This is a genomic window from Pseudomonas sihuiensis (genome assembly GCF_900106015.1).
Taxonomy (GTDB): Bacteria; Pseudomonadota; Gammaproteobacteria; order Pseudomonadales; family Pseudomonadaceae; genus Aquipseudomonas; species Aquipseudomonas sihuiensis.
In genome coordinates this window covers 3,791,136-3,901,594 of record NZ_LT629797.1, presented here as the reverse complement: position 1 = coordinate 3,901,594, position 110,459 = coordinate 3,791,136, and the positions used below count along the sequence as shown (strand labels likewise).

Genomic DNA, 110,459 nt, shown 5'->3' with positions numbered 1-110,459 from the left:
CGATACGTTGCGTCTGCTGGTGCTGCGCAAGCTCGATGGCAGTAACGAGCGTGGCGAACTGACGGTGACCGTGGGTGGGGTGCTGGAGAACAGCGCCTTTACCCGGCCGGCGGTGCTGGTGCACCTTGATCTGCTGGTGGCGATGGAAAATTTTCGCGATGGTTATGCCGTGCCGATGTTCGGCTTCCTCACCGGCGAGGTGGCGCCGGTGCGCGAGCGCTATGCCCGTGCGCGCATCTACGCCCGGGGCCTGGATGATGTGGCCAGCATTGCCAGTTGGCTTGATGGCGAGCGCATAGAGAGCAGCACGCGGGCGCGTGAGATCGAGTCGGTCAAGGCCATCAGCCATGTGCTCGGCCTGATTTTCGCGGTGATCGCCTGGACCGCGGTGATCGGTTGCGTGGCCTCGCTGGCCGGGGCCTTTCTCGCCAATATCGACCGCAAGCGCAAGGATCTGGCGCTGTTGCGTCTGCTTGGTTTTCAGCGTTCGGCTGCTGGCGCCTACGTGATGGTTCAGGCGGCGCTGCTCACCTGTTTGGCTTTTGCTTTGGGCTACGCTGCCTACCTGGTCGGCAGCCATGTATTCAATACGGCGCTGGGCGCCAACCTGGCCGACGACGGCTTCGTCTGCAAGTTGGAAAACATTCATATTTTGCTGGCCTTCGCCAGTGCATTGCTGATCGCCATCGTCGTGGCGGCTGTAGGAGGGTTTCGTGCGATCCATATTCAACCGGCTGAAAGCCTGCGTGACCTCTGAGCAGGCCTTGCTGGCAGCGGCGACGTTGCTGGCGCTGGGCAGTCTGCCGGCCCAGGCTGCTTGGGAGGAGAAGTACTACAACCCCAAACCGCTGGCCGATGACGTGATCCTGCCGATGCCGTGCGAGGGTTCGTTGGTGCTGCGTAAGGTACAGGTTCCAGTCGCCAGCCCGATGGGTGACTATGGCGTGACCCTCGGTCAGGACAGCGACGAGTGGGGCTACATCGAGCAGGCCCGCCCCAGCTATATCGCCGGTAGTTTCACCGTGCAGAAACCGGAACCGGGGCGCTATTACCTGCTGGCCAAGTACGAGTTGAGCGAGCTGCAATACCAGGCCGTGATGAACGATACCTGCCCGACGCCTTCGACCAAGCTGCGCCTGCCGCAGGTCGGCGTCAGCTGGTTCGACGCCACTGCCTTTGCCGACAAATACAGCCTGTGGCTACGTAAGAATGCCGCTGCCAAGCTGCCCAAGGAGGATGGCGCAGCGGGCTTCCTGCGCCTGCCGACCGAGGCCGAGTGGGAGTTTGCCGCACGTGGCGGCATGGCCGTTTCCCAGTCCGAGTTTCGCGATATTCGTTTCCCCACGCCGGATGGTGGGCTCGGTGCTTATGCGTGGTTCGCTGGTGCGCAGTCGGCCAATGGCAAGCTGCAACTGACCGGTTTGCTCAAGCCAAATCCGCTGGGCCTGCATGATGTTCTGGGCAACGTCGATGAGATGCTCTTCGAACCCTTCCGCCTGAACAAGCTCGATCGCCAGCACGGCCAGGCTGGCGGCTATATCGTGCGTGGCGGTAACTACCTGACGCCGCAGGCTGAGCTGCGCACCGCATTGCGTCAGGAACAGCCTTACTACGCCAGCGCTGGCGAGCAGAACAAGCTCAAGACCGGCGGTGTGCGCCTGGCCCTGGTGGCGCCGGTGTTGACCTCGCGCGAGCGCATCAAGCAGGTCGAGCAGGACTGGAAGAAACTCGGTACTCCGGCAGCGAGCAAGGCCACAGGCAGCAAGGACAACAAGGATCCGGTCGCGGAAATCGCCAGCATCGCCAGCGGCGTGCAGGATGACGCGCTCAAGCAGCAACTGGAAAAGCTGCGTGGCGATCTGCGTGCCAACACCCAGGCACGTGACGAGCAACGCGACCAGGCGATCCGCTCCGAACTGCAATTGGGTGCTTTCCTCTGCACCAAGCTCAAGGACGACGGCATGTTCCTCGATACTCTGGAAGGCAACTACAAGCGTAGTTGTGGAGCAGGTGAAGATGACCAGATGAGCCGCTGCGATGCACGCAAAGAGCAGCTCGAAGGTCATCGCAAGGTGCTCGACTTCATGCTCAACTACTATGCCGACACGGTGGTCAGTGGTGCGCTCAACTACACCTCGGCCACCGTCGAGCCGCAAGTCAGTGTGGTGGCTCAACAAATGGCGGCGCGCAGCAAAAGCAACCTGCGCAGTTACCTCGACACCCACTGGAAGAATCTGAATAGCTACATGAAAAGCGGCAAAGTGGCGCGCAGTCAGTGGCTGGAATCCTGTAAATCCATTTAAGCGAAGGGCATGGACATGAAAGCAGTAGCGTTGTTGGATCAGCGGATGAAATGGGTCGTTCTGGGTCTCGCTCTCGTATTGACTGGCTGTCAGACCACCGGCACGACGCCGGCTGCCAATCAGGCGCCGGTCGACCCACGGCTGGCCAACAGCAGTTCGGCGCAGTTCTTCAGCAAGTCGGGTTGGCAAGCCTGTGCCGGTGGCGCGGTGGTCGGCATGCTCGCCTGCCAGCTGGGTAACCCGAGCAAGAAGGCTCAGTGCATGGTCGCTGCCGGTCTGGCTGGCTGTGGCGTGGGCATGGGCGCCAACTACTATCTGGATAACCAGCGCAGCCAGTATGCCAACGCGGAAGACCGTCTGGATGCGACCATCGCCGACGTGCGCAAGGACAACCAGGAGCTGCAGATGCTCAGCGATACCGCGCGTAGCGTGATCGCCGATGACAAGCGCAAGATCGAGCAGATCAAGCAAGACATCGCCGCCAACAAGGTGCAGAGCGCCCAGGCGCAGAAGCAGCTCGCCGAGATCGATGCCAACACCGCCTACCTGAAGAAATCCCTGGCCGACGTACGCTCCAAGCAGCAGGAGTGGACCAAGGTTGCCGCCGCCGAGCGCAACAATGGTGCCCGTACCGATACCTTGGATGCGGAGATCGGCAAGATGCAGAAGCAGATCGCGCAACTGGAGTCGGAAATCGACCAGCTGTACCAGCAGCGTTCTTCGATCCGGCTCGGTTAAGAGTCTGTTCGCGACCTGAACAGACTCCGGGAAACTCTCGGTCAACATGACAGGTAGGGTGCGCTATGCGCACCTTTACCGATCTTTTCGGTGTGCGCGGCACACTCTGTAGCGACAGCCTAATCAGGCTCCAAGGAATACGTCCATGCATCCACTTCGTTCTTTTGTCCTACTGGCTGGCGTCGCCATGCTCGCCGGTTGTGCCGTCAGTTCGCAGGAATGCGACCCACGTAATGCCGATGCCGGGTTCGCCACCAAATTCGGTTGCAAGACCCAGGGCGTCTACGCCCAGCGTGTCGAGGAGAAGGAAAAGATCCTGCTCGACGAGCAGAAAACCAACCAGTTGTTCCGTGATGTCTATGCCGCTATCGAGCAGGAGAAAGCGTCGGTCGGCAAGGATCTGGCGACCCAGCAGGCGCAGTACGCCTCCTTGAACAAGTCGCTGAACGCCCTGCTTGGTGAACTCAAGAATAAGGCCAAGGGCAACCGGCGCATCGAGGCAGAAATTGCTGCGCTGGAGAACGACCTGAAAAATATCAACCAGCAGGAGAATCCGGCCGTGCTGCAGAAACAGGTTGAGCTGCAGAAGCTGCGTAGCAAGGTTTCCAGCCTGGAAAGCGATCTTGGCCTGCGTTGATCATTGCCGTTACACCTGCATGCCGGTCGTTCCGCCAGCAGGCTTTTCCCTGACTACCTAAGCAGGAAGCTGACCGCCATGAAGCGAATCTCCCGCCTGTCCTCCCAAACCCGTAGCGCGGCAGATGCCCTGGCCGGTCATGGCGAACTCACGCAGATCCTGCGCCGGCACCTGCCGCCGAGCACGGCGACCCTGTACGCCAAGCCGAAGCAGGCCGAGGGTGATATCGTCGAATGGTATTCGGATCTTGGCGGCCAGCCGGTACCGTTCAGCCAGTTGGATGAGAAGGAGGCGGCGCAGGTGCGCCACCTGCTCGACGAGCGACTGGCTTCTATCGAACAACTGGCCAGCCAGCTCGATGCGCAGGGTGGCGATGGTGTACGCCAGGCGGCTCTGTTGCGTGAAGCGGCCCGTTATCCCGACACCTCGACCCTGTATTCGCTCAATGGCCAGCCGCTGGTGACCTTCTGGGGCGGTGGCCAACCCCCAGCGCCACCGATCACGCCTGTTACCGCGCAAGCTGGTGCGTTACCGCCAGGTGCAGCAGCCTTGGTCAGCGAGGTGCCACGCAAGCGGCGCTGGTGGTTGTGGCTGCTGCTTGCCCTGCTGTTGCTGGCCCTACTGGCGGCGCTCTGGTGGTGGCTGTTCTGTCGTGAGCCGGAAACCCCGCCTGTGCCGGTCGAGTCTCCGGTGGCCGAAGAGCCGGCCGTGCCTGAGGAGGTTCCATCCGAGCAGGAGCCAGTGGAAGAGGATCCGGTGGTCGAGGAGCTCGAACCCGAGCCGGAAATTCCGCTGCCACCGCCGATTCCCGAGCCCAAGCCTGAACCAAAACCCGAGCCCAAGCCGGATCCTGCCGAGCTGCTGAAAAAACGTATCGATGGCATCGCCCGAGACTGTTCGGCCCTGCAGAAGATGCAGCGCGAAGAGCCGTTGCTCAAGGACAACGCCGCCCTGCGCGAGCAGGTCGAGCAGAACTTGGCGAAGAACTGCAAGGAGCAGTTGATCACTAATGCCAAGAACCTTTGCCCCGATGAGCGTCCGAAGGAGTTGGCGCCGGAGATGGTCATTGTCTTTGATGCTTCCGGTTCCATGGATATCAGCATGCTGGCCACACCCAAGGAAATCGAACAGGCAACGATGGTGCAAGGGGTTGCCAATATCGCCACGCAGCTGCTGCTTGGAACCAATGCCCCGAACACGATGGGCCATGTATTCCGTGAACCCAAGCGCATCACCACGGCGCGCGAGGCGACTATTGGCGTGGTGCAACAGTTGCCCAGTGATGCCAACGCCGGACTGGTGCTGGTGGAGAGCTGTCCGGGCGCCCGCAGCGTCGGCTACTTCGGTCCTGGCCAACGAGCAGATCTGCTGTCACGCCTGCGCACCGTGACACCGGTACAAGGCACGCCTCTGGCCGATGGCATCGCCAAGGCCGGACAGATGCTCGATGGGGTCAACCGCGAGTCGGTGATGCTGGTGGTGTCCGATGGCGAGGAGAGTTGCAACCAGGATCCCTGTGCGATAGCCCAGGCCTTGGCGCGCAGCAAACCGCACTTGAAGATCAACGTGGTCGATATTCTCGGCACCGGTGCCGGGAATTGCCTGGCGGCGGCGACCGGGGGCAAGGTGTTCACCGCGCGCAACGTCAATGAGCTGCAGATCATGACCAATCAGGCAGCGCAGGACGTGCTGCCGCCAGCACACTGCAAGCGCTAAGAACCAGGGCGGGCGCAAAGGCAGAGCGAGGCCAGGCTTGTATTGCGACATGCCTGCTCACCCTCGCGCTACGGTCAATTCCGGTCTGCGCCAGGATGTGCCTTACGGCAGCTCCAGCCCGCCACTGGCCTTGTGCAAGACCCGCAGATGCTCTCCGAGGGCAACCAGATTGGCCTCATTAGCCTCCAGTTCAGCCATGCGCTCGGGTTGCAGCAGGTTGCGCACTTCGCCATCGAGCTCGTCGCTGAGCTGGCGCAGTTGCTGCTGACGCTCACGGCTGCTGGCCTCGAGACGCTCCCATTCCTGCTGCTGCGGCAAGCCGTAGCCGCCTTCGAGCAGCTCCGCCGGACGGCTGAGAAAGCCGCTGTTGGCCAGGATCTGTTCAAGCGCGGCACCGGCCTTGTTCAGGCTCGGGTCACCAGCAGCACGGCCGGTGAGGTAGCGGCGTTTGAGTTCGTCCTGGGCCAGCAGCAGTTGCCGGCGCAGCGCGGCTTGCTCCAGCAGCAAGAGGGCGGCGCTGGCGCGCAGGTCGGCCTTAGCGAACCATTGGCTGCGCGCCGCTGCAGGCTGTTCCAGCCAGGCCTCGACGCTGTCGTGCTGGATCGGCAGGCGCTGGCGCAGCACGGCGAACATGGCCTGGTAACGTTCGCGGAAGGAGTCGAAGCGATAGCCCAGGCGCAGTGCTTCACGCGGGTCGTCGAGCACGCTGGTGTCGGCCAGGCCGCGAGCATTCATCAGCTCCAGCAGGCCGTTGGGCAGGATGCTGTCCAGTGCATGCAGGCGCGGGTTGCCGGTACCGCTGCGCAGCAGCTTGAGGGTTTCCACCGCGCAGTTGTTGGAGACGAAGTAGTAGTCGCCGTCATAGCTCCAGTGCTGTTCGGCGGCGCGGACTACCAACTGTTCGAGCTCATCGCGCGACAGGCGCAGCGGCACCGAGGCCAGGCTGCGCAGCTCGACCTTGGTGTATTCATCGATCACCTGTTCCAGCGGCAGGACGAACAGACGTGAGGGGTAGACGCCGGTCAGGCCATCCCAGCTCGAGAGCTGCACATCGCCGACGAAGGCGCGATAGGACAGCACCAGGTGATGGTCGAGATCCAGACGGCAGTCCGGCCCGCGCGGTCGGCCTGGTGCGCAGACCACCAGGCGCAGCATGCTGTGACCCCAGCGGCTCATCCAGGCATCGTTGGCCTCGGCGAGCAGGTAGTCGACCTCGTATACGCGCTTGGGGTCGAGCCGGCCCAGCGGCTGCAGGGCAAAGTCGCGCCCGGCATTGAGGTAGGCATAGTCGTTGCTGCAGTGTTCGCTGGGCGGCGCCCAGTCGAAGTGCTCGCGGAAATGGCGCGCCAGCGAGGGGCGGCGACAGGCGTAGCTGGGGTCGAGCAGAAAGTATTCGAGGTTGACCGCGACGAACTCCAGCGCGTTGGTCAGCTCGTAGCTGTCCGGGCTGCGGGCGACCTGACCGTTGTCCAGGTCGCGCGCGCCACGCTGGCCGACTCGTTGCTGCCAGCCGGCCAGGTCGAGCAGGCGTGGATCATCGCTGAGAGTGAAGCGCCGTTCGCTCTGGCCACGGCAATCCTCCGGCAGCCCGACCAGGCCCAGCGAGCGGGCCTGCTGGCGGCAGCGGTTGATGTGGCGGCGCTCGGCCGCAGGCCACAGGCGTGCACGGTCGTAGAGGTGGGTCAGTTCATGCAGCAAAGTGGCCAGCAGTTCCTGGCGCTGGGTGCCGTGCGGGCGACCGGTCTGGTTACGTGCCGCCGAGCCATCGACCAGTTTCGGCAGCAGCTCGGCGTTAAGCTCGATACCGCTGAAGCGCCCGACCTGGCCGTAGACCTCCGAGGGCAGTCCGGCACGCCAGCTGACCCTGACTTCACGGTCCAGTTGCTCGATGAAGCGTGGCGGCAAGGCAGCCATTGCTTCATCCAGCAGTGACTGGCTGGCCTGGCGTTGCTCAGCGTCGAGGGCGCTGTCGTCCAGCGCCAGGCGCAACTGCGCCTGGGCGACGCCTGCGGCGCATGCCAGCAGCGCGCCACAACACCAGGCGAGCAGATGGGTCACAGGGCGAGAATGGCTTCGGCCAGTTGCAGGTCGCTGGCGCTCTGTGCTTCGGGCAGTTGCTGGCGAATGGTCTGCAGCGCAGCTTCCAATTGTGCGCCGCGAATTTCACCGGCGCTGGCGACGAAGCTGGCGGCGTCGTCACGGGCCTGTACCACGGCTTTCATGTCGCGAATCGAGGTGGTGGTGTCGGAGGTAAAGTTGATGCTGCGATCCAGGGAACGCACCACGATGTTGCTGGTGGCAACCACGGTTTGCGCCTGGGCGATACCGCTGAACAGGGCGCAGGCGGTGACGGCTATGACGAATGAACGACGCATGGGTAAGACACTCCGAGAACGGCAGAACGGACGATTTGACGTAGGCAGGCCGGCGCGGTTCCCCGCTGCCGGGCAGGTGGGCGAAGTTTACGGGGCGCAGCGCTGACGGTCAGCTACGCGTCATTGGCCAGACGTGTGCAAAGTTTTCACAGGCTGAGAATGGCCTGGGCCAGGGTCAGGTCGTCAGCCGCCGCCAATTCCACGGCGTGACTGCGAATCTGCAGCAGGGCCGCTTCGAGTCGGGCGCTGCGAATGGCGCCGTCGCTGGCAACGAAGCTGGCGGCATCGTCGCGGGCCGCGCGCAGCTGTTTCATGTCGCGCAACGAGCTGGTCGCGTCCGAGGTGACCTCGACGGTGCCGGCCAGGGCGCCGCCCAGAGTGTCGGTGGTCGCGACCAGGCTGCTGGCGCAGGCGCTGCCTGCCAGGCCGACCGAGAGCAGGGCGGCAATGAGAGATTGCTTCAGGTGCATTGGGATAACTCCGATAGGTGGGTCGCTGTTCTGCGCACCCGCAAATCTTAGCCCAATGGCCCCTGTGGCTCCATTGCTGGCTCAGCGCCAGAAGGGTTTGGCCAGTTCTTCTTCGCGCTGAACGCTGCTGATGCCGGCGTCGGCCAATTGCTGATCGTTGAGCAGGGCGAGCTGTTGGCGGGTGCGTCGGTTGCGTTGCCAGTGACGTAGCCGCGAATAGAGGCTCAGCCAGTGCGGGGCGGTACTGTGCTCAGGCTGCGAAAGGGGGCGGTGAATGCGATCCATGGCGTTCTCCTGTCGGGAGACAAGGGGGCAGCTCATGATCTCGCACGCGTGCTCAGGCGAGCAGATACAAACGAAGGTAATTGTGCGGGAGCAGTGAAGGCCTTATGGCAACTGTACCGCTCTTACGGGTGATGACTGTTGCAGAAAAAACGAAAGCCCCACCGCAGCAGAGACGGTGGAGCTCTCAGAAGATCCCAACTTGGGGATGGAGCAAAGCAGGGTGTCAGCGCCAGAACGGCTTCTGCAGTTCGACGTAACGCTGATTCTCGGTGATACCGGCGTCGGCCAGCAGGCGGGCATCCAGTCGAGCCAGTTGACGACGACTGACGATGCGGCGCTGCCACAGGCTGAGGGTGGCGATCACGCGGAGCGGCCAGGCCGATTTGTCGCTGGCAACGCTGTGAGTCTGAAGCTGGGCGGAACTGAGGGTACGTTCCATGGTGGTCATCCTTCCGCTTGTGGCGGGGTATGTGTGCTATCGATGGGCAAATTATCCCGAGCGCAGTCGGGGCCCAATAGTCACAGCTGGATGAAATTGTTGTGCTATTAGATAGGTTGCTTTGTAACTGTTCGGTCAGGAATCGATGAAACTGTATTGGTCATAAGTGAAAAGACTGGGTGCAACCTTGATTTGCGAGATTTTCAACTGGGTGCAACCCATTAATGCTGGTCTTTCAAGCAGTACAGTTTCCAATTGGTCTGTTGTGCTTGTTGACCTGAATATCAATTTTTTCCTGGCGCCGGAAATGAGAAACCCGGCACATGGCCGGGTTTCCTGTCTGACTGGTCAGGGCTTATTCGACGGCCTTGACCATGTCTTCGATGACCTTCTTGGCATCGCCGAAGACCATCATGGTCTTGTCCATGTAGAACAGTTCGTTATCCAGGCCGGCGTAGCCGCTGGCCATCGAGCGCTTGTTGACGATCACGGTCTTGGCTTTGTAAGCCTCGAGGATCGGCATGCCGGCGATCGGCGACTTCGGATCGTTCTTCGCGGCCGGGTTGACCACGTCGTTGGCGCCGAGCACCAGCACCACGTCGGTCTGGCCGAACTCGGAGTTGATGTCCTCCATCTCGAACACCTGTTCGTACGGTACTTCGGCTTCGGCCAGCAGCACGTTCATGTGGCCCGGCATGCGCCCGGCAACCGGGTGGATCGCGTACTTCACGGTCACGCCGCGGTGGGTCAGCTTCTCCGCCAGCTCCATCAATGCATGCTGGGCACGGGCCACCGCCAGACCGTAACCGGGGACGATGACCACGGTATCGGCGTTGGTCAGCAGGAAGGCGGCGTCGTCGCTTGATCCCGACTTCACGCTGCGCTGTTCCTGGCTGCCTGCGGCGGCACCGGCGTCGGCATCGGCGCCGAAGCCGCCGAGGATGACGTTGAAGAACGAGCGGTTCATCGCCTTGCACATGATGTACGAGAGGATGGCGCCCGAAGAGCCGACCAGCGAACCGGCGACGATCAGCATCGAGTTGTTCAGCGAGAAGCCGATACCGGCGGCCGCCCAGCCCGAGTAGCTGTTGAGCATCGACACCACCACCGGCATGTCGGCACCGCCGATGGGGATGATGATCAGCACGCCGATGACGAACGCCAGCGCCACCAGGATGGCGAAGGCGGTAATGTCGCCGGTGAAGGTGTAGTACAGGCCCAGGCCGAGAATCGCCAGGCCGATCACCAGATTGACCAGGTGCTGACCCTTGAACACCACGGGCGCGCCTTGGAACAGGCGGAACTTGTACTTGCCCGACAGCTTGCCGAAGGCGATCACCGAACCGGAGAAGGTGATGGCACCAATGGCGGCGCCGAGGAACAGCTCCAGGCGGTTGCCGGCCGGGATGGCGTCGCCCAGCGCAGCGACGATGCCCAGCGACTGCGGCTCGACCACGGCGGCAATGGCGATGAACACGGCGGCCAGGCCGATCATGCTGTGCATGAAGGCGACCAGCTCCGGCATCTTGGTCATCTCGACGCGCTTGGCCATGAGGGTGCCGACGCTGCCGCCGACCAACAGGCCGACGATGACGAAGCCCAGGCCTTGTACGGCCAGCTCGCTGCCGAGCTTGTAGATCAGGCCGACGGTGGTCAGTACGGCGATGGCCATGCCGATCATGCCGAACAAGTTGCCGCGCCGCGACGTGGTCGGGTGCGACAGGCCCTTGAGCGCCTGGATAAAGCACACCGAGGCGACGAGGTAGAGAACAGTGATCAGGTTCATGCTCATCGATTACTTCTCCACCTGGGCCTTCGGGGCCTTCTTCTTGAACATTTCCAGCATGCGCCGGGTTACCAGGAAGCCGCCGAACACGTTGACCGCAGCCAGGGCCACGGCCAGGGTGCCCATGGTCTTGCCCAGCGGCGTGACGGTGAGCGCGGCGGCCAGCATGGCGCCGACGATCACAATGGCGGAAATGGCGTTGGTCACGGCCATCAGCGGGGTGTGCAGGGCCGGGGTGACGTTCCACACCACGTGGTAGCCGACATAGATGGCCAGCACGAAGATGATCAGGTTGTAGATGCCGTCGGAAATCAGATCCATGTCCCTACTCCTTAGCCGTTCTTGCGCACGATTTCGCCGGCATTGCACATTAGGCAGGCCGCGACGATGTCGTCTTCGAGGTTGAGCTGGAACTGGCCTTCCTTGTCGATCACGAGCTTGAGGAAGTCCAGCAGGTTGCGTGCATACAGCGCGGAAGCATCCGCCGGCACCAGGGCCGCCAGGTTGGTGTGGCCGACGAGGGTCACGCCATGCTTGACCACCACCTGGTCCGCTTCGGTCAGCGGGCAGTTGCCGCCTTGCGCAGCGGCCAGGTCGATGATCACGGAGCCCGGCTTCATCTCTTGCACAGTGGCTTCGTGCAGCAGCGTCGGCGCCTTGCGGCCCGGAATAAGCGCCGTGGTGATGACGATGTCGGCCTGCTTGGCGCGTTCGTGCACGGCCTTGGCTTGGCGCTCCATCCAGGACTGCGGCATCGGTCGGGCATAACCGCCCACGCCCTGAGCGCACTCGCGCTCTTCATCGGTCTCGAACGGTACGTCGACGAACTTGGCGCCGAGCGATTCGATCTGCTCCTTAACCGCAGGGCGCACGTCGGAGGCCTCGATCACCGCCCCCAGGCGCTTGGCCGTGGCGATGGCCTGCAGGCCGGCAACACCGGCGCCGAGAATCAGCACGCGGGCGGCCTTAACGGTGCCGGCGGCGGTCATCAACATGGGCATGAAGCGTGGGTAGTGGTTGGCGGCGAGCATCACGGCCTTGTAGCCGGCGATGTTGGCCTGCGAACTCAGCACGTCCAGGCTCTGTGCACGGGAGGTGCGCGGCGCGGCCTCCAGAGCGAAGGCGGTGATGCCACGGGCGTTGAGGCGCGCGATGGTGTCGTTGCAGAACGGATTCAGCATGCCGACCAGTACGGCGCCGCCCCTCATATGAGCCAGTTCGGCATCGGTCGGCGCGACCACCTTCAGCACCAGGTCGGCGCCCAAAGCGGCTGCATCATTGCCAATGCTTGCGCCAGCAGCCTCGTAAGCGCTGTCCGGAATGCTGGCGCTGACGCCGGCACCGGCCTGCACGGTCACCTGATGACCTTGGCCGACCAGCTTCTTGATGGTCTCTGGGGTCGCGGCAACCCGCGTCTCCCCGGCATGGGTTTCGAGAGGAACACCGATGTGCACTTCTAATCTCCTGCGTGATCTTTTTTGTGAACCGGTGCACTGCGCTGGCGCGCCGGCGATTGGGGATCAGCACAAAACCTGCCCGAACGTGGTGGGCGCCGCGATTGTGCAATCGAACGCTGACCCTTACAAGAAGTTATGGAGTAAAAAAAATGGATTACTACAAGTAATAGGTCTATGAGGGATTTTTATACTGCGTGCAGGCCGCGTCATCTCTAAGCGAAGGTAGGTCTCAAGAGGCTTTCAGGGGACTTTCGCCATTCACCAGTCGAATGACCGTTGGTCGCTTTGACTGTCGTGTGAAAAGTGGCGAACGCCACCGTTCGAAATAGTTGAATAGCCCGAAAGTACTGGTGTGGCGCGGATAGATGCGAGAGTGGCGTTGTAGTGTGACCGATATCGCGCTACCAGTGCTTTTATTGGATTTCTATGGTGCTCGGGTGCTGGTTTGGCGTCATGGGCTCGGAGGTTTTCATGCTTGACGATAGGTGGCGGCCTGCGCGAGCAGCCAGTCACGGAAGGCTTTGAGCGCCGAGGACTCGGCCTTGCGCTCCGGCACCATCAGGTAATAGGCGCGGTCGTTGTTGGGAACGGCACGGTCGAGGGCGATGACCAGGCTTCCTTCTTCCAGCTCGCGCTGAATCAGGAACGGTGGGATCAGTGCAATGCCCATCTCATGCCGTGCTGCCTGGGCCAACATGGAAAACAGCTCCAGGCGTGGGCCGGTCATGTCGCGAGGAACGCTCATGCCCTGAGCGGCGAACCACTGGCGCCAGGCATAGGGGCGAGTGGTCTGCTGCAGCAGTGGCAGCGCCGCGATACGTTCGGTCGTGGCGGGCTCATCGCCCAGCAGCGCCGGGCTGCAGACCGGCAGCAGATGCTCGTGCATCAGGAAATGAGCCTGCGTGCCTGACCATTCGGCATCTCCATAGTAGATGGCGGCATCGAAATGGGTGTCGGCGAACAGGAAGGGGCGTGTGCGATTGGTCAGGTGCACCGTCACTTCCGGATGCAGTTGCTGAAAGGCGCGCAGGCGTGGCAGCAGCCACTGCGTGCCGAAGGTAGGGACCACCGCCAGCTCGATGCTGGCGGTGCCCTGGTTGCCCATCAATGCCAGGGTGTCACGCTCCACTGCGTCGAGCTGCGCCGCTACCTTGCGGCTATAGGCAACGCCGGCCTCGGTTAGCACCACCCCGCGCCGTGAGCGGCGGAACAGCTCGACATTGAGAAAACTTTCCAGGCCGCCGATCTGCCTGCAGACCGCGCTCTGCGTCAGGTTTAGCTCGTCGGCAGCCTTGGTGAAGCTCTGGTGGCGAGCCGCTGACTCGAAGGCGACCAGGGCGGCTGTGCTGGGGATCTTGCGGCGCATTTATGCGTAAGCCTCACTTATGTGCGATGGAACAACCCATTTAAGCTATCTCGAAGTGAGGGAAAAGCACAGGTATGTGCGAATTCTGCGTTTGTTCTGTGTGCAAAGCCGGCCTAGGATCTGTGTCATCCGAGGTCGACAGTGTCGACCGTTCACTTCCCCGCTTCGAGGTTTCTCGTGATGGCCAAGGCAAGCTTCAACTGGATCGACCCGCTGCTGCTGGATCAGCAACTGACTGAAGAAGAGCGCATGGTGCGCGACAGCGCCCAGCAGTTTGCCGATGACAAGCTGGCGCCGCGCGTGCTGGAAGCTTTCCGTCATGAGCAGACCGACCCGAAAATCTTCCGCGAGATGGGCGAAACCGGTCTGCTCGGCGCAACCATTCCCGAGGCCTACGGTGGTAGTGGTCTCAACTATGTGTGCTACGGCCTGATCGCGCGTGAAGTGGAGCGTATCGACTCCGGCTATCGCTCGATGATGAGCGTGCAGTCTTCGTTGGTGATGGTGCCGATCAACGAGTTCGGCAATGAAGCGACCAAGCAGAAGTATCTGCCCAAGCTGGCCAGCGGCGAATTTATCGGCTGCTTCGGCCTCACCGAGCCGAATCATGGTTCCGATCCGGGTTCCATGGTCACCCGCGCCAAGAAGGTCGACGGCGGCTACCGCCTGACCGGCAGCAAGATGTGGATCACCAATAGCCCGATCGCCGATGTCTTCGTGGTCTGGGCCAAGGACGATGCCGGCGAGATTCGCGGCTTCGTGCTGGAGAAGGGTTGGCAAGGTCTGTCCGCGCCGGCGATTCACGGCAAGGTCGGGCTGCGCGCCTCGATCACCGGCGAGATCGTCATGGACAACGTGTTCTGTCCCGAAGAGAACGCATTCCCGGACGTACGAGGCCTGCGCGGCCCGTTCACCTGTCTGAATTCGGCCCGTTACGGCATCAGCTGGGGCGCGCTGGGCGCCGCCGAGTTCTGCTGGCACACCGCGCGCCAGTATGTGCTGGATCGCCACCAGTTCGGCCGGCCGCTGGCGGCCAATCAGCTGATTCAGAAGAAGCTGGCGGACATGCAGACCGAAATCACCTTGGCCCTGCAGGGCTGCCTGCGCCTCGGGCGGATGAAGGACGAAGGCACCGCCGCGGTGGAAATCACCTCGATCATGAAGCGCAACAGCTGTGGCAAGGCCCTGGATATCGCTCGCATGGCGCGCGACATGCTGGGCGGCAACGGCATCAGCGACGAGTTCGGCATCGCCCGCCACTTGGTCAACCTCGAGGTGGTCAACACCTACGAAGGTACTCATGACGTGCATGCGCTGATCCTCGGTCGTGCGCAGACCGGTATCCAGGCATTTTTCTAACCTTTCGTCCCCACAACGATCCCCGGTGCGCGCGGCGCACCCTACGGAGAAGTTCCATGCCTGGTGCTCTGTCCCATATCCGTGTGCTCGACCTGTCTCGTGTGCTCGCCGGTCCCTGGTGCGGGCAGATCCTGGGTGATCTGGGCGCCGAGGTGATCAAGGTCGAGCGACCGGGAAGCGGGGACGACACTCGGCATTGGGGGCCTCCTTATATAAAGGACGCCGAAGGCAATGATTCGCGTGAGGCGGCTTACTTCCAGAGTGCCAATCGCAACAAGCAATCCCTGACCCTGGACTTCACCCAGCCTGAAGGGCAGCGACTGGTTCGTGAGCTGGTCGCGCAGTGCGATGTACTGCTGGAGAACTTCAAGGTCGGCGGCCTGGCGGCCTATGGCCTGGATTATGAATCGCTGAAGGCGATCAATCCGCGTCTGATCTATTGCTCCATCACCGGCTTCGGCCAAACCGGTCCTTATGCCAAGCGTGCCGGTTACGATTTCATGATCCAGGGGCTCGGCGGTCTGATGAGTCTGACTGGGCGTCCCGAAGGTGAAGAAGGGGCGGGGCCGATGAAGGTCGGCGTGGCGCTGACCGATATCCTTACCGGGCTCTATGCCACCGTGGGGGTGCTGGCCGCGCTGAATCAGCGTGAGCAGTCCGGTATCGGTCAGCATATAGATGTGGCATTGCTCGACGTACAGGTGGCCTGCCTGGCCAATCAGGCCATGAACTACCTGGCAACGGGTGTATCGCCCCGGCGTCTGGGTAACGCTCATCCCAACATCGTTCCTTATCAGGACTTCCCCAGTGCCGATGGCAACTTCATCCTGGCTGTGGGTAACGACGGGCAGTTCCGCAAATTCTGTGAGGTCGCGGGCATCGCGCAGCTTGCCGACGATCCCCGCTTCGCCAGCAACAAGGCGCGGGTGGCGCATCGTGCCGAGCTGATTCCACTGCTGCGCCAGGCCACTGTCTTCAAGACTACGGCGCAATGGATCGAGTCGCTGGAAAAGGCTGGTGTGCCATGTGGGCCGATCAATGACCTGCAGCAGGTGTTCGCCGATCCGCAGGTGCAGGCGCGTGGTCTGCGTTTCGACCTGCCCAATGCACTGGGTGGCAGTACTCCGCAGGTTGCCAGTCCGCTGCGGCTATCTGAAACGCCGGTGGCTTATCGTTCTGCGCCGCCGTTGCTTGGGCAGCATACTGATGCCTTGCTGCATAACTTGCTGGGTATGAGCGAAGCGCAAGTAGCCCAATTGCGTGAGACGGGCGTGATCTGAGCCTTTCGGTTTGCTCTCTATAATAGAGGGCGAAAGTCTTCGATCCTTTTTCTGCAATTATTTCCGTGTCAGGGGTTTACAGCTCGCTGTGCTCATGTAGAATGCGCGCCTCGCTGAGACGAACCAGGTTCGACGAAGCGCTAAGTTGTTGAGATAGAAAGAAAATTTCTTCAAAAACAACTTGACGGAGTAAAGAGGTGCTGTAGAATGCGCGCCTCACCGAAGCGGAAGAGATGAAGCTGAGGTTGCTCTAAGTGGTTGAGTAGAAAAGAGTTTCTCCGGAAATAAATTCGAAAAACAGCTTGACAGATACAAGGGCTGCTGTAGAATGCGCGGCCTCGGTTGAGACGAAAAGCTTAACCAACTGTTCTTTAACAACTGAATCAAGCAATTCGTGTGGGTGCTTGTGAGGTAAGACTGATAGTCGACTGATTATCAGCATCACAAGTAACACTCGTGAATTCGAGAGTTTATTTGCGATTGCTGAGCCAAGTTTAGGGTTTTCTCAAAACCCAAGCAGTATTGAACTGAAGAGTTTGATCATGGCTCAGATTGAACGCTGGCGGCAGGCCTAACACATGCAAGTCGAGCGGATGAAGGGAGCTTGCTCCCTGATTTAGCGGCGGACGGGTGAGTAATGCCTAGGAATCTGCCTGGTAGTGGGGGATAACGTTCCGAAAGGAACGCTAATACCGCGTACGTCCTACGGGAGAAAGCAGGGGACCTTCGGGCCTTGCGCTATCAGATGAGCCTAGGTCGGATTAGCTAGTTGGTGAGGTAATGGCTCACCAAGGCGACGATCCGTAACTGGTCTGAGAGGATGATCAGTCACACTGGAACTGAGACACGGTCCAGACTCCTACGGGAGGCAGCAGTGGGGAATATTGGACAATGGGCGAAAGCCTGATCCAGCCATGCCGCGTGTGTGAAGAAGGTCTTCGGATTGTAAAGCACTTTAAGTTGGGAGGAAGGGCTGCTGGTTAATACCCTGCAGTTTTGACGTTACCAACAGAATAAGCACCGGCTAACTTCGTGCCAGCAGCCGCGGTAATACGAAGGGTGCAAGCGTTAATCGGAATTACTGGGCGTAAAGCGCGCGTAGGTGGTTCGTTAAGTTGGATGTGAAAGCCCCGGGCTCAACCTGGGAACTGCATCCAAAACTGGCGAGCTAGAGTACGGTAGAGGGTGGTGGAATTTCCTGTGTAGCGGTGAAATGCGTAGATATAGGAAGGAACACCAGTGGCGAAGGCGACCACCTGGACTGATACTGACACTGAGGTGCGAAAGCGTGGGGAGCAAACAGGATTAGATACCCTGGTAGTCCACGCCGTAAACGATGTCAACTAGCCGTTGGAATCCTTGAGATTTTAGTGGCGCAGCTAACGCATTAAGTTGACCGCCTGGGGAGTACGGCCGCAAGGTTAAAACTCAAATGAATTGACGGGGGCCCGCACAAGCGGTGGAGCATGTGGTTTAATTCGAAGCAACGCGAAGAACCTTACCTGGCCTTGACATGCTGAGAACTTTCCAGAGATGGATTGGTGCCTTCGGGAACTCAGACACAGGTGCTGCATGGCTGTCGTCAGCTCGTGTCGTGAGATGTTGGGTTAAGTCCCGTAACGAGCGCAACCCTTGTCCTTAGTTACCAGCACCTCGGGTGGGCACTCTAAGGAGACTGCCGGTGACAAACCGGAGGAAGGTGGGGATGACGTCAAGTCATCATGGCCCTTACGGCCAGGGCTACACACGTGCTACAATGGTCGGTACAAAGGGTTGCCAAGCCGCGAGGTGGAGCTAATCCCATAAAACCGATCGTAGTCCGGATCGCAGTCTGCAACTCGACTGCGTGAAGTCGGAATCGCTAGTAATCGTGAATCAGAATGTCACGGTGAATACGTTCCCGGGCCTTGTACACACCGCCCGTCACACCATGGGAGTGGGTTGCTCCAGAAGTAGCTAGTCTAACCTTCGGGGGGACGGTTACCACGGAGTGATTCATGACTGGGGTGAAGTCGTAACAAGGTAGCCGTAGGGGAACCTGCGGCTGGATCACCTCCTTAATCGAAGACATCAGCTTCTTCATAAGTTCCCACACGAATTGCTTGATTCATAGTCGAAGACGATGCTGTAACGCGACCCTGTTATAGGTCTGTAGCTCAGTTGGTTAGAGCGCACCCCTGATAAGGGTGAGGTCGGCAGTTCAAATCTGCCCAGACCTACCAATTGCTTGGTGCAGAAGATTACGGGGCCATAGCTCAGCTGGGAGAGCGCCTGCTTTGCACGCAGGAGGTCAGCGGTTCGATCCCGCTTGGCTCCACCACTCTCTACGCGTTGCGGTGAAGGAAAGAGTTCAGAAATGAGCGCTTCAGGGTAGACCTGGTGAGTGCTGATTTCTGGTCTTTTGACCGGTAAGAAAATCGTTCTTTAAAAATTTGGATATGTGATAGAAGTGACTAACAGCGTGTTTCACTGCACGTTGTTAATCAAGGCAAAATTTGTAGTTCTCAAGACGCAAATTTTCGGCGAATGTCGTCTTCACGATTGAGACAGTAACCAGATTGCTTGGGGTTATATGGTCAAGTGAAGAAGCGCATACGGTGGATGCCTTGGCAGTCAGAGGCGATGAAAGACGTGGTAGCCTGCGAAAAGCTTTGGGGAGTCGGCAAACAGACTGTGATCCAGAGATCTCTGAATGGGGGAACCCACCTAGGATAACCTAGGTATCTTGTACTGAATCCATAGGTGCAAGAGGCGAACCAGGGGAACTGAAACATCTAAGTACCCTGAGGAAAAGAAATCAACCGAGATTCCCTAAGTAGTGGCGAGCGAACGGGGACTAGCCCTTAAGTTGGTTTGAGTGTAGTGGAAGGCTCTGGAAAGTGCCGCCGTAGTGGGTGATAGCCCCGTACACGAAACGCTCTTATCAATGAAATCGAGTAGGACGGGGCACGAGAAACCTTGTCTGAACATGGGGGGACCATCCTCCAAGGCTAAATACTACTGACTGACCGATAGTGAACCAGTACCGTGAGGGAAAGGCGAAAAGAACCCCGGAGAGGGGAGTGAAATAGAACCTGAAACCGTATGCGTACAAGCAGTGGGAGCCCACGTTGTTGGGTGACTGCGTACCTTTTGTATAATGGGTCAGCGACTTATATTCAGTGGCGAGCTTAACCGAATAGGGGAGGCGTAGCGAAAGCGAGTCTTAATAGGGCGCTTTAGTCGCTGGGTATAGACCCGAAACCGGGCGATCTATCCATGGGCAGGTTGAAGGTTAGGTAACACTGACTGGAGGACCGAACCGACTACCGTTGAAAAGTTAGCGGATGACCTGTGGATCGGAGTGAAAGGCTAATCAAGCTCGGAGATAGCTGGTTCTCCTCGAAAGCTATTTAGGTAGCGCCTCGTGTATCACTGCTGGGGGTAGAGCACTGTTTCGGCTAGGGGGTCATCCCGACTTACCAAACCGATGCAAACTCCGAATACCAGCAAGTGTCAGCACGGGAGACACACGGCGGGTGCTAACGTCCGTCGTGAAAAGGGAAACAACCCAGACCGTCAGCTAAGGTCCCAAAGTTATGGTTAAGTGGGAAACGATGTGGGAAGGCTTAGACAGCTAGGAGGTTGGCTTAGAAGCAGCCATCCTTTAAAGAAAGCGTAATAGCTCACTAGTCGAGTCGGCCTGCGCGGAAGATGTAACGGGGCTCAAACCATACACCGAAGCTACGGGTTCATCCTTTGGATGAGCGGTAGAGGAGCGTTCTGTAAGCCTGTGAAGGTGAGTTGAGAAGCTTGCTGGAGGTATCAGAAGTGCGAATGCTGACATGAGTAACGACAATGCGAGTGAAAAACTCGCACGCCGAAAGACCAAGGTTTCCTGCGCAACGTTAATCGACGCAGGGTTAGTCGGCCCCTAAGGCGAGGCAGAAATGCGTAGTCGATGGGAAACGGGTTAATATTCCCGTACTTCTAGTTACTGCGATGGAGGGACGGAGAAGGCTAGGCCAGCACGGCGTTGGTTGTCCGTGTTTAAGGTGGTAGGCTGATTTCTTAGGTAAATCCGGGAGATCAAGGCCGAGAGCTGATGACGAGCGTTCTTTTAGAATGCGAAGTGGTTGATGCCATGCTTCCAGGAAAAGCTTCTAAGCTTCAGGTAACTAGGAACCGTACCCCAAACCGACACAGGTGGTTAGGTAGAGAATACCAAGGCGCTTGAGAGAACTCGGGTGAAGGAACTAGGCAAAATGGCACCGTAACTTCGGGAGAAGGTGCGCCGGTGAGGGTGAAGTATTTACTACGTAAGCCCATGCCGGTCGAAGATACCAGGCCGCTGCGACTGTTTATTAAAAACACAGCACTCTGCAAACACGAAAGTGGACGTATAGGGTGTGACGCCTGCCCGGTGCCGGAAGGTTAATTGATGGGGTTAGCGCAAGCGAAGCTCTTGATCGAAGCCCCGGTAAACGGCGGCCGTAACTATAACGGTCCTAAGGTAGCGAAATTCCTTGTCGGGTAAGTTCCGACCTGCACGAATGGCGTAACGATGGCGGCGCTGTCTCCACCCGAGACTCAGTGAAATTGAAATCGCTGTGAAGATGCAGTGTATCCGCGGCTAGACGGAAAGACCCCGTGAACCTTTACTATAGCTTTGCACTGGACTTTGAGCTTGCTTGTGTAGGATAGGTGGGAGGCTTTGAAGTGGGGACGCCAGTTCTCATGGAGCCATCCTTGAAATACCACCCTGGCAACCTTGAGGTTCTAACTCTGGCCCGTCATCCGGGTCGAGGACAGTGTATGGTGGGTAGTTTGACTGGGGCGGTCTCCTCCCAAAGAGTAACGGAGGAGTACGAAGGTGCGCTCAGACCGGTCGGAAATCGGTCGTAGAGTATAAAGGCAAAAGCGCGCTTGACTGCGAGACAGACACGTCGAGCAGGTACGAAAGTAGGTCTTAGTGATCCGGTGGTTCTGTATGGAAGGGCCATCGCTCAACGGATAAAAGGTACTCCGGGGATAACAGGCTGATACCGCCCAAGAGTTCATATCGACGGCGGTGTTTGGCACCTCGATGTCGGCTCATCACATCCTGGGGCTGAAGCCGGTCCCAAGGGTATGGCTGTTCGCCATTTAAAGTGGTACGCGAGCTGGGTTTAGAACGTCGTGAGACAGTTCGGTCCCTATCTGCCGTGGACGTTTGAGATTTGAGAGGGGCTGACCTTAGTACGAGAGGACCGGGTTGGACGAACCTCTGGTGTTCCGGTTGTCACGCCAGTGGCATTGCCGGGTAGCTATGTTCGGAAAAGATAACCGCTGAAAGCATCTAAGCGGGAAACTTGCCTCAAGATGAGATCTCACTGGAGCCTTGAGCTCCCTGAAGGGCCGTCGAAGACTACGACGTTGATAGGTGGGGTGTGTAAGCGCTGTGAGGCGTTGAGCTAACCCATACTAATTGCCCGTGAGGCTTGACCATATAACACCCAAACAATCTGCCCTCAACGCAGAAGGTGTCGATGGTGAAGTCGACAGAAAGCCGAAAATTTGCGAGAGCTACAAGCCTCTATCACGTATCCAAGGGATAGCGCCTCACCGCGAGATCCCAACCGAATTGCTTGACGACCATAGAGCGTTGGAACCACCTGATCCCATCCCGAACTCAGAAGTGAAACGACGCATCGCCGATGGTAGTGTGGTGCTTCACCATGTGAGAGTAGGTCATCGTCAAGCTCCTATACGAAACCCCAGATCGCTTAGCGGTCTGGGGTTTCTTCTTTGCGCTCGGGAAAGTTTACGGGCAGGGCCGGCTGCGCTGCGTGCACTGCCAATGAGGCGATCACTGCGGCGCGTAGGACGCACCCCGCTATGGGGCTTCGCGAGCAGAGCTCGCTCCTACCGGCGATAGATCATTCCAGCGACTTAGGCGGATTTAACTATCTGCAAGCCATGGTCGTCTTGCTGTGATGAGTCACAGGCTATCAATTGGCGATTGCGTTTCGAATGATCATCCATTGATGACGCCTGATTCTCGCGATCCCATCAGACGTGGCGAGCACTAAGGCATTCTCCTATGCGTCAATCGAGCCGAATCACCTTTCGTTCCACCTTTCGCATCAAGATCAGTGATCGAGAAAGCGACACCCTGATCGGTTATGCCGGCGACGTTTCCGAGTGCGGAATGAAACTGCTGACCGATACCCCGGTAGAGCCAGGAACCGAACTGAAGCTGCGTGTGCGTATGCGTGACCGCCACGGAGAGATGCGCCAGGTAGACGTAGACATGGCTTGTCAGTGGTCGCAGGAAAATATCCGCACCGGCTTTTTCGAGGCAGGGCTCGCTTTGCAGGGGGACTCGGCCGAGTACGTGCGGCTGATCGAGGGCATGCGCAAGGTGCGCAAGGAGAAGGCTTAGGTAGGCAGGGCAGTGACGCAGCGTAAGGGCGATCTACTGCTGGAGTGATTATTCCTGACTGCTAGCGCGGCATGGTGGATGCGAGAACGCATCCACCTTCGCAATCTCGATCAGCCCAGAGTGCCGAGGATATTGACGCCCACCCGGTCCGGGATCTCGTTCTGCGACAGCACGTGCAGGCCGGGGCTGAACACCCGGGCGTAGCGCGCTAGCAGCGGGCGTAGCTGCGGCATCACGGTAAGGATCGGTGGGTGGCCGTCCTTGCGCAGTTTTTCCTTCACCACCGGCATGGTGTTCTGCAACTGGTTGAGCAGGCTCGGCTCCACCGGGATGTTGTCCAGGCTCACCGGGCCGGCCTGTTGGGCGATGGCCAGGGCATTGAGCAGGGTGTTTTCCAGCGCATTCTCGAGGATGAACACCGACAGCTCCTGCCGCTCGCCTGCGATCATGCCGACGATGCTGCGGCGCAGCGCGTAGCGCACGTCGGACGCCAGCAGCACCGGATCCTTGGTCGACTCGCTGGCTTCCAGCAGGGTGGTGGCGATGGTGACGATATCCTTGAGTGGCACCTGCTCCTGCAGCAGCTGGCGGTAGACGCGGTGCTGCTGGGTGTAGCTGAGCTGGCTCTTCAGACTCTCGGCCAGCTTTGGTGCCTGCACCTGAAGACGCTGCATCAGATGGTCGACGTCGTCGTGCTTGAACACGTCCGGCAAGTGCTCGCGGATCACCTTGTTCAGGTGGGTGGCGATGACGCTGGCACAGTCGATCACTTGGTAGCCGAGATTCAGCGCACGCGCCTTGTCCTCCGGCTGAATCCACACCACCTGCATGCGATAGGCCGGGTCGATGCCGAGAATGCCGTCGATCTCGCCATAGAGCTCCGGTGAGGGGATGGCCATCATGCGGTCGGCATGCAGTTCGGCGCCGTCGATCTTCTCGCCATTGATCTGGATGCTGTATTGCGAGGCCTTCAGACGCAGGCTGTCGCGGATGTGCACCTCCGGCAGGAGGAAACCCAGGTTTTCCGAAAGCGTCTGGCGTACACCGCGAACGCGCTGGGTCAGCGGTGCTCCGGCGGCCTCGTTGACCAGTCCTACCAGCTTGTAGCCCAGCGACACCGACAGGCGCTCCACCAGCGGGATGTCTTCCCACACCAAGTTCTGCGCGCGCTCCTGTTCCATCGCCTTGCCCAGGGCTTCGACCTGCTCCAGGCTCGCTGCTTCTTTCGGCGGGCCGTTGCGCGCCACCATCCAGGCCACGAAGGCCACCAATGCGGCGAAGCTGATAAAGGCCAGATGCGGCATGCCCGGCACCAGGGCCAGGGTGAAGAGAATGCCGGCCACGGTATAGAGCAGCGCCGGCTGGGCCAGCAGCTGGCGGTGCACCTGATCGGTGATGTCCGAGGATTCGTTGATCCGCGTGACGATAATCGCCGCCGCGGTGGACAGCAGCAGCGCCGGGATCTGCGCCACCAGGCCGTCACCGATGGTGAGCAGGGCGTATTGCTGGAAAGCCTGGCCGGCACTCAGGTCGTAGACGAACAAACCGATGGCGAAGCCGCCGAACAGGTTGATCAAGAGAATCAGAATGCCGGCGATGGCGTCGCCGCGGACGAACTTCGAGGCGCCGTCCATGGCCCCGTAGAAGTCGGCTTCCTTGGCCACTTCGGCGCGGCGACGCTTGGCTTCGTGCTGCTCGATCAGGCCGGCGTTGAGGTCGGCGTCGATGGCCATCTGCTTGCCCGGCAGGGCATCGAGGGTGAAGCGCGCGGTGACCTCGGAGATACGCTCGCCGCCCTTGGTGATGACGATGAAGTTGATGATCATCAGGATCACGAACACCACCAGGCCGACGATGAAGTTGCCGCCGATCACCACCTCGCCGAACGACTCGATCACCTTGCCCGCCGCACCGGTACCCGTGTGACCCTCGAGCAGGACCACGCGGGTGGAGGCGACGTTCAGGCACAGACGCAGCAGGGTGGTGATCAGGATCACCGTGGGGAACAGGGAGAAGTCCAGCGGGCTCTTCGACGACACGCTGACCAGCAGCACCAGGATGGCCATGGCGATGTTGAAGGTGAACAGGGCATCGAGCAGCACCGGCGGCAGCGGCAGGATGACCATGGCCAGGATCGACAGGATCAGCACCGGAATACCGATGCGGCCGCTGCGGAAGGTGGGCGCGAGTTGCTGCAGTAGGTTCATGAATCAGCCCCTGTTGGCCAAGCTGTCGGGAATCGGGAGGTTGCTCGCCAGTTGCGGCTTGCTTCTGCGGCCCTGGCGCCAGGCCTTGAGCTGCAGGATGTAGGTCAGCACATGGGCGACCGCGGTATACAGCGGCGCCGGGATCTGCTGATTGATCTGGGTGGTGAAGTAGATGGCGCGCGCCAGCGGCGGAATCTCCAGCACTTCGAGTTCGTGCTTTTTGGCCATCTGACGCATGTACAGCGCGGTCTCGTCGACGCCCTTGGCCAGCACGAAGGGAGCGGCGGCCTTCTTGCTGTCGTACTTCAGCGCCACCGCGTAGTGCGTCGGGTTGACGATGACTACGTCGGCATTTTTGATCACCTTGCTGATCTGTCGTTGCAGCATCTGCCGCTGCAGCTGCTTGATGCGCGCCTTGACCTCTGGGCGGCCTTCCTGGTTCTTGTGCTCTTCCTTGCGCTCCTGCTTGGTCATGCGCAGTTTCTTGAGGAAGAAGTAGCGCTGCAGCGGGATGTCGATGAAGGAAAACAGCACGAACACCAGCATCAGGCAGAGGATCAGGTTGAAGGTCAGGTCAAAGGCCGACGAGATCGCCTCCAGCACGCTGCTGCGCTGCAGGGCGATCAATTCCGGCAGCGCCGCGCGCACCAGCACATAGCCAATGCCGAGCAGCACCAGCACCTTGAGCACCGACTTGAGCAGCTCGCTCCAGTTCTGCGCGGAGAAGATCCGCCCCAGGCCGGCGATGGGGTTGAGCTTGCTCAGCTTCGGCGCGAAGTTCTTCGCCGAGAACACCCAGCCACCCGGTACCAGCGACAACGCCACCACCAGCACGGAGGTGAGCAGCATCGGTGCCAGCAGCTTGATGAACACCAGCATGTTGTAGCCGAGCAGGGTGTCGAGGTCGTCCAGGCCGATCTCGCTGTGGCCGAACTGGATATAGGACAGGCGGAAGCTGTCGCTCAGTCCCTCGAGGAACAGTCCGGCGCTGAACTTGAGAATGAACAGCGTGGCGATCAGCGAGATGGTGGTCGACAAATCCTTGGAGCGCGCGACCTGACCGTCGTCCTTGCTCTTCTTCAGTTTGTGCGCGGAGGCTTCTTCCGTTTTTTCCTGGCCGCTGTTCTGCTCAGACATCGCCGCCCTCGCGCAGGATCACGCCCATGCCGTTGAGCAGCTCGCGGGTCAGGTGCAGGTAGCTGTCGGGCAGGTTGGGCAGGGTCAGGTAGATGCACAGCAGGCCCATCAGAATGCTGATGGGAAAGCCCAGGGAGAACAGGTTCATCGCCGGTGAAATGCGGTTGAGCAGACCGAAGCAGAACTGCATCAGGGTCAGGCAGAACACGATCGGCAGGGTCACCAGCACGGCGGCGGCCAATACCCAGGCGAAGGCCTGAACGAAGCTCTGCGCGCCCAGGTAATGCAGACCGCTGCCCACCGGCCAGAACAGGAAGCTCTGGTACAGCACGCTGACCGTGACCAAGTGGCCGTCGATGGCGAAGAACAGCAGTACCAGCAGGATGAAGTAAAGCTGATAGACGATCGATGACGACGACACGCCGTTCACCGGATCGTTGTAGCGCGCCATGCTCATGCCCATCTGCGTCGATACCACCTCGCCGACCAGCATGAAGATGGTGAACACCAGTTGCAGGGTCAGGCCCAGCAGCACGCCGAAGGCGATCTGTTCCAGTGCGGTCATCAGGCCTTGCAGCGACAGCGGGTCGATCGGCGGCATGTCCGGCAATGCCGCGCCCAATGCCACCGTCAGCGCCAGGGCGAGCAGGATGCGCACACGCACCGATACCGCCTTGTGGTTGAACAAGGGGGCCATGCTGAGCAGCGCCAGGATGCGGCAGAACGGCCACCAGTAGGCCTGCAGGCTGGTCAGATACTGGCTGGCATGCAGCACGGGTTCGGACATGCTTCAGCCCACCAGATGCCCGGCCTGCTTGAAGGTTTCGATGAACAGATCCCCCAGGGTGCGCAGAATCCAGTGGCCGGCGAACACCAGCATCGCCAGGGTGATCAGCAGGCGTGGGAGGAAGCTGAGCATCTGCTCGTTGATCTGCGTAGCCGCCTGGAAAATGCTCACCAGCAGGCCGCCGAGCAGGCTCGGCACCACCAGTACGCAGACGATCAGACCGGTGATGTAGACGGCATGAGCCACCAGCTGGGCGGCGTGTTCGGGCGTGAGCATCGCAAGGCCTCGCTAATAGGGCTGGATACTGGTGGTAAGGGTGCCGACCAGCAGCGTCCAGCCGTCGACCAGCACGAAGACCAGCAGCTTGAACGGCAGCGAGATCATCATCGGCGAGAGCATCATCATGCCCATCGCCATCAGTACGCTGGCCACCACCAGGTCGATCACCAGAAAGGGCACGAAGATCATGAAGCCGAGCTGGAAGGCGGTTTTCAGCTCGCTCAGTACGAAGGCCGGCAGCAGCAGGGAAAAGTCCAGCTGGGCCAGGTCCTCAGGCAGCTCTTCGCCGGCCAGGGCGACCAGGGTTTCCAGCGAGTTCTTGCTGGTCTGCGCCAACATGAACTGGCTGATGATGCGCTTGCCTTCGCCCATCCCCTGCTCGAGGCTGATCTGGTCGGCCTCGAAGGGCACATAGGCCTCGGTGTACATCTCATGCCACACCGGGCGCATCACCAGCAGGGTGAGGCACAGGGCGATCCCGATCAGCACCGGGTTGGGCGGGCTTTGCTGCAGGCCGATGGCCTGACGCAGGATGGCCAGGACGATGATGAAGCGGGTGAAGCAGGTCATCATCATCAGCATGGCCGGGAGAAAGCCCAGCAGCGTCATGATCAGCAGGATCTGCAGCTTGACGCTGAGGGTCTGGCCGTCTTCGGTATCGTTGAAGTTGAACAGGGTGATATCGCCGCCGGCCGCCTGGGCCAGCAGCGGGCAGCACAGGGCCGCCAGCAGCAGGCCGAGCTGCAGCAGCCGGCGCAGCATCACACACCCAGCCCGCTGAGGCCGCTACCGGACAGCTCGACGATGCGCAGGCCGTAGTTGCCGTTCATCACCACCACTTCGGCCTTGGCGAACAGCGCGCCGTTGACCTTCACGTCCAGCGGCTCGCCGGCCAGCTTGTCGAGGGCGATCACGCTGCCTGCATCGACATCCATCAGCTCCTTGAGCGTGATCTCGGTAGAGGCCACTTCCAGGGTGACATTGACCGGGATCTTGCCGAAGAAGCTCAGGTCCTGCTGCGGCAGGCCGACCGGAGCCTGCTCTGGCATGGCGTCGCTGACGGACTCGTCGAGGACAAGGCCGGCGTCGTTGATCAGGCTGTCGAAATCGTTATCGGAAATGGGGCTGCTCATGGGGTCTTCACGCTCTCAAGAGAAGTCAGGAACAAGGAGCCGTCGTCTTCGAAGATGGCGCCGCGAAACAGCTTCTGCTGGTTGATCTGTACATCGCAGCGCTCCAGCAGGCGCATCGGCAGGATGTCGCCGGGGCGCAGGGCAAGCACTTGCGACAGGGGCATCTGCAGGCTGGCCACCACGCAGTCCAGGCGCACCGGCAACTGGCGAATCTGATTGAGCGAGTTGCCGCCCTGGGCCATGGGGGCCGGTGTTGTCAGGCGGCTGGTCAGCTCATCGACCAGCTGTGTATCCAGATAAATGAAAATCGATGCCTGGCTGCCGGTGATATGGCTGGTGAAGTGAAACTCTGCCACGTACTCCCAGGCTGCTTCTTCATAGGTGTTGTCGTAAGGCTCGAGCTTGCCGAAGGTCTGGCCGGCGAGAATCGAGCGGGCGAACAACTGGGTCACGTCCAGACCCAGACGCGTACGCATGCGCTGCTCCGAGGTACTCACTGGCGGCGCTTCATGGTTGGGCAGGCAAGTGCCGCCGTAGTAACACTCCAGTGCTTCGGTCAGCAGGGCGCGGTCCATGGCGAAACCGACCTTGCCCAGCGTCGAGCGATAGAGGCACTCGGCATCTTTATTCACGTGCTCGTGAACATCGACTCGCAGCAGTTCAAGATTGATCCGATAGTTACGCAGAAAGTAGTCACTGATAATTCGCGGGTACTTACTGGAGAGCTCGCGAATATAGTGGGGAATCTTGTGGTAATGCCGGCCAAGTTTCTGCGGTTTCAACCGGGTCAGACTGTCGGCGGGCACGCCATGAAGGACTTTTTTAATCCCGGTCATGTTGTGGGCTGTATTCCTGGTTGTAACTGCGTGTGCACCATCGAGTGCATTCGATGGGCGTGCAGGGGACGTTTTGATATGCCGGCGGGCGTTGGCAGCAGTGCCTTGGCCATGGCGTCGAATTCATCCGGGAAAAGCGCGCAGGCCCGTGATGACGAGGAGGAGTCTAGGCTGAGGGAGGGCGAGAAATTAAATCAATAGATATCAAATGCTGTCTTTGATAGCGGCTTGCCAGCATTGATAGGAAATAACAACAAGTAATTCGGCGAATTTCTGTGCGCTTGTTAACGTTCGCGCCGTGATCCGTTGCGCGTATATAAGGCACGCCGCCAAGTGCTGCCGAAGTTGACCAATACAAGCGACGGAAAGTTTCGAAAGATTAAGGGGCCACGTGAAAAAATCTGTCATCTGCTTGGCAGTTTTGTACACAGGGTCGAATGCCGCCGCCGGGCTCATGAAAGACATCGGGTGATTTACCTTGAAGCATTCAACTCAAACGGTAAGTTACGCCTGCGACGAGTTGTTCAATGAACAGCTGGGGCAGCAACACATAGTGGTGATCGGTCAGGCCGATGCGGCCAGCGAGCGCCTGTTGACCGGTGGTCTGCTGCGCCAGGGTTTTCAGGTACGCCGCTTCGCCAGCTGTCTCGAACTGGACCCGCGGGCACTGGAAAGTGCCAGCCTGGTGCTGGTGTTTGTCAGCAGCCTGGCGGGCAACACTCTCTATGCACAGGTAGGCGCCATCCTGCGCCAGGTCGGTCGTGTCGGTGTAGTGCCGGTCGTGGAATATGCCGACCAGGAAAAAGCTGCAGCATTGCTCGAGCTCGGCTGCGTCGACTACCTCCTGGCACCCTTCAGCGAAGCCCAGCTCAGTGCGCTGCTGCGCCGTCAGGAGTCGGCCAGCGCTGGCGAAGAAGGATTCGTTTCCTGCTCGCAGGCTGGTCGCCGTTTGCTGGCCATGGCCCAGCGCGTGGCCATGACCCGTGCGCCCATTCTGATCACCGGTGAGACCGGCACCGGCAAGGAGCTGATGGCCCGCTACATCCACCGCTTTTCCGCGCAGGATGATGCGCCCTTCATCGCCGTGAACTGTGCGGCGATCCCCGAGCAGATGCTCGAATCCATTCTCTTCGGCCATGAGAAGGGCGCCTTCACCGGCGCATTTAGCGCTCAGCCAGGCAAGTTCGAACTGGCCAATGGCGGCACGCTGCTGCTCGACGAGATCGGTGAACTGCCGCTGGGCCTGCAGGCCAAGCTGTTGCGCGTGTTGCAGGAGCAGCGCGTCGAGCGTCTGGGCGGGCGCCGGGAAATTGCTCTGGACGTGCGCATCATCGCCGCGACCAACCGCGATCTGCAGCAGGAAGTGTCCGAGGGCCGTTTCCGCGCCGACCTGATGTTCCGTCTCGATGTACTGCCGCTGCATATCAGCCCTCTGCGTGAGCGCAAGGAAGACGTGCTGGCCTTGGCGCGTCGCTTCATTCGCCAGTACGCGCCGCAGGACGCGCGCCACGAACTGCTCACCGAAGATGCCTGCCGCGCGCTGCTGGCGCATGACTGGCCGGGCAATGTGCGCGAGCTGGAGAACTGCCTGCAGCGCGCGCTGATTCTGCGCAATGGCCTGTATATCCAGGCTCAGGACCTGGGCCTGAGCGTACCTGTGAGCAGCGCGGCAGAACAGGCGCCACGCATGCAGCCACAGGTGCTCGAAGGCGGCAAGGCAGCCTTGCGCGCGAGCGGCAAGTGGGCCGAGTACCAACATGTGATCGACACCATCCGCCGTTTCGGCGGGCACAAGACCAAGGCCGCCGAAAGCCTTGGCATGACCCCGCGCGCACTGCGCTATCGCCTCAACGCCATGCGCGAACAGGGCGTTCAGATTCCCGTCTAGGAGAAGCAAAGGATGAATTCGATTAGCCAGGTGCAGCAGGACCTGCTGGGCCGTATGGAGCAGCTGAAGAACCTCAGCGAAGCGATGCCGATCAAGCCGGCGCAAGCCTTTGCCGTGCAGCCTGGCGAGCCTGGGTTTGCTGCGGCTTTCGACAATGCGGTGCGTGCGGTGGACGCGCAACAGCATCGTTCCGGCGAGCTGATGGCAGCCGTGGACAGCGGGCAGAGCGATGACCTGGTGGGAGCGATGATCGAGAGCCAGAAGGCCAGTGTTTCGTTCAGCGCGCTGATGCAGGTGCGCAACAAGCTATCCAGCGCTTTCGACGACATCATGAAGATGCCGCTGTAAGCGGATCGGGGACTGACGCGTGCTGCAGACCATAAGAAGCAAGCTGCCTGAACACGGGCTTAAACTCGATCCACGCATGACCTTGATCGGCCTCGCGCTGATCGCCGCCTTGCTGGCGGTTGGTGTGGTGTTCTACCTCTGGCGCGACCAGGGCTCGTTCCGTCCACTGTATGGCAGTGGCGAGGCCTATCCGGCCGCCGAGGTGATGCAGGTGCTCGACGGTGACGCGATCAGCTACCGCCTGCATCCGCAGAGCGGTCAGGTGCTGGTGCGCGAGGATCAGCTTGGCCGCGCGCGTATGTTGCTGGCAGCCAAGGGCGTGCAGGTCAAGGTACCGGCCGGCTACGAGCTGTTCGACAAGGACGAGCCGTTGGGTACCAGCCAGTTTGTCCAGGACGTGCGCCTCAAGCGCAGCCTGGAGGGGGAGTTGGCGCGTACGGTGATGGCGCTCAAGGGCGTGGAGGGCGCGCGCGTGCACCTGGCGCTGCAGGAGAGCAGCTCCTTCGTGGTCGGCAAGCGCGAGCCGGGCAAGGCCTCGGTGATGCTACAACTGGCACCTGGCTACAAGCTGGCGCCGGAGCAGGTCAGCGCCATCGTCAATCTGGTGGCTGGCAGCGTGCCGCAGCTCGATGCCGGCAATGTGCAGGTCGTCGATCAGTACGGCGCACTGCTGTCGCGCGGTATCGACACGCTAGGCGGCCCGGTGCAGAACTGGCAGGTGGTCGACGACTACCAGAGCAAGGCCGTGGCCAATGCCGAGGCGGTGCTGGCGCCGGTACTCGGCGGCGGTAACTACCGTATCAGCGTGTCCGCCGATATCGACTTCAGTCAGAAGGAAGAGACCTTCCAGTCCTACGGCGAGACGCCGCGCCTGCGCAATGAAGTGCTGCGCGACGAGAGCGTGCTCGACCAGCTGGCCCTCGGCGTTCCCGGCTCGCTGGCCAACCGTCCGCCGCAACCCGCACCGGAGCCGCCTGCCGATCAGGCGCAGGCGGGTGCTCCGGCGGAGCCTGCCAACCAGGCGGCGACCTCGCTGCGCAAGGAGTCCAACCGCCAGCTGGATTACGACCAGAGCGTCACGCACGTCAAACATGCGCCTTTCAGCCTGCGTCAGCAGAGCATCGCCGTGGTGCTCAATGCCGCCGTGGCGCCGGAGGGTGGCTGGACGCCAGAGGCGCGCGAGGAGCTTGCGGCGATGGTCAAGAGCGCGGTGGGCTTCAATCAGGCGCGCGGCGACCTGCTGACGCTGAGCGTCTTCCCCTTCACCGATGCCGGTATCGGCGGTGCCGGCGACGAGCTGCTGCCCTGGTGGGAAAACGCCAAGGTGCACGACCTGGCCAAGCTCGGCGTGTTCGCCCTGATCAGCCTGCTGCTGTTGCTGATGGTGGTGCGCCCTGCAGTGCGCAGCCTGAGCCAGCGCAGCCAGCCTGGCGCGCCTGTGGCGGTCGAGGGCGACGACCAGCTGGCGCTGCACGCCGAGCGCGCAGCCGAACGCCTGTTGGCGCGCGTTGGCGACGATACGCCGAGCGCTACCGTGCTCGGCGAACTCAACCCTCTGTCGGAGATTCGCCTGCCGGCGCCCGGCTCGGGTCTGGAGCTACAGATCGAACACCTGCAGATGCTGGCCAAGAACGATCCCGAGCGTGTCTCGGAAGTCATCAAACAGTGGATAGGGCGTAATGAACGAGACCTCAACCCAGCCTGACGGCCGCGGTGGTTCCACCGCCAAGGAAATGCGCCTGCGCGTGCAGAAGCGCTCGCTGAGCACGTCCGAGCAGGCCGCCATTCTCATGCTGAGCATGGGTGACGAGATTTCTGCCGGGGTGCTCAAGCACTTCTCGCGTGAGGAGATCGTCAGCATCAGCCAGGCGATGGCGCGCCTGTCCAACGTCAAGCAACCGATGGTTTCCGACGTCATCGGTCGCTTCTTCGAGGACTACAAGGAGCAGAGCAGCATCAAGGGCGCCTCGCGTGGCTACCTCGACGGCATGCTCAGCAAGGCGCTGGGCAGCGAAATCACCCGCTCGCTGCTCGACAGCATCTACGGCGAGGAGATCCGCGCCAAGATGGCCAAGATGGAGTGGCTCGACCCCAAGCAGTTCGCCGCCCTGATCGCCAAGGAGCACGCGCAGATGCAGGCGGTGTTCCTCGCCTTCCTGCCGCCGGGCATGGCCAGCGAAGTGCTCGAATGCATGCCCAAGGAGCGCCAGGACGAGCTGCTCTATCGCATCGCCAACCTCAACGAGGTCAACAGCGATGTCATCGCCGAGCTGGAGCAGTTGATCGAGCGCAGCCTGGCGGTGCTCAGCACCCAGGGTTCGCAGGTGCGCGGGGTCAAGCAGGCGGCGGACATCATGAACCGCTTCAAGGGTGATCGCGGGCAGATGTTCGAGCTGCTGCGCGCCCATGACGATCAGCTGGTCGAGCGCATCGAGGATGAAATGTACGACTTCTTCATCCTCTCGCGGCAGAACCAGGACGTGCTGCAAGCGCTGCTCGAAGCCGTGCCGCTGGAAGAGTGGGTGGTCGCCCTGAAGGGTGCCGAGCCCGAGCTGGTAAGGGCCATCACCGGTGCCATGCCCAAGCGCCAGGCGCAGCAAATGGAGTCGATCAACCGCCGCCAGGGCCCGGTGCCGTTGAGCCGCGTCGAGCAGGTACGCAAGGACATCATGGCCGTGGTGCGCGAAATGTCGGCCAGTGGCGAGCTGCAGGTGCAGCTGTTCCGCGAACAGACGGTGGAATGAGATGACGGTCAAGGTGATCAGCGGCGACGCCCGCCCGTGGCGCGCCTATCGCTTCCCCCCGCGCAGCAGCCAGCCAGCCGTGGACTGGAGCGGCGATGCCGCCGGCCTGCAGCGAGCCATGGCCGATGGCTTTCAGCAGGGCATCGAAAAGGGTTACCAGGACGGCCTGCAGCAGGGCGAGGAGGCTGGGCGTCAGGCCGGCTTCGAGCAGGGCCGCGACGAGGGCGTGAAGCTCGGGCGCGAGCAGGGGCGCAGTGAGGGCCGTCGCGAATTCGAACTGGCCGCAAAGCCGCTGCAGCAGATCAGCGAGAAGGTCGAACAGTACCTTGGCGAGCTGGAGCACAAGCGTCGTCAGGAACTGCTCGAGCTGGTGAAGAAGGTCTCGCAGCAGGTCATCCGCTGCGAACTCACGTTGCATCCGACCCAGTTGCTGGCGCTGGTCGAGGAGGCCCTGACCAGCATGCCGGGTGAGCCCGAGGACGTGCAGGTATTGCTCAGCCCCGAAGAATACGCGCGGATCAAGGCGCTGGCGCCGGAGCGCGCGGCGAACTGGAAGCTGGTGGCCGACGAGCGCCTGGCACTGGGCGAGTGCCGCGTGGTCACGCCGCAGGCCGAGGCTGACGTGGGTTGCCAGCAGCGTCTGGATGCCTGCATCGACACCCTGGCCGAACACCTGCATCTGACCGAGGCCTGATCGCGCATGCTGGATTACAAGCTCGACGAAGCGCTGCGCTCGCTCGATGGCGTGCAACTGGCCAAGGTGGCCGGGCGTCTGGTGCGGGTCTCCGGCATGCTGCTGGAGAGCCTCGGCTGCCAGCGCAGCACCGGCCAGCGCTGCCGCGTCGAGCAGGCCGACGGCAGCCTGCTGGATGCTCAGGTGGTCGGCTTCAACCGCGATATCACCTACCTGATGCCGTTCAAGAAGCCGGTCGGCCTGGCCGCCGGCTCGCGGGTGTTCCCGGCCAAGGACGAAGCGCTGCTGCAGATCGACGAGTCCTGGTTAGGGCGCGTGGTCAACGGACTCGGCGAGCCGCTGGACGAGCGCGGCAAGCTCAGCGGGCGCGACCCGTTACCGGTCGAGCTGCCCAGGGTCAACCCGCTCCGCCGTCGCCCGGTGGAGGCCGCACTGGATGTTGGAGTGCGCGCCATCAATGGTCTGCTGACCCTCGGCAAAGGCCAGCGCGTCGGCCTGTTCGCCGGCTCAGGGGTGGGCAAGAGCGTGCTGCTGGGGATGATCACCCGGCAGACCAAGGCCGATGTGGTGGTGGTCGGGCTGATCGGCGAGCGCGGGCGTGAGGTGCAGGAATTCATCCTTCATTCACTCGGCGAGGAAGGGCTGCGCAAGGCCGTGGTCGTCGTGGCGCCGGCTAACGAATCACCGCTGATGCGCCTGAAGGCCACCGAGCTGTGCCACAGCATCGCCGCCTATTTTCGCGATCAGGGCCAGGACGTGCTGCTGCTGGTCGACTCGCTGACCCGCTATGCCATGGCCCAGCGCGAGATCGCCCTGGCCCTCGGCGAACCGCCGGCGACCAAAGGCTATCCGCCGTCGGTATTCGGCATGCTGCCGGAGCTGGTGGAGAGCGCTGGCAACGGTGAGAGCGGCAGCGGCAGCCTGAGTGCCATCTACACCGTGCTGGCCGAAGGCGACGACCATCAGGACCCGATTGTCGACTGCGCGCGGGCGATTCTCGACGGCCATATCGTGCTGTCGCGGCGCCTGGCCGACGTCGGCCACTACCCGGCCATCGACATTTCCGCGTCGGTCAGCCGCTGCATGAGCCAGGTCGGCGAGGCTGCGCATCTGGCGGCCGGCCGGCAGTTCAAGGAGTTCTACAGCACCTTCGAGAAGATCAAGGAGCTGATCCCGCTCGGCGGCTACACGCCGGGCATGGACGCCAAGACTGATCGCGCCGTGCAGCTGGCGCCCAGTCTCGAACGCTTCCTGCGTCAGGAGGTCGGCAGTGGCGCCGAGCTCGGCGCCAGCATCGCCACCTTGCAGAGCATCATCAAATGAAAGAACAGCTGGAAGTGCTCGGCCGTCTGGCCAGCCTGCGTGGCAACCGCGTGCAGCAGATGCTCGGGCGGGTCAGCTATCAGCAGAACCTGTGTCAGCGTTATCGCAACAACATCACCGGGCTCAGTCGCTTGTGCGGTTTCAGCGTACCGATGACCACGCCACTGCAGCGCGACAACCAGCAGCGCTACAAGGCGACGCTGTACAAGATGGTCGAACTGCAGCGCCGCGAGCTGGCGCTGGCCGAGGAGAACCTGGCGCGCATTCAGGGCGAGCTGCTGGCGGCGATGCGCAGCGAGAAGGTCATCACCCAGTTTCTCGAGGGCAAGATGGGCGAGTGGCAGGATCTGCTTGCCCGTCAGGAGCAGAAGATCCAGGATGGCCTGGCTGCGCAGGCCTGGTGGCGAGCCCAGGTCGGTTAATTTTGCACGACGCGTTTAAGTTCTTGCCGCGCCCGGTCGCTCTTAGGCCATAACACCACGCGAGTTGGATTCGAATCATGGAAATCAGCAGGCATCTCAAGCCCAGCCTTAACCCGGCCAGCGACGCTCCGGCACAGGTACAGAGCGCCCGAGCGCAGTCGAGCGGCAATGCTCGTGCGAGTGTCAGCCAGGAGCCGAGTCTGGAGCAGCTGCAAGACGCCTTGCGCAGCCTCCCCGAAGTCGACCTGGACAAGGTTGCCCAGCTCAAGGCGGCGCTGGCCCGCGGCGAACTGAGCAGCGATCCGGCCGCGCTGGCCGGTAGCATGCTGACCTATCACAGCGGTAGCGATGCGTGACCACCGCGCGTGAGCAACAGCTGCTGCTGGTCGTCGAGCAGGACCTGGAACAGGACTGCGCCGACTATCTGGTCCTGCGTGGGTTGATGCAGGAGCTGTATCAGCAGTTGCTCAAGCGCGACAGTCAGCAGATCGATCTGCTCAACGAGCAGATTCTGCCGCTGGTCGACCAGGCCAAGGCCCGTGCCGAACGCCGCAGCAAGGTGCTGACTGCCTTTGCGCTGGGCAGCGGTCATAGCGCCATGCAGAAGCTGCTGGCGCGTTATCCGCAGGCCCAACGCAATCACCTTGCTCACACCTGGGAGCAGCTCGGCCAACTGGCCGGCCAGTGCAAGCGCCTCAACGAGCGCAACGGCAAGTTGCTGGCCATGCATCACGAGATTCTCGAACAGCTGCTCGGCGAGCCGGGCTCGGCGCAGTTGTACGCGCCGCAGCCGTATTGAGTGACTTCGCCTGCGCTGGTTGTCGTTGGTGGGCTGAAGCCCACCCTACGGGCCTGAGTAGGCCGTCCGCTTCCAATGAGTTAGGCCTTGTAGGGTGGGCTTTAGCCCACGCGGATCATCGTTGATGGGCTGAAGCGGATCGCCGCCCGGCCCACCCACAGCCATGTCCCGCTCTCAAAGCGCCTGCCACGCCGTGCTAGACTCGCGCGCTTTCGATCCGTGGTGATTTCTCTCCGTGCCTCACGCCGCTCTCGCCCATCCGCCGCGCTGGCTGACCAATGCCCAGCTGCATCCGCAGCCTTGTGCCGGCGTGCGCGACTGGCTGTTCAACGAGGATTCGCTGACCCGGCGCTTGACAGCGCTGTCCGCTGACGGCTTTTCGGTAACGCCGCTGCAGGAAGGCTGGCAGCGTCTGCGCGCGGACGAGTGCGTATTGCTCGGTGTGGCCGATGGCAGCCAGGGCTGGGTGCGTGAGGTGTACCTGCGTGGTCATGGGCAGCCCTGGGTGTTCGCTCGTAGCGTTGCCGCGCGCAGCGTGCTGGAGGGTTCCGGGCTGAATCTGGCGGAGCTGGGCAGTCGCTCGCTGGGTGAGCTGCTGTTCAGTGACAGGGCCTTCGATCGCGGCGAGTTGCAGGCCTGCCGCTATCCGGCGGCCTGGCTACCGCAGGAGGTGCGCGAAGAGCGCCTGTGGGCGCGGCGCTCGTGCTTCAGCCGGGGGGCGCTTGGCGTATTGGTGGCCGAGGTGTTTCTGCCGGCCTTTTGGCAGGCGGCGGGCATCGAGGCCTAGCGTTCGCAATAGCATTGCTCACCCAGGCTATACCTGTTGTCTGTTGGGCCTAAGGCGTACTGCTTCGCGACGACTGCATGGATGCAGGAGGTAGAGCGACGCAGGAAGCCAAAGCCGAGTACGCCCTGCGCGTTGAACCGCTTGTGGCGGTGAGCATCGACGCTAAAGCGCCTCCCACACACGCTTGCTCGTATAATCCGCGCAACCTGCACGGAGACGCTTCGATGTACACCCGCCTGTTGCAATCGACCACCCGCCTGCACCCACGCGCCTGGGACTTCATACAGCTGATGCGCCTGGACAAGCCCATCGGTATCTATCTGCTGTTGTGGCCGACCTTGTGGGCGCTGTGGGTGGCTGCCGAAGGCGTGCCGAGCGCGAAGAACCTGTTCATTTTCGTCGCCGGTGTGATCCTGATGCGCGCCGCCGGCTGCGTGATCAACGACTACGCCGACCGCAACTTCGACGGTCACGTCAGCCGCACCAGGGCGCGTCCGCTGGCCAGCGGCAAGATCAAGCCACGCGAGGCGCTGGTGCTGTTCGCCGTGCTGGTGGCGATGAGTTTCGTGCTGGTGCTGTTCACTAATGCCACCACCATCTGGCTGTCTTTCGGCGGCCTGGCCCTGGCCGCCTGTTACCCCTTCATGAAGCGCTACACCTTCTACCCGCAGGTGGTGCTCGGCGCGGCATTCTCCTGGGGTATGCCGATGGCCTTCACCGCCGAAACCGGCAGCCTGCCACCTGAAGCCTGGCTGCTATACATCGCCAACCTGCTGTGGACCGTGGCCTACGACACCTACTACGCCATGGCCGACCGTGAGGACGACTTGAAGATCGGGGTGAAGTCCACCGCCATCCTGTTCGGCGACGCCGACCGCCTGATCATCGCCATCCTGCAGGGGCTGGCGCTGCTCTGCCTGCTGCTGGCTGGCGCGCGCTTCGAGCTGGGCCTGTACTTCCACCTCGGCCTGTTGGCGGCCGCCGCCTGCTTCGCCTGGGAGTTCCACGTGACCCGCCGTCGCGAGCCGCTGGTGTGCTTCAACGCCTTCCTGCACAACCACTGGGCGGGGCTGGCGATCTTCGTCGGTCTGGTCGCCGACTACGCGCTGCGCTGAAACCAGCGCAGCGCCTGGAATGATGGGGGATTAGTAGGCTTCCGGCTTGGCGACGTGCCAGACGCCCATCTTGCCATCGCCCGTGACCTCACCGGGCTGCTTGTCGTTGATGAAGGTGTACAGCGGCTTGCCGTCATAGGCCCACTGCAGGGTGCCGTCGTCGCGCTTGACCAGGCTCCACTCGCCTTCGGCCTTGGCCCCAGCCTCAGCCTTCAGTGGCGGCCAGTTCTGCGCGCACTGGCCCGTGCAGTTGGATACGCCCGCGGCGTCCTTGTCGTAGGTGTAGAGCGCCATGCCCTTGGCATCCACCAGCATGCCGTCCTTCTCCATCGCCGGTTCGGCCGCCAGGCCCAGCAGGGGCCAGCTCAGCAGGGCACTGGCGAGCAGCGGGACTAATCGGGGGGTAATTCTTCTCATTTTTTAGCCTCTCCTCGGAATGAACAGCGACAGCCTGGCGGCAGCTGGGAGCAAGACTGGAGGTCACAGCGATACAGGACGGAAGGAGCCACGAACTCCCATAAGTGCCTATGGGGTCCTGCGCCAGGCTCCAGGCCGCCCCGGATTGGCGGCAGCCTCAACCAGTTTAGACGAGGCCCGCGGCGCAAATGTTCGGTGTTTTTCGCGGCCATGGCGGCAGCCGATAACTCCGTGTCACATACCTGCAATAATTCCGTTATCTAATGCGCGCAGACAGTTGAACGAACCGAGGCAGGACCATGGTTGGCAAGAACATCCTGATCGTCGATGACGAAGCACCGATCCGCGAGATGATTGCGGTGGCCCTGGAGATGGCCGGTTACGAGTGCCTGGAGGCGGAGAATACCCAGCAGGCCCACGCCGTGATCGTCGACCGCAAACCCGATCTGATCCTGCTCGACTGGATGCTGCCCGGCACCAGCGGCATCGAACTGGCGCGCCGGCTCAAGCGCGACGAACTGACCAGCGATATCCCGATCATCATGCTCACCGCCAAGGGTGAAGAGGACAACAAGATCCAGGGCCTGGAAGTCGGCGCCGACGACTACATCACCAAGCCCTTCTCGCCGCGTGAGCTGGTGGCCCGCCTCAAGGCCGTGCTGCGTCGTGCTGGGCCCAGCGACAGCGAGGCGCCGATCGAGGTCGGCGGGCTGTTGCTCGATCCCATCAGCCACCGTGTGACCATCGACGGCAAACCTGCCGAGATGGGCCCGACCGAATATCGTCTGCTGCAGTTTTTCATGACCCACCAGGAGCGTGCCTATACCCGCGGCCAGTTGCTCGACCAGGTCTGGGGCGGCAACGTCTACGTCGAGGAGCGTACCGTCGACGTGCACATCCGTCGTCTGCGCAAGGCGCTCGGTGATGTTTACGAAAACCTGGTACAAACCGTGCGCGGGACTGGGTATCGTTTCTCCACCAAGGGTTGATCGCTAGCGCGGTGTTTCTGCGCCCACGTTCTTCTGACAAGGATGCGCTCCATCGTGAATCAAGACTGGCGTGGTGCCGTGGTGCGCCGCCTGTTGCTGTTGGTTGGTGTCTGCCTGCTGCTCGGTTTCATCACCGGTGAATATGCCTGGGTGCTGGCCTGTGGCCTGGCCATTCATCTGGGCTGGACCCTCAGCCAACTGCTGCGTCTGCACAAATGGCTGCGCGAGCACAAACCTGACGAGCCACCACCGGATGGTTACGGCCTGTGGGGCGAGGTGTTCGACAGCATCTACCACCTGCAACGGCGTAACCAGAAGGCGCGTGGCCGCTTGCAGGCGGTGATCGACCGCGTGCAGGAGTCCACTGCCGCCCTCAAGGACGCCGTGGTGATGCTCGACAGCCAGGGCAACCTGGAATGGTGGAACCGCGCAGCCGAAACCCTGCTGGGCCTGAAGACGCCGCAAGACAGCGGCCAGCAACTGGCCAACCTGGTGCGCGACCCGCGTTTCAAGGATTACTTCGAGCGTGGCAACTATGCCGATGCCCTGGAGATTCCTTCACCGATCAACGATCGCCGCCGCTTGCAGTTCCATATCACCCGCTACGGCAATCGCGAGCACCTGTTGCTGGTGCGTGACGTTACCCGTCTGTATCAGCTGGAACAGATGCGCAAGGACTTCGTCGCCAACGTCTCCCACGAGCTGCGCACGCCGTTGACGGTGATCGCCGGTTATCTGGAGACGCTCTTGGACAACGTCGAGGCGGTCAATCCGCGCTGGCTGCGCGCATTGCAGCAGATGCAGCAACAGGGCGCGCGCATGCAGACCCTGCTCAACGATCTGCTCCTGTTGGCCAAGCTGGAAGCCACCGATTACCCGTCGGACAACCAGCCTGTGGCGGCCGACCTGATGCTGCTGTCGATCAAGAACGATGCCCAGGCATTGTCGGGTGAGCAACAGCATCGCATCAGCCTGGAGGCCGATCCGCATCTGAAGCTCAAGGGCAGTGAGGCCGAGCTGCGCAGCGCCTTCTCCAACCTGGTGTTCAATGCTGTGAAGTACACCCCGGCCGGAGGTGACATCCGTATTCGCTGGTGGTCTGACGAGAAGGGCGCGCACCTGTCGGTCAGCGATACCGGTATGGGCATCGAGGCCAAGCACTTGCCGCGCCTGACCGAGCGCTTCTACCGGGTCGATTCGAGCCGTGCCAGCAATACCGGTGGCACCGGGTTGGGGCTGGCTATCGTCAAGCATGTGCTGCTGCGTCACCGTGGCAATCTGGAGATCAGCAGCGTTCCTGGTAAGGGCAGCACCTTCACCTGCCATTTCGCCCCGGCGCAGGTGGTGCAGCGCGTGCGCTGAGTGCTTGCATTCGCCGCGGCGAAGCTCCAACCTCTAGCGATCTTTGGCCAATCCGAACCTTCATGGACCCCTCCACGAGTCTTCCTGCTCCCGATTACTTCGCCGATTTCGGCCTCATGCTGTTCGCCTTGTTTCTGGTCCTGCTCAACGGCTTCTTCGTCGCAGCGGAGTTCGCCATCGTGCGCCTGCGCGCGACCAAGGTCGATGCCCTGGCCGATGCCCACGGTTGGCGCGGACACATCCTGCGCACCGTACACAACCAGATGGACGCCTACCTCTCGGCCTGTCAGCTGGGCATCACCCTGGCTTCGCTGGGGCTTGGCTGGGTCGGTGAGCCTGCCTTCGCCGAGCTGCTGACACCGCTGCTGGTGGCAGTTGGCGTGGAGTCACCCAAGCTGATTCACGGTATCGCTTTCTTCACTGCGTTCTCGATCATCTCCTACCTGCACATCGTCATCGGCGAGCTGGCACCCAAGTCCTGGGCGATTCGTAAACCGGAACTGCTGTCGCTGTGGACGGCAGCGCCGCTGTACGTCTTCTACTGGCTGATGTACCCGGCGATCTTCGTGCTCAACGCCAGTGCCAACGCCATCCTGCGCATCGCCGGACAGGGCGAGCCGGGGCCGCACCACGAGCATCACTACAGCCGCGAAGAGCTCAAGCTGATCCTGCATTCCAGCCGTGCCACCAGCGACAACGACCAGGACCTGCGGGTGCTGGCTTCGGCTGTCGAGCTGGGTGAGCTGGAGGTGGTGGACTGGGCCAACTCGCGCGAGGACCTGGTCTTCCTGGAGCTCAACGCCAGCCTGGATCAGGTGTTCACCACCTTCCGCCGGCACAAGTACAGCCGCTACCCGATCTTCGACGAGAGCAAGGGCGAGTTCGTCGGCGTGCTGCATATCAAGGACCTGCTGCTGCACCTGTCGCTGCTGGAGATGCTGCCGTCAGCGCTCAAGTTGGCGGATCTGATGCACCCGCTGGAACGCGTCAGCCGGCACATGCCGCTGTCGCAGCTGCTCGAGCAGTTCCGTCAGGGCGGCGCGCACTTCGCCCTGGTCGAGGAGGCCGACGGCAAGGTGATCGGCTACCTGACCATGGAGGACGTGCTCGAGGCGCTGGTCGGCGATATTCAGGACGAACACCGCAAGGCCGAGCGCGGCATCCTCGCCTACCAGCCGGGCAAGCTGCTGGTGCGCGGCGACACGCCGCTGGCCAAGGTCGAACGCCTGCTCGGTGTCGACCTCGACCATATCGAGGCCGAGACGTTGGCCGGGTTGATCTACGAGACCCTCAAGCGCATGCCTGACGAAGAGGAGGTGCTGGAAACCGATGGTCTGCGCATCATCGTCAAGAAGATGAAGGGGCCCAAGGTAGTCCTGGCCAAAGTGGTCAAGCTGGACTGAATTCACCGGGCGTCCCGTTCTGCAAAAAACAGCCAAAAATGGCTGGCCATCCGGTCAGGTTTTTCTCGCCAAATCCAGGCCCGTTCAGGGCCTGTTCAGTTTCGCGACCGTTCATCAGGTTTGCCGAATCACTCTCTGCATCGACAGTCTAGGTACTTGCGTCCCACCTCCGGGGCGGCGTATTCACTAATTGCCAAGGAAATCGTCATGCAGCTGTCCAGCATAACCCCCAAAGCAACACTCGCCCTGTGCCTGGCGGGCGCCTCGCAGGCCTATGCAGACTCGGTCACCGACCCCATCTCGACCTTCGGTGTCATCGCTTCGCACAACCAGTACAAGCTCACCGTGGACGATGAAAGCGACAAGGAGCGCCTCAACCAAGGCGGCCTGTTCTACCACTTCGGTAACAAGCTGACCGGGCAGGAAGGCTTCATCTACCAGGCGGGGATCGAAGGCCAATACCGTGACAAGGACGATGTGGAATACAAGTCCGCGCGTGCCGATATCGACCTCGGCCTGCGCGCCGCATTGAGCACCAACAACTATGTCGACGTGATCGTCGGTGGTGGTTACGACTGGGGTCGCATCGAACAGGACGACGTCGGCCCGCTCGACAGCAACGTCAAGCTGACCAGCAAGTCGCCCTTCGCCAAGGCCGGGCTCGGCTACAACTACCTGACGCCGGACTACACCCTGCGCCTGGAAGTGGGTGCGCGCTACTCGATCAACTCCGAAGCGCGCCTGAAGGTCGATGGCGATAGCGACTCCGTGGACCTCAAGGACAAGGTCAATCCGTACGGCGAGCTGACCATGCTATGGAACAAGGGCATCAACAACCTGCCGATCAGCACCAGCCTGTACTACACCCAGACCCGCTATGAGCTCGACAGCAACAGCGCCATCGCCGAGCGCAGCAAGCTCAAGCAGGAGCAAGTCGGCCTGCGCGTAGGCCTGGCGTTCTAAGCGCCTCCCAGGCCGCCTGCATGCCAGGCGGTCTGCTTTGATTCGCGCATTGCATCTTTCCCCAACCAGCGAATGGCTGACTGAACCTCATCTGGCCTGCGCTTGCCCGATCCAGTAGGGTGTGATCCCGCTATCTCGGGAGGCGGCCGGTGGGTCGTCGCGTCGTTTTTATTGTGAGGAAAGAGCGCATGAGTGCACCAGTCGTCATCGTCGGCACCGGCCTGGCCGGCTACAACCTGGCCAAGGAGTGGCGCAAGCTCGACACCCAGACGCCCTTGCTGCTGATCACTGCTGACGACGGCCGCTCCTATTCCAAGCCGATGCTGTCCACTGGCTTTGGCAAGAACAAGGATGCCGACGGCCTGGCCATGGCCGAAGCCGGCGCCATGGCCGAGCAGCTCAACGCGGAAATTCGCACCCATACCCGCATCACCGGAATCGACCCGGGTCACAAGCGCTTGTGGATCGGTGAGGAAGCCGTGCCATATCGCGACCTGGTACTGGCCTGGGGTGCCGAGCCGATTCGTGTGCCGGTAGAGGGCGATGCCCAGGACGCGGTGTTCCCGATCAATGACCTGGAAGACTACGCGCGCTTTCGCAGCGCCGTGGCCGGCAAACGTCGGGTATTGATCCTCGGCGCCGGGCTGATTGGTTGCGAGTTCGCCAACGACCTCAGTGCCGGCGGCTATGAGGTAGAGCTGCTGGCGCCCTGTGAGCAGGTGATGCCGGGCCTGCTGCATCCGGCAGCGGCCTCTGCCGTACAAGCTGGCCTGGAAGGTCTGGGCGTACGTTTTCATCTCGGCCCGGTGCTGGCCAGTCTCGACCGTCAGGGTGAGGCGCTGCAGGCGACGCTGTCCGATGGCCGCCTGATTGCGTGCGACGCGGTGGTCTCCGCAGTCGGCCTGCGCCCACGCACCGCGCTCGCTGCGGCGGCCGGTCTCGACATCAACCGTGGCGTGATGGTCGACCGCCAGTTGCGTACCTCGCACGCCAATATCTACGCCCTGGGCGACTGCGCCGAGGTCGACGGCCTCAACCTGCTCTACGTCATGCCGCTGATGGCCTGTGCCCGGGCGCTGGCCAAGACCCTGGCTGGTGAGCCGACGGCGGTCAGCTATGGGCCGATGCCGGTGACGGTAAAGACGCCGGTATGCCCGCTGGTGGTCTCGCCGCCACCGCGTGGCAGCCAGGGCGAATGGACGGTCGAAGGCAGCGGCAGCGACATCAAGGCGCTCTGCCGCGAGGCTTCCGGAGCACTGCTCGGTTATGCGCTGACCGGCGCCGCCGTGCAGGAGAAACTGGCACTGAACAAGGAGCTACCGGCGCTGCTGGCGTGATTGCCTGCGGTTCTGTCGGATACGCCACGAAATTGCCTGGTTAAAGTGGCGGGCGACACTGGCGCAGTGCGATGCGGCATGCCATTCTCCCAAGGGTCTGCCGCAGCGCAGAGCTGTTGCGGCGCCTTGGGCGCTGTTCTGGAAGGACAGCACGGACACAACAACAAAAAACCGTCAAAGAGGCATTTATGCGTAAACCGGAACTCGCCGCCGCCATCGCCGAAAAGGCTGATCTGACCAAGGATCAGGCCAATCGTGTACTCAACGCCGTACTGGAAGAAATCACCGGTGCACTGAACCGCAAGGACAGTGTGACCCTGGTTGGCTTCGGTACTTTCGTCCAACGCCACCGTGGCGCCCGTACTGGTAAGAACCCGCAAACCGGTCAGCCGGTGAAGATCAAGGCCAGCAACACCGTCGCCTTCAAACCGGGCAAGTCCCTGAAAGACGCGGTCAACTGAGCCCGTTACCCGGAGCCGTTCGGCTCCGGGTTCCCCCTGCGCAGCCATGCTGCGACATTCGCTGATACAGCCATGCTTTAGACAGGCTGTAGTCCTGCAAGAAAAGCACTACAATGCGCGGCCATCATCTTCGATCACGAGGCCTTGTGCATGAAATTCCGTTTTCTCCTGTGGATGCTGGGCCGCCTGATGGCCAAGGCCAGTCGTGAAAACCCGGCGTTCCGCCAGCAGCTCGAAGGTCGCGATATGGTCTTCCAACTGCACACGCTGGACGGCAAGGTCGCGCGCCACTTCACGGTGGCCGGTCAGCGCGTGACCAGCAAGCGCGGCACCGCCACGGATCCGGCCTTCGCCATTGGCTTCAAGGATGCCGCCTACGGCTTCGAAACCATGACCGCGAAGAACAAGCAGCTGGCCTTCATGCAGGGCATCCAGAACAAGGATATCCAGATCCAGGGCAACCCGGCGCTGGTCATGTGGTTCCAGGGCCTGACCAAGTACCTGATGCCGAAGAAGAAGACCGAGGCGCCGAAAAAGGCCGCCTGATCGGCACTGATGCGCGTCGCGGCTGGCCGCGACGCCGCGCTTTGGTTAGGCTGCCAGGCACGTCCCTGTGGAAAGCCTGACCATGCGTCTTTTCCTGTTACCCCTGCTATTGCTGGCCACCACCACCGCACGGGCCGAGCCAGCGTCTGCCAAGGCCTTGTTACCGTTGTTCGAGCTCGCCGGTATCCATCTGCTGTGCGAACAGAGTGCGCCGTTGGTGCAGCGTGGCCAGGATGAAACCGAACAGAAGCGCCTCGCCCAGCTCTTCGCTGGCGAGGTCTTTTGTCTGGACTTGGCCCAGCGCGTCGCTGCCCGCTTCGATGCGGCGCAGGGCGAGCAGGCCCGTGAGCGTCTCGATAGCCCGTTGGCGCAGCGTTTCACCGCTGCCGAGCGCGCCGTCGGTGAGCAACCCGAAGGCTTGGCTGAATACCGCCAGCGCCTGCAGGAGCAGCCGCCACGAGGCGCGCGTCTGGAGTTGGTCAAGCGTCTCGACGCTGCCGCGCGTACCACTGAACTGGCCAGCCTGCTACGTTACGAAGTCGGCAAGACCCAGGCATTGCTGGCGCTAAGGGCGCGGGGCGAGAACCTCAGCGAAGCCGAACTGCAGGCGCAGACGCAGACGCAAGCGAACGCCATTCGCCAATCCAGCGAGCTGGCGGTGGAAAGTTTCATGTTCTATGCCTACCGGCAGATGCCCAGCGATCAGCTCGCCGAGTATGCGGCGCTCTACGAGCATCCCAGCGTCAGCCAGCTGCTTGCCATCAGCCTGGAAGTGGTGCCGCAGCTATTCTCTGAACGTCGTGAACAACTGCGCCAAGCAGCAGGCAAGCCATAGCGCGGCCCGGAACGCCGGCCGCTAGGAACGAGAACAGCCTACCGCTTGCGAGCAACTGCGCCAGACGGCAGGCAAGGCCTCAGGGGCAGGGTGTGGGAACCTGAGCTGCAGCCGCTCAGTGCGGCTGCTGGAACTGCGCTGCCAGTTCACGCAAGGCGACCTCGGCGCTTAGCACCTTGCTCACCGCGTCTTCGGCTTTTTCCCGGGTCAGTCCCAGGGCATCGAACAGCTCATCAGGAATCTCGTTCTGCGGCCCGGCACCGATACCCCGGTTGCGCAGCAGGCTGACCGCCAGGCACACCAGATTGGGGAAGGCCGCGCTGTCGCCGGCGTAGGACGGATCGTGCTGAAAGCGCAGAGCGCTGGACAGCTCTTCCGGCATATCCCAGTGGCGCATCAGCCAGGCACCGATCTGCTCGCGGGTGATGCCCAGCAGGTGCTGCTCGATATGCCCGGCAGGTAGGTGCGGGTTGACCTCCAGGTGACGGCAGATCAACGAGAAGTGCGGTGGGAACACGTGCGCCAGGACCAGGTAACCGAAGTTGTGCAGCAGACCGGCCAGGTAGGTCAGGCCGGCTTCCGGGCGCTGTGCGCGCGGCATGGCGCGGGTCAGGCCCTCGATCACTGCAGCGGTATAGATCGCTTGCTGCCAGTAAGGGGTGGCGTGCTGCGGCTGATCCTTGGGCAGGCTTAGAGTCTTGCCCAGCGCCAGGCCGAGAGCCAGGTTGATCACCAGGTCGAAGCCCAGCACGCGGACGATGGCATCTTCCACCGAGCGAATCTTGCCGGGCGCGGCGTAGTAGGGCGAGGCTGCCCAGCTGACCACCTGTGCCGCCAGCGCGGGATCGGTTTCGACCACGCCGGTGATGTCGTCCACCGTGGCATTGGGGTCAACGCGCAGCTTGATGATCTTCTGTGCGGTTTCCGGCAGCGGCGGAATCTCGATGGTTTCTTCCAGACGCTGCTGGATGCGCCGTGCGGTAAAGGCCTGTACGGCCTGGGTGATTTCCGCACGGTCATCATGCGGGCGATCGAGGTTCGGTTTGATCGCGCTGACCGGCTCACCGAAACGCGCTGCGCTGGCCTTGCTCAGCAGCGCCTTGAAGGCCTCGGTGGGGATCTCCAGCAACACACCAGGCTGGCCGGACTCGATCAGTAGACTGGGCACCTGCAGCAGGCGTTCTTCGTAGAGGCAGGGCGAGCTGGTCAGCGGCGGCAAACCGGGCAGTGCGGCCAGATTGTGCTTGCCGAGCATGCGCTCCAGGCGTTCCGGCTTGACCGCCGTGAGCTGACGCCCAGTCAGCTCGGCCAGGCGCGACAGATCGAGCATGTGGCTACGCGGATAGAGCACCAGCAGGGCACCGATGGCGTCGTCCACCAGCACGGCCTGCAGGCGCGCCTCGCTTGGCTGACCTGGGCGCTCCGTGCGTACCTGATAGGGTACGGCGAGTTTCTCCAGCAGTTGCACGATCACGGCGGGGGCTTGCGCAGTGGCGTTGGCGGCGAGGGCGGCTTCAGTCATATCGATATCCAGCGTTAGCGCATGTGCCCCGAAGTATAACCAGCGAGGATTTGCGCAAAGGTTCGTGGCGACGGTTGTCCTGTGAACAGGTTCACACTTGACCGTATTGCTGGCCGTGACGCAACCAGCGCTCCAACAATGGAGCCACATGTTGTGGCCAATGTTCCAGAAGAGCGTGCGCGGCATCGCGCACGGCGGGCAGCAGGTCGGCATCGCGCATCAGGTCAGCGACCTTGAATTGCAGCAGACCGGTCTGCCGGGTGCCGAGCATTTCTCCCGGCCCCCTGAGTTCGAGGTCCTTCTCGGCGATGACGAAACCGTCGGTGGTCTCGCGCATGATTGCCAGGCGCTCGCGCCCGAGTTGCGACAATGGCGCATGGTAGAGCAACACGCAATGACTGGCGGCGCTGCCCCGGCCGACCCGGCCGCGCAGCTGGTGTAGCTGGGCCAGGCCCAGGCGTTCGGGATTTTCAATGATCATCAGGCTGGCATTGGGTACGTCGACGCCGACCTCGATTACCGTGGTGGCCACCAGCAGCTGCAGCTTGCCCTGTTTGAACTCATCCATCACTGCGGCTTTTTCAGCCGGTTTCATGCGCCCGTGGATCAGCCCGACGCGCAGCTCGCCGAGGGCCGCAGACAGCTCCTCGAAGCTGGTTTCCGCGGCCTGGCAGGTGAGCTCTTCGGATTCTTCGATGAGGGTGCAGACCCAATAGGCCTGGCGCCCCTGCTGGCAGGCATTGCGTACGCGCTCGACCACCTCATCGCGGCGGCTGTCGGCGATCACCAGGGTGTTGACCGGCGTGCGCCCTGGCGGCAGTTCGTCGAGGATCGAGGTGTCCAGATCGGCGTAGGCACTCATCGCCAGGGTGCGCGGGATGGGCGTGGCGGTCATGATCAACTGGTGCGGACAGAGGCGGCCGTCGATGCCCTTCTGGCGCAGGGCCAGGCGCTGCTGTACGCCGAAGCGGTGCTGTTCGTCGATGATCACCAGGGCCAGGCGCTTGAACCTCACCTCGTCCTGGAACAGGGCGTGGGTGCCGACCACCATCGGGCAGCCGCCAGCGATCTGTTCCAGGGCTGCTGCGCGGGCCTTGCCCTTGAGCTTGCCGGCCAGCCAGGCGACGTCCAGGCCAAGCGGTGCCAGCCATTTGCTGAAGTTGAGAAAGTGCTGCTCGGCGAGGATCTCGGTCGGCGCCATCAGTGCCACCTGATAACCGGCCTCCAGCGCCTGCAAGGCGGCCAGCGCGGCGACCACGGTCTTGCCGGCGCCGACGTCACCCTGCACCAGGCGCAGCATGGGCTCGCTCTGCGCCAGGTCGTAGGCGATCTCGGCGCCTACGCGCTGCTGCGCGCCGGTCGGGGCGAAACCGAGGTTGGCCAGGTACTGTTGCGGCAGCTTCTGCGCTGGCGGCAGGGCTGGCGCCTGCTGCGCACGCACCTGTTCGCGCAGGCGCTGCAGCGATAGCTGATGGGTCAGCAGTTCCTCGAAGGCCAGGCGATGCTGCGCCCAGTGGCGGCCCTCGGCGAGCTCTTCGAGATCGGCGTCCGGCGGCGGCCGGTGCAGGTAACGGATGGCCTCATCCAAGGGGGCCAGGCGATAGTCGCGGGCCAGCTCGTCGGGTAGCCAGTCGGGCAGGCTGCGTGGGCCGAGACGCGCCAGTGCCTGCTGGCTGAGCTGACGCAGGCGCTGCTGGGTCAGGCCTTCGGTGGTCGGATAGATGGGCGTCAGGCTCTGCTCCACCGGAGCCGGCTCGTCGCCGCTCTGCGCGCGGTATTCCGGGTGGTAGATCTCCAACCCGGTGGCGCCGGGGCGGACTTCACCGTAGCAGCGCAGAGCGGTGCCGCGTTTGAGCCCTTCCTTCTGCGCCTGGCTGAAGTGGAAGAAGCGCAGGCTCAGCGTGCCGCTGCCATCCTGCAGGCGCACCAGCAGGCTGCGCCTCCGGCCCATGACCACGTCGGCGCCAGCGACGATGCCCTCGACCACCGCATCCTGCCCCGGGCGCAGCGCGCCGATGGGGGTGATGCGGGTGCGATCCTGGTAGCGCAGCGGCAGGTGGAACAGCACGTCCTGCAGGTTTTCCAGGCCGACCTTGGCCAGTTTCTCGGCCAGGGCGGCGCCTACGCCTTTGAGCGCAGTGACGGAAACCGCTGCCAGCTCGCTCACCTCTGGCCTCAGACTGCCTTGGTCTGCGGGCTGCGGGCGACCGAGCAGAGGCGGATCGAGTCGGCCAGCACTTCGATGGCGTTGGGCCGCGGGAAGCTGGCACGCCAGGCGATGGCCACGGTACGGAACGGCACCGGCGCGCTGAGCGGACGCACTTCGATCACGCCGGGCGCATAGTGGTGGCTGTCCACTGCCGAGAACGGCAGGATCGACACGCCGAGGCCGGAGGCGACCATATGGCGGATGGTTTCCAGCGAGCTGGATTCCACCGTGGTGTGCTTGCCGTGATCGTCACCGCCCTTGCGCAGGGTCGGGCAGGCTTCCAGCACCTGATCACGGAAACAATGGCCCTCGCCGAGCAGCAGCAGGCTCTTGTCGTTGAGCAGTTTGGTGTCGATGGTGTCCAGCGCCGCCCAGGGGTGGCCGGCCGGCAGCAGGGCGTAGAACGGCTCGTCGTACAGCGGCTTGGTCAGCACATCGGCCTCCTGGAACGGCAGGGCGATGATGATGGCGTCCAGCTCACCGGTGCGCAGCTTGTCGCGAAGGATATGGGTGAAGTTTTCCTCGATGTACAGCGGCATGTCCGGGGCGACCCGATGCAACTGCGGAATCAGGTGCGGGAACAGATAGGGACCGACGGTGTAGATGGCGCCAATCTTCAGCGGGGCGGTCAGCTGGTTCTTGCCGGCCTGGGCCAGTTCGCGAATGCCCTGGGCCTGCTCCAGCACCTTCTGTGCCTGGGTGACGATGCCCTCACCGACCGGGGTCAGGCGCACGGCGCTCTTGCTGCGCTCGAAGATCAGTACGCCGAGCTCGTCCTCCAACTTCTTCACGCCCACCGACAGGGTCGGCTGGCTGACGTGGCAACGCTCGGCGGCGCGGCCGAAGTGTTGTTCCTGGGCGAGGGTGACGATGTACCGCAGTTCGGTGAGGGTCATAGTGTTTATCCATTAAATTGCCGACAAGCATAGCCTTTGCAAACAGATGAACCAACCGGGCTAAACTGCGCCTTTGCATAAATGTCATGGAGAAAAGCATGTCCGAATGCAACAGCCTGCTGATTGCCGGGTGTGGAGACGTCGGTACCCGCCTTGGCCTGCGGATGGCCGCACAAGGCTGGCGCGTGATCGGCATGCGCCGCAACGTGGCTGCACTGCCTGCCGCGATCGAGCCGCTGGCCGGCGATCTGCATGCCGATGCCTGTCCGGCGGATTGGCCGCAGGGGCAACTGGATTACCTGGTGTACTGCGCAGCAGCTACCGAGCATGACGAGGCCGGCTATCGCGCCGCCTATATCGAGGGGCTGCGCCGCGTGCTGGACTGGCTGGCGCAACATGGTCAGCGACCTCGACGTATCCTGTTCGCCTCCAGCAGCGGCGTGTACGGGCAGCAGGAAGGCGAGTGGATCGACGAGGACTCTGTGGCTGAGGCCCAGAGTTTTTCTGCGGTGATCATGCGCGAGGCCGAACGTGTCGCGCTCGACAGCGGGTTGCCGGCGACCACGGTGCGTCTTACAGGCCTTTACGGCCCTGGTCGCGAATGGTTGCTGAGCCAGGTGCGCGGCGGCTATCGGGTCAGCGAAACGCCGCCGCTGTATGGCAATCGCATTCATGTCGAGGATGCAGCCGGCCTGTTCGCCATGCTGTTGCAGGCGGATGCCGCCGGTGTGCCCTTGGCCGATTGCTACCTGGGTGTCGACGACGAGCCGGCGCCGCTGCACGAAGTAGTGGGTTGGCTGCGTGAGCAACTAGGCGTCAGCCACTGGAGCGACGAGCAGCGCGTGCGCCGAGCCGGCAGCAAGCGTTGCCGCAATGCCCGCGCTCGTGCGCTGGGTTGGGCGCCGCAGTATCCGAGCTACCGCGAGGGCTATGCGGCGATCCTCGCCGAGCGCTGAAATGGACGCCAACAGCTTGCTGGCCAAGCCCTGGCTGCCGGGCGTCGAGCTGTTTCACGCCGACTTCTCCGGGCAGGCCTTTGGCCGTCACAGTCACGATGCCTTTGCCATCGGCGCTATCGTGCAGGGTGTCGGAGGCTACCAGTGCCGAGGTCAGCGCTATGCGCTGCCTGCCGGCACCCTGTCGCTGATGAACCCCGAAGAGCCGCATACCGGGCACGCCGAATCGGCGCGTGTGGTTTATCGCATGCTCTATGTCGAGGAGTCGCGGCTGCCGGCGCTGCTCGGGCGCAAGCGCCTGCCCAATGGCTTCGGCACGCTCAACCCGGATGACGACGGCCAGGTCTCGACAGGCCTGGCACGGCTGGCCGGCGAGTTCGAGCGCGGTGATGCGCTGGCGTTGGAGAGCGAACTGCTGGCGTTACTGGAGCTGGTCTTCGTGCGGCACGGCGGCTTGCGCGAGGCGCGCCCGACATGTCGCGACAGCGGGGTTACAGCGTATCTGCGCGATTACCTGGAAGCGCACTACGCCGAGGCTGTCAGCCTCGAGCAATTGGGTGCCTTGGTGCAGCGTCACCCGCGCCACCTGATCGAGGCATTTCGCCGTGCCTATGGCGTGCCGCCGCACACCTATCTGCTGCAGCGTCGAGTGCGTGAAGCCAAGCGCAGGTTATTGCAAGGCCAGGCCCTGGCCGGTGTCGCACTGGACCTGGGCTTTTATGACCAGGCGCATTTCAATGGGGTGTTTCGCCGTTTCACCGGGGTCACTCCGGGGCGTTTTCGTACGCTGGCGACGGGTTGAGGCCACTGCACTGCAGCACGAAGTCGCGGCGCTGCGCCAGGCTCATTCGCGGTACCTCGATCAGTCGATAACCGGCTTCTACATAGACTTCGCGCATCACCGCGCAGGTCCGTTCGGCCTCGGCCGCATCCTGGCGGCGCTCGTGGTCGTTGCGGTAGATCTGCGGCCAGTGCGGCAGCAGGAAGACCTGCCTCTGGTAACGCAATTGGCGCACCGCCTGTAGCAGATGCTCGCCGACCGGCAGGTCGTTCAGGCGCAGGTAGCCGATGATATCGACCAGGCTGCGGTCAAAGAACACCCGCCCTTTCCTCGTCAGCGCCTGGCGGTGAGCCCTGAGCTCCCACGCCAGCATCAGTTCGGCGAACAGCCTCGGGTCGTGCCAGGGCAGGCCCAGGCCGGCGATGGCTTGCTGATCACGAATGATCTCCCGACCGGCTTCCTCGACGACGTTTTGGCCCTTCTGGGCCAGGGCTGCCAGTAAACTACTTTTGCCGCTACCGGGGCCGCCGGTTAGGACATGGAAAGGTGGGTGACATGGCATACGCTGGGCTCCTCTGAGTTTTTTCCAATACATCGACACTGCCAGTTGCCGACACTGCCTCCGCCAAACGGAGGTTCCATGTTCGCCTTGTTTCTACTGGTGGCCGGTACTCATTTCGCGGCCTTGCTGTCGCCTGGGCCGGACTTCTTTCTGTTGATTCGCACCGCTCTGGCCAAGGGCCGGCGCCAGGCCGACGGTTGCGCCTGCGGCATTGCGCTGGCCAACCTGCTGAGCATGCTGCTGGTGCTCTTTGCCATGGCGTTGTTACCCGCCGAGGGCAGTTGGCTGTGGCGCTGCTTGCAGGTCGTCGGCGGGCTGTATTTCGCCTGGATCGGCCTGCAGGCGCTGGCCTCGCGGCGAGATCTGGTCCTGCCGCAGGGTGATCAGCTGAGGCTCGGCGGGGTGTGGAAGGGCATGCGTCAGGGTCTTGTGGCCAGCAGCCTCAATCCCAAATTGCCGCTGTTCTACGCCGGGCTATTCGGGGTCTTGCGCGAGTCGGCAATGCCGGCATGGGGGCTGGGCCTGGCGATGCTATGGATGACTCTGGTGGTGCTGTTTTGGGATCTGGCGCTGGTGCGCCTGCTCGATCAGGCGCGTTGGCGCAGTTGGTTGCCGCGGCGCGTGCGCTGGCTGGATCGCGGTTGCGGTGGCCTGTTGCTGGCGCTGGGAGGCTGGCTGTTGCTGAGGGCTCTATAGCGTGGCGCCGCTCCTGCCCGGAGGCGGCGCCTGCTGATCAGCGGCGCTTGAGCAGCCAGCGCTGCGGGCCGGGCTGGTACTCGGGCATCTCGTCGAACTGGGCGCGGTTCTGCGCTTCGAAGATGCGCAACTGATTGCCCTCGTGCACGAACAGCCAGGGGCTGCCTTGCTCGCCGGCTTGTAGCCAGATGCTGTCATGCTCGCCGCTCATGGCGGCGCAATCGCCTGCCAGGCACAGGGCGAAGCGTTCGGCGCCAGGTAGGCCTTGTACCTGCCCGTCGCTGTTGAAGCGCACCAGGCCGCCCTGGCCGAGGCCTTCCTCTATCAGCCAGTCGCCGCCCAGATAGTCGCGGTACAGCGCCTGTTCGAAGCTGCTGCCCAGCGGCTTGGCCTCGCCAGAGCCCTGGAAGCGGGTGAAGTGCTGCTCGGGCCAGTAGCCGCTGGCGATCTGCACCAGTTCGCCGTTCTGAATGCTGAGCTGCTCCTTGTAGTCGCCATAGAAAGTTACCTGCCAGCGGCCTTCCCCCGCGCTCTGCAGCCTGCCCTCGGCCAGTTCGAAGCCGTTGCTGTAGCTGGCCTGACGTTGCTCTGGGTCGATATGCCATTCGAGGTTGGGGCCGTAGGCAAGCAGGGCTTCGCGCAGGCGACCGCTTTCGCGTGCGGCATCGATGGCTGCCTGGTTGATCCAGGTTCCGCTCGGGTCATTGTTCGGCGTGCTGGCGCAGCCGCCCAGCAGGGCAGCCAGTAACAGCAGAGGAAGCAGACGCATGGCGATCTCCATGCCGGGGAAGGGAGAGCGAGGCGTGACGCCCCGCTCGAATGACTTACTCGATGACCAGAATAGCGTCCATTTCCACCTGCGCACCGCGCGGCAGAGCAGCAACGCCGATGGCGGCGCGAGCCGGGTAGGGCTGTTCGAAGTAGCGGCCCATGATCTCGTTGACCTTGGCGAAGTGCGACAGGTCGGTGAGGAAGATGTTCAGCTTGACGATGTCCTTGAACGAACCGCCGGCGGCTTCGGCGACGGCCTTGAGGTTCTCGAAGACCTGCACGGTCTGTGCTTCGAAGCCCTCGACCAGCTCCATGCTCACCGGGTCCAGCGGGATCTGGCCGGACATGTAGACGGTGTTGCCCGCCTTGATCGCCTGGGAGTAGGTGCCGATGGCGGCGGGGGCTTTGTCGCTGGTAATGACGGTCTTGCTCATGAATCGCTCCTTGTGAGAACTGGCTGGGTCGAGCACCCAGCCTACAGAATCGAAATAGGGGAATTGTGTCAGGCGCGTACTCGGGTGATACGCATCACGCCCTTGAGCGCGCGCAGTTTCTTGATCACGCGGGCCAGGTGCACGCGGTCATGCACGCTGACCACCAGTTGCACCACGCTGATGCGGCCGTCGCGTTCGTCCATGCTGATCTTCTCGATGTTGCCATCGGCGGCGTTGACGCTGCTGGCCAGCAGGGCGATCAGGCCGCGCTGGTGTTCCAGCTCGACGCGCAGTTCGACGTTGAATTCGCCGGTGACGTCCTTGGACCAGTTGAGCTGGATGCATTTTTCCGGATTGTGGCGGATGTCGACGATGTTCCGGCAGCTCTCCATGTGCACCACCATGCCCTTGCCGGCGGACAGGTAGCCGACGATGGGGTCGCCCGGAATCGGCGTGCAGCACTTGGCGTAGCTCATCACCAGGCCTTCGGTGCCGCGAATCGCCAGCGGCCCTTCGCTGCTCGGCAGGGTGTCGTCGCCATTTTCGGCCAGCAGGCGGCGGGCGACGACGTAGGCCATGCGGTTGCCCAGGCCGATGTCTTCGAGCAGGTCTTCGATGACCTCCTGGCGGTACTCGCCGAGCACGGACTGTACGCGCTCGGGCGCGATCTTTTCCAGGTGCGTGTCGAAGCTGGCCAGCACCTTGTTCAGCAGGCGTTCGCCGAGGCTGATCGATTCCGAGCGGCGCTGCTGCTTGAGGGCATGGCGAATGTGCGTGCGTGCCTTGCCGGTGACCACGAAGTTGAGCCAGGCCGGATTCGGCCGGGCGCCCGGCGCGGTGACGATTTCTACCGTCGAGCCGCTTTCCAGCGCTTGCGACAGCGGCGCCAGGCGACGGTTGATGCGGCAGGCGATGCAGGTGTTGCCGACGTCGGTGTGTACCGCGTAGGCGAAGTCGACCGCGGTGGAGCCTTTTGGCAGCTCCATGATGCGACCCTTGGGCGTGAACACGTAGACCTCGTCGGGGAACAGGTCGATCTTCACGCTCTCGATGAATTCCAGCGAGTTGCCGGCGCGTTGCTGCAGCTCCAGTACGCCCTTGACCCACTGACGCGCGCGGGCGTGGTTGCCCTTGGGCGCATCGTCCTCATTGGACTTGTACAGCCAGTGGGCGGCGATGCCGTTGTTGGCCATCTCTTCCATTTCGCGGGTGCGGATCTGGATCTCGATGGGCACGCCGTGCATGCCGAACAGCGTGGTGTGCAGCGACTGGTAGCCGTTGGCCTTGGGAATCGCGATGTAATCCTTGAAGCGCCCGGGCAAGGGTTTATACAAGTTGTGCACGGCGCCGAGCACGCGGTAGCAGGTGTCGACCTTGTCGACGATGATGCGGAAGGCGTAGACGTCCATGATCTCGTTGAACGCCTTACGCTTGCCACGCATCTTCTGGTAGATGCTGTAGAGGTGCTTCTCGCGGCCGATCACCTCGCCTTCCATGCCTTCGCGCTGCAGGCACATCTGGATCGATTCCTCGATCTTGGCGACGATTTCCTTGCGGTTGCCCCGAGCGCGGCGCACGGCGGCGCGGATTCGCTCGGAGCGCATCGGGTGCATGGCCTTGAAGCCCAGGTCTTCGAACTCCACGCGCATGTTGTGCATGCCCAGCCGGTTGGCGATGGGCGCGTAGATTTCCAGGGTTTCCTTGGCGATGCGCCGGCTCTTCTCGTGCGGCATGGCATCGAGGGTGCGCATGTTGTGCAGGCGGTCGGCGAGCTTGACCAGAATCACGCGGATGTCGCGGGCCATGGCCATGGCCATCTTCTGGAAGTTCTCGGCCTGCGCCTCGGCCTTGGTCTCGAAGTTCATCTGGGTCAGCTTGCTGACCCCGTCGACCAGTTCGGCCACGGTTTCGCCGAACTGCGCGTTGAGCGCTTCCTTGGCGATGCCGGTGTCTTCGATCACGTCGTGCAGCATGGCGGCCATCAGACTCTGATGATCCATGTGCATATCGGCGAGGATGCTGGCCACGGCCAGCGGATGGGTCACGTAGGCTTCGCCACTGCGGCGGCGTTGGCCATCGTGCGCCTGTTCGGCGTAGAAGTAGGCTCGGCGCACCAGGTTGACCTGGTCATGGCCGAGGTAGGCCGAAAGTCGGTCGGCGAGAGCGTCTATACCAGCCATGGGGTATTCCCCTCATGACCGATTTGGCTACACGCCGCGCAACTTCGACCCGGCATCATCGACTTACAGAGGCTCGTTGGCCTCTTCCTCGAAGGCAGCGAACAGCGGTTCTTCTTCGACGATGTCTTCCTGGGCGATTACTTCGTAGTCCACCAGGCCGGCAGCGATTTCGCGCAGGGCCACTACGGTGGGCTTGTCGTTTTCCCAAGCCACTTTCGGCTCTTTGCCGCCGGTGGCCAGCTGGCGCGAACGCTTGGTCGCGAGCATGACCAGTTCGAAGCGGTTATCAACGTTGTCCAGGCAATCTTCGACGGTAACGCGAGCCATGGTGTTCCTCGTAACTTGTGCGGATAAGCTTGGCCCGAGCGGGCGAGCGGACTGAATAGTCTAAAAAATCACCAGCGACAATGGAAGCGCTGTTTTACGCCAGCAGTTCGCTGAGCAGCCCGGCATGGCGCTGCTGCTGTTGTGTTTGCGACAGCTGGTTGCTGCGGAAGATGGCTTTCAGGTCGCTCAGGGCGTGGTTGAAGTCATCGTTGATCACCAGGTAGTCGTACTCGACGTAATGGCTCATCTCGCTGACGGCCTCGCGCATGCGCCGTTCGATGATCTCGCCGCTGTCCTGGCCGCGGTTGGTCAGGCGGTGACGCAAAGCTTCCTGGGTCGGCGGCAGGATGAAGATGGATTTGGCCTGTGGCATCAGCTTGCGCACTTGCTGTGCACCCTGCCAGTCGATCTCCAGAATCAGGTCGAAGCCTTCGGCCAGGGTCTGCTCGACCCATTTCTGCGAGGTGCCGTAAAGGTTGTCGAAGACCTGGGCGTGCTCGAGAAATTCGCTGCGTTCGAGCATGGCGTTGAACTGCGCATGGTCGACGAAGTGGTAGTTGACTCCGTCCACCTCACCTGGACGCATGGCGCGGGTGGTATGCGAGACCGAGACGCGAATCTGCGCTTCGCTGTCGATCAGGGCCTTGACCAGGCTGGTCTTGCCGGCGCCGGAGGGTGCGGAAACGATATAGAGGGTGCCGGTAGTGATGGCCATGAAAAACGTCCTGAGAAATCTTGCGGAATTTTAAAAGCGTAGCGAGCGACGGCTAGGCAAGGCGAAATCAGGTGAGAAAGCGGAGTTTACGACTGTAAATGAGCATTTCGAACCTGATTTCAACGCGGCATAGCCTAGCGCAGTAGTTTTTACTCGATGTTCTGCACTTGCTCGCGCATCTGCTCGATCAGCACCTTCAGATTGACCGCAGCCTGCGTGCTGCGCGGGTCGAACGCCTTGGAACCGAGGGTATTGGCCTCGCGGTTGAGCTCCTGCATCAGGAAGTCCAGGCGCCGCCCGGCAGCGCCACCGGCCTTGAGCACGCGGCGCACTTCGCTGACGTGAGTGCTCAGGCGATCCAGTTCCTCGGCCACGTCGCTCTTCTGCGCCAGCAGCACCAGCTCCTGCTCCAGGCGCTGCGGGTCGAGCTCGGCCTGCATCTCGGCGAAGCGGGTTTCGATCTTCTGACGCTGGCCGGCAAGCATCTGCGGCACCAGTTCGCGCAAGGCGGCGACTTCGTCGAGGATGCTGTCGAGGCGCTCGTTGAGCAGCTTGGCCAGCTCGGCGCCTTCCCGGGCGCGGCCGGCCTTGAGTTCGCCCAATGCCTGGTCGAACAGCTTCAGCGCGGCGGCGTTGAGCGCTTGCGGGTCGGCCGAGTCGGCCACCAGTACGCCAGGCCAGGCCAGCACTTCCAGCGGGTTGAGCGGCGCCGGTTGCTGGATCAGCGCGGCGACCTGTTCGGCGGCGGCGATCAGCTGGCGCGCCCGCTCGCTGTCGACCTGCAGCTGCTTGCCGGCACTTTCCTCGGCGAAGCGCAGGGTGCATTCCACCTTGCCGCGCGACAGGCCCTGGCGAAGCGCTTCGCGCACCGCGCCTTCGAGATCGCGGAAGGCGTCGGGCAGGCGCAGGTGCGGCTCGAGATAGCGGTGATTGACCGAGCGCAGCTCCCAGCTCAGTGTGCCGTGGGCGGTTGCCTGCTCGTTGCGGGCAAATGCCGTCATGCTGTGAACCATGGGGTACCTCGCGGAAGTCAGCTCGAAAAGCGCAGGATTGTAGCTCAGCGCGCCTGCCCATTTCATGCGCGGACGTTCAGGCCTGCCGTCAGTCGCTGCCAATTCGGCATGTCGCCGCGGTCGACCGCCCCCTATAATGCGTGCTGTTTTCACTTAACGAAGTAGGTATCGCTCGATGAAACGTCCCAGTGGCCGCGCCGCCGATCAGTTGCGCTCGATTCGCATCACCCGCAACTACACCAAGCATGCCGAGGGTTCGGTACTGGTCGAGTTCGGCGATACCAAGGTGATCTGCACCGTCAGCGTCGAATCCGGCGTGCCGCGTTTCCTCAAGGGCCAGGGCCAGGGTTGGCTGACTGCCGAATACGGCATGCTGCCGCGCGCCACCGGCGAGCGTAACCAGCGTGAGGCCAGCCGCGGCAAGCAGGGTGGCCGTACTCTGGAAATCCAGCGCCTGATCGGCCGTTCGCTGCGCGCTGCGCTGGACATGAGCAAGCTGGGCGAGAACACCCTGTACGTCGATTGCGACGTGATCCAGGCTGACGGCGGTACCCGTACCGCGTCCATCACCGGCGCCATGGTGGCGCTGATCGATGCGCTGAAGGTGCTGAAGAAGCGTGGTTCGCTCAAGGGCGAGCCGCTCAAGCAGATGATCGCCGCGGTATCGGTCGGCATCTATCAGGGCGAGCCGGTGCTGGATCTGGATTACCTGGAAGATTCTGCCGCCGAGACCGACCTCAACGTGGTGATGACCAATGCCGGCGGCTTCATCGAAGTGCAGGGCACGGCCGAGGGCGCGCCGTTCCAGCCAGATGAGTTCAACGCCATGCTGGCGCTGGCGCAGAAGGGCATGAACGAGATCTTTGAACTGCAGAAGGCCGCTCTGGTCGACTGAAACCCATAACCGAGCAAGGAGCACCAGGATGAACGACGATATGCAAAGCCCGCTTCCGACGCCCAGTCAGGAAGCGCGTCAGTGGGCCATGTTTTGCCACTTCGCCGCATTTCTCGGCCTGGTGTTCCCCTTCGGTAATCTGCTCGGCCCGCTGATCGTCTGGCAGATCAAGAAGGACTTCGACCCCTTCGTCGATGCGCAGGGCAAGGAAGCACTGAACTTCCAGATCAGTGTGGCGCTGGCAGCAGTGGTCTGCTTCATCCTCATGGTGGTGGTGATCGGCTTCCCGCTGCTCATGCTGCTGGGCCTGGCGGCGCTGGTACTGACCATCATTGCCGGGATCAAGGCCAATGAAGGGCAGAACTATCGCTACCCGTTCAGCTGGCGTTTGGTGAAATAACGCATGCGCGTCGAGGGGCTGCGCTCCTCCAATCCGATCAGGGAAGGTACGAGAGAATGAAAGCAAGGGTTCTGCTGGCTGCGCTGTGCTTGGTGATCGCTGGATGCGGCGATGCCGTAGGCAGCCTCTCGGAGCAGGCGCAGCTGCATGCGTTGAGGCTCGAAGCCGAGCGTTTGCATGACGACGGGCAATCCGAGCAGGCGATCACCAGATTCGAGAAGCTGGTTGCGAGCCCTGCGGCGAGCGATGCCCAGAAGGCCTACGCGTTGCGTTACATCTCGCTTGGTTACTACGAGCTGGGCGACTACCCGCGTTCGGGCGAATATGCCGCGAAGGCCGCTGCCTTCTATCCCAAAGGGTCTTACGACTACCTGGTAAACATGGCGGACGCCGAGCTGATGCTGGGCAAGGTGCCGGAAGCGGTGGTGCGCCTGGAGCAGGCGATCGCCATGGCGCCGCGCAAGCTGGCGGCCAACAACGTGCTGGGGCTGGTGTATCTGGGTGACAACGGTGCGCAGTATGTCGATTATCACAAGGCGCTGGTCTATAACCAGGCCGCTTACGAGATCGAGCCGGGGCGCATCACCGAGATCGTGCTGGCGCGCAATCTGCTCGCTCTGCAGGAGTTCCAGCAGGCCCGGACGCATCTGCTCGATCTGAGTCAGCGTTACGCCGACGATGCCTATGTGCACAATCTGTTGGCCCAGGCGCAAGCTGGGCTGGAGCAGGCTGAGGAGTGATTCGCGGGGCACAAAAAAGCCGGCATTCGCCGGCTTTTTTGCATTCAGACGCTGAGAATCCAGTCGTAATCGACGATTAGCGGCGCATGCTGGGAGAAGCGCGGCTGGCGTGGCAGGCGTGCGCTGCGCACACTACGGCGCATGCCCGGTGTGAGCAGCTGGTAGTCGAAGCGATAACCCAGGTTGAGCATCTCCGCCTGCTCGTTATCCGGCCACCAGCTGAACTGGTCGCCTTCGCGGCTGACTTCGCGCAGGGCGTCGACATAGCCCATGTTGCCGATCACTTCATCCATCCAGGCACGCTCGGGTGCCAGGAAGCCCGGTGATTGCTGGCAGTCACGCCAGTTCTTCACATCCAGCTTCTGGTGCGCGACATGCAGCGAGCCGCAGTAGATGTACTCGCGGCGCTTGCGGCGTTGCTTGTCCAGATAATGGGTGAAGTCGTCCATGAACTTGAATTTCTGATTCAAGCTCTCGTCGCCGTCACGCCCGCTCGGCAGCAGCAGAGTGGCGATACTTACCTTGTCGAAATCTGCCTGCAGGTAGCGCCCGTAGCGATCGGCCATCTCGAAGCCGAGGCCGCTGATCACCGCCTTGGGTTGCAATCGCGAGTAGAGCGCCACGCCACCTTGGCTGGGCACTTCACCGTCGCATGCATAGAGGAAATAACCATCCAGCTGGAAGGCTTGGTCGTCCATTTCAAAGGCGGAGGCACGGGTGTCTTGCAGGCAGATCACGTCGGCATTCTGGGCTTGCAGCCAGCTGAGCAAACCTCGCTCGGCCGCAGCCTGAATACCATTCACGTTCACACTGATGATCCGCATAAATGGCCCCCAAAAACACGTGCGTGTATGATACCCGAGCTCACCTCAATTAGCTAAATCCGTGCCGTCCGGGACTTTTTTCATGCAAGCGTATCAGCGCGATTTCATTCGCTTCGCCATCGAACGCGGGGTTCTGCGTTTCGGCCAGTTCACCCTCAAGTCCGGGCGTACCAGCCCTTATTTCTTCAATGCCGGCCTGTTCGACAGCGGTCTGGCGCTGGCTCAGCTGGGGCGTTTTTACGCGGCTGCGATCGTCGACAGCGGCATCGACTTCGACGTGCTGTTTGGGCCGGCCTACAAGGGTATTCCACTGGCGGCGACCACTGCCGTGGCGCTGGCCGAGCACCACGGTCGCGATCTGCCCTGGTGCTTCAACCGCAAGGAAGCCAAGGACCATGGCGAGGGCGGCACCCTGGTCGGTGCGCCGCTCAAGGGCCGTGTGCTGATCGTCGATGACGTGATCACCGCCGGCACTGCCATTCGCGAAGTGATGCAGATCATCCAGGGCCAGGGTGCCCAGGCCGCCGGCACCCTGATCGCGCTGAACCGTCAGGAGCGAGGCCAGGGCGAGCTTTCCGCGATTCAGGAAGTCGAGCGCGACTTCGGCATGCCGGTAGTGAGCATCGTGTCACTGCAGCAGGTACTGGAATATCTGGCGGGGGATGCTGAACTGAAGCAATATCTGCCGGCTGTCGAAGCCTATCGCGCCGAGTACGGAATCTAGCCCTAGCACAAGGTCGTCCTATGCCTGCACCGCTGCTGACCCGCTGTACGCTGCTATGTAGTCTGCTGCTGCCGTTGTCCGGAGTGGCCGCCGAGCTGTATCGCTATGTCGATGACAAGGGCGTGACGGTGCTCAGCCGCCAGGGTGTGCCACCGGAGTTCATCGGCAAGGGTTATGAAGTGCTCAATGACCAGGGTCGCGTCGTGCGGGTGATTCCGCCGGCGCCGACGCCGGAGGAGTTTGCCCGCATGCAGGCGGACAAGGCGCGCGCCAGCAGCGATGCTCAGCTGCTGCGCCTGTATACCAATCTCGATGACGTCGACCGCGCCCGCGAACGCAAGCTGGCCGAGCTCGACAGCGTCACCAGCGTGGCTCGCGGCAATCTGCAGTCGGTGCGCACTCAGCAGGCCAACCTGCAGAGCCAGGCCGCCGATCACGAACGTGCCGGGCGCCCGGTGCCTGAGCATTTGCTGGTGCAGATCAATAACCTCAAGGAAGAACAGCAGCGTCTGCAGCGCGACATCGCCCGCTACAAGGAGACGCGCACCCAGGCCGAAGCGGGTTTCGCCGCTGATCGCGCACGTCTGGCCGAGCTGTTTGGCGAGCCGCAGAAAAAGCCTTAAGGCTCGGTAATTCAGCTCTGCGGCTGAGTCTTCTCGAAATTCTCGATCTTTTCTCTTAGCCACTGCGGCAGCGGCGCACTGCTGCGTGTCGCGCTGTCGGCGTGCACGTAGACGATTTCGCCGCTGGTCAGTAGCTCGCCGTCACGCCAGATGCCAAGGGCGAAAGTCAGGCTGGAGCGACCCAGACGTGCACTGCGGATGCCGATCTGTAGCTCATCGTCGAAGCGTGCCGGGGTGCGGTATTCGAGCAAGGTGCGGATGGCGAAGAAATCGCCGCCGTCCTGGGCCAGGTCACCGGGGTAGGCGACGCCGAGAGCGCGAAAGTACTCGGTGATGGCGACGTCGGCGTAGGTCAGGTAATGGCCGTTGAAGACGATGCTTTGCGGGTCGACCTCGGCCCAGCGCACGCGCAATGGATGGAAGAAGGTGAACTGGCTGGCTTCGGGCTGACTGCTCATGGGCGCTCCTTTATGAAGGTTGCCTGATGAGCGTGCGTGTTGCGCAGGAGTGCGGCAAGTTCGAGTCGCGGTGCGGATGGCTTGCGATAAGCTCGCTCGATGGCGGGGAGGGTGCGCCGTGCGCACCGGTTTGACGGTGCGCTTGCAATACCCTGCCCCCGCCCTCCGGCCTGATCGCTAGCGATCAGGCGCTCATCGGTGCAGGAGGCAGTGCTTCCAAAGGCGCGCCTCTTCGCCCCGCAAGCGGGAGAGGGTCATCAGAAGGCCGCGTTGCGGCCGCTGTTCAGGGGCGTTTGCGGTTGGTAATCAGGGTGCCGACGCCGGTGTCGGTGAAGATTTCCAGCAGCACTGCGTTGGGCACACGGCCGTCGACGATGTGCGCAGCGGTGACGCCGCCTTGCACGGCTTCCAGGGCGCACTTGATCTTCGGCAGCATGCCGCCATAGATGGTGCCGTCAGCGATCAGGCCGTCGACCTGCTCGGTAGTCAGGCCGGTGAGCACTTCACCCTGCTTGTTCATCAGGCCGGCGATGTTGGTCAGCAGCATCAGCTTCTCGGCTTTCAGCGCTTCGGCCACCTTGCCGGCCACCAGGTCGGCGTTGATGTTGTAGGACTCGCCGTCCTGGCCGACGCCGATTGGCGCGATGACCGGGATGAAGTTGCCCTTGACCAGCATGTTCAGCAGCTCGGTGTTGACTCCGGTGACTTCGCCGACATGACCGATGTCGATGATCTCGGGCTGGGTCATTTCCGGCGTCTGACGGGTGACCTTGAGCTTCTTCGCGCGGATCAGGCCGGCATCCTTGCCGGTCAGGCCGATGGCGCTGCCGCCATGCTGGTTGATCAGGTTGACGATGCTCTTGTTGACCTGGCCGCCGAGCACCATTTCCACCACGTCCATGGTGGCGGTGTCGGTGACGCGCATGCCATCGATGAAGTGGCTTTCGATGGACAGCCGCTTGAGCAGATCACCGATCTGCGGGCCGCCGCCGTGTACCACCACCGGGTTGATGCCGACCGCCTTCATCAGCACGATGTCGCGGGCGAAGCCCTGCTTGAGCTCCTCGCTCTCCATGGCGTTGCCGCCGTACTTGATCACCAGCGTTTTGCCGACGAAGCGGCGGATATAGGGCAGGGCTTCGGACAGTACCTTGGCAACCTGGGCGGCGGCGTCACGCTCGAGGGTCATGCAGGGGGCTCCTGGAACAATCGATCAGAATGGTAGTTGCAGGTCGGGGGCGACCTTGAGCAGTTGGGCGCGGAAGATATCCTGGATGCGCTCCAGCTCTTCCTGAGTGTCGGCTTCGAAGCGCAGTACCAGCACCGGCGTGGTGTTGGACGCGCGAATCAGGCCCCAGCCCTTGGGATAGTCGACGCGTACGCCGTCGATGCTGGTGATGTTCGCTTCACCCCACTGACCTTCACGCTGCAGACGTTCGATCATGCCGAACTTGGTCTGCTCGGTGACCTTGATGTTGATCTCCGGTGTGGAAATATCGCTGGGGAAGGCGCTGAACACCTGTTCGGCGTTGCGTTTCTCGAGGCTGAGGATTTCCAGCAGGCGCGCGGCGCTATAGATACCGTCGTCGAAACCGTACCAGCGTTCCTTGAAGAAGATGTGACCGCTCATCTCGCCTGCCAGCAGGGCGCCGGTTTCCTTCATCTTCTTCTTGATCAGCGAATGGCCGGTCTTCCACATCACCGGACGGCCACCGTAGCCGCTGATCAGCGGGGTCAGGCGACGCGTGCATTTGACGTCGAAGATGATGTCGGCGCCGGGGTTGCGCGAGACCACGTCCTTGGCGAACAGCATCAGCAGACGGTCCGGGTAGACGATGGTGCCGGTGTTGGTCACCACGCCGACGCGGTCGCCGTCGCCATCGAAGGCCAGGCCGAGATCGGCGTTCTCGGATTTCACACGGGCGATCAGATCGACCAGGTTCTCCGGCTTGCCCGGGTCCGGGTGGTGATTGGGGAAGGTGCCGTCCACTTCGCAGAACAACGGGATCATGCTGCAGCCGAGGGCTTCGATCAGTTGCGGGGCGATCACGCCAGCCGCGCCGTTGCCGCAGTCGACCACCACCTTGAGCGGCTTGGCCAGGGCGATGTCGTCACGGATGGTCTTGAAGTAGCGCGGCAGTACGTCGACCTGCTGCACGCTGCCGACGCCTGTGGCCAGATCGTTATTGTCCAGGCGCGCTTTCAGTGCCTGGATCTGCTCGTTGGCCAGGGTGTCGCCAGCGATGATGATCTTGAAGCCGTTGTAGTCCGGCGGGTTGTGGCTGCCGGTCAGCATCACGGCCGAACGACCTTCCAGCACGTTGGCAGCAAAGTACACCACCGGGGTCGGCACCATGCCGATGTCGGTGACTTCGCAGCCGCAGTCGAGCAGGCCCTGTACCAGTTGTTGCAGCAGTTCGGGGCCGGACAGACGGCCATCACGGCCGACAATGACCTTGGGCTCGCCCTGGGCCAGGCTCTGCGAGCCAATGGCCCGGCCTATCCAGTAGGCATACTCGGCGGTCAGGGTGTCACCCACCACGCCGCGGATGTCGTAGGCGCGAAAGATATCGGCGGGAAGTTTTGGGGCGCTTTGGCTAGTGCTCATTGCGGGGCTCTGCTCCAGTCCCAGGAGATCCTGGTCTTCATCAAGAATGTCGATATCGAGGATATCGGTGTCCTGAAACAGCGGGTCGACCAGCTCGGCAGGTTTGCTGACCGGCTGAGTGGCGGGGGCCGCGGCTGTTCCTTTAATGGGGGTACTGCTGCCTTCAGGGCTACTGCGGCGCGGCAGGCGCGCCAGACTCTGGGCCAGCGTATCGAGTGCCGGTACGCTGAGGCTGAAGGCTTTGACGTTCTTGCCGGCAGAGAGTTCTTTCAGCATTTGTCCGAGCTGCTGTGCGTCGCCATTGACGCGCCGCTGCAGGGCGCCGTGCACCAGAATCAGGCCGATCAGGGCGCCGCCCAATGCCAGCAGGAGCGCCAGGCCGAGCATGGACGCAGGGACGCTGCCCTGTGCCAGGGCCGGGCCGGGGGTAAAGCTTATCTTCCAGTACGGGTTGCCAGTGGCGAAGGTCTGCGCAGCGCCTGAGCCGGGTTGGCCTCGTTGCAACAGCACCTGCTCCGGGGTGTTGGCGAACTGCTGGATCAGCTGCACCTGGCCATATTCGGCAGGCAGCACTGGCAGTGCGGCGAGCAGGCGTTGCAGGTCGAAGGCCAGCAGCAGCGTGCCCTGGGCCGGCTGGTTCTCGCCGACGCGCAGCGCCACGGCGCTGTAGGCCAGCCAGCGTTGGCCGACACGGTAGGCTTCAACGGCCGGCTGCTGGCCGCTTTCGGTGCGGCGCAGCATATCCAGGCCGGCGAAGTTCATCGGTGCGGCGCGGCTGGTGTTCTGCACGGCTTCACCGCGGCGGTTGAGGTGGACGTCGATCACGCCGTCCCAGTAGCTCAGGCTGCGTTCGGCCTCGCTGATCTGCAGGCTGTCGCCGCTTTGCAGAGCCTGCAGCAGCTGCGGGTTACGCGCGGCCGCCAGGCTGTCGGCCTGCAGTTGCTTGAGCGCCTGTTGCACGGCGGCGGCCTGATTGCTGCCGAGGGCCTGGGTCAGTTCGGCTTGGCGTGCCTGGCTGCCGCTGTTATCGGCGAACCACAGCAACGCCCCGCCTGCGCCGGCGCCGATCAGCGCGGCCAGCAGGCCTGGCAGCAGCGTGCCCAGCGAGGGGCTGGCGGCCTTGCTCTTGGGCGGCTCCGGTATCAGGCTGGCGGCGCTATCGACTTCCTTGGCAGTACGCTTCAAGAGTTTCACGTAGGCGCTCCTCGGCGGGTCGTCCTGTGGGATATGGGTCAGTGACTACCGGAGTGGCCGAAGCCGCCAGCGCCACGTTGGGTCTCGTCGAACTGCTCGACCAACTCGAAATGCGCCTGAACCACCGGCACCAGCACCAGCTGCGCGATACGCTCGCCGATGGCAATGGTGAAAGGCGTCTGGCCACGGTTCCAGCACGACACCATCAGCTCGCCCTGGTAGTCGGAGTCGATCAGGCCGACCAGGTTGCCGAGTACGATGCCGTGTTTGTGGCCGAGCCCCGAGCGCGGCAGGATCATCGCGGCCAGGCCGGGGTCGCCGATGTAGATCGACAGACCGGTGGGGATCAGTACGGTCTGCCCCGGTTCGAGGACGATCTCCTCCTTGAGCATGGCGCGCAGGTCGAGGCCGGCAGAACCGGGCGTGGCATATTGCGGCAGCGGGAATTCCTGGCCGAGGCGTGGATCGAGGATCTTGGCTTGCAGAGCGTGCATGGTCAGTTCTTGTTCAGTCGTTCGGCGATAAGGGTGATCAACTGGCGGGCGATCTTGCCCTTGCTGGTCTGGGCGAAGCTGATTTGCTGCAGCCCACGGTCGATCACGGTGATGGCGTTCTCTTCGCTATTGAAGCCGATGCTGGGGTTGGCCACATCGTTGGCAACGATCAGATCGAGATTCTTGTCGCGCAGCTTGCGCGAGGCGTATTCGAGCAGGTTCTCGGTCTCGGCGGCGAAGCCCACGCTGAACGGGCGGTCGTCGCGGCCGGCGATGGTGGCGAGGATATCCGGGTTGCGCACCATTTGCAGGAGCATTCCCTCGCCACTGGAGGGGTCTTTCTTCAATTTGTGCTGGGCGACCACTTCCGGACGGTAATCGGCCACTGCGGCAGCGGCGATCAGTACGTCGCAGGGCATCGCCGCTTCGCAGGCCGCGAGCATGTCGCGGGCGCTGACCACGTCGATGCGACTGACCCGATCCGGCGTCGGCAAGTGCACCGGTCCGCTGACCAGGGTGACCTTGGCTCCGGCCTCGGCAGCGGCTTCGGCCAGGGCGAAGCCCATTTTTCCGGAGCTGTGGTTGGTGATATAGCGCACCGGGTCGATGTTTTCCTGGGTCGGGCCGGCGGTGATCAGAACGTGCAGGCCTTCGAGTGCCTGACGCTGGAAGCAGTCGGCGGCCAGGTTGGCCAGGTCATTGGGTTCGAGCATGCGGCCGAGGCCGACGTCGCCGCAGGCCTGGCTGCCGGAGGCCGGGCCGAACAGGCGCATGCCGCGCTGTTGCAACAGCTCGAGGTTGGCCTGGGTGGCATCGTCGCGCCACATGGCCTGATTCATCGCCGGGGCTAGGGCGATCGGTGCATCGGTGGCCAGCACCAGGGTGGTCAGCAGGTCGTTGGCCACGCCTTGGGCCAGGCGTGCGATCAGGTCGGCGGTGGCCGGGGCGATGAGGATCAGGTCGGCCCAGCGCGCCAGTTCGATATGGCCCATCGCGGCTTCGGCGGCCGGGTCGAGCAGATCGAGATGAACCGGGTGGCCGGAGAGGGCCTGCAGGGTCAGCGGGGTGATGAACTCGCGGCCGCCCTGGGTCATGACCACGCGGACTTCGGCGCCCTGATCCTTCAGTCGGCGAACCAGTTCGGCGCTCTTGTAGGCAGCAATACCGCCCCCCACGCCGACGATGATGCGTTTGCGATACAGCCGCTGCATAGGCTTGCCTTTTATATACCGGTGGATGTGCGCCACGTGACCAACGCCTCCCCAGGCCGGCCCCGTGTAAAAAGATGGGCTACGATAGCACAGCGCCCGCAGTGGAACAGCGGGCGCCTGGCTCAATAAGGAGGTGTACATGAGCATTCGCGACTGGCCCGCGGCAGAGCGTCCGCGGGAGAAACTGCTGGAGCAGGGTGCGGCGTCGCTGACCGATGCCGAGCTGCTGGCGATCTTTCTGCGCACCGGGGTGACCGGCAAGAGTGCGGTGGACCTGGCGCGCTATCTGCTAAGCGAATTCGGCAGCCTGAGAGCCTTGCTGGAAGCCGATCTGACTGGCTTCAGCCAGCACCTCGGCCTGGGCCCGGCCAAGTACGCGCAGTTGCAGGCCGTGCTGGAAATGTCGCGGCGCCATCTGGCCGAGCGCCTGCGCCGCGACTCGGCGCTGGAAAGCCCGCAGGCGGTGCGCGACTACCTCAAGGCGCAACTGCGTCACGAGCCACATGAGGTATTCGGCTGCCTGTTCCTCGATGCCAAGCACCGGGTGCTGGCCTTCGAAGTGCTGTTTCGCGGCAGCATCGACAGCGCCAGCGTTTATCCCAGGCAGGTGGTCAAGCGCTCGCTGGCCAACAATGCCGCAGCCGTCATCCTTACGCACAATCACCCATCGGGCGTGTCGGAACCCAGCCAGGCCGACCGCGTGCTGACCCAGCGCCTCAAGGATGCTCTGGCGCTGGTCGAGGTGCGCGTGCTCGACCATTTCATCGTCGGCGATGGCGAGCCGCTATCGATGGCCGAGCTGGGTTGGATGTAGCTGGGACATGCGTAGGGCGGGTGCAACCCGCCGTTATCGATGCGGCGGGTTGCACCCGCCCTACCTGTCTTTATGTGACGTGTAGGGTGGGCTTCAGCCCACCACGATGGCGCCTTATGGTGCGATCTGCACCGAGGCGAAATTCTGCCGGCCAAAGGGGCTGACCTGGTAACCCTCGATCTTGGCGCTGAGCAGCGCGAAGGCGGTGGGGTGGGCCAGCGGTAGCCACAGCGCCTGTTCTTGAATGATCTGCTGCGCCTGGTGATAAAGGCTGCTGCGCTGATCCTGGTCGCTGCTGGCCTTGCTGTCTGCGATCAGCTTGTCCAGCGTTTCGTCGCAGTAGCGGGCGAAGTTCAGCCCTGACTGCACCGAGGCGCAGGCGAATTGCGGGGTGAGGAAGTTATCCGGGTCGCCGTTGTCGCCAGCCCAGCCCATGAACAGCAGGTCGTGCTCGCCGGCTTTGGCGCGGCGGATCAGCTCGCCCCATTCGATCACGCGAATTTCGGCGTCGATGCCCACCTTGGCCAGATCCGCCTGCAGCAGCTGCGCGCCGAGGCTGGGGTTGGGATTGAGCAGGCTGCCACTGGGGCGGGTCCAGATGGTGGTCTTGAATCCCTCTGCCAGACCAGCCTCGGCCAGCAGGGCGCGGGCTTTGTCTGGCGCATGTGCATAGCCAGGCAGTTCACTGGCGTAACTCCAGGTGTTCGGCGGGTACGGGCCATTGGCCGGCTCGGCGCTGCCCTCGAACACGGCCTTGACGTAGCTGGCCTTGTCGAACGCCAGGTTGATCGCCTGTCGCACCTGCGGCTTGTCCAGCGGCGGATGCTGGCTGTTGATGCCGACGAAGGCGGTCATGAACGCGGCGGTCTGTGCACTTTTCAGCTTGGCGTCGCCGGCGATGGCCTGCACGTCCTGCGGTTTCGGCGACAGGGCGATCTGGCATTCGCCGCGGCGCAGTTTCTGCAGGCGCACGTTGCTGTCCGGGGTGATGGCGAAGATTACCCGGTCCACGCCCGGCTTGCCAGCGAAATACTCCGGGTTGGCGCGGTAGCGCACGGCGGCATCCTTCTGGAAACGCTCGAAGACGAACGGGCCGCTGCCGATGGGCGCGCTGTTGAGCTTCTGCGGGGTGCCGGCGGCCATCAGCTGGTCGGTGTATTCAGCGGAATAGATCGAAGCGAAGCCCATGCTCAGGGTGGCGAGGAAGGTCGCATCGCGTCGGTTCAGGGTGATGCGTACGCGGTGCGCATCCGGCGCCTCGACCTTGGCGATCAGGCTTGGCCACTGCATCGACTGGGCGTGTGGATAACCACTGGCGGCGACCTTGTGCCAGGGGTGCTGCTCGTCGAGCATGCGCTGGAAACTGAAGAGCACGTCCTGGGCATCGAGAGTGCGGCTGGGCGTGAAGTCGGCGCTGTGGTGAAATTGCACGTCGTCGCGCAGGGTGAAGTCGTAGACCAGGCCATCGGCGGAGATCGACCAGCTGCGCGCCAGGCTCGGCAGCAGTTTGCCCTGCTCGGCGTCGAACTCCACCAGGCGGTTCATCAGCATGTCGGCCGAGGCATTGGTGGTGGTCAGCGAGTTGTACTGCACCACATCGAAACCCTCCGGGCTGGCTTCGGTGCATACGCTGAGGGTGGCGGCCTGGGCCAGGATCGGGGAGCACAGTAGAGCAGCGAGCAACAGGCGCATGGTGAAGTCCTCATTCCTGGCGTGAACGGCAAGCTTGCAACCCTAGTCGATTTGCCATGCGCTGAATACCCGATCGAGGCGACGAGCGGTCAAATCTTGATCAGGCCCCAACGGGCCGGCCCCCGGCGGGTCTGCTGGCTCGGGGTTGGGTTTTATCCTGCGTTTTTCCTTGTTGCTCCCAGAGCTTTCTGGTATAAAGCAGCGCTCTTTTCTAGGGGCCCGGTTCTTGCGCTATCCAGTGCGCCCGGTAAGACCCTCGAGAAACGCGGCGCCGAGCGCCAATGACATTGAGTTTAAGCGGCCAACCCATGCCGGGTTGGGCATGTGGTTTTAGAGGGCTGAGGCATGTCGAGAGTCTGTCAAGTTACCGGTAAGGGTCCGGTAACCGGGAACAACATTTCCCACGCAAACAACAAAACCCGTCGTCGTTTCCTGCCGAACCTGCAGCACCATCGCTTCTGGGTCGAGTCCGAGAAGCGCTTCGTGCGTCTGCGCGTATCTGCCAAAGGCATGCGCGTCATCGACAAGCGTGGCATCGACGTAGTGCTGGCTGAGCTGCGCGCTCGCGGCGAAAAGGTTTAAGGAGAGAGTCATGCGTGAACTGATCCGTTTGGTGTCCAGCGCCGGTACCGGCCACTTCTACACCACCGACAAGAACAAGCGCACCACCCCCGACAAGATCGAAATCAAGAAATTCGATCCGGTCGTACGCAAGCACGTGATGTACAAGGAAGCCAAGATCAAGTAATTGATCGGCTACCTGGCAAAGAAGCCCGCCCTAATCGGCGGGCTTTTTTTTGCCCGTGTTTCCTGGCAGCACTCGGACTCGCGCCTGCGCGGGTCGGTTGGCGCGGCTATTGGTCGCGCATTTTTTTTGCGCAACTCGCTCACCTGCGACTTACGTCACACAACACCTCGGTTTAGACTGCGCCGTTGCCATGGAACTGACTCATCCATCAGCTTTTTGGTGGATGTGGGGACATGGGGTTCGGGCATCCTCCGTTCGTCATTCGCCCAGAGGCTCGCATGACCGCTTCAGCTCATTGTGTGGAAGTTCTGATTGCCGAGGCGGATCCCTGGACGTCCAACCTGTTGCAGCAGCTGGTGCTCGATGTGTGTGGCGATGCCCGTGTACTGCAGGTCAACGATGGCCAGGCGGCTCTGGCACGTTGCAAGCGGCGCTTGCCCGATCTGGTGATCGCCGATGGCGAGCTTCCGGGGCTCGACGGCCTGGAGCTGCTGCGCCAGTTGCGCCGTCACCCGCGTACACCGGCGCTGCCGTTCGTGCTCATCAGTGGTCGCCTGGATGCCAGCAGCGTGCGCGCCGCGCGGCCGCTGGCGCCCAGTGCCTATCTGGCCAAGCCCTTCAATGCCGAGAGTCTGCGTCAGCGTCTGCGCACGTTGTTGCCCGCGCCTGCGGCCTCGGTGACGGTGCGTCAGCCACTGTTGCTCAGCGAGCTGCGTGACTATCTCGATACGGTGCGCGAAGAGGGGCAGGGCGCGCCGCTGCTCAGCGATGTACGCAATGCCGTGAGTCAGGGATTGCAGGCCGGCGAGCAGGACCTGGGCGAGCTGGAAGCGGTGTTCGGTAGCGACCCGCAGATCACCGCGCTGCTGATCGCTGCCGCCAGCACTGCCGCACAGCATCAGGGGGTGCCGTGTCATACCCTGACCCAGGCGCTGCAGCGCCTGGGTGTGGCGCGCACGCTGAATCTGGTGCTGGGCCTGGCGCTGCAGCGTAATGCCCAGCTGCGTGACCCACGCCTGGCAGAATTGGCTGCGCATACCTGGCAGCAGGCGCGACGCAGCGCTGAGCTGGCGCGCTGGCTGGCGCTCGAACTGAAGCTGGACGCTGAGCTCTGTTACACCGCCGGTCTGCTGCACAATCTGGGCGAACTGGCCCTGCTGCGCAGCCTGCAGGACTGGCTGGAAGCGGGTGGTGAACTGAGCAATGAGCAGATCGACGATGCGATGCTGCGCCGCTCGGCGAGCTTCGGTTCGGCCCTGCGTATCCGCTGGCGATTGCCGTTCGGCCTGCGAGAGCTGATCGCAGCGCTCTATGGCCTGGGCAGCGGCGTGTTCTCGCGTGAGGCGCTGGTGCTCAACCTCACCGGTCTGTTGCTGGCCCTGCCGAACAACGAGCTGCCAGCCAGCCTGGTCGAAGCGCGCTGCGTGCGCATGTTGCGCCTGGACCCGGCGCTGCTCGAGCGCGTACCGGTGGCGCTCTATCAGGCTTCCTGAGTGTCATGGCGACGCGTGTCGTCGGCCAGTTGCCGCAAGGGCTGCGGGCGGCCAACGAAGTAGCCCTGGGCATAGTCGATGCCCAGGCGGCGCAGGCAGTCCAGGCTGGCCTGGGTCTCGACGAATTCGGCGACGGTGAGCAGGCTCAATTGCCCGGCAATCTGTCGCATCGAGCCGACCATGGCCTGGTTGATCGGGTCGTTCTCGATGCCGCTGATAAAGCTGCCATCGATCTTGAGGATATCCAGCGGCAGGTGACGCAGATAAGCGTAGGAGGCGAAGCCGCTGCCGAAGTCGTCCAGGGCGACTTTCAGCCCCTTGCTGCGTAGTTCCTCGATCCACTGGGCGGAGACGCCCAGCTCACCCAGGGCGACCATTTCCGTCACTTCGATGCAGAATTTTCCGGGCGGTAGGCCGTGGTGCTGCAGCTCATTCTGCAGCAAACGGTGGAAGTCGGAATCGAGCAGAGAGTTGGCGCTGAGGTTGACGTTGACCTGAGCCAGCTGCGCCAGGTGCCGTGGGTTGGCGGCCAGCCAGGCGCACAGATGCTGGACGACCCAGCGGTCGATGGCGCCGAGAAAGTCATAACGCGCCGCTGCATCGAGAAATTGCGCCGGGCTGATCCACTCGCCACTCTGCGGATCGCGGTAGCGCAGCAGAACTTCGTAGTGCAGGCCGGTGGTGGCACTCTGCAGCGCTTGTACCGGTTGGTAGAACAGCTCGAAATGACCGCGTTCGCAGGCTTCGCGCAGGCGGGTGATCCACTGCAACTGGCGTTGATGTTCGAGCAGCGCGCCATCTTCCGGGTTGAACTGGCACACGCGGTTGCGGCCCTGGTGCTTGGCCAACTGGCTGGCGCTGCTGGCCCAGGTCAGTGCGGTCTCCCAGTCGCGCACGCCAGAGCCGAGGGCGAGCAGGCCGATGCTGGTGTGGAGACGAAAGGGGCGCCCCTGCCAGGTGAAAACGAACTGCTCGACCGCCCGGCGCAAGGCCTCGGCCTGCTTGAGGGCGGCCTCGTCATCGACTTCGCGCAGCAGCACGGCGAACTCGTCACCGCCGACGCGGGCCAGCTCGGCATGGCGCGGCAACTGGTGCGCGAGCTGGGTTGCCAGTTGCCTGAGCAACTGGTCACCGGCGGAGTGGCCACAGAGGTCGTTGACCTGCTTGAAGCGGTCCAGGCTCAGGTGCAGCAGATGGCTGAAGCGGCGCTTGGCGTTGCCGCCCAGGGTTTCCGAGAGCAGCCTTTCCAGTTCGCGGCGGTTGAGCAGGCCGGTCAGCGCGTCATGCGCGGCCAGCTGTTGCAGGCGCTCCTCGAGCGCGCGGCGTTCGCTGAGATCGACCACTATGCCTTCGATGCGGTCTCGCTGAGGGCGCAGATGCAGCGACAGGTAGACCCACAGTGGACGCTGTTTCAGGTCGTACAACTGGCATTCGCAGGCGACCGTGCCGGCCTCGGTGTCGAGTTGCTGCAGCAGCTCGCGCCACTGGGTTTCACCGAGCAGTCGCTGTAGCGGCAATCCGACCAACTGCACGGCCGGTGTATCGCTGCCGAGCAGGCGCGCCAGGCTCGGGTTGGCTTCCAGCAGCCTGCCGTCGTGGTCACAGCGGAAGATGCCCTCGCCGCTGTGGCGAAACAGCGCCTGGTACTGTTCCAGGTTGTCGATGGCCTGCGCCTGGCTGCTCAGCAGCACGCGGCGCACGCGCTCCAGCTGCTTGTCGAGCAGGGCGCCGAACAGCAGCATGCTCAGTGTCGGCAGGTAGGCGTACAGCGCATAGAAACCGGCGGGCAGCGGAATCAGCCCGGCGCGGCTCAGCGGCACCAGCAACATCAGCACCAGTGCGGCGCTCCAGCACAGCATGTATCCGGGGGCGTAGGGGCGGCGCTGATAGACGCCGAGGATCATCAGCAGCAACTGATACAGCCCGGTGGCCAGCGTCAGCAGGTTGAGGGTCTGGTAGGCGTGGGGATGGTCGACGAAGACGCCGCCGATGCTGACCAGCAGGGTGGCCGCGAACAGGGCATCGCGCAGCCAGCGCAGACGGCCCAGGTGCAGACCCAGAGCGCTGGCGATGAACAGCGAGCTGAAGATCATCATCCCGGCGGTGGGTAGATTGATCAGCAATTTGGGCAGCAGGGTCCACTGCGGCCAGAGCAGGCCGGCAATGTTGTACAGGCTGGTGTTGTACAGCGCCACGCACAACGAGGTGAGGCTGAAGTAGGCCAGTTGCGCTTCGCGCAGGGTGCTGAACTTGACCAGATAGAACAGTGCCAGGGCGAGCAGGGCGCCGATCAGCAGGCCGCTCTGTAGCCAGCTGTAGGCGATCAGTTGTTGGCCTTGTTCGGCGCCGACCACCTGCAGCGGCAGGTTGATCGCCGAATGACTCTGCACGCGCAGCAGCAGGCTGTGCGGGCCATCGTCCAGGCGTGGCAGGTTGAGCAGAAACTGTGGATAGGGCTCGCCACGTTCGGCGAATGGACGTTTTGCGCCGCTGTACAGCGGGCCGAGCGACTGCTCGCCATCGAACAGCCAGACCTCCAGATCATCGAGGAAGGTCTGGCCGATGATCAGTTGCAGGCGTTCGGCTGGCGGTGTCTGCAATTGCACGGCGAGCCACCAGGCGCTACGTGTATAGCCGATGCGAGCGGTGCCCTGAACCTGCCGACCCTCTTGCGCGATGCGCTGCAGTACCTCGCTGGCGCTCAGCTGGCCGCTGGGGTCTTCCAGCAGCAGGCTGTGCTCGATGCTCACTGGCGCGGCCAGATCGGCAGCGCTGAGCTTGAGTAACGGCAACGCACTGGCCGCCCAAGCCGGCACGACGCAGGCCAGGCAAAGCAGCAAGATCAGTGAGCGAAGCGGTCGAAGCATCCTGGGCGCCTCATGGCAACTACGAGGGCGCCGAGGTCCGGTGGACGCTGTCGGGTCTGAGGAGCGGTCGGGCGCAGGGCAATTCTAGCCGACTACTGGCGCGATGATTGCGCTGCGAGTCTCATCCGTCGGGTCGCGCGACGACGAATGACTGCGCCCCTTCAGCCATGCTCAGGCAGTCTGCGCGCGCTCCTCGCCCGTCTTTTGACGGCGCGTCCAGCGATTTGCACGGGCGAAGGTACCGAAGTCGTTGAAGCGCACGCCCATCTCGCGCATCACTCGGTGGGCGAAAGGCACGGTCAGCTGGCGGACATAGAACGGCTCCTTGACCACGAAATGGTGGATCGCATGACTACTGCCGAAGTTGAAGCAGAACGCCTGCAGCGGCCACAGCCACCAGGGGTTGAGCACCTGGGTCTGCTGGATCACGTTGCCTGGTTCGACGTCACCGTAGTAGTGCATGTTGGAGCTGACGAAGTGCAGACAGAAGGTACGCAGCACGTTGGGCCCGACCAGCACCACCACGGCGACGTTCACCACCTCCATCAGGTTCAGGGTGCCGGCCGACCAGGCGATCGGAGCACCAAGCGCAGCACTGGCCCAATCCAGCAGATGGAAACCGAGGAACAGGTACCAGGTCGCCCAGTTGAGCAGCCCCAGCGGCGCGTAGACCTTCAGCGTGCGCGTGAGGATCAGCCGGCGGTGTTCGGGGTTCTTCGCCCGCAGCCAGCGAATCAACGAACTCATCATGTTGTCACCGACCATCAGCAGGCGCGCGATGCCCCAGGGCTCGCCGTTGGTGATGGCGCGCTCTTCCATGTCGGCTTCGCTACCGGACACCTTGTGATGATTGAGATGCAGATGGCGGCGTACCCAGGGGTTGATGGTGCTCGGCCGCGCCAGCCAGACCAGCGCCATCATCAGATTGTGCGGCAGCGGCCGTTTGCGGAAGTACATCGAGTGGATCAGGTCGTGCTCCAGCTCGTGAGTCAGCGAGGCGAAGAAGGCGTTGAGCAGCAGACACGCCCACCAGGCCAGGTAGCCACCGATGTACAACGCCGCCGAGCCGAGCATGCCGAGCAGTGCGAACGCGAGAATACCGGCGCCGAGCGCGTCCTGATGTTGCAGGATCGGGTAGCGTTGGCGCAGGGCGTTGCCCTGGGCCATCACCTGTTCACGGATATAAGCGGCGCGTTGCTGGTCATTAAGGCTTGCGGGAGAGGGCGACATGCCGACATCCTCTTGTTATTGGGTTGTGACTTCACTGTGCCGTGACGGTCGTCAGAGCGCCCGACCGTGCACGCCAACCTGCCTACCGGATACGCCAATCTGCATGACCGCCGAACCCACCACCCTGGCCAGCTGGACCCGCGCCCTGCGCAAGCAGCTCGATGCCCTCGGCCTGGACAGCGCTGCGCTGTGCCGCGAGGCGGGGCTCGACCCGGCAGTGCTCGACGACCCCAACGCGCGCTGCCCGCTGTCGGTCACCACGCGCCTGTGGCAGTTGGCGGTGGCCGCCAGTGGTGACCCGGCGCTGGGCCTGAAGACTTCGCAGTTCGTCAGCCCGACCACCTTCCATGCCCTGGGCTATGCGTTGATCGCCAGCAGCAGCCTGCGCGAGATGTTCGAGCGCATCGTGCGTTATCACCGGGTGGTCAGCGATGCGCTGCAGCTGGAGTTACGCCAGCTGGAAGACGTCTACGAATTTCGTTTTCGCGTACCGCCAGGCAGCCCTGCGCCTGCACCTGAAGCGCTGGACGCCTTTGCCGCGATCTACGTGCGCAGCTGTCGCAATCGCCTGAACCGGGAGTTTTCGCCGCTGCTGGTGCAATTGCAGCGCCCGCAGCCAACCGACCCGGCCCCCTGGCAGGCGGTATTTCGCGCACCGCTGCAGTTCGATGCCGACGAAAGCCTGCTGCGCTTTCCCCGCGCCGCGTTCGAACAACGGCTGGACGACGGCAATCCGGAGCTGGCCGAACACAACGAGACGGTGCTCAGGCGCAGCCTGGAGCAACTGCAGGCAGCCAGCTGCAGCGAGCGGGTGCGCAATTGCCTGGAGGCACAACTGCCTGATGGCGAGCCCTCCGCCGAGCGTATCGCCCAGGCTCTGCATCTGAGCCTGCGCAGCCTGCAGCGTCACCTGGCCGAGGAGGGCACCAGCTACGAGGCGCTGCTCGGCGAGACGCGCCACGCCCTGGCGTTGCGGCACATGCGCGACCCACGCTGTTCGATCAGCGAAATTGCCTACCTGCTCGGCTTCAGCGACAGCAGCAGCTTCGGCCGAGCCTTCAAACGCTGGACCGGCCAGACGCCGAGCCAATACCGCGACGGATGCAACAACGCATGACCCAGTACGACCTGATCCTGGCCGGGGCCGGCCATGCCCACCTTGGTGTGTTGCGCCGCTGGGCGCTGGTGGAGCGTCCGCCAGGTCGTATCGGCCTGCTCAGCCCCGGGCCGGAAGCCTGGTACGCCGGTATGTTGCCGGGGTTGATCAGTGGCCGTTTCAGCCCGGCAGACTGCCGCGTGGAGTTGCAGCCGCTGTGCCGCGCGGCCAAGGTCGAGCTGATCGAGGGCGAGATCGCGTCGCTCGATGCCGATGCGCGCATCCTGCAACTTGCGGATGGCCGTAGCCTGCAGAGTGAGTGGCTGTCGCTCAACGTCGGTGCCGGCATGGCCATTCCACCGCAGCAGGGCGAAGGGATGCAGGTGTTGGCCGCCAGGCCCATCGAACGGATGCTCGAAGGCTGGCAGCAATGGCAGGCCGAGCCACGGCGCATGGCGATTCTCGGTGGCGGGGCCGGTGGTGTGGAACTGGCCCTGGCGCTGGCCGGCAAGGTACCGGCGCTGGCGCTGTTCTGCGGCGGAACCCTGCTCGACGGGTTGGGGCCGGGGCTGCGCTTGCGCGCACTGGGGCATCTGCGTCAGCGCGGCGTGCAGGTGCGCGAGCATTGCCCGATCGGCCGTATCGAGGATGACTGGCTGCTCAGTGGTGACGAGCCGGTATGGCGCGGGCGGCGCCTGCTGCTGGCCAGCGGTGCACGTCCCTGGCCGTGGCTGACGGCGAGCCAACTGGCCAGCGACGCCGCCGGATTCATCGCCATTCGTCCGACCCTGCAGTGCGAGTCCCATGCGCAGATCTTCGCTGTCGGCGACAGCGCCAGCCTCGACGGCATGCGCCGCAGCGGGCGTTTCGCCGTGCGTCAGGCGCCAGTACTCAGCGCCAATCTGCAGGCCGCGCTGCAGGGGCGCCCGCTGCGCCAGTATCGGGCGCAATGGCAGAGCCTGGCCCTGCTCGCCACCGGCGATGGCGGGGCGCTGCTCGGCTGGCACGACTGGAGCGCGGGCGGGCAGCTGTACGGGCACTGCAAGGACTGGCTGGACCGGCGCTTCGTCAAGCGCCATCGCATGGTGGGGTAGCAAGCCTGAAACCTGGGCTACGGCTGCACGGATGCAGGAGGCCAGAGCCGAGGTGGTTTTTCAACAGCCTGCTAATGCCACTGAGTTAAGTGTCGATATAGCGAGTGTGCAGGCGCGACGCCTCAGGGTGGGTTTTCTGCGAAAGACAGCTTTGGATGCCGTGTTGATCCTGATGGGGCCCTGTCTAAATCCATGGCAGGTTGCTACCAAAGTTTCATGGTGCTGGCGCTTCCAAGCTGCTCGAATCCCGGTCATCGTGCCCGGCCTGCATAGGCTTATTTTTCGTCGGGCCTGTCGTACACGTAGCCTGCTGCCCAGGTTGCGTGGGATATTCAAGGAGAGAACCCGCCGTGACTCCGTCCGCCTACAGCGCCTCGCCGCGCACCAGAACAAGAACTCTGAGGTCGGTCATGCAAGTTGCCTTTGTCCGTTCGCCTGTTGCCTGTCTTTTCCACGCCCTGGGGCTGGCTGCATTGATGCTGGTCTACCAGCAGGTGCAGCTACCGCCCTATGTCAGCGTGTTTTCTTTCCTGCTACTGGCACTGTGGCCCTGGCTGGGACCATGGCAGCGTCGCGACGACAGTTCGCCCGCCGCGCAGCAAGCCGCCAGCACGGACTTCGTCGAGCTCAGTCGCGGGCTGTCGCGCCACACCTGCCACAACGCGCTGTCCGCAGCCAAGGTGGCGCATGCGGTCAAGCATCTGGCCGGTCGCCTGCAATCTCAGCTGACGGCGGTGCAGCAGGTCAGCCAGGCCGCCGAGGCCATCACCCACACCGAGCAGGACAGCGCCGCTCGTGCCGAGCAGACCCTGGCTGCGGCCCGCCATGTGCGTGATGCCAGCGCCAACGGTCAGGCCGAACTCAACCAGGCCATCGAACGCATGCAGCAGCTCAGTGCGCAGACCCTGGCCAGTCGCGAGCTGATCGATGGTCTCGGTAGCCGTACCGAACAGATCGAGCAGGTCACCCAGGTGATCCAGTCCATCGCCAGCCAGACCAACCTGCTGGCGCTCAACGCGGCCATCGAGGCCGCCCGCGCCGGTGAGATGGGTCGTGGTTTTGCCGTGGTCGCCGACGAGGTGCGCAACCTTGCCGCGCGCACCGCCAGCGCCACCGAGGAAGTCAGCCAGATGGTCGCCGACATCCGCCAGCAGAGCGCGGCGGTGGTCGCTCATATCCAGCGCCAGAGCGTCGAGCTGGAACAGGCCGCGCAGCAGATCGAGACAGCCGGTAGCCGCCTGCACGGCATCGCTGACCAGGCCGAGGAGGTCGAGCAGCAGGTGGCGCAGATCAGCGCCGGCACGGCGGACAATCACCAGCGCCTGGCCAGCCTCTCGGCTGCCTCCCTGCAATTGCAGGACGATGTGCAAGGCAGCGAAGGGCAGACGCGGCAACTGGCCGACGCCGCTGAACAACTGGTCGGCCAGGCCGAGACCGTCAGCGAGCAGCTCGCCGAAGTGGGTCTGGATGATTACCACCAGCGTGCCTATGACCTGGCCCGTGAAGGCGCCGCTGCCATCGCGGCGCAGTTCGAGCAGGATCTGCAGGCCGGGCGCATCGGTCTCGACGATCTGTTCGACCGTCGCTACCAACCAATCGCCGGCACCCAGCCGCAGAAGTACCGCACGCGCTTCGATCAGTATGCCGACCAGGTGCTGCCGGCGTTGCAGGAGCCCTTGCTCAAGCGCCATGAAGGGTTGGTGTTCGCCATTTCCACTACCCCGGAAGGCTACGTGCCGACCCATAACGCCGCGTTCAACCACCCGCCCAGCGGTGACCCGGCGGTAGATGCAACGAAGAGCCGTAGCAAGCGCCTGTTCAACGACCGCACCGGCATCCGCTGCGGTAGCCACAGGCAGGCACTGCTGTTGCAGACCTATATGCGCGACACCGGCGAGCTGATGCACGACCTGTCGGTGCCGATCATGGTGCAGGGCAAGCATTGGGGCGGTTTGCGCCTGGGCTATCGGCCGGAGCCTTGAGTTGTTCGCGTTCTGCTGAGCGCCGCTTGAAAGCTGGTGCGCATGGCGCACCCTACGGCCTGGCCTGAGCCATGGCTAAGCGTTAGCGATGGATTGTTTAGTGGGTGCATAACCAAGCGTATGAAAAACCCGATTTAACGCACGTCAAACCCTGTGCGACGCTGCCAAGCCATGATCTCCCCGGCCTGCCAAATCCATGTTCCGCTGTACTGCGCCCCTGCGCGGCGGCGTCTGTTGGAGCGCCTCAACCCGCTGCTGACGATCATTCTCGCCTTCTGGGCGCTGTGGCATTGCCGCCACGCTCGCCCGCCGGACGTCGCCCCCACCCGCTGACTCCGATGGCTGCGCCAAGCCCGCAGCCGCTGCCATGACCTTGTCTGCCTGTGCAACCTGTTCAAAAATCGAACGGGCCGTGCGGACACCGAGCGCCCACCTGGCGCAAGCGAGTGCGATATGACGACTTTCGCAGCTGTACAGGAAGCCCATGATTTCCTGGCCAGCAATCCCGATATCGAACTGATCGAGCTGTTCATCCTCGACGCCAATGGCGTGCCGCGCGGCAAACTGCTGCACCGCGAGGAACTGCTCGCGCTCTATGAAACGGGGCGACCGCTGCCGAGCACCATGCTCGGGCTGACCATCCAGGGTGAGGACGTCGAGGACTCCGGCCTGGTCTGGGAGGTGGGCGATATCGACTGCCGCGCCTACCCGCTGGCCGGTAGCCTGGTGCGCCTGCCCTGGCGGCAGTTGCCCACTGCTGCCGTGCAGGTGTCGATGCACCCCAGCGAAGGCCTGCCGGCTACGCCAGCCGACCCGCGTCAGTTGTTGCTACGGGTGATCGAGCAGCTTGCAGCCGATGGCTATCATCCGGTGATGGCCTGCGAGCTGGAGTTCTACCTGCTCGACCAGAAGCGCGACGCCCAGGGCCGCCCGCAGCCGGCGCTGGACGCCGATGGCGGCCGCCCACGGCAGACCCAGGTCTACGGCCTGCGCGAGCTGGAACAGATCGAGCCGTTCCTGCGTGATCTCTATATGGCCTGCAAGGCGCAGGGCATCCCGGCGCGTACGGCGATTTCCGAGTACGCCCCCGGCCAGGTGGAAATCACCCTGGAGCATGGCCCGGCGCTGGCGGCCATGGATCAGGCGGTGCGTTACAAGCGTCTGGTCAAGGGGGTGGCCCATGCCCACGGCATGCAGGCCTGCTTCATGGCCAAGCCGTTCGCCGAGATTGCCGGCACCGGCATGCACATGCACGTCAGCCTGGCCGATGCGCAGGGCAACAACCTGTTTGCCAGCATTGATCCCGCCGGCACGCCGCTGCTGCGTCACGCCGTTGGCGGCATGCTCGCCAGCCTGCTCGACTCGCTGCTGCTGTTCTGCCCCAACGCCAACTCCTACCGGCGCTTCCAGGCCAACAGTTACGCGCCGCTGGCGCCAACCTGGGGTGTGGACAACCGCACCGTCAGCCTGCGCGTGCCGGGTGGCCCGGCCAAGACCCGCCACGTCGAACACCGTATCTGTGGCGCCGACGCCAACCCTTACCTTGCCGCTGCGGCGATTCTGGCCGGCATTCACCGGGGCATTCGTGAACGTCTCGATCCCGGCGCACCGATCGAAGGTAATGGATACGCCCAGGCCACCGAGTACCTGCCGACCCAGTGGTCGGCAGCGATCCAGGCGCTGGAGCAGTCCGAGTGGGCACGCGAAGCTTTCGGCGCGGAATTTCTCAAGGTGTATGTGGCCGTCAAGCGCGCCGAGTATCGCCAGTTCATGGGCGAGGTTGGCGAGCAGGACTGGCGCTGGTATCTGAGCAACGCCTGAGTCGAGGGACAACAGCTTCGAGGCCAAGGCTGCTCCCACAGGGCGCAGCAGGGGCTTGTGGGTGCGGACTTGTCCGCGAATACGGATTCAACTGTGCGCACAGCGCACCCTACGGCGGCTTGCCGCCACAAGGACATGCAGTGAACATGATCAAGCAACCCGCCAAACCTGCCGCCGAGCGCGCACCCTCCTATTACTCGGCCTCGCTCAACTTCGAGAGCGACTACCCGACACTGCAGGGCAGTGTCACCGTCGACGTGGCCATCATCGGTGGCGGTTTCACCGGCATCGCCACGGCAGTGGAGCTGGCCGAGCGCGGCCTCAAGGTGGCCGTGGTGGAAACCAACAAGGTCGGCTGGGGCGCCAGCGGGCGCAACGGCGGCCAGGTCACCGGCAGCCTGTCCGGCGACGAGGCCATGCGCAAGCAGATGCGCAACACGCTGGGCGATGAAGTGGACGACTTCATCTGGCACCTGCGCTGGCGCGGCCACGAGATCATCAAGAACCGCGTGGCCAAGTACGGCATCGACTGCGACCTCAAGCACGGCCACCTGCATACGGCAATGAAAGCCAGCCATATGGACGAGCTCAAGGCCACCTACGATGAAGCGCTGCGCCGTGGCATGGGCGATGATGTGACCCTGCTCGACGCCGCCGGCGTACGTGCGCACCTGGGCAGCGAGCTTTACTGCGGGGCGATCAGGAACACCCGCAACATGCACCTGCACCCGCTCAACCTGTGCATCGGCGAGGCCAGGGCCGCCGAGAGCCTGGGCGCGCTGATCTTCGAGCATTCCGAGGTGCTGGAGATCGTCCACGGCAAGCGTCCGGCGGTGGTTACCACGGGCGGGCGCATCGAGGCCAAGCAAGTGCTGCTGGCCGGTGACGTCTACCACAAGCTGGAGCGGCGCAAGCTCAAGGGTCTGATCTTTCCGGCCATGGGCGGCATCGTCACCACCGCGCCGCTGGGCGAGCTGGCGAAAGAAATCAACCCGCAGGACCTGGCGGTATACGACTGCCGCTTCGTGCTCGACTACTACCGCCTCACCGCCGACGGTCGCCTGCTATTTGGCGGCGGCTGCAACTACTCCGGGCGTGATTCGCGCGATATCGCCGGTGAACTGCGGCCGTGCATCGAGCGCACCTTCCCGCAACTCAAGGGCGTGCAGATCGACTTCCAGTGGAGCTGCGCCATGGGCATCGTGATGAACCGCATCCCGCAGCTGGGCAAGCTGTCGTCCAACGTCTGGTATTGCCAGGGCTACTCCGGCCATGGCATCGCCACCACCCACATCATGGGTGAGATCATGGCCAAGGCCATCACCGGCGATCTGGAGCAGTACGACACCTTCGCCGCCTGCAAGCACATCAAGGTGCCGCTCGGCGACCAGCTCGGCAACCCGATGCTGGCGGCCGGCATGTGGTACTACCAGATGCTTGAGAAGATGCGTTGAGCGTTGTTGCAGGTGACGATGGCGGTTCGGTTGCCGGTTATGTTCATATCCTGGCACTGATCCAGTGCCCGGAGGTTTGAATGATCACCTGTTACCTGCGCTACATCATCGACCCTTACAAGCTCGAAGCCTTCGAGCATTACGCCAAGTTGTGGATTCCCCTGGTCGCGAAGTTCGGCGGCACGCACCACGGCTATTTCCTGCCATCCGAGGGCGCCAACAATGTGGCTTTGGCGTTGTTCAGCTTCCCCAGCCTGGCTGCTTACGAGCGCTATCGGCAGGACTCCTTCGCCGATGCCGAATGCCTGGCGGCCTTCAAATACGCTGAGGAAACCCGCTGCGTCATCAGTTACGAGCGCAGTTTCATGCGGCCTGTGCTGGGTTAGAGGGTCTTGCTAAGGCGCGCCCTGGTCAGTTGAATCGGCCGAGATAGGTGAGGGTTGCTGTGCTTTCGGGGGGACGGGTTACAGGTCTTGTTTGCGAGGCGTCAGGGCGTCGATCGGCCCAGATTGCATCCGGGTTATCCGAAATGATGATGAAGTGACTGAATGCCTTTGCGTTGGTACTGAGCCACGCACTTTCATCCGCGCTTCGAATCTGGGAAATCACGTTCGCGAGGCTGTCGGCAAGCTCCACAAAATCCGAATCGATGTAGAACTCCAGCTCCTCAGCTAGCCGCCAGGTCGGATTTCGCTCCTCCCAGGCTGCGTACTCGGCATCGGTGGCGCCCTCGGGGGGCTCTGGTTCCCACTGTTCGAAAACGTATTGCTGCGCCTCGGTTGCAGACGCGAAGACTGCACCAAAGAGATGGAAAGGGTAGTAATGATCCTGCATGGATTGATCTCAAATCTCGCCTGAGCAAAGAGTAAAGCCAAAGACTCATGCTACCGAGCCGTCTTGCTTCTGCGAGGCGTGATGACTGGGGCTGACCGCTCTTCACGTTCGCCGATAAAGGTCACAGGCTTCGAGCCATCGGCGTTGAGCTGCATGATGCGTTTGGGCCGGCCTTTTTCATCAAAGAACACCTGACCGAGGCCAGCGCCGTTCCACAGGCGTTCGCCTGCGCGGCTGCGGTCGGGGATCAGCGGGGTGACGCGCATGCGCCGGCGTTTGGTCAGCCAGTTGAGCGGCGACCAGGGCGCGTAGAGCCAGCGGTTGAGGCGGTCGAACCAGTCCAGCAGTTTGTGCGGAAATTCGTTCTTGATGCCGCTGCTGGTGATCTGCCAGATGGTCGGGCTGGCGCGCCGGTGACGGATGCTCACGCGGTAGACGAAGGAGTAGTGCACGTCGCCGGAGAGGATGACGAAGTCCCCCGGTGTGCGTGAGTGACGGAAGATGTTCATCATCACGCTGGCCGCGCCGCGATGCGCCATCCAGTTTTCCGCATCGACCATCAGCGGGTGGCCGGCATAGGTGAACAGTTTCTGGATGCCCTCGATCAGCTTCACGCCGAACATCGGCGCCGGCGAGACGATGATGCAGCTGGGGTGATCGAGCAGTGCCTGCTGGAAGTCGCACAGCGCCTCCCAGTCCATCAGCCCCGAGGGTTTCGACAAATGCCCTTCGCTGCGCCAGCGACGCGTGCGTGTGTCCAGCACCAGCAGCGCGGGCGTGGTCGGCAGCACGTAGTGCCATTGCTCGAAATGCAGCAACTGGTCGATCAGCGCGTCCTGCGCTGCGGCCCGCAGATGCTTGTTCTGCCGCTGCTGCAGCAGGTCGGCAAAGGCCTGCAGCGGCTCATCGAATACATCGGGGTTGTTGCCCCAGCCCTGGCACAGCAGGTAGGCAAGCAGGGCGTTGCCGATGATGCGTTTGGAGAACGGGTGGCCGTAGGCGGTCTGTTCCCAGCGTGCGGAGAGGTTCCAGTCATCGGTGACGTCGTGGTCGTCGAAGATCATCAGCGTCGGCAGGTGGGCGAACACCCGTGCAGCCTGGCCGAGGCTCTGGCGGAAGGCATCGATGCGCTCGCGCTCACGAGCATAACGCTGCTGCTGTTCTGCGCTCAGCGGCGGCGGCTGTGCGCTGATCAGCGTCCAGGGCAGCGGCGACCAGACCAGCAGGTACATGGCGATCATCTCGGCGAAGGTCACCAGATGGTTGTCGGCGCTGTTGCTGGTGAAGACGGGTTTCTCCACACCGCCGAAGAACCTGTCGCGCAGGGTCTGGTTGCTCTTCACCGCCGGCAGCAGGTCGGCGCGCTGGTAATAGCCGACCGGGTGGCCATACAGCGCCTGGCTGTCCTCGACCACGGCGCCTTCGAGAAACTCGTCGAACAGACCGAGGCGGGCGATCAGCTGGTGAATGGCGCACAGCATCGGCCCGGCGACGTCGTCAACGTAGACCTGATCGCCACTCATCAGCAGCAGCGCCGGGCGTTGCCTGGCGTCGTGCTGCCCGGCCAGCAGGCGGTCGGCGCAGAGCAGGCCGTCAGCAGCAGCGTGATGCGGCTTGCGGCAGGAGCCGTGGAGCAACTGGTCCACCCGTGAGCGCAGGACGAAGTCGGCATGCTCGGCGCCGTCGTAGAGCAAGTGCGGCGCCCAGTCGGCCATGCCACGAGTGCCTTGGCTTTCGATGATCTGCAGGTCATAGGCGATGCGCACATCCTGCGGCAGCGCCTGCTCCAGCGGCAGGTCGATCAGGTGCAGCACGGCGTGGCGGCCCAGTGGCAGCCGTTGGCAATGCGCGTCGAGGCTCTGCGTGCGCGGCTGTTCGCCTTCGGCCTGCAGCCACAGCTGCAGGTCCAGCGCGCGACTGGCCACCAGCCAGAGCACCAGCCGGCCAGGCTCCACGCGTCGCAGTAACGGGCCGGCGAGTACATCGGGCAACGGGGTACGGGCGCTATCGGGCATGCAGGGGACTACCGGGAAAAAATACAAGCCTTGGACAGTGGCAGGGCGCCAGCAGTTCAGGAGGCCAGCTGGCGCAGGCGCTCGAAGTCGAGAATCTCGATTTCGCCGTAGGTCAGCTGGACCACGCCTTGCGCCTGCAGGTCCTTGAGGATCTGGTTGGTGGTCTGGCGCGACAGCGAGAGCATCAGCGCCAGCTGTTCCTGAGCCAGGTGCAGCACCCGTCGTGGTTCGCTTTCGCCGTAGTTCTCGGCGATCAGCAGCAGGCGCCGGGCCAGGCGTGGTGCGGCGGGCAGCAGGCTCATGTCTTCCAAAGCGATGAAGGCCAGGCGCAGCTTGTGGCTCATCAGCAGGGCAAAATCGCGCCAGTACTGCGGCTGGCATTCGAGCAGGGCGAGCAGATCGTGCTGGGGCAGCAGCAGGAGGGTGCTGGCGCTTTCAGCGAAGGCATCGTGGGTGCGCGGCAGGCCATCGAACAGGGAAATCTCGCCGAACCAGTAGGGCGGCTCGACCAGGGTCAGCAGCGCCTCCTTGCCGTTCTCGCTGACGGCGCCGACGCGCACCGCACCTTCGACCACTGCATACAGCCCGCTGGGTTTGTCGCCACGGCGAAACAGCCGCTGGCCGGCGTCCAGGCGCTGCAGCTGAGCGATGCCCAACAGGCTCTGGCGCAGTTCTTGGGGTAGCGCGGCGAACCAGTGGCCCTGGCTCAGCTGGCTGACGTAGTCACGGGGATCGGGCATTGCGGCTCCTGTGAGGTTGCGCGGCGCCATTGTCGGCTAGCCGACAGTGCAGCGGGCCGCGGCAGGGTGATCATGCTCGGGCCCGTTTCACACATGAGGACGATAACAATGAAAACCCTCGTCGATCACCTGGCGCAGTATGCCGCCTACCATCGCGACCGACGCAACATTGCCAGCCATTTCATCGGTATCCCGATGATCGTGCTGGCTGTCGCCGTGCTGCTGTCGCGCCCAGGCTTCGAACTTGCCGGCCTTTGGCTGGCGCCAGCCACCCTCACCGCCCTGGCCGCCGCCCTGTTCTACCTGCGTCTGGATACCCGCTTCGGTTTGCTCATGACGCTGCTGCTGGGGCTGTGCCTGTGGGCTGGAGCCGGCCTGGCGAGCGCCTCCACCGCGCTGTGGCTGTCAGCCGGCATCGGTCTGTTCGTGGTCGGCTGGATCATCCAGTTCATCGGCCACTACTACGAAGGGCGCAAGCCGGCGTTCGTCGACGACATCATGGGGCTGGTGGTCGGCCCGCTGTTCGTAGTCGCTGAGCTGGCCTTCCTGCTCGGCCTGCGCAAGGAGGTCGAACGGGCCGTGTTGGAAAGCGCCGGGCCGACCTGCATCCGCGAGAAGAAGGCGCTGGCCTGAACGCGCTGCCTCTTCTGTTCGTCGCGGTTGAAGCCCCTCCCACAGATTCCGTGGGAGGGGCTTCAGCCGCGAGCCTTTCTAGTACATCGCCATCCACTGGGTCGTTATCGAGCGGGCATGGCGATCCACGGTGATGGGCGCGAAGGGACGGCCGGAGACACTCTGCAGCGTGTTGCTCTGGCTGTTCATGTCGGCCAGCGCGGCGCGCAGGTAGCTCCAGCGCGTCTGCAACTTGCTCACCTGCGGGTCGGATTGTTCCTTGAGCGCGTGCAGCTCGCTGTCGATGGCAGGTAGCAGCAGACGTTCGTCCTGGCCAAGGTAGGTGCCGGGTTGCTCACGGGCGATCTCGAAGGTACCCAGATAGGAGCGGCTGAGGTACTGCACGCTGAGGTACTCGACCTTGGCCGCCAGCTCGCTTTGCCCCTCGGCGCCAGGCAGTGCGCGGGCCGCGCTGAGAAAGTCGCGCAGGGCTCGGCTGAGGTCTTCGGGGAAGCGCCAGGGCACGTTCTCGTCACCGGGGCCATAGGAAACGCCGTTGCGCAATTGGGTAACGAGCGCCTGATGGGCGCTTGCCAGTTCGGAGCTGCCCTGAGGCAGGCTCTGCATGGCGCTGGCCAGAGCGGCCAGGTCAGCCTCCAGGCGCTGCTGATGAGTCTTCTGGAAACCTTCGCCACGTAACAGCATCAGGCTGCTGGTGGCGCGGCTGGCGTGTATCTGAATCTGTTCCTGCGGGCTGACGGCTTCGGCGAAGGCCACGGGAGAGAGCCCGACGAAGAGTCCGAGCGACCAGAGAAAAGCATGACGCAACAGTGCTTTACAGCGCATCCGGGGTGCTCCTTGTTATTGTTTTGAGCAGGTATGCATTGGCAGCGTCAACGACGCACGGTCAAGACTACTGCGCCAAGCGTAGCGGAGCATGACCCGAAAGAGTGATTTCGTCGGAAATCGCTACCGTTCAGGGGCTTTTCATCAGATTGCGCAGGTACTCGGCGGTGAAGGCGTCGGCGGGGAAGAAGGTCTCCAACGCCAGTTCGGCCAGGGTCACGTCATTCGGCGTGCCGAACACCGTGATCGTGCTGATCAGGCTGAGCACGCCGTGCTCGCTGTGCAGCTGCAGCGGTACCAGCACGGCGTCGCTCGGTGGCGCCGGAACTTCTGCCGGCGCCGGGTAGCCGCGCAGCTCGTCGAGCAGGTCGAACAGGGTTTCGTCGCCGCTGATCTCCGCATCGCGCTGCAGGCGCATCAGCAGATGCGCGCGCCACAGCGCCAGGTTGGCGATGCGTGGAGCCAGGCCTTCGGGGTGCAGCGACAGGCGCATCACGTTGAGCGGCGGGCCGAGCAGGAAACCCGGCATGCCGGCGAGAAAGGCGGTGGCTGCCGCGTTGGCGGCCAGCAGGTTCCACTGGCGGTCGATGGCCAGGGCCGGATAGGGCTCATGGGCCTTGAGCAATTGTTCGATGGCCTGGCGCGCCGGTGCCAGGGCCGGGTCGGCCAGGTCGTGCTGGCTGTACAGCGGTGCGAAGCCGGCGGCAGCGAGCAGGCGGTTGCGTTCGCGCAGGGGCATGTCCAGCTGTTCCGCCAGGTGCAGCAGCATGTCGCGGCTGGGCTGGGCGCGTCCGGTTTCGACGAAGCTCAGATGACGCGTGGAAATCTCGGCCTCGCAGGCGAGGTCGAGCTGACTCAGGCGGCGTCGCTGGCGCCATTGGCGCAACAGGGCGCCGGCGGTCTGGGATTGGCTATTCATGGCCTGCACGATAGTCCAGCCAGGTCATGTCAGCCATTACCTGGCAGGTAATCGACGCGCTGCTGGTTTCGGCGAAATCTGTAGGCCAGGCACCAGCCCGGTGCCCTTATGGAGGATTCGCCATGAACGCACTGCAACCTTCCCCGATGCTACGCAACGCTCTGCTGATCGATGGCCTGCTCAGCGGTTTCACCGGCCTGCTGCTGATACTGGCGGCAGGCTGGCTGGGTGCCTTCCTCGAACTGCCGCGCCTGCTGTTGCTGGTCGCCGGCAGTGCCCTGCTGCCCTTCGCCGCTCTGCTGGTATGGCTGGCCAACCGCGCCGAAATCAGTCGCCAGGCGATCTGGGCGGTGATCGCGGTCAACGTCGTCTGGGTGGTCGACAGCCTGCTGTTGCTGGTGGTGGGTTGGGTGTCGCCGAACCTGTTCGGCCAGGCCTTCGTCATCGCTCAGGCTTTGGCGGTAGCGCTGCTGGCCGAACTGCAATGGTTCGGCCTCAAGCACTCGCAGGCTGCCGTGATTTGATGAGGTCGGCTCAGAGGCCACGCAATGCCAGCTCGGCGCCGAGCAGCAACAGACCGATGAAGAACCAGCGTTTGAAGCGCTCCGCGCTGATGCGCTTGCGTAGCCACTGACCGGCGGCCATGCCCAGCAGTGCCGGTAGCAGAGCAAGCGACGAAAGGCCCAGCACCGCTGGTTGTAGCAGTTCACCGCTATGACCGAGCGCTGCCGCCAGGGCCAGGGTGGATACGCTGAAGGACAATCCCAGAGCCTGAACCAGGTCGTCCTTCTGCAGGCCGATGGCCTGCAGATAGGGTACCGCGGGAATCACGAAAACGCCGGTCACCGCGGTGATCGCACCGGTGATGGCGCCGATCACCGGGCCTAACCATGCTTCCTTGGCCCGCTCCACGCGAAAGTGCACCCTGGCCAGGCCGAGCAGTGCGTAAACCACCAGCGCCACGCCAAGCCAGCGGGTGGCGCCGGGCAGGTCGAGGCTCTGCAGCAGAGCGGCGACCAGCAGCGTGCCGCAGAGGATGCCCAGCAGCATCGGCCACAGGCGGCGCAACATCGGCAGCGGGCTGCGGCCGTCACAGAGCTGCCAGATGTTGGTCACCATCGACGGGATGATCAGCAGCGCAGCGGCCTGCAGTGGCGCCATCACCAGGCCGAGCAGGCCGACGGCGATGGTCGGTAGACCAAGGCCGACCACGCCCTTGACCATGCCGGCAAGCAGAAAGGTCGCGAGGATCAGCGGCAGGTGGTCGGTCATCGCGCTGTCCCCTGTTCGTGGATCTCGCGGCTGTCGGCCGGCGCCTGTTCGCGCTCGTGCAGGCCGTAGTCGCGCAGCACCTGGGCCACGCGCAGACGATAGTTACTGAAGAGCTCCTCGCGTCCTGCCGTCTGTACGCCTCGGTGTTCCTCGCACTGTCGCCAGGCCTGGGCCGAGGCGTCGTCCTGCCAGAACGACAACGACAGGATCTTCCCCGGCTGGGTCAGGCTCTGGAAGCGCTCGATGGAGATGAAACCAGGCTGTTCGGCGAGCAGCGGGCGCAGTTCTGCGGCGAGGGAGAGATAGCCCTGCTGTTGCTCCGGCTTGGCCTCGACTTCGAAGATTACGGCGAGCATAGATTTGTCCTTGGCTGGCTCTGGCTGAAGTTGCCTGCCAGTATCCTCATTTGTTGCACGCCATGTTTCGTCATGAGGTGAACTATGGAATACGCACCCGGTTTCAGTTCGATTGCCGCGCTGCTCGCCGATGCCGGACGTGCCAGCATGGTCTGGGCGCTGATGGATGGTAGTGCGCGCCCGGCCGGTGAGCTGGCATTGCTCGCGGGGTTGTCGCCATCGTCCGCCAGTGCGCACCTGGCCAAGCTGGTGGAGGGCGGCCTGCTGGCGCAGCAACGTCACGGGCGCAATCGCTATTACCGCCTGGCCGGGCCGGAGGTCGGGCAACTGGTGGAGGCGCTGGCCAGTGCCGCACTGGCTGCACAGCCACGGCAGGCTCGCGCTATACCGGCCTCGCGCGGCACGCCGCAGCCCATGCGCGAGGCGCGAACCTGCTATGACCATCTGGCCGGCGAGTTGGCGGTCGGGGTGTTCGCACGCATGTGCGCCGCCAACTGGCTGAGCGAGGAGGGCGGTGCGCTGACGTTGACCGCAAGCGGCGAGCAGGGGCTGCAGGCGCTGGGTATCGATCTGCAGCTGGTAGGCCGTCAGCGCCGCCAGCGTCTGTGCGCCTGCCCGGACTGGAGCGAGCGCAGGCCGCATCTGGGTGGTGCGCTGGGTGCGGCGTTGCTGAATCTGTGCGAAGGCGAGGGCTGGCTGCGGCGCAGCAAGGATTCCCGTGCGCTGCAGGTTTCCCCGCAGGGGCGCAGGGCGATCATGGCGATCGCGGCTCCGTAGGGTGGGCTTCAGCTCACCAAACAAAGGTTGAGCTCTGTGCGGTGGGCTGAAGCCCACCCTAAGCTCGTCCTACGTACTAAGGCGTGCCAATGCTTCACCGCGTAGGAGCCCCGCCCCGGGGCGAAGCTTTTCGTCGCGGGGCGCGACTCCTACGGGTGGCTTTAGGCTGAGGCGCTGACCGGCTTGCCGCCCTTGGGCTTGAAGTACAGGGTGGTGCCGCGGGCGAGGTTGTCCAGGCTGACGTGATCCTTGGCCACCTCGGCTTCGATCAGCTCGTCCTGGCCTTCGACCTTGAGGGTGATGCGGGTGATCGCGCCGAGCAGACGAATGTCGCGTACCTCGCCGGCCTTGTGCTCCGGGCTCGGTTCGCTGGACAGGTCAACCTCGTGCGGGCGGAACAGTACGTGGTGATCGTTGCCGACGTAGAGGCGGTTGGCGTCACCGAGGAAGTGGTAGACGAAATCGCTGGCCGGATTCTCGTAAACCTCGGCCGGTGTACCGATCTGCTCGATCACGCCCTTGTTCATCACCACGATGCGGTCGGCCACTTCCATGGCTTCTTCCTGGTCGTGGGTGACGAATACGCTGGTCAGGTGCACGTCCTCGTGCAGGCGCGCCAGCCAGCGGCGCAGCTCCTTGCGCACCTTGGCATCCAGCGCGCCGAAGGGTTCGTCGAGCAGCAGTACGCGCGGCTCCACCGCCAGGGCGCGAGCCAGGGCAATACGCTGGCGCTGACCGCCGGAGAGCTGTTCCGGGTAGCGATCGCCGAGCCAGTCGAGCTGCACCAGGTCGAGCAGTTCGTGGACCTTGCGCTTGATCACCTCTTCGCTCGGGCGCTGACCCTTGGGCTTCATGCGCAGGCCGAAGGCGACGTTGTCGAACACCGTCATGTGGCGGAACAGCGCGTAGTGCTGGAACACGAAGCCGACGTTGCGATCACGCACGTCGTGGTTGGAGACGTCCTCGCCGTGGAACTCGATGGTGCCGCTGTCCGGGGTTTCCAGGCCGGCGATGATGCGCAGCAGGGTGGTCTTGCCGCAGCCGGACGGGCCGAGCAGGGCGACCAGTTCGCCGCTCTGGATGTTCAGGTTGATCTCGTTCAGCGCCTTGAACGCATTGAAGTTCTTGCTGACGTTGCGGATTTCGATACTCATGTTTTATTCCTCGCCCGCACTGGCTTTGCGGCGGTTGATACGGGATTCGCTCCACTGCTTGAGCAGCAGGATGAACAGCGCCAGAAGCAGCAGCAGGCTGGCAACGCTGAAGGCGGCGACGTGATTGTATTCGTTATAGAGAATCTCGACATGCAGCGGCAGCGTATTGGTGTAGCCGCGGATGTGCCCGGAGACCACCGACACCGCGCCGAACTCGCCCATCGCCCGGGCGGTACAGAGCACCACGCCGTAGATCAGGCCCCATTTGATATTGGGCAGGGTCACGTGCCAGAACATCTGCCAGCCGTTGGCACCGAGCAGGCGCGCGGCCTCTTCCTCCTGCGTGCCCTGTTCCTGCATCAGCGGGATCAGCTCGCGGGCGACGAAGGGCACGGTGACAAAGATGGTCGCCAGGACGATGCCGGGCAGGGCGAAGATGATCTGGATATCGTGCTCGCGCAACCAGGGGCCGAAGAAGCCCTGGGCACCGAACAGCAGCACATAGATCAGACCGGCGATTACCGGTGACACCGAGAACGGCAGGTCGATCAGGGTCACCAGAATGCTCTTGCCGCGAAACTCGTACTTGCTCACACACCAGGCGGCGGCTACGCCGAACACCAGGTTGAGCGGCACGGCGATGCCCACGGCAAGCAGGGTCAGTTTCAGCGCGCTGATGGCGTCAGGTTCGAGGATCGAGCTGACGAACACGCCGACGCCCTGCTTGAGCGCCTCGGTCGCCACCACGAACAACGGCAGCAGCAGGAAGAAGGCGAACACCAGCCAGGCCGAAATGATCAGCAGGCGGCGGCCCAGGGCGTTACCGCGACGCGCGGCGTTGTTGACGGCGCTGGCCGTCAGGGTTACAGATGACATGCCTGGCTCCTCAAGAACGGCTGATGCGGCGCTGCAGCAGGTTGATCAGCAGCAGCAAGATGAACGACACCACCAGCATCAGCACGCCGATGGCGGTGGCGCCGGCGTAGTTGTACTGGTCCAGCTGCACCATGATCAGCAGCGGCAGGATCTCGGTTTTCATCGGCATGTTGCCGGCGATGAAGATCACCGAGCCGTATTCGCCAACGCCACGGGCGAAGGCCAGGGCGAAGCCGGTCAGCCAGGCTGGCAGCAGCGCCGGCAGCAGCACGTGGCGCGCCACCTGCAATGGCTTGGCACCGAGGCAGGCGGCGGCTTCCTCGACCTCGCGCGGGATGTCGGCCAGCACCGGCTGCAGGGTGCGCACGACGAAGGGCAGGGTGACGAAGGTCAGCGCCAGGGTGATGCCCAACGGGGTGTAGGCGATCTTGAAACCCAGGGTGGTGGCGAACTGGCCGATCAAACCGTTGGGCGCATAGAGCGCGGTCAGGGCGATACCGGCGACCGCGGTGGGCAGGGCGAAGGGCAGGTCGATCATCGCTTCGATGATCTTGCGACCGGGGAAGGTGTAGCGCACCAGCACCCAGGCCAGCAGCGTGCCGATCACGCCGTTGATGATGGCGGCGAGAAAGGCGGTGCCGAAGCTGAGCTTCAGCGCGGCCAGCACGCGCGGTGAGGAAACGATGGCCCAGAACTGATCCCAGGTGAGCTGGGCAGCGTGGACGAACATGGCACCCAGGGGAATCAGCACCAACAGACTGAGGTACACCAGGGTGTAACCCAGCGTCAGCCCGAAGCCGGGTATGACGGGGGAAGTACGACGAGACATTGGCTGTCCTTATCTGCTTGGGTTGCAACGCTTTAATACGCAAAGGGCGGACAAGCCAAAACACTGCCCGCCGCCTGCAATTGCCCAAGGTGGACAGGGAGTATTCCCTGCCCACCCGTTTTATCACTGGGCTTGGTAGATCTGGTCGAACACGCCACCGTCGTTGAAGAACTTCGGCTGAGCGGTTTTCCAGCCATCGAAGTCAGCGTCGATGGTTACCAGCTTGAGCTGCGGGAACTGCTTGGCGAACTCGGCCGCCACCGCCTGGTTGCGTGGGCGGTAGAAGTGCTTGGCGGCGATGCGCTGGCCTTCCTCGCTGTACAGGTAGTTGAGGTAGGCCTCGGCGACTTTGCGGGTGCCTTTCTTGTCGACGTTCTGATCGACCACGCTTACCGGCGGTTCGGCGAGGATCGACAGCGACGGCGCGACGATCTCGAAGTTCTCCCCGCCTTCTTCCTTGAGCGCCAGGAAGGCCTCGTTCTCCCAGGCCAGCAGCACGTCGCCGATGCCGTTGTTGACGAAGGTGATGGTTGAGCCGCGGGCGCCGGTATCGAGCACCGGGACGTTCTTGTAGAGCTTCTCGGTGAAGGCCTTGGCCTCGGCTTCGCTGCCGTACTTCTGCTGGGCATAGGCCCAGGCAGCGAGGAAGTTCCAGCGTGCGCCACCGGAGGTTTTCGGGTTCGGGGTAATCACTTCCACGCCCGGCTTGACCAGGTCATCCCAGTCCTTCAGGCCTTTCGGGTTGCCCTTGCGCACCAGGAACACGATGGTCGAGGTGTAGGGGGTGCTGGCGTCCGGCAGACGCTCCTGCCAGTTTTCCGGGATCAGCTTGCCGAGCTTGTACAGCTCGTCGATATCGCCGGCCAGGGCCAGGGTCACCACGTCGGCGCGCAGGCCGTCGATCACCGCACGGGCCTGCTTGCCCGAGCCGCCGTGGGATTGCTGGATGGTCACCGCTTCGTTGCCCTGGGCCTGCCAGTGCTTGTTGAAGGCGGCGTTGAATTCGGTGTAGAGCTCACGGGTCGGGTCGTAGGACACGTTGAGCAGGGTTTGCGCGGCGGCCACCGGGCCGGCGACCCCTGTAATAACTAGTGCGCTGGCCAGTGCGGCCAGGGCGAAACGACGAATGGACATGGTGCAGCTCCTAACTGTGAAATTCTTGTGTTGGCGTATTGGGTGTCAGGCGGGGCGATCTTTCTCGAGCCCTCTGGTGGTCCAGTCGGGCCGCATCATGTTTCAGCTGTTCTTGGTACTCGGTTGTTGCAGGCGAATCTTTTCCTTGCGCTCGATCTGCACGACCTGGCCGTTGTGCACGGTGATTTCCACCGAGCCGAATTTCAGGCCATGCAGGGCGGTCTGAATCTCGCGCAGGATGCTGGCTTCATCCTGGCCTTCGAGGTTTCTCAGCGTCGCGGTCATTTCCAGGCTCCTTATGAATAGGTCGCCATGGCGGCGGTATGGAGTACCGACGCTGGCGTGGAGCGGATAGTAGAGAGATGGAAATATTCTTAAAAATATTGTTTAAGAACATTTATATGCTTTTTGGAAATATGAGGCATGATGCGATTTATTGCGTTTTTGGAATAAGTAAATAAGTTCTTATTCTTTTTGTAATTTATTCGTGCTGCCTAGACTGACGCCATTCGATTCAAGGAGGCGCCGTCATGGGCAGCGAAGCAATCCGTTACCTGATCCTGCCGGGCTGGCAGGGCTCACCCGAAGAACACTGGCAAAGCCATTGGCAGCGCAGCCTGCCGAATAGCGCGCGTGTGGAGCAGAAGGACTGGCTCAACCCGCAACGTGGCGACTGGGTCACCGCGTTGAACCAGGCAGTCGCCGACGATCCGCGTCCGCTCATCCTCATCGCCCATAGCCTGGGCTGCGTGACGGTGGCTCATTGGGCCGCGCAGGCACCGGTCGAACTGCTGCGCCGTGTGCGCGGCGCGCTGCTGGTGGCGCCGGCCGATGTCGAGCGGCCGGGCTGCCCCGAGGCACTGCAGAATTTCGCGCCGATGCCGCGTGATCTGCTGCCCTTTCCCAGCCTGCTGGTGGGTTCCGACAACGACGCAGCGGCCAGCGCCCTGCGCGCCATGGAGCTGGCGCGGGCCTGGGGCAGCGAGGCGGCGATTCTGACCGGTGCCGGGCATATCAACGTGAAGTCCGGGCACCGTTACTGGGAGCAGGGCTTCGGCTATCTGTATCGCCTGCAGAGCCGCATCGAACAGCAGTCGCGCTTGCGCGCCTGATCCCCTCATAGCGGGACAACCTTTTCGGAGCGGGGTCGGGCCAGGCAGCCGCCCGCTCTTTTTTATGGCTGGCCATCCATGGCGGCCACCCTTCGGGCCGTTGCGGGGCAAGGTTAAAAGTTGCTCCAGGCATTTTTTATTCGCGTACAGGCTGCGCCGGCGAGGTGTGGCTCAGGAGCTTCACGTCATGAGTCTTCCACCTGGTTTCCCACCACCATTGACCTTCGCTGATTCGGACAAGAGCCCGCTGAGCATCCGCGCCAAGGCGCTGGTATTCGTCGATGCGCGTTCGCGCCAGTTGCGTGAGCGTGCCGAAGCCTTGGCGGGCAATGGCCAGCCGTTGCTGATTCTCGGTGAAACCGGCACCGGCAAGGAGCTGCTGGCGCGCTATATCCATCGCCACAGTGAGCGCGCTGGCCTGTTCGTGGCGGTGAGCTGCGCGGCGATAAGCCCGCAGTGGGGCGAGGCCGAGTTGTTCGGCCATGCCGCCGGTGCTCATGTCGGCGCCGGCAGTAGCCGTGCCGGCTGGTTCGGTTCGGCCAATGGCGGCACGCTCTACCTGGATGAAATCGCCGACCTCTCGCGGCCGTTGCAGAGCAAGCTGCTGGCCGCGCTGGAAACCCGCGAGGTGTATCGCGTCGGCGCCAGCCAGGCGCTGCCGGTGGATGTGCGTCTGGTGGCGGCGAGTAGCATCGACCTGGCCCGCGCGGTGGCCGCCGGCACCTTCGATGAGCGCCTGTACGCCTACCTGTGTGACGGCCAGTTGCTGTTCCCGGCGCTGCGTCAGCGGGTCGGCGACATTCTGCCGCTGGCCGAATACTTCCTCGGCATCCATGCCTCGCGCCTGGGCCTGACCATTCCGTCGATCAGTCCGGCGGCGCAGTCCGTGCTGGAGGCACATCGCTGGCCGGGCAATACCCGCGAGCTGGAGAACGTCATCCATTTCGCCCTGCTGCTGGCCGGCAATGCCGAGATCGGGCCGGAGCATCTGGAGTTGCCGGGTATTGCGTGAGACTGATCGTTCCTCACGCTCCGCGTGGGAATGCACCCTGGGACGCTCTGCATCCGTTTGGCTTTTGCCTAGCAGTCCGTACGGGCGCTGAGCGCCCTTACCTTGACTCCCACGCAGAGCGTGGGAGCTACAGATCTGCGTGTGCTCGGTGCGCGCGGCGCACCCTACGGCGCGAGCAGCGACACCGATTTGATCTGCGCCCAGAGCGCCTGGCCGGCATGAATGCCCAGCTGATCGAAGGAGTAGCGGGTGATTCGCGCCAGCAGGCGTTGATCACCGATGCGCAGGGTCAGCAGCATCTGCGCATCGAGCGCCTGCCAGCTTTCCACCCGTGCCGGCAGCAGATTGAGCAGGCTGCAATCCTCGGCGCGATTGAGCGCCAGGCTGACATCGCGTGCCTTGATCTTCACGCGCACCGAGTGGCCGTTGGGCAACGCCGCATGGGGCAGGCGCAGGCAGGCTTCGCTGCGGGGAAGGTTGAGTTGCAGCAGATCGTAGGCGGCATCATGACCGCAGACCTGGCCGTCGATCACGGCCTCGGCATCCTCGTCGCTGGCGAAGGGCAGGTCGGCGCGCAGCAGAATTTCCTTGAGCGGGCCGCTGGCGCGCACCTGGCCTTCGTCGAGCAGCACCAGATGATCGGCCAGGCGCGCCACCTCGTCCGGGGCGTGGCTGACGTAGAGCACCGGGATGTCCAGCTCCTCGTGCAGGCGCTGCAGATACGGCAGCACTTCCTGTTTGCGCTTGAGGTCCAGCGAAGCCAGCGGCTCGTCCATCAGCAGCAGGCGCGGGCTGGTCACCAGCGCGCGGGCTATGCCGACGCGTTGGCGTTCGCCGCCGGACAGCGCCGAGGGCATGCGCTCGAGCAGGTGGCCGATGCCCAGCAGCTGCAGCGCCTGATCCAGCGCCACCCTGCGTTGCGAGGCGGGGATGCGCCGTTGGCCGTACTCAAGGTTCTTGCGCACGCTCAGGTGCGGGAACAGGTTGGCGTCCTGGAACACGTAGCCGATGGCGCGTTTGTGCGCCGGCAGAAAGAAACCGCGCTCACTGTCGTGCCAGAGCTCTCCAGCAACCTGCAGGTAGCCCTGCTGCGGGCGATCCAGCCCGGCGAAGCAGCGCAGGCAACTGGTCTTGCCCGAACCGGAATGGCCGAACAGCGCACTGACGCCGCGCCCGGGCAGGTCAAGGTCGACATCCAGGGTGAAGCCCGGATGCTTGACCAGAAAGCGCGCGCGAATACGCCCATCGTCGTGGATGGCAGGTATCAGTGCCTTGCCGAGCCCGAACATCACAGCGCCCTCATCCGAGCATTGCGCCCGCCGTACAACGCCAGCAGAACGATGAAGGAGAACGCCACCATGCCGCCGGCCAGCCAGTGCGCCTGGGCGTAGTTCATGGTTTCCACGTGGTTGTAGATCTGCACCGAGACCACCTGGGTCTTGCCGGGGATATTGCCGCCGATCATCAGCACCACGCCGAACTCACCGATGGTATGGGCGAAGCTGAGAATGGCGGCGGTGATGAAGCCGGGGCGGGCCAGCGGCAGCACCACGCTGAAGAAGCTGTCCCAGGGATTGGCGCGCAGGGTCGCGGCGGCCTCCAGCGGGCCGCGGCCGATGGCCTCGAAGGCGTTCTGCAACGGCTGCACGACGAAGGGCAGGGAATAGAAGATCGAACCAATCACCAGGCCGGTAAAGGTGAAAGTGAAGGTGCCGAGACCGAGGCTCTGCGTCAGTTGGCCGAAGAAGCCATTGGGCCCCATGCTCACCAGCAGATAGAAGCCGATCACCGTTGGCGGCAGCACCAGCGGCAGCGCCACCACCGCGCCGACCGGGCGCTTGAGCCAAGAGTCGGTGCGCGCCAGCCACAGGGCAATCGGCGTACCGATGATCAGCAGCAGCACGGTGGTCAGCGAGGCCAGCTCCAGGGTCAGGAGGATGGCGTCGAGGTCATTCTTGGACAGCGGCATGTATAGGTTCCGGTGGCGAACGTAGCCCGGATGCAATCCGGGGCAGGCACAGTCAGGAGGCTCCCGGATTTCATCCGGGCTACGGCAGTTTATAGCCGAACGATTCGATCACCCTGGCCGCTTCCGCGCTCTGCAGGTACTCGACCAGTGCCACGGCGGCCGGATTGTTCGCACCCTGCTTGAGCATCACCGCGTCCTGCTTGATCGGGTCGTACATGGCCTCCGGCACGATCCAGGCCGAGCCGCTACTGACCTGGCCGTCCTTGTACACCTGCGACAGCGCGACGAAACCCAGCTCGGCGTTGCCGGTGAAGACGAACTGATGTGCCTGGGTGATGTTCTGGCCCTCCACCAGCTTGGCTTTCACTGCCTCGCTCAGCCCCAGCTTGTCCAGCACCTGCATCGCGGCCAGGCCGTAGGGCGCGGCCTTGGGGTTGGCGATGGACAGGTGCCTGAACTGGCCGGCCTTCAGCGCCGCGTCCGTGCCGTCGAGGTAGCTGGCATCGGCTGACCACAGCACCAGGCTGCCGATGGCGTAGGTGAAACGCGAGCCGGGCACTGTTGCACCTTCGCTCTCCAGCCTGGCCGGCGTCGTGTCGTCGGCAGCGAGCAGCACATCGAAAGGCGCGCCATTCTTGATCTGCGCATAGAACTGCCCGGTAGCGCCGAAGGACGCCACCAGCTTGTGCCCGGTGGCCTTCTCGAACGCGGGCGCGATGGCCTGCATCGGTGCGGTGAAGTTGGCGGCCACGGCGATCTTGACCTCGTCGGCGATGGCGCCGCTGGTGAAGATCAGGCCGAGGGTAAACAGGCTGCGCTTGAGAGGCTTGAGCATGAGGATTCCTCGTGGAATCGATCCTGATGACAGACCGGATGCGCAATCCTACATCGTTATGTTTTTTTGTATATAGCGGTTGTTGAAGTGGCTGACGGGCCTGGCCTGCATCACTTGAAGAACTGGCTGGGCGTGGTGCCGAACTGCTTCTTGAACATGGTGGCGAAGGCGCTGGGGCTGTCGTAGCCCAGCTCTCCGGCGATGTCGATGATCTTCTCGCCCAGGGCGATGCGCTCCAGCGCCAGCAACAGACGCGCCTGCTGGCGCCACTGGCCAAAGGTCATGCCAGTGCCTTTCTGGAACAGGCGCTGGATGGTCTTCTCGTCCAAGCCCAGGCGGGTGCTCCAGTCGGCCAGGGTGGAGGCGTCGCCGGGGTTGTCCTGCAGCGTTGAACAGATCGGCTGGATGCGCAGGTCGGCCGGTTGCGGCAGGTGCAGCGGCAGGGTTGGCAGGATGCGCAGTTCATCGAGGATCAGGCGCATCACCCGCGCCTCGCGCGAGTCGTCGGCGTAGGGCTGGGTGATCGCCACGGCGGCGCGGATCAGTTCACTGAGCAGCGGTGAGATGGCCACGGCGCGGCACTCGGCGGGCATGTCCGCCAGGCTGTCGGGGCGCACGAAGACGCTGCGCATTCGCACGCTGCCGATGCAGCGGATCGCGTGCACCTGGCCGCAGGGCATCCAGATGCCGCGGCTCGGTGGCACCGTCCACTGGTTCAGCGCCGAGGTCACCACCATCACCCCGGAAATCGCATAGATCAGTTGATGCTTGTTGCGGTGCGAGTGCGGCTCGATGACGGCATTGATCGGATAATCGGTGGCGCTGCTGCTGACCAGCCAGGGGGAAGCGTCGATCTCGGCCAGCAGCTTGTCAGCTAAGCGCATGAAGATGCCTTTTTTGCGAGGGTTGCTGCCCTGTCTTCGTGAGACAGGCGATTGGGCGCAGCCTAGCATAGCGCCGTCCCTCACCTCGTCCGGAAGCTTCAAGCATGTCCAGCAGTCCTGCCGCTACGACCCTGGCCGGCGCCTCGCCCGTCAGTCAGGCCAGCCCTCTGGTGATGCGCGTGATCGGCGCCTGCGCCCTGGCGCACCTGATCAACGACCTGATCCAAGCGGTGTTGCCCGCCATCTACCCGATGCTCAAGCTCAACTACGGCCTGAGCTTCGCCCAGATCGGCCTGATCACCCTGACCTTCCAGCTCACCGCATCGCTGCTGCAGCCCTGGGTGGGCTACCACACCGACCGCCATCCCAAGCCCTGGCTGCTGCCCGCCGGCTCGTTGTGCACCCTGATTGGCATCCTCATGCTGGCCTTCGTCGGCAGCTTCCCGGCGATCCTCATGGCTGCGGCGCTGGTGGGTATCGGCTCGTCGACCTTCCACCCCGAAGCGTCGCGCATCGCTCGCCTGGCCTCAGGTGGTCGCTATGGCCTGGCGCAGTCCACCTTCCAGGTCGGCGGTAATGCCGGCACCGCCTTCGGCCCGCTGCTGGCGGCGGCCATCATCATTCCCTACGGCCAGGGTAACGTCGCCTGGTTCGGCCTGTTCGCCGCCTTCGCCATCGTCGTGCTGTACGGCTTGAGCCGCTGGTACCGCCACCACCTGACGCTGTTCAAGCTCAAGCAGGGCGGTGTGGCCACTCATGGCCTGTCAGCCGGGCGGGTGAAGTTCGCCTTGCTGATCCTGGCGCTGCTGGTGTTCTCCAAGTACTTCTACATGGCCAGCTTCACCAGCTACTTCACCTTCTTCCTGATCGAGAAGTTCGACCTGTCGGTGGCCAGCTCGCAGCTCTACCTGTTCCTGTTCCTCGGCGCGGTGGCGGCCGGCACGTTCTTCGGTGGGCCGATTGGCGACCGCATCGGGCGCAAGCAGGTGATCTGGTTCTCCATCCTCGGCGTGGCGCCGTTCTCCCTGCTGCTGCCGCACGTCGACCTGTTCTGGACGGGCGTGCTGAGCATGGTGATCGGCTTCATCCTCGCCTCGGCATTCTCCGCCATCGTGGTCTTCGCCCAGGAGCTGATGCCGGGCAACGTCGGTATGATCGCCGGGCTGTTCTTCGGCCTGATGTTCGGTTTCGGCGGCATCGGCGGGGCGCTGCTCGGTTACCTGGCGGACATCCACGGCATCGAGGAGGTGTTCCTGATCTGTTCGTTCCTGCCGCTGCTTGGCATCCTCACCGCGCTGTTGCCGTCGCTCAAAAAACATTAGTCGCTTACCACTCGCAAGGAAGGACAGCCATGATCACCTGCTACCTGCGCTATATCGTCGATCCCTACAAACTCAAGGATTTCGAGCACTACGCGAAGCTGTGGATTCCCTTGGTAGAGCGCTTCGGCGGCACGCACCACGGTTACTTCCTGCCGTCCGAGGGGGCCAATAACGTGGCGTTGGCGCTGTTCAGCTTCCCCAGCCTGGCCGAATACGAACGCTATCGTCAGGATTCCTTCGCCGACGCCGAGTGTCAGGCGGCCTTTCGCTACGCCGAAGAGACACGTTGCATCCTCAGCTACGAGCGCAGCTTTTTCCGGCCCGTATTCGACTAGGGCGACGCATGCCTGTGGTGGTGAGCTAAGCGACTCGTCGCCATACGCTGGCCAGCCAGGGTTGCTGGTCGCGAGGCAGGCCGGCGGGGCGGTAGTAGTGCTCCAGCTCGACGAAACCGGCCGCCGTGAGCCGCGCGCGCCAGCGTTCCAGGTCGTGGTAGCTGCCGTAGCGCGGGCCGTTCCAGCCTTCCTGATTCTCGCCGCGCGGGTTGGAGCTGAACAGCACGCCACCGGCCTTGAGCGCCGCATGCAGCTCGCCGAGCACGCGCGGCAGCTCCTGATCGGGCACGTGGAACAGGCTGGCGTTGGCGAAGATGCCGTCGAAATGTCCAGCCGGCAGATCCAGTTCGAGAAAGCTCTGCTGCCACACCTCGCAGCCGCTGTCGGCACGCGCCATGGCGACGAACTCGGCGCAGCCATCGAGGCCGACGGCGGGGTGGCCGAGGCCGCTGAAGGTGCGCAGATCACGCCCCGGGCCACAGCCGAAATCGAGGATGCGCCAGGGCTTTTCGCCCTCGATATGACGCAGCAGCGCGGCGATGTTCTGGCTCACGTCATGGTCGCGCGTGCCCTCGCGAAAATCCTCGGCGCTGCTCTGGTAGTGGGCCAGGGTGAGAGCGCTGATCTGCGTGAGTTCGTCGGGGCTCAGGGGCATGGTGAGGTTCCGGTAAAAGAGCGCATTAAAACCCTTTGGCGGGGCGCACGGCCAGAGGCGGCATGGCCCTTGGTCGGTAGCCAATGAACCTGCGTACCGCTTGCACAGTCCCATTTCCTGAGGGGTGTAGACCGGCTGTCTGCAGCCGGGCGCCCACAATCAAGGAGATAACGCGATGGTTACGCACTACAAAGTCTCTGGCCACCTCGCTTGTGGCTCTCATGGTGAAAAGCTGCCCGCCACCACCGAGCTGGCCAAGGTCAAATGCCGCAATTGCCGCAAGACCGAAGTCTTCACCGAAGCTCGACGTAACTCACGCAATGCCGCGCGCCGTGCCGCCCGCCGCGAGAAGGCTGCCCGCGCCGTCAACGACTGGCGCACTTCCTGGGAGGCGCGTCTGGCTGCCTTGCCAGGCCCGCAGCGTCTGCCGCGTGGTTTCGGCGACCAGGCATTCGTCTAGCCTGGATATTGGCGGGAGGAATGACCTCCCGCATCCGCCCGCGCTGCCAACACCTGTAGGAGCCGCGCCCCGTGGCGAATGGAGCCGGCAACTCACTATTGCGATACGGTCGCATGCGTCTTCGTTCCGGGGCGGCGCTCCTACAGTGACCGAACCAGGCGCGGCACCTAAGGCGCTCGTGTGTGTCTGACGCCCGCGCGCGGTCCAGGGCGCGATCTGCGCAACAGCCTGTTCCCGGGTTTGCCCCGTGGCGGAGCTTTCCCGTAGATTGGCCGGCTTACCTCGTCCGGCACTGGCCGGTTCTGCCTCGAGATTTTCGCCGTGTCCGCTGCCCCTGTTTCCGTTTACCGACTTCCCGGTTTCCTGCCGTTTCTCATCGCTCGCATCGTGGTGGTGTTCGCCGTGCAGATCCAGGCCATTGTGGTGGCCTGGCAGGTCTACGATCTGACGCGTGATCCGCTGTCGCTGGCCTATGTCGGCCTGGCTCAGTTCATCCCCATGCTGGTGCTGCTGATGCCAGCCGGCGACCTCATCGACCGCTACGACCGCAAGCTCATCCTCATGCTCAGCTGGCTGGTCGAAGGCCTGTGTGCGGCGGCGTTGCTGTGGTTGTCGCTGAGCGAAGCGGCCGTCAGTTGGTATTACGCGGTGCTGGTGCTCTACGGCTGCGGCCGCGCCTTCACCGGGCCGGCGCTATCGAGCCTGCTGCCGCAGATCGTGCCGCGCGAGCGCCTGGCCGCGGCCATCGCCGCCAACAGCATGATCATGCGTGGCGCGACCATTTCCGGCCCGGTGATCGGCGGCGGCCTGTATGCCATCGGCGGTGGCGGGCTGACCTATTCGGTGTGCCTGGCCTGCTTCCTTGCTGGCTCCGCACTGCTGCCGCTGGTACCGGTGCGCTACGCGGAAAAGATGCAGGCGCTGGAAGCCACCGCGTGGGCGCGTTTTACCGCGGGCATCCACTTCATCCGCACGCGGCCGATCATCCTCGGCACCATCTCGCTGGACCTGTTCGCCGTGCTGCTTGGAGGCGTGATAGCGCTGCTGCCGATCTACGCCCAGGAAGTGCTGGAAGTCGGGCCGACGGGGCTCGGCCTGCTGCGCAGCGCCATGGCCATCGGCGAAGTGTCGGTCGGTCTGTACCTGAGCATGAAGCCGTTCAACCGCCATGTCGGCCTGGTGATGTTCGGCGCGGTGGCCCTGTTCGGTGTGGCCAACCTGGTGTTCGCCCTGTCCAGCCTGTTCTGGCTGTCCTTCGCCGCACTGGTGGTGGCCGGCGGCGCGGACATGGTGAGCATGTACATCCGTTCCTCGCTGGTGCAGTTCTCCACCCCGGACACCATGCGTGGCCGGGTCAACGCGGTGAACATGCTGTTCATCGGCTCTTCCAACGAGCTCGGCGAATTTCGCGCCGGCACCAGCGCCGCCTGGTTCGGCGTGGTGCCGGCGGCGCTGATCGGCTGCGCCTGCACCCTGACCGTGACTGGCGGCTGGATGCTCGGCTTCAAGAGCCTGCGCAGGGTCGACCGCTTCGAGGATGCGTCGCCGAACAAGGCGGCCTGAGTGCTGGTGTCGCAGCTTGACGTGGTGCGCACAGCGCACCCTACGGGGTAATCGTGTAGGGCGCACCGCCCCCACCCAGCGCCAGATCGGATGCAACCGTAGCCCGGATGAAATCCGGGGAAACCTGCAGCAGAAGACCCCGGATTTCATCCGGGCTACGAAGGTGCATCAGCCCAAGCGCAACAGCGCTCGCAGCTTCAGCCCAAGCACAATGCCAACCAGGCAGAACAGCCCGAACACCCAGCCCGACACCGCGCCGGCCATCACTCCGGACAGCAGCGTGCCTACCGTGCAGCCCAACGCCAGCAGGCTGCCCCAGCCCAGCAGCACGCCACCGAGCAGGCCGCGCAGCCAGTCGCGGGGTGCGCCGCTGCTGGGGCGGAAGTCGCCGGCGGCCAGGGCGCTGGCCCAGGCTGCGATCACCAGGCCGATGACGAACAGGCCGTTGTTCGACAGCAGGGTTTCCTTGACCACTGTGGCGCAGCCGGAAAAGCCATCGAGTCCCTCCAGGCGTGCTGGCAGCCAGCCCAGGCTGTCCGCGCCGGTACGCGCCAGGCTGCCCAGTTCGGCGGTCACCCCCAGTGGCGCGACGCGAAAATAGGCCAGCACCGCCAGCCCACCGATCAGCACACCGCCGACCCAGGTCGGCCAGCGTGCGCCGAACAGCAGCGACCACAGTCCTTGAGCTTCAGTCCTAGAGCCCGTCTGGCGATAACGCAGCAGCCAGGCGGCCAGCGCACCCAGCAGCGCCAGTTGCAGCAGCAGCGAGCTGCCGTAACCAACCCGGCCGGGCAGCCAGAGCACCGGCGCTTCCTGCAGGGCGGCCAGATACAGCGGGTTCCAGCTTAAAAAGCCCAGGGCGAAGCCGAGCAGCGCGCCGCCCAGCGCGGCCAGCGAGGCGAAATTGCCCTCGCCGAGGCGATACAGGTGCGCGCTGATGCACGAGCCGGAAATCGCCATGCCGAGGCCGAACACCGTGGCGGCCAGAGCCAGAACCC

The 110,459-nt window shown here is 63.3% G+C and carries 109 protein-coding genes, 2 tRNA genes and 3 rRNA genes (2 of these 114 cut by a window edge); 60 read left to right on the top strand and 54 right to left on the bottom strand.

Annotated elements, in window-relative coordinates; genetic code table 11:
- The 5 genes from BLT86_RS18390 to BLT86_RS18370 all read left to right on the top strand — a co-directional run.
- Positions 1-757, top strand: the 3' portion of a protein-coding gene (locus BLT86_RS18390; protein ID WP_039965414.1) for an ABC transporter permease. The gene continues 470 nt to the left of window position 1, outside the view; 757 of the gene's 1,227 nt are visible here — the last part of the coding sequence; its start codon lies beyond the left edge, outside the window; its stop codon occupies positions 755-757.
- A complete protein-coding gene (locus BLT86_RS18385; RefSeq protein WP_017676116.1) occupies positions 747-2,303 on the top strand; it encodes a formylglycine-generating enzyme family protein in 1,557 nt (518 codons plus the stop codon). The genes BLT86_RS18390 and BLT86_RS18385 overlap by 11 nt, the downstream gene beginning before the upstream one ends.
- A 45-nt stretch (positions 2,304-2,348) precedes the next feature.
- The gene (locus BLT86_RS18380) at positions 2,349-3,041 is read left to right on the top strand and encodes a hypothetical protein (protein ID WP_017676115.1); all 693 of its coding nucleotides are present in this window, start codon (positions 2,349-2,351) and stop codon (positions 3,039-3,041) included.
- Positions 3,042-3,186: 145 nt separating this feature from the next.
- Positions 3,187-3,678: a hypothetical protein gene (locus tag BLT86_RS18375; RefSeq protein ID WP_004425286.1), complete on the top strand. Its 492-nt coding sequence runs from the start codon at positions 3,187-3,189 to the stop codon at positions 3,676-3,678.
- A 78-nt stretch (positions 3,679-3,756) separates the two neighbouring features.
- Positions 3,757-5,394 carry a VWA domain-containing protein gene (locus BLT86_RS18370; protein ID WP_004425282.1) on the top strand — a complete coding sequence of 546 codons (1,638 nt, stop codon included), beginning with the start codon at positions 3,757-3,759 and terminating at the stop codon, positions 5,392-5,394.
- A 102-nt stretch (positions 5,395-5,496) separates the two neighbouring features.
- On the opposite strand, the gene BLT86_RS18365 is transcribed toward BLT86_RS18370, so the two are convergent.
- The 9 genes from BLT86_RS18365 to BLT86_RS18325 all read right to left on the bottom strand — a co-directional run bounded on the left by BLT86_RS18365 (position 5,497) and on the right by BLT86_RS18325 (position 13,572).
- Complete coding sequence (locus BLT86_RS18365) at positions 5,497-7,452, bottom strand: DUF7844 domain-containing protein (protein WP_092378785.1); 1,956 nt, start codon at positions 7,450-7,452, stop codon at positions 5,497-5,499.
- Positions 7,449-7,769 (bottom strand): DUF2388 domain-containing protein, encoded by a 321-nt coding sequence (locus BLT86_RS18360; protein WP_092378782.1) that lies wholly within the window; start codon positions 7,767-7,769, stop codon positions 7,449-7,451. The genes BLT86_RS18365 and BLT86_RS18360 overlap by 4 nt, the downstream gene beginning before the upstream one ends.
- 146 nt (positions 7,770-7,915) lie before the next feature.
- Entirely contained in the window at positions 7,916-8,239 is a 324-nt protein-coding gene (locus tag BLT86_RS18355) for a DUF2388 domain-containing protein (protein ID WP_092378780.1), read from the bottom strand.
- Between the two features lie 81 nt (positions 8,240-8,320).
- Positions 8,321-8,524, bottom strand: coding sequence for a DUF1127 domain-containing protein (locus BLT86_RS18350; protein WP_092378777.1), 204 nt, complete (start codon positions 8,522-8,524; stop codon positions 8,321-8,323).
- A gap of 223 nt (positions 8,525-8,747) precedes the next feature.
- A complete protein-coding gene (locus BLT86_RS18345; RefSeq protein ID WP_092378774.1) occupies positions 8,748-8,963 on the bottom strand; it encodes a DUF1127 domain-containing protein in 216 nt (71 codons plus the stop codon).
- Positions 8,964-9,318: 355 nt separating this feature from the next.
- Positions 9,319-10,755 (bottom strand): NAD(P)(+) transhydrogenase (Re/Si-specific) subunit beta, encoded by a 1,437-nt coding sequence (locus BLT86_RS18340; RefSeq protein ID WP_092378771.1) that lies wholly within the window; start codon positions 10,753-10,755, stop codon positions 9,319-9,321.
- 3 nt (positions 10,756-10,758) lie between these two features.
- Complete coding sequence (locus BLT86_RS18335; protein ID WP_090435146.1) at positions 10,759-11,070, bottom strand: NAD(P) transhydrogenase subunit alpha; 312 nt, start codon at positions 11,068-11,070, stop codon at positions 10,759-10,761.
- A gap of 11 nt (positions 11,071-11,081) precedes the next feature.
- Positions 11,082-12,203, bottom strand: a complete 1,122-nt coding sequence (locus BLT86_RS18330) for a Re/Si-specific NAD(P)(+) transhydrogenase subunit alpha (protein WP_092378769.1) — start codon at positions 12,201-12,203, stop codon at positions 11,082-11,084.
- A gap of 472 nt (positions 12,204-12,675) precedes the next feature.
- Positions 12,676-13,572 (bottom strand): LysR family transcriptional regulator, encoded by an 897-nt coding sequence (locus BLT86_RS18325; RefSeq protein WP_092378765.1) that lies wholly within the window; start codon positions 13,570-13,572, stop codon positions 12,676-12,678.
- Positions 13,573-13,749: 177 nt separating this feature from the next.
- Here BLT86_RS18325 and BLT86_RS18320 point away from each other — a divergent pair, with 177 nt between their 5' ends.
- The 8 genes from BLT86_RS18320 (at position 13,750) to BLT86_RS18285 (ending at position 22,614) form a co-directional block, all read left to right on the top strand.
- Positions 13,750-14,931, top strand: coding sequence for an acyl-CoA dehydrogenase (locus BLT86_RS18320; RefSeq protein WP_092378763.1), 1,182 nt, complete (start codon positions 13,750-13,752; stop codon positions 14,929-14,931).
- A 56-nt stretch (positions 14,932-14,987) separates the two neighbouring features.
- Positions 14,988-16,211 carry a CaiB/BaiF CoA transferase family protein gene (locus BLT86_RS18315; protein ID WP_092378761.1) on the top strand — a complete coding sequence of 408 codons (1,224 nt, stop codon included), beginning with the start codon at positions 14,988-14,990 and terminating at the stop codon, positions 16,209-16,211.
- Positions 16,212-16,735: 524 nt separating this feature from the next.
- Positions 16,736-18,271, top strand: a 16S ribosomal RNA gene (locus BLT86_RS18310).
- 85 nt (positions 18,272-18,356) lie between these two features.
- Positions 18,357-18,433, top strand: a tRNA-Ile gene (locus BLT86_RS18305).
- Between the two features lie 22 nt (positions 18,434-18,455).
- Positions 18,456-18,531: transfer RNA gene (locus BLT86_RS18300), tRNA-Ala, on the top strand.
- Positions 18,532-18,785: 254 nt separating this feature from the next.
- Positions 18,786-21,678, top strand: a 23S ribosomal RNA gene (locus BLT86_RS18295).
- Positions 21,679-21,816: 138 nt separating this feature from the next.
- Positions 21,817-21,932, top strand: a 5S ribosomal RNA gene (rrf, locus tag BLT86_RS18290).
- Together the 16S, 23S and 5S rRNA genes with 2 tRNA genes alongside form the textbook arrangement of a ribosomal RNA operon.
- A 340-nt stretch (positions 21,933-22,272) precedes the next feature.
- Positions 22,273-22,614, top strand: coding sequence for a PilZ domain-containing protein (locus tag BLT86_RS18285; RefSeq protein ID WP_092378759.1), 342 nt, complete (start codon positions 22,273-22,275; stop codon positions 22,612-22,614).
- Positions 22,615-22,724: 110 nt separating this feature from the next.
- On the opposite strand, the gene flhA is transcribed toward BLT86_RS18285, so the two are convergent.
- From flhA to BLT86_RS18250, 7 genes are read right to left on the bottom strand one after another with little or no spacing between them, the layout of a single operon-like run.
- On the bottom strand, positions 22,725-24,821 hold the full coding sequence (gene flhA / locus BLT86_RS18280) for a flagellar biosynthesis protein FlhA (protein WP_092378756.1): 2,097 nt from the start codon (positions 24,819-24,821) through the stop codon (positions 22,725-22,727).
- Between the two features lie 3 nt (positions 24,822-24,824).
- Positions 24,825-25,958: a flagellar biosynthesis protein FlhB gene (gene flhB, locus BLT86_RS18275; protein ID WP_092378751.1), complete on the bottom strand. Its 1,134-nt coding sequence runs from the start codon at positions 25,956-25,958 to the stop codon at positions 24,825-24,827.
- Positions 25,951-26,745 (bottom strand): flagellar biosynthetic protein FliR, encoded by a 795-nt coding sequence (gene fliR / locus BLT86_RS18270; RefSeq protein ID WP_092378748.1) that lies wholly within the window; start codon positions 26,743-26,745, stop codon positions 25,951-25,953. Before fliR ends, flhB begins: the two co-directional genes overlap by 8 nt.
- Before the next feature lie 3 nt (positions 26,746-26,748).
- Positions 26,749-27,021, bottom strand: a complete 273-nt coding sequence (locus tag BLT86_RS18265) for a flagellar biosynthetic protein FliQ (protein ID WP_012020176.1) — start codon at positions 27,019-27,021, stop codon at positions 26,749-26,751.
- 12 nt (positions 27,022-27,033) lie between these two features.
- Positions 27,034-27,786, bottom strand: a complete 753-nt coding sequence (gene fliP / locus BLT86_RS18260) for a flagellar type III secretion system pore protein FliP (protein WP_092378746.1) — start codon at positions 27,784-27,786, stop codon at positions 27,034-27,036.
- Positions 27,786-28,157 (bottom strand): flagellar motor switch protein FliN, encoded by a 372-nt coding sequence (gene fliN, locus BLT86_RS18255; RefSeq protein ID WP_092378743.1) that lies wholly within the window; start codon positions 28,155-28,157, stop codon positions 27,786-27,788. Before fliN ends, fliP begins: the two co-directional genes overlap by 1 nt.
- A complete protein-coding gene (locus BLT86_RS18250; protein ID WP_021490733.1) occupies positions 28,154-28,993 on the bottom strand; it encodes a FliM/FliN family flagellar motor switch protein in 840 nt (279 codons plus the stop codon). Before BLT86_RS18250 ends, fliN begins: the two co-directional genes overlap by 4 nt.
- A 478-nt stretch (positions 28,994-29,471) precedes the next feature.
- Here BLT86_RS18250 and BLT86_RS18240 point away from each other — a divergent pair, with 478 nt between their 5' ends.
- The 11 genes from BLT86_RS18240 (at position 29,472) to ubiA (ending at position 39,113) form a co-directional block, all read left to right on the top strand.
- Positions 29,472-30,881, top strand: coding sequence for a sigma-54 interaction domain-containing protein (locus tag BLT86_RS18240; protein ID WP_092378737.1), 1,410 nt, complete (start codon positions 29,472-29,474; stop codon positions 30,879-30,881).
- Positions 30,882-30,893: 12 nt separating this feature from the next.
- Positions 30,894-31,229 (top strand): flagellar hook-basal body complex protein FliE, encoded by a 336-nt coding sequence (locus BLT86_RS18235; protein ID WP_017676091.1) that lies wholly within the window; start codon positions 30,894-30,896, stop codon positions 31,227-31,229.
- A gap of 19 nt (positions 31,230-31,248) precedes the next feature.
- Positions 31,249-32,934: a flagellar basal-body MS-ring/collar protein FliF gene (gene fliF, locus BLT86_RS18230; RefSeq protein WP_092378734.1), complete on the top strand. Its 1,686-nt coding sequence runs from the start codon at positions 31,249-31,251 to the stop codon at positions 32,932-32,934.
- The gene (locus BLT86_RS18225) at positions 32,909-33,973 is read left to right on the top strand and encodes a FliG C-terminal domain-containing protein (protein WP_021490730.1); all 1,065 of its coding nucleotides are present in this window, start codon (positions 32,909-32,911) and stop codon (positions 33,971-33,973) included. The genes fliF and BLT86_RS18225 overlap by 26 nt, the downstream gene beginning before the upstream one ends.
- A 1-nt stretch (position 33,974) precedes the next feature.
- Entirely contained in the window at positions 33,975-34,667 is a 693-nt protein-coding gene (gene fliH, locus BLT86_RS18220; protein ID WP_092378730.1) for a flagellar assembly protein FliH, read from the top strand.
- A 6-nt stretch (positions 34,668-34,673) separates the two neighbouring features.
- Positions 34,674-35,990 (top strand): flagellar protein export ATPase FliI, encoded by a 1,317-nt coding sequence (gene fliI / locus BLT86_RS18215; RefSeq protein ID WP_017676087.1) that lies wholly within the window; start codon positions 34,674-34,676, stop codon positions 35,988-35,990.
- Positions 35,987-36,412: a flagellar FliJ family protein gene (locus tag BLT86_RS18210; RefSeq protein WP_017676086.1), complete on the top strand. Its 426-nt coding sequence runs from the start codon at positions 35,987-35,989 to the stop codon at positions 36,410-36,412. The genes fliI and BLT86_RS18210 overlap by 4 nt, the downstream gene beginning before the upstream one ends.
- A gap of 77 nt (positions 36,413-36,489) precedes the next feature.
- Positions 36,490-36,768, top strand: coding sequence for a flagellar biosynthesis anti-sigma factor FlgM (flgM, locus tag BLT86_RS18205; RefSeq protein ID WP_021490727.1), 279 nt, complete (start codon positions 36,490-36,492; stop codon positions 36,766-36,768).
- Positions 36,765-37,211 (top strand): flagellar protein FlgN, encoded by a 447-nt coding sequence (gene flgN / locus BLT86_RS18200; RefSeq protein WP_017676084.1) that lies wholly within the window; start codon positions 36,765-36,767, stop codon positions 37,209-37,211. Before flgM ends, flgN begins: the two co-directional genes overlap by 4 nt.
- Positions 37,212-37,446: 235 nt before the next feature.
- Positions 37,447-37,998 carry a chorismate--pyruvate lyase family protein gene (locus BLT86_RS18195; RefSeq protein WP_021490713.1) on the top strand — a complete coding sequence of 184 codons (552 nt, stop codon included), beginning with the start codon at positions 37,447-37,449 and terminating at the stop codon, positions 37,996-37,998.
- Positions 37,999-38,222: 224 nt separating this feature from the next.
- Positions 38,223-39,113, top strand: a complete 891-nt coding sequence (gene ubiA / locus BLT86_RS18190; protein ID WP_017676082.1) for a 4-hydroxybenzoate octaprenyltransferase — start codon at positions 38,223-38,225, stop codon at positions 39,111-39,113.
- Between the two features lie 30 nt (positions 39,114-39,143).
- On the opposite strand, the gene BLT86_RS18185 is transcribed toward ubiA, so the two are convergent.
- On the bottom strand, positions 39,144-39,530 hold the full coding sequence (locus tag BLT86_RS18185; protein WP_017676081.1) for a COG4315 family predicted lipoprotein: 387 nt from the start codon (positions 39,528-39,530) through the stop codon (positions 39,144-39,146).
- A 299-nt stretch (positions 39,531-39,829) separates the two neighbouring features.
- Between BLT86_RS18185 and phoB the strand changes: the two genes are divergently transcribed.
- From phoB to BLT86_RS18145, 8 genes are all read left to right on the top strand, one after another.
- On the top strand, positions 39,830-40,519 hold the full coding sequence (gene phoB / locus BLT86_RS18180; protein WP_072426159.1) for a phosphate regulon transcriptional regulator PhoB: 690 nt from the start codon (positions 39,830-39,832) through the stop codon (positions 40,517-40,519).
- 42 nt (positions 40,520-40,561) lie between these two features.
- A complete protein-coding gene (gene phoR / locus BLT86_RS18175; RefSeq protein WP_092378727.1) occupies positions 40,562-41,881 on the top strand; it encodes a phosphate regulon sensor histidine kinase PhoR in 1,320 nt (439 codons plus the stop codon).
- A 62-nt stretch (positions 41,882-41,943) separates the two neighbouring features.
- Positions 41,944-43,284: a hemolysin family protein gene (locus tag BLT86_RS18170; RefSeq protein WP_092378724.1), complete on the top strand. Its 1,341-nt coding sequence runs from the start codon at positions 41,944-41,946 to the stop codon at positions 43,282-43,284.
- Positions 43,285-43,491: 207 nt separating this feature from the next.
- Positions 43,492-44,247, top strand: coding sequence for an outer membrane beta-barrel protein (locus tag BLT86_RS18165; RefSeq protein ID WP_072426162.1), 756 nt, complete (start codon positions 43,492-43,494; stop codon positions 44,245-44,247).
- Positions 44,248-44,435: 188 nt separating this feature from the next.
- Positions 44,436-45,584: an NAD(P)/FAD-dependent oxidoreductase gene (locus BLT86_RS18160; protein WP_072426163.1), complete on the top strand. Its 1,149-nt coding sequence runs from the start codon at positions 44,436-44,438 to the stop codon at positions 45,582-45,584.
- A gap of 188 nt (positions 45,585-45,772) precedes the next feature.
- Positions 45,773-46,045, top strand: a complete 273-nt coding sequence (locus BLT86_RS18155; protein ID WP_003242571.1) for an HU family DNA-binding protein — start codon at positions 45,773-45,775, stop codon at positions 46,043-46,045.
- 150 nt (positions 46,046-46,195) lie between these two features.
- Entirely contained in the window at positions 46,196-46,591 is a 396-nt protein-coding gene (locus BLT86_RS18150; RefSeq protein ID WP_003464625.1) for a hypothetical protein, read from the top strand.
- A gap of 82 nt (positions 46,592-46,673) precedes the next feature.
- A complete protein-coding gene (locus tag BLT86_RS18145; RefSeq protein WP_197676071.1) occupies positions 46,674-47,426 on the top strand; it encodes a hypothetical protein in 753 nt (250 codons plus the stop codon).
- A gap of 115 nt (positions 47,427-47,541) precedes the next feature.
- Here the strand turns inward: BLT86_RS18145 and BLT86_RS18140 are convergent, their stop codons facing one another.
- The 3 genes from BLT86_RS18140 to BLT86_RS18130 all read right to left on the bottom strand — a co-directional run bounded on the left by BLT86_RS18140 (position 47,542) and on the right by BLT86_RS18130 (position 52,053).
- On the bottom strand, positions 47,542-48,948 hold the full coding sequence (locus BLT86_RS18140) for an aminoacyl-tRNA deacylase and HDOD domain-containing protein (RefSeq protein WP_092378719.1): 1,407 nt from the start codon (positions 48,946-48,948) through the stop codon (positions 47,542-47,544).
- Positions 48,949-49,039: 91 nt separating this feature from the next.
- Positions 49,040-51,115 (bottom strand): ATP-dependent DNA helicase RecG, encoded by a 2,076-nt coding sequence (gene recG / locus BLT86_RS18135; protein WP_092378715.1) that lies wholly within the window; start codon positions 51,113-51,115, stop codon positions 49,040-49,042.
- A gap of 8 nt (positions 51,116-51,123) precedes the next feature.
- Positions 51,124-52,053: a hydrogen peroxide-inducible genes activator gene (locus tag BLT86_RS18130; protein WP_003242562.1), complete on the bottom strand. Its 930-nt coding sequence runs from the start codon at positions 52,051-52,053 to the stop codon at positions 51,124-51,126.
- 98 nt (positions 52,054-52,151) lie between these two features.
- Here BLT86_RS18130 and BLT86_RS18125 point away from each other — a divergent pair, with 98 nt between their 5' ends.
- Positions 52,152-53,009 (top strand): NAD-dependent epimerase/dehydratase family protein, encoded by an 858-nt coding sequence (locus BLT86_RS18125; protein WP_092378712.1) that lies wholly within the window; start codon positions 52,152-52,154, stop codon positions 53,007-53,009.
- A 1-nt stretch (position 53,010) separates the two neighbouring features.
- A complete protein-coding gene (locus BLT86_RS18120; protein ID WP_092378709.1) occupies positions 53,011-53,811 on the top strand; it encodes an AraC family transcriptional regulator in 801 nt (266 codons plus the stop codon).
- Here BLT86_RS18120 and BLT86_RS18115 read toward each other — a convergent pair.
- Positions 53,774-54,352 (bottom strand): AAA family ATPase, encoded by a 579-nt coding sequence (locus tag BLT86_RS18115; RefSeq protein WP_092378707.1) that lies wholly within the window; start codon positions 54,350-54,352, stop codon positions 53,774-53,776. The two genes, BLT86_RS18120 and BLT86_RS18115, sit on opposite strands and share 38 nt — an antisense overlap.
- 78 nt (positions 54,353-54,430) lie before the next feature.
- Between BLT86_RS18115 and BLT86_RS18110 the strand changes: the two genes are divergently transcribed.
- The gene (locus tag BLT86_RS18110; RefSeq protein WP_092378704.1) at positions 54,431-55,048 is read left to right on the top strand and encodes a LysE family translocator; all 618 of its coding nucleotides are present in this window, start codon (positions 54,431-54,433) and stop codon (positions 55,046-55,048) included.
- A 37-nt stretch (positions 55,049-55,085) separates the two neighbouring features.
- Here the strand turns inward: BLT86_RS18110 and BLT86_RS18105 are convergent, their stop codons facing one another.
- The 6 genes from BLT86_RS18105 to BLT86_RS18080 all read right to left on the bottom strand — a co-directional run bounded on the left by BLT86_RS18105 (position 55,086) and on the right by BLT86_RS18080 (position 60,488).
- Positions 55,086-55,817, bottom strand: a complete 732-nt coding sequence (locus BLT86_RS18105) for a hypothetical protein (protein ID WP_092378701.1) — start codon at positions 55,815-55,817, stop codon at positions 55,086-55,088.
- 55 nt (positions 55,818-55,872) lie between these two features.
- Complete coding sequence (locus BLT86_RS18100; RefSeq protein WP_003464610.1) at positions 55,873-56,253, bottom strand: RidA family protein; 381 nt, start codon at positions 56,251-56,253, stop codon at positions 55,873-55,875.
- A 68-nt stretch (positions 56,254-56,321) separates the two neighbouring features.
- Positions 56,322-58,433: a bifunctional GTP diphosphokinase/guanosine-3',5'-bis pyrophosphate 3'-pyrophosphohydrolase gene (gene spoT, locus BLT86_RS18095; protein WP_092378697.1), complete on the bottom strand. Its 2,112-nt coding sequence runs from the start codon at positions 58,431-58,433 to the stop codon at positions 56,322-56,324.
- Between the two features lie 63 nt (positions 58,434-58,496).
- A complete protein-coding gene (rpoZ, locus tag BLT86_RS18090) occupies positions 58,497-58,760 on the bottom strand; it encodes a DNA-directed RNA polymerase subunit omega (RefSeq protein WP_036998775.1) in 264 nt (87 codons plus the stop codon).
- 94 nt (positions 58,761-58,854) lie between these two features.
- Positions 58,855-59,475: a guanylate kinase gene (gmk, locus tag BLT86_RS18085; RefSeq protein ID WP_072426174.1), complete on the bottom strand. Its 621-nt coding sequence runs from the start codon at positions 59,473-59,475 to the stop codon at positions 58,855-58,857.
- 149 nt (positions 59,476-59,624) lie between these two features.
- Positions 59,625-60,488, bottom strand: a complete 864-nt coding sequence (locus BLT86_RS18080; protein WP_092378694.1) for a YicC/YloC family endoribonuclease — start codon at positions 60,486-60,488, stop codon at positions 59,625-59,627.
- 175 nt (positions 60,489-60,663) lie between these two features.
- Here BLT86_RS18080 and rph point away from each other — a divergent pair, with 175 nt between their 5' ends.
- Genes rph through BLT86_RS18065 form a run of 3 tightly spaced genes read left to right on the top strand, consistent with a single transcriptional unit; the run spans position 60,664 to position 62,523 of the window.
- Positions 60,664-61,383: a ribonuclease PH gene (gene rph / locus BLT86_RS18075; protein ID WP_024310050.1), complete on the top strand. Its 720-nt coding sequence runs from the start codon at positions 60,664-60,666 to the stop codon at positions 61,381-61,383.
- 28 nt (positions 61,384-61,411) lie between these two features.
- Positions 61,412-61,783, top strand: coding sequence for a DUF4870 domain-containing protein (locus BLT86_RS18070; RefSeq protein WP_024310049.1), 372 nt, complete (start codon positions 61,412-61,414; stop codon positions 61,781-61,783).
- A gap of 56 nt (positions 61,784-61,839) precedes the next feature.
- A complete protein-coding gene (locus BLT86_RS18065) occupies positions 61,840-62,523 on the top strand; it encodes a tetratricopeptide repeat protein (RefSeq protein ID WP_092378691.1) in 684 nt (227 codons plus the stop codon).
- Positions 62,524-62,567: 44 nt separating this feature from the next.
- On the opposite strand, the gene BLT86_RS18060 is transcribed toward BLT86_RS18065, so the two are convergent.
- Positions 62,568-63,347: an exodeoxyribonuclease III gene (locus BLT86_RS18060; RefSeq protein WP_092378689.1), complete on the bottom strand. Its 780-nt coding sequence runs from the start codon at positions 63,345-63,347 to the stop codon at positions 62,568-62,570.
- A gap of 82 nt (positions 63,348-63,429) precedes the next feature.
- Here BLT86_RS18060 and pyrE point away from each other — a divergent pair, with 82 nt between their 5' ends.
- Together pyrE and BLT86_RS18050 are read left to right on the top strand one after the other, a co-directional pair.
- Positions 63,430-64,071, top strand: a complete 642-nt coding sequence (gene pyrE, locus BLT86_RS18055) for an orotate phosphoribosyltransferase (RefSeq protein ID WP_003242540.1) — start codon at positions 63,430-63,432, stop codon at positions 64,069-64,071.
- A 20-nt stretch (positions 64,072-64,091) separates the two neighbouring features.
- The gene (locus BLT86_RS18050) at positions 64,092-64,694 is read left to right on the top strand and encodes a DUF4124 domain-containing protein (protein ID WP_092378686.1); all 603 of its coding nucleotides are present in this window, start codon (positions 64,092-64,094) and stop codon (positions 64,692-64,694) included.
- A gap of 11 nt (positions 64,695-64,705) precedes the next feature.
- Here the strand turns inward: BLT86_RS18050 and BLT86_RS18045 are convergent, their stop codons facing one another.
- The 5 genes from BLT86_RS18045 to coaBC form a co-directional block, all read right to left on the bottom strand.
- Positions 64,706-65,152, bottom strand: a complete 447-nt coding sequence (locus tag BLT86_RS18045) for an acyl-CoA thioesterase (protein WP_092378683.1) — start codon at positions 65,150-65,152, stop codon at positions 64,706-64,708.
- 283 nt (positions 65,153-65,435) lie between these two features.
- Complete coding sequence (gene argB / locus BLT86_RS18040; RefSeq protein ID WP_024310044.1) at positions 65,436-66,341, bottom strand: acetylglutamate kinase; 906 nt, start codon at positions 66,339-66,341, stop codon at positions 65,436-65,438.
- A 24-nt stretch (positions 66,342-66,365) separates the two neighbouring features.
- On the bottom strand, positions 66,366-67,760 hold the full coding sequence (gene algC, locus BLT86_RS26000) for a phosphomannomutase/phosphoglucomutase (protein WP_197676118.1): 1,395 nt from the start codon (positions 67,758-67,760) through the stop codon (positions 66,366-66,368).
- Positions 67,761-68,992: 1,232 nt separating this feature from the next.
- Positions 68,993-69,448, bottom strand: a complete 456-nt coding sequence (gene dut, locus BLT86_RS18030) for a dUTP diphosphatase (RefSeq protein ID WP_074682220.1) — start codon at positions 69,446-69,448, stop codon at positions 68,993-68,995.
- Between the two features lie 2 nt (positions 69,449-69,450).
- Complete coding sequence (gene coaBC, locus BLT86_RS18025) at positions 69,451-70,659, bottom strand: bifunctional phosphopantothenoylcysteine decarboxylase/phosphopantothenate--cysteine ligase CoaBC (RefSeq protein WP_092378677.1); 1,209 nt, start codon at positions 70,657-70,659, stop codon at positions 69,451-69,453.
- Positions 70,660-70,798: 139 nt separating this feature from the next.
- Here coaBC and radC point away from each other — a divergent pair, with 139 nt between their 5' ends.
- Positions 70,799-71,473 (top strand): RadC family protein, encoded by a 675-nt coding sequence (gene radC / locus BLT86_RS18020; protein ID WP_024310040.1) that lies wholly within the window; start codon positions 70,799-70,801, stop codon positions 71,471-71,473.
- Between the two features lie 114 nt (positions 71,474-71,587).
- On the opposite strand, the gene BLT86_RS18015 is transcribed toward radC, so the two are convergent.
- On the bottom strand, positions 71,588-73,165 hold the full coding sequence (locus BLT86_RS18015) for an ABC transporter substrate-binding protein (protein ID WP_092378674.1): 1,578 nt from the start codon (positions 73,163-73,165) through the stop codon (positions 71,588-71,590).
- A gap of 345 nt (positions 73,166-73,510) precedes the next feature.
- Between BLT86_RS18015 and rpmB the strand changes: the two genes are divergently transcribed.
- From rpmB to BLT86_RS18000, 3 genes are all read left to right on the top strand, one after another.
- Positions 73,511-73,747, top strand: coding sequence for a 50S ribosomal protein L28 (gene rpmB / locus BLT86_RS18010; protein WP_003242523.1), 237 nt, complete (start codon positions 73,511-73,513; stop codon positions 73,745-73,747).
- Positions 73,748-73,757: 10 nt separating this feature from the next.
- On the top strand, positions 73,758-73,913 hold the full coding sequence (gene rpmG / locus BLT86_RS18005; RefSeq protein WP_003464575.1) for a 50S ribosomal protein L33: 156 nt from the start codon (positions 73,758-73,760) through the stop codon (positions 73,911-73,913).
- 278 nt (positions 73,914-74,191) lie between these two features.
- A complete protein-coding gene (locus tag BLT86_RS18000; RefSeq protein ID WP_092378671.1) occupies positions 74,192-75,406 on the top strand; it encodes an HDOD domain-containing protein in 1,215 nt (404 codons plus the stop codon).
- On the opposite strand, the gene BLT86_RS17995 is transcribed toward BLT86_RS18000, so the two are convergent.
- Both BLT86_RS17995 and BLT86_RS17990 read right to left on the bottom strand, forming a co-directional pair.
- Positions 75,394-78,273 (bottom strand): EAL domain-containing protein, encoded by a 2,880-nt coding sequence (locus tag BLT86_RS17995; RefSeq protein WP_092378668.1) that lies wholly within the window; start codon positions 78,271-78,273, stop codon positions 75,394-75,396. The genes BLT86_RS18000 and BLT86_RS17995 overlap by 13 nt on opposite strands.
- Before the next feature lie 171 nt (positions 78,274-78,444).
- Positions 78,445-79,503, bottom strand: a complete 1,059-nt coding sequence (locus tag BLT86_RS17990) for a fatty acid desaturase (protein WP_092378665.1) — start codon at positions 79,501-79,503, stop codon at positions 78,445-78,447.
- A gap of 103 nt (positions 79,504-79,606) precedes the next feature.
- Between BLT86_RS17990 and BLT86_RS17985 the strand changes: the two genes are divergently transcribed.
- From BLT86_RS17985 to BLT86_RS17960, 7 genes are all read left to right on the top strand, one after another.
- Complete coding sequence (locus tag BLT86_RS17985; protein ID WP_092378662.1) at positions 79,607-80,620, top strand: AraC family transcriptional regulator; 1,014 nt, start codon at positions 79,607-79,609, stop codon at positions 80,618-80,620.
- The gene (locus BLT86_RS17980) at positions 80,617-81,693 is read left to right on the top strand and encodes an FAD-dependent oxidoreductase (protein WP_017676049.1); all 1,077 of its coding nucleotides are present in this window, start codon (positions 80,617-80,619) and stop codon (positions 81,691-81,693) included. The genes BLT86_RS17985 and BLT86_RS17980 overlap by 4 nt, the downstream gene beginning before the upstream one ends.
- A 410-nt stretch (positions 81,694-82,103) precedes the next feature.
- Complete coding sequence (locus BLT86_RS17975) at positions 82,104-83,675, top strand: methyl-accepting chemotaxis protein (RefSeq protein ID WP_197676070.1); 1,572 nt, start codon at positions 82,104-82,106, stop codon at positions 83,673-83,675.
- A gap of 171 nt (positions 83,676-83,846) precedes the next feature.
- The gene (locus BLT86_RS25955) at positions 83,847-84,008 is read left to right on the top strand and encodes a hypothetical protein (protein ID WP_167377330.1); all 162 of its coding nucleotides are present in this window, start codon (positions 83,847-83,849) and stop codon (positions 84,006-84,008) included.
- A 120-nt stretch (positions 84,009-84,128) separates the two neighbouring features.
- Positions 84,129-85,496 carry a glutamine synthetase family protein gene (locus BLT86_RS17970; RefSeq protein WP_092378655.1) on the top strand — a complete coding sequence of 456 codons (1,368 nt, stop codon included), beginning with the start codon at positions 84,129-84,131 and terminating at the stop codon, positions 85,494-85,496.
- A gap of 146 nt (positions 85,497-85,642) precedes the next feature.
- On the top strand, positions 85,643-86,950 hold the full coding sequence (locus tag BLT86_RS17965; RefSeq protein WP_092378652.1) for an NAD(P)/FAD-dependent oxidoreductase: 1,308 nt from the start codon (positions 85,643-85,645) through the stop codon (positions 86,948-86,950).
- An 80-nt stretch (positions 86,951-87,030) separates the two neighbouring features.
- Positions 87,031-87,336: an NIPSNAP family protein gene (locus tag BLT86_RS17960; RefSeq protein ID WP_024310030.1), complete on the top strand. Its 306-nt coding sequence runs from the start codon at positions 87,031-87,033 to the stop codon at positions 87,334-87,336.
- A gap of 25 nt (positions 87,337-87,361) precedes the next feature.
- On the opposite strand, the gene BLT86_RS17955 is transcribed toward BLT86_RS17960, so the two are convergent.
- Genes BLT86_RS17955 through BLT86_RS17945 form a run of 3 tightly spaced genes read right to left on the bottom strand, consistent with a single transcriptional unit; the run spans position 87,362 to position 90,539 of the window.
- Positions 87,362-87,784, bottom strand: a complete 423-nt coding sequence (locus BLT86_RS17955) for a hypothetical protein (RefSeq protein ID WP_024310029.1) — start codon at positions 87,782-87,784, stop codon at positions 87,362-87,364.
- 50 nt (positions 87,785-87,834) lie between these two features.
- Complete coding sequence (locus BLT86_RS17950) at positions 87,835-89,799, bottom strand: metallophosphoesterase family protein (RefSeq protein WP_092378649.1); 1,965 nt, start codon at positions 89,797-89,799, stop codon at positions 87,835-87,837.
- Between the two features lie 56 nt (positions 89,800-89,855).
- Positions 89,856-90,539 carry a Crp/Fnr family transcriptional regulator gene (locus BLT86_RS17945; protein ID WP_092378646.1) on the bottom strand — a complete coding sequence of 228 codons (684 nt, stop codon included), beginning with the start codon at positions 90,537-90,539 and terminating at the stop codon, positions 89,856-89,858.
- Between the two features lie 108 nt (positions 90,540-90,647).
- Here BLT86_RS17945 and BLT86_RS17940 point away from each other — a divergent pair, with 108 nt between their 5' ends.
- Positions 90,648-91,172 carry an Mpo1 family 2-hydroxy fatty acid dioxygenase gene (locus BLT86_RS17940; protein WP_092378643.1) on the top strand — a complete coding sequence of 175 codons (525 nt, stop codon included), beginning with the start codon at positions 90,648-90,650 and terminating at the stop codon, positions 91,170-91,172.
- Positions 91,173-91,250: 78 nt separating this feature from the next.
- Here BLT86_RS17940 and BLT86_RS17935 read toward each other — a convergent pair whose 3' ends face one another.
- Together BLT86_RS17935 and BLT86_RS17930 are read right to left on the bottom strand one after the other, a co-directional pair.
- On the bottom strand, positions 91,251-91,997 hold the full coding sequence (locus BLT86_RS17935) for a hypothetical protein (protein ID WP_024310025.1): 747 nt from the start codon (positions 91,995-91,997) through the stop codon (positions 91,251-91,253).
- A gap of 130 nt (positions 91,998-92,127) precedes the next feature.
- Complete coding sequence (locus BLT86_RS17930; protein WP_092378640.1) at positions 92,128-92,916, bottom strand: MmyB family transcriptional regulator; 789 nt, start codon at positions 92,914-92,916, stop codon at positions 92,128-92,130.
- A gap of 122 nt (positions 92,917-93,038) precedes the next feature.
- On the opposite strand from BLT86_RS17930, the gene BLT86_RS17925 reads away from it, so the two are divergent.
- A complete protein-coding gene (locus tag BLT86_RS17925) occupies positions 93,039-93,440 on the top strand; it encodes a hypothetical protein (protein WP_092378636.1) in 402 nt (133 codons plus the stop codon).
- A gap of 10 nt (positions 93,441-93,450) precedes the next feature.
- On the opposite strand, the gene BLT86_RS17920 is transcribed toward BLT86_RS17925, so the two are convergent.
- Both BLT86_RS17920 and BLT86_RS17915 read right to left on the bottom strand, forming a co-directional pair.
- Positions 93,451-94,188 carry a sulfite exporter TauE/SafE family protein gene (locus BLT86_RS17920; RefSeq protein ID WP_092378633.1) on the bottom strand — a complete coding sequence of 246 codons (738 nt, stop codon included), beginning with the start codon at positions 94,186-94,188 and terminating at the stop codon, positions 93,451-93,453.
- A complete protein-coding gene (locus BLT86_RS17915; RefSeq protein ID WP_092378630.1) occupies positions 94,185-94,544 on the bottom strand; it encodes an antibiotic biosynthesis monooxygenase family protein in 360 nt (119 codons plus the stop codon). The genes BLT86_RS17920 and BLT86_RS17915 overlap by 4 nt, the downstream gene beginning before the upstream one ends.
- Positions 94,545-94,628: 84 nt before the next feature.
- Here BLT86_RS17915 and BLT86_RS17910 point away from each other — a divergent pair, with 84 nt between their 5' ends.
- Positions 94,629-95,321: an ArsR/SmtB family transcription factor gene (locus BLT86_RS17910; RefSeq protein ID WP_092378628.1), complete on the top strand. Its 693-nt coding sequence runs from the start codon at positions 94,629-94,631 to the stop codon at positions 95,319-95,321.
- 161 nt (positions 95,322-95,482) lie between these two features.
- Here BLT86_RS17910 and BLT86_RS17905 read toward each other — a convergent pair whose 3' ends face one another.
- From BLT86_RS17905 to oscA, 5 genes are all read right to left on the bottom strand, one after another.
- Positions 95,483-96,475, bottom strand: coding sequence for a sulfate/molybdate ABC transporter ATP-binding protein (locus BLT86_RS17905; protein WP_003464541.1), 993 nt, complete (start codon positions 96,473-96,475; stop codon positions 95,483-95,485).
- 3 nt (positions 96,476-96,478) lie between these two features.
- Entirely contained in the window at positions 96,479-97,351 is an 873-nt protein-coding gene (gene cysW / locus BLT86_RS17900) for a sulfate ABC transporter permease subunit CysW (protein ID WP_092378625.1), read from the bottom strand.
- Positions 97,352-97,361: 10 nt separating this feature from the next.
- A complete protein-coding gene (gene cysT / locus BLT86_RS17895; RefSeq protein ID WP_092378622.1) occupies positions 97,362-98,180 on the bottom strand; it encodes a sulfate ABC transporter permease subunit CysT in 819 nt (272 codons plus the stop codon).
- A gap of 123 nt (positions 98,181-98,303) precedes the next feature.
- Positions 98,304-99,314, bottom strand: a complete 1,011-nt coding sequence (locus BLT86_RS17890; protein ID WP_092378619.1) for a sulfate ABC transporter substrate-binding protein — start codon at positions 99,312-99,314, stop codon at positions 98,304-98,306.
- Positions 99,315-99,416: 102 nt separating this feature from the next.
- Positions 99,417-99,599: a sulfur starvation response protein OscA gene (gene oscA / locus BLT86_RS17885; RefSeq protein ID WP_003464528.1), complete on the bottom strand. Its 183-nt coding sequence runs from the start codon at positions 99,597-99,599 to the stop codon at positions 99,417-99,419.
- 245 nt (positions 99,600-99,844) lie between these two features.
- Here oscA and BLT86_RS17880 point away from each other — a divergent pair, with 245 nt between their 5' ends.
- Positions 99,845-100,426, top strand: coding sequence for an RBBP9/YdeN family alpha/beta hydrolase (locus BLT86_RS17880; RefSeq protein ID WP_017676033.1), 582 nt, complete (start codon positions 99,845-99,847; stop codon positions 100,424-100,426).
- Between the two features lie 187 nt (positions 100,427-100,613).
- Positions 100,614-101,438, top strand: a complete 825-nt coding sequence (locus tag BLT86_RS17875) for a sigma 54-interacting transcriptional regulator (RefSeq protein ID WP_017676032.1) — start codon at positions 100,614-100,616, stop codon at positions 101,436-101,438.
- Between the two features lie 164 nt (positions 101,439-101,602).
- Here the strand turns inward: BLT86_RS17875 and modC are convergent, their stop codons facing one another.
- The 4 genes from modC to BLT86_RS17855 all read right to left on the bottom strand — a co-directional run bounded on the left by modC (position 101,603) and on the right by BLT86_RS17855 (position 105,126).
- On the bottom strand, positions 101,603-102,727 hold the full coding sequence (gene modC / locus BLT86_RS17870) for a molybdenum ABC transporter ATP-binding protein (RefSeq protein ID WP_017676031.1): 1,125 nt from the start codon (positions 102,725-102,727) through the stop codon (positions 101,603-101,605).
- Complete coding sequence (gene modB, locus BLT86_RS17865) at positions 102,727-103,407, bottom strand: molybdate ABC transporter permease subunit (protein ID WP_017676030.1); 681 nt, start codon at positions 103,405-103,407, stop codon at positions 102,727-102,729. Before modB ends, modC begins: the two co-directional genes overlap by 1 nt.
- 79 nt (positions 103,408-103,486) lie before the next feature.
- Entirely contained in the window at positions 103,487-104,242 is a 756-nt protein-coding gene (modA, locus tag BLT86_RS17860) for a molybdate ABC transporter substrate-binding protein (protein ID WP_017676029.1), read from the bottom strand.
- Positions 104,243-104,352: 110 nt separating this feature from the next.
- Positions 104,353-105,126 (bottom strand): AraC family transcriptional regulator, encoded by a 774-nt coding sequence (locus BLT86_RS17855; protein WP_092378616.1) that lies wholly within the window; start codon positions 105,124-105,126, stop codon positions 104,353-104,355.
- 104 nt (positions 105,127-105,230) lie between these two features.
- Here BLT86_RS17855 and BLT86_RS17850 point away from each other — a divergent pair, with 104 nt between their 5' ends.
- Both BLT86_RS17850 and BLT86_RS17845 read left to right on the top strand, forming a co-directional pair.
- Positions 105,231-106,448: an MFS transporter gene (locus BLT86_RS17850; protein ID WP_092378613.1), complete on the top strand. Its 1,218-nt coding sequence runs from the start codon at positions 105,231-105,233 to the stop codon at positions 106,446-106,448.
- A 29-nt stretch (positions 106,449-106,477) separates the two neighbouring features.
- A complete protein-coding gene (locus BLT86_RS17845) occupies positions 106,478-106,783 on the top strand; it encodes an NIPSNAP family protein (RefSeq protein ID WP_017676026.1) in 306 nt (101 codons plus the stop codon).
- A gap of 25 nt (positions 106,784-106,808) precedes the next feature.
- Here the strand turns inward: BLT86_RS17845 and BLT86_RS17840 are convergent, their stop codons facing one another.
- Positions 106,809-107,438 carry a class I SAM-dependent methyltransferase gene (locus BLT86_RS17840; RefSeq protein WP_092378610.1) on the bottom strand — a complete coding sequence of 210 codons (630 nt, stop codon included), beginning with the start codon at positions 107,436-107,438 and terminating at the stop codon, positions 106,809-106,811.
- Positions 107,439-107,613: 175 nt separating this feature from the next.
- Here BLT86_RS17840 and BLT86_RS17835 point away from each other — a divergent pair, with 175 nt between their 5' ends.
- Entirely contained in the window at positions 107,614-107,898 is a 285-nt protein-coding gene (locus BLT86_RS17835; protein ID WP_017676024.1) for a hypothetical protein, read from the top strand.
- 321 nt (positions 107,899-108,219) lie between these two features.
- The gene (locus BLT86_RS17830) at positions 108,220-109,461 is read left to right on the top strand and encodes an MFS transporter (RefSeq protein ID WP_017676023.1); all 1,242 of its coding nucleotides are present in this window, start codon (positions 108,220-108,222) and stop codon (positions 109,459-109,461) included.
- A 168-nt stretch (positions 109,462-109,629) separates the two neighbouring features.
- Here BLT86_RS17830 and BLT86_RS17825 read toward each other — a convergent pair whose 3' ends face one another.
- Positions 109,630-110,459, bottom strand: partial view of a YeeE/YedE thiosulfate transporter family protein gene (locus BLT86_RS17825; RefSeq protein WP_055985334.1) — the 3' portion only. The gene runs 355 nt beyond the window's last position; 830 of the gene's 1,185 nt are visible here — the last part of the coding sequence; the start codon falls outside the window, past its right edge; the stop codon is at positions 109,630-109,632.

What these genes read in the sequence shown, in the direction of transcription:
- BLT86_RS18380 (WP_017676115.1), top strand. Translation starts at nt 2,349, where the DNA reads ATGAAATGGGTCGTTCTGGGTCTCGCTCTCGTATTGACTGGCTGTCAG.
- BLT86_RS18375 (WP_004425286.1), top strand. Translation starts at nt 3,187, where the DNA reads ATGCATCCACTTCGTTCTTTTGTCCTACTGGCTGGCGTCGCCATGCTC.
- BLT86_RS18370 (WP_004425282.1), top strand. Translation starts at nt 3,757, where the DNA reads ATGAAGCGAATCTCCCGCCTGTCCTCCCAAACCCGTAGCGCGGCAGAT.
- BLT86_RS18360 (WP_092378782.1), bottom strand. Translation starts at nt 7,769, where the DNA reads ATGCGTCGTTCATTCGTCATAGCCGTCACCGCCTGCGCCCTGTTCAGC.
- BLT86_RS18355 (WP_092378780.1), bottom strand. Translation starts at nt 8,239, where the DNA reads ATGCACCTGAAGCAATCTCTCATTGCCGCCCTGCTCTCGGTCGGCCTG.
- BLT86_RS18350 (WP_092378777.1), bottom strand. Translation starts at nt 8,524, where the DNA reads ATGGATCGCATTCACCGCCCCCTTTCGCAGCCTGAGCACAGTACCGCC.
- BLT86_RS18345 (WP_092378774.1), bottom strand. Translation starts at nt 8,963, where the DNA reads ATGGAACGTACCCTCAGTTCCGCCCAGCTTCAGACTCACAGCGTTGCC.
- BLT86_RS18340 (WP_092378771.1), bottom strand. Translation starts at nt 10,755, where the DNA reads ATGAGCATGAACCTGATCACTGTTCTCTACCTCGTCGCCTCGGTGTGC.
- BLT86_RS18335 (WP_090435146.1), bottom strand. Translation starts at nt 11,070, where the DNA reads ATGGATCTGATTTCCGACGGCATCTACAACCTGATCATCTTCGTGCTG.
- BLT86_RS18325 (WP_092378765.1), bottom strand. Translation starts at nt 13,572, where the DNA reads ATGCGCCGCAAGATCCCCAGCACAGCCGCCCTGGTCGCCTTCGAGTCA.
- BLT86_RS18315 (WP_092378761.1), top strand. Translation starts at nt 14,988, where the DNA reads ATGCCTGGTGCTCTGTCCCATATCCGTGTGCTCGACCTGTCTCGTGTG.
- BLT86_RS18285 (WP_092378759.1), top strand. Translation starts at nt 22,273, where the DNA reads ATGCGTCAATCGAGCCGAATCACCTTTCGTTCCACCTTTCGCATCAAG.
- flhA (WP_092378756.1), bottom strand. Translation starts at nt 24,821, where the DNA reads ATGAACCTACTGCAGCAACTCGCGCCCACCTTCCGCAGCGGCCGCATC.
- flhB (WP_092378751.1), bottom strand. Translation starts at nt 25,958, where the DNA reads ATGTCTGAGCAGAACAGCGGCCAGGAAAAAACGGAAGAAGCCTCCGCG.
- fliR (WP_092378748.1), bottom strand. Translation starts at nt 26,745, where the DNA reads ATGTCCGAACCCGTGCTGCATGCCAGCCAGTATCTGACCAGCCTGCAG.
- BLT86_RS18265 (WP_012020176.1), bottom strand. Translation starts at nt 27,021, where the DNA reads ATGCTCACGCCCGAACACGCCGCCCAGCTGGTGGCTCATGCCGTCTAC.
- fliP (WP_092378746.1), bottom strand. Translation starts at nt 27,786, where the DNA reads ATGCTGCGCCGGCTGCTGCAGCTCGGCCTGCTGCTGGCGGCCCTGTGC.
- fliN (WP_092378743.1), bottom strand. Translation starts at nt 28,157, where the DNA reads ATGAGCAGCCCCATTTCCGATAACGATTTCGACAGCCTGATCAACGAC.
- BLT86_RS18250 (WP_021490733.1), bottom strand. Translation starts at nt 28,993, where the DNA reads ATGACCGGGATTAAAAAAGTCCTTCATGGCGTGCCCGCCGACAGTCTG.
- BLT86_RS18235 (WP_017676091.1), top strand. Translation starts at nt 30,894, where the DNA reads ATGAATTCGATTAGCCAGGTGCAGCAGGACCTGCTGGGCCGTATGGAG.
- BLT86_RS18225 (WP_021490730.1), top strand. Translation starts at nt 32,909, where the DNA reads ATGAACGAGACCTCAACCCAGCCTGACGGCCGCGGTGGTTCCACCGCC.
- fliH (WP_092378730.1), top strand. Translation starts at nt 33,975, where the DNA reads ATGACGGTCAAGGTGATCAGCGGCGACGCCCGCCCGTGGCGCGCCTAT.
- fliI (WP_017676087.1), top strand. Translation starts at nt 34,674, where the DNA reads ATGCTGGATTACAAGCTCGACGAAGCGCTGCGCTCGCTCGATGGCGTG.
- BLT86_RS18210 (WP_017676086.1), top strand. Translation starts at nt 35,987, where the DNA reads ATGAAAGAACAGCTGGAAGTGCTCGGCCGTCTGGCCAGCCTGCGTGGC.
- flgM (WP_021490727.1), top strand. Translation starts at nt 36,490, where the DNA reads ATGGAAATCAGCAGGCATCTCAAGCCCAGCCTTAACCCGGCCAGCGAC.
- ubiA (WP_017676082.1), top strand. Translation starts at nt 38,223, where the DNA reads ATGTACACCCGCCTGTTGCAATCGACCACCCGCCTGCACCCACGCGCC.
- BLT86_RS18185 (WP_017676081.1), bottom strand. Translation starts at nt 39,530, where the DNA reads ATGAGAAGAATTACCCCCCGATTAGTCCCGCTGCTCGCCAGTGCCCTG.
- phoB (WP_072426159.1), top strand. Translation starts at nt 39,830, where the DNA reads ATGGTTGGCAAGAACATCCTGATCGTCGATGACGAAGCACCGATCCGC.
- phoR (WP_092378727.1), top strand. Translation starts at nt 40,562, where the DNA reads ATGCGCTCCATCGTGAATCAAGACTGGCGTGGTGCCGTGGTGCGCCGC.
- BLT86_RS18170 (WP_092378724.1), top strand. Translation starts at nt 41,944, where the DNA reads ATGGACCCCTCCACGAGTCTTCCTGCTCCCGATTACTTCGCCGATTTC.
- BLT86_RS18165 (WP_072426162.1), top strand. Translation starts at nt 43,492, where the DNA reads ATGCAGCTGTCCAGCATAACCCCCAAAGCAACACTCGCCCTGTGCCTG.
- BLT86_RS18160 (WP_072426163.1), top strand. Translation starts at nt 44,436, where the DNA reads ATGAGTGCACCAGTCGTCATCGTCGGCACCGGCCTGGCCGGCTACAAC.
- BLT86_RS18155 (WP_003242571.1), top strand. Translation starts at nt 45,773, where the DNA reads ATGCGTAAACCGGAACTCGCCGCCGCCATCGCCGAAAAGGCTGATCTG.
- BLT86_RS18150 (WP_003464625.1), top strand. Translation starts at nt 46,196, where the DNA reads ATGAAATTCCGTTTTCTCCTGTGGATGCTGGGCCGCCTGATGGCCAAG.
- BLT86_RS18145 (WP_197676071.1), top strand. Translation starts at nt 46,674, where the DNA reads ATGCGTCTTTTCCTGTTACCCCTGCTATTGCTGGCCACCACCACCGCA.
- BLT86_RS18140 (WP_092378719.1), bottom strand. Translation starts at nt 48,948, where the DNA reads ATGACTGAAGCCGCCCTCGCCGCCAACGCCACTGCGCAAGCCCCCGCC.
- BLT86_RS18130 (WP_003242562.1), bottom strand. Translation starts at nt 52,053, where the DNA reads ATGACCCTCACCGAACTGCGGTACATCGTCACCCTCGCCCAGGAACAA.
- BLT86_RS18125 (WP_092378712.1), top strand. Translation starts at nt 52,152, where the DNA reads ATGTCCGAATGCAACAGCCTGCTGATTGCCGGGTGTGGAGACGTCGGT.
- BLT86_RS18120 (WP_092378709.1), top strand. Translation starts at nt 53,011, where the DNA reads ATGGACGCCAACAGCTTGCTGGCCAAGCCCTGGCTGCCGGGCGTCGAG.
- BLT86_RS18115 (WP_092378707.1), bottom strand. Translation starts at nt 54,352, where the DNA reads ATGCCATGTCACCCACCTTTCCATGTCCTAACCGGCGGCCCCGGTAGC.
- BLT86_RS18110 (WP_092378704.1), top strand. Translation starts at nt 54,431, where the DNA reads ATGTTCGCCTTGTTTCTACTGGTGGCCGGTACTCATTTCGCGGCCTTG.
- BLT86_RS18105 (WP_092378701.1), bottom strand. Translation starts at nt 55,817, where the DNA reads ATGCGTCTGCTTCCTCTGCTGTTACTGGCTGCCCTGCTGGGCGGCTGC.
- BLT86_RS18100 (WP_003464610.1), bottom strand. Translation starts at nt 56,253, where the DNA reads ATGAGCAAGACCGTCATTACCAGCGACAAAGCCCCCGCCGCCATCGGC.
- spoT (WP_092378697.1), bottom strand. Translation starts at nt 58,433, where the DNA reads ATGGCTGGTATAGACGCTCTCGCCGACCGACTTTCGGCCTACCTCGGC.
- rpoZ (WP_036998775.1), bottom strand. Translation starts at nt 58,760, where the DNA reads ATGGCTCGCGTTACCGTCGAAGATTGCCTGGACAACGTTGATAACCGC.
- gmk (WP_072426174.1), bottom strand. Translation starts at nt 59,475, where the DNA reads ATGGCCATCACTACCGGCACCCTCTATATCGTTTCCGCACCCTCCGGC.
- BLT86_RS18080 (WP_092378694.1), bottom strand. Translation starts at nt 60,488, where the DNA reads ATGGTTCACAGCATGACGGCATTTGCCCGCAACGAGCAGGCAACCGCC.
- rph (WP_024310050.1), top strand. Translation starts at nt 60,664, where the DNA reads ATGAAACGTCCCAGTGGCCGCGCCGCCGATCAGTTGCGCTCGATTCGC.
- BLT86_RS18070 (WP_024310049.1), top strand. Translation starts at nt 61,412, where the DNA reads ATGAACGACGATATGCAAAGCCCGCTTCCGACGCCCAGTCAGGAAGCG.
- BLT86_RS18065 (WP_092378691.1), top strand. Translation starts at nt 61,840, where the DNA reads ATGAAAGCAAGGGTTCTGCTGGCTGCGCTGTGCTTGGTGATCGCTGGA.
- BLT86_RS18060 (WP_092378689.1), bottom strand. Translation starts at nt 63,347, where the DNA reads ATGCGGATCATCAGTGTGAACGTGAATGGTATTCAGGCTGCGGCCGAG.
- pyrE (WP_003242540.1), top strand. Translation starts at nt 63,430, where the DNA reads ATGCAAGCGTATCAGCGCGATTTCATTCGCTTCGCCATCGAACGCGGG.
- BLT86_RS18050 (WP_092378686.1), top strand. Translation starts at nt 64,092, where the DNA reads ATGCCTGCACCGCTGCTGACCCGCTGTACGCTGCTATGTAGTCTGCTG.
- BLT86_RS18045 (WP_092378683.1), bottom strand. Translation starts at nt 65,152, where the DNA reads ATGAGCAGTCAGCCCGAAGCCAGCCAGTTCACCTTCTTCCATCCATTG.
- argB (WP_024310044.1), bottom strand. Translation starts at nt 66,341, where the DNA reads ATGACCCTCGAGCGTGACGCCGCCGCCCAGGTTGCCAAGGTACTGTCC.
- algC (WP_197676118.1), bottom strand. Translation starts at nt 67,760, where the DNA reads ATGAGCACTAGCCAAAGCGCCCCAAAACTTCCCGCCGATATCTTTCGC.
- dut (WP_074682220.1), bottom strand. Translation starts at nt 69,448, where the DNA reads ATGCACGCTCTGCAAGCCAAGATCCTCGATCCACGCCTCGGCCAGGAA.
- coaBC (WP_092378677.1), bottom strand. Translation starts at nt 70,659, where the DNA reads ATGCAGCGGCTGTATCGCAAACGCATCATCGTCGGCGTGGGGGGCGGT.
- radC (WP_024310040.1), top strand. Translation starts at nt 70,799, where the DNA reads ATGAGCATTCGCGACTGGCCCGCGGCAGAGCGTCCGCGGGAGAAACTG.
- BLT86_RS18015 (WP_092378674.1), bottom strand. Translation starts at nt 73,165, where the DNA reads ATGCGCCTGTTGCTCGCTGCTCTACTGTGCTCCCCGATCCTGGCCCAG.
- rpmB (WP_003242523.1), top strand. Translation starts at nt 73,511, where the DNA reads ATGTCGAGAGTCTGTCAAGTTACCGGTAAGGGTCCGGTAACCGGGAAC.
- rpmG (WP_003464575.1), top strand. Translation starts at nt 73,758, where the DNA reads ATGCGTGAACTGATCCGTTTGGTGTCCAGCGCCGGTACCGGCCACTTC.
- BLT86_RS18000 (WP_092378671.1), top strand. Translation starts at nt 74,192, where the DNA reads ATGACCGCTTCAGCTCATTGTGTGGAAGTTCTGATTGCCGAGGCGGAT.
- BLT86_RS17995 (WP_092378668.1), bottom strand. Translation starts at nt 78,273, where the DNA reads ATGCTTCGACCGCTTCGCTCACTGATCTTGCTGCTTTGCCTGGCCTGC.
- BLT86_RS17990 (WP_092378665.1), bottom strand. Translation starts at nt 79,503, where the DNA reads ATGTCGCCCTCTCCCGCAAGCCTTAATGACCAGCAACGCGCCGCTTAT.
- BLT86_RS17985 (WP_092378662.1), top strand. Translation starts at nt 79,607, where the DNA reads ATGACCGCCGAACCCACCACCCTGGCCAGCTGGACCCGCGCCCTGCGC.
- BLT86_RS17980 (WP_017676049.1), top strand. Translation starts at nt 80,617, where the DNA reads ATGACCCAGTACGACCTGATCCTGGCCGGGGCCGGCCATGCCCACCTT.
- BLT86_RS17975 (WP_197676070.1), top strand. Translation starts at nt 82,104, where the DNA reads ATGCAAGTTGCCTTTGTCCGTTCGCCTGTTGCCTGTCTTTTCCACGCC.
- BLT86_RS25955 (WP_167377330.1), top strand. Translation starts at nt 83,847, where the DNA reads ATGATCTCCCCGGCCTGCCAAATCCATGTTCCGCTGTACTGCGCCCCT.
- BLT86_RS17970 (WP_092378655.1), top strand. Translation starts at nt 84,129, where the DNA reads ATGACGACTTTCGCAGCTGTACAGGAAGCCCATGATTTCCTGGCCAGC.
- BLT86_RS17965 (WP_092378652.1), top strand. Translation starts at nt 85,643, where the DNA reads ATGATCAAGCAACCCGCCAAACCTGCCGCCGAGCGCGCACCCTCCTAT.
- BLT86_RS17960 (WP_024310030.1), top strand. Translation starts at nt 87,031, where the DNA reads ATGATCACCTGTTACCTGCGCTACATCATCGACCCTTACAAGCTCGAA.
- BLT86_RS17955 (WP_024310029.1), bottom strand. Translation starts at nt 87,784, where the DNA reads ATGCAGGATCATTACTACCCTTTCCATCTCTTTGGTGCAGTCTTCGCG.
- BLT86_RS17950 (WP_092378649.1), bottom strand. Translation starts at nt 89,799, where the DNA reads ATGCCCGATAGCGCCCGTACCCCGTTGCCCGATGTACTCGCCGGCCCG.
- BLT86_RS17945 (WP_092378646.1), bottom strand. Translation starts at nt 90,539, where the DNA reads ATGCCCGATCCCCGTGACTACGTCAGCCAGCTGAGCCAGGGCCACTGG.
- BLT86_RS17940 (WP_092378643.1), top strand. Translation starts at nt 90,648, where the DNA reads ATGAAAACCCTCGTCGATCACCTGGCGCAGTATGCCGCCTACCATCGC.
- BLT86_RS17935 (WP_024310025.1), bottom strand. Translation starts at nt 91,997, where the DNA reads ATGCGCTGTAAAGCACTGTTGCGTCATGCTTTTCTCTGGTCGCTCGGA.
- BLT86_RS17930 (WP_092378640.1), bottom strand. Translation starts at nt 92,916, where the DNA reads ATGAATAGCCAATCCCAGACCGCCGGCGCCCTGTTGCGCCAATGGCGC.
- BLT86_RS17925 (WP_092378636.1), top strand. Translation starts at nt 93,039, where the DNA reads ATGAACGCACTGCAACCTTCCCCGATGCTACGCAACGCTCTGCTGATC.
- BLT86_RS17920 (WP_092378633.1), bottom strand. Translation starts at nt 94,188, where the DNA reads ATGACCGACCACCTGCCGCTGATCCTCGCGACCTTTCTGCTTGCCGGC.
- BLT86_RS17915 (WP_092378630.1), bottom strand. Translation starts at nt 94,544, where the DNA reads ATGCTCGCCGTAATCTTCGAAGTCGAGGCCAAGCCGGAGCAACAGCAG.
- BLT86_RS17910 (WP_092378628.1), top strand. Translation starts at nt 94,629, where the DNA reads ATGGAATACGCACCCGGTTTCAGTTCGATTGCCGCGCTGCTCGCCGAT.
- BLT86_RS17905 (WP_003464541.1), bottom strand. Translation starts at nt 96,475, where the DNA reads ATGAGTATCGAAATCCGCAACGTCAGCAAGAACTTCAATGCGTTCAAG.
- cysW (WP_092378625.1), bottom strand. Translation starts at nt 97,351, where the DNA reads ATGTCATCTGTAACCCTGACGGCCAGCGCCGTCAACAACGCCGCGCGT.
- cysT (WP_092378622.1), bottom strand. Translation starts at nt 98,180, where the DNA reads ATGTCTCGTCGTACTTCCCCCGTCATACCCGGCTTCGGGCTGACGCTG.
- BLT86_RS17890 (WP_092378619.1), bottom strand. Translation starts at nt 99,314, where the DNA reads ATGTCCATTCGTCGTTTCGCCCTGGCCGCACTGGCCAGCGCACTAGTT.
- oscA (WP_003464528.1), bottom strand. Translation starts at nt 99,599, where the DNA reads ATGACCGCGACGCTGAGAAACCTCGAAGGCCAGGATGAAGCCAGCATC.
- BLT86_RS17880 (WP_017676033.1), top strand. Translation starts at nt 99,845, where the DNA reads ATGGGCAGCGAAGCAATCCGTTACCTGATCCTGCCGGGCTGGCAGGGC.
- BLT86_RS17875 (WP_017676032.1), top strand. Translation starts at nt 100,614, where the DNA reads ATGAGTCTTCCACCTGGTTTCCCACCACCATTGACCTTCGCTGATTCG.
- modC (WP_017676031.1), bottom strand. Translation starts at nt 102,727, where the DNA reads ATGTTCGGGCTCGGCAAGGCACTGATACCTGCCATCCACGACGATGGG.
- modB (WP_017676030.1), bottom strand. Translation starts at nt 103,407, where the DNA reads ATGCCGCTGTCCAAGAATGACCTCGACGCCATCCTCCTGACCCTGGAG.
- modA (WP_017676029.1), bottom strand. Translation starts at nt 104,242, where the DNA reads ATGCTCAAGCCTCTCAAGCGCAGCCTGTTTACCCTCGGCCTGATCTTC.
- BLT86_RS17855 (WP_092378616.1), bottom strand. Translation starts at nt 105,126, where the DNA reads ATGCGCTTAGCTGACAAGCTGCTGGCCGAGATCGACGCTTCCCCCTGG.
- BLT86_RS17850 (WP_092378613.1), top strand. Translation starts at nt 105,231, where the DNA reads ATGTCCAGCAGTCCTGCCGCTACGACCCTGGCCGGCGCCTCGCCCGTC.
- BLT86_RS17845 (WP_017676026.1), top strand. Translation starts at nt 106,478, where the DNA reads ATGATCACCTGCTACCTGCGCTATATCGTCGATCCCTACAAACTCAAG.
- BLT86_RS17840 (WP_092378610.1), bottom strand. Translation starts at nt 107,438, where the DNA reads ATGCCCCTGAGCCCCGACGAACTCACGCAGATCAGCGCTCTCACCCTG.
- BLT86_RS17835 (WP_017676024.1), top strand. Translation starts at nt 107,614, where the DNA reads ATGGTTACGCACTACAAAGTCTCTGGCCACCTCGCTTGTGGCTCTCAT.